At 72.7% G+C, this 115,343-nt stretch carries 103 protein-coding genes and 1 tRNA gene (2 of these 104 cut by a window edge); 61 read left to right on the top strand and 43 right to left on the bottom strand.

The window, feature by feature from the left end; genetic code table 11:
* Window positions 1-591, bottom strand: partial view of an isoleucine--tRNA ligase gene (gene ileS / locus EES43_RS06365; protein ID WP_124267799.1) — the 5' portion only. 2,559 nt of this gene lie to the left of the window's left edge; 591 of the gene's 3,150 nt are visible here — the first part of the coding sequence; its start codon is at window positions 589-591; its stop codon lies off the left edge, out of view.
* A gap of 559 nt (window positions 592-1,150) precedes the next feature.
* On the opposite strand from ileS, the gene EES43_RS06360 reads away from it, so the two are divergent.
* The 5 genes from EES43_RS06360 (at window position 1,151) to EES43_RS06340 (ending at window position 5,780) form a co-directional block, all read left to right on the top strand.
* Window positions 1,151-1,927, top strand: a complete 777-nt coding sequence (locus EES43_RS06360; protein ID WP_124267798.1) for a TraR/DksA family transcriptional regulator — start codon at window positions 1,151-1,153, stop codon at window positions 1,925-1,927.
* Window positions 1,928-1,985: 58 nt separating this feature from the next.
* A complete protein-coding gene (gene lspA, locus EES43_RS06355; protein WP_124267797.1) occupies window positions 1,986-2,588 on the top strand; it encodes a signal peptidase II in 603 nt (200 codons plus the stop codon).
* A gap of 23 nt (window positions 2,589-2,611) precedes the next feature.
* Complete coding sequence (locus tag EES43_RS06350; RefSeq protein ID WP_124267796.1) at window positions 2,612-3,553, top strand: RluA family pseudouridine synthase; 942 nt, start codon at window positions 2,612-2,614, stop codon at window positions 3,551-3,553.
* Window positions 3,550-4,038 (top strand): GNAT family N-acetyltransferase, encoded by a 489-nt coding sequence (locus tag EES43_RS06345; RefSeq protein WP_124267795.1) that lies wholly within the window; start codon window positions 3,550-3,552, stop codon window positions 4,036-4,038. The genes EES43_RS06350 and EES43_RS06345 overlap by 4 nt, the downstream gene beginning before the upstream one ends.
* A 155-nt stretch (window positions 4,039-4,193) precedes the next feature.
* Window positions 4,194-5,780: a Na+/H+ antiporter gene (locus tag EES43_RS06340; protein ID WP_124267794.1), complete on the top strand. Its 1,587-nt coding sequence runs from the start codon at window positions 4,194-4,196 to the stop codon at window positions 5,778-5,780.
* A gap of 34 nt (window positions 5,781-5,814) precedes the next feature.
* On the opposite strand, the gene EES43_RS06335 is transcribed toward EES43_RS06340, so the two are convergent.
* On the bottom strand, window positions 5,815-6,966 hold the full coding sequence (locus tag EES43_RS06335; RefSeq protein WP_124267793.1) for a mechanosensitive ion channel family protein: 1,152 nt from the start codon (window positions 6,964-6,966) through the stop codon (window positions 5,815-5,817).
* A 37-nt stretch (window positions 6,967-7,003) separates the two neighbouring features.
* On the opposite strand from EES43_RS06335, the gene EES43_RS06330 reads away from it, so the two are divergent.
* Window positions 7,004-7,582: a dienelactone hydrolase family protein gene (locus tag EES43_RS06330; RefSeq protein WP_124267792.1), complete on the top strand. Its 579-nt coding sequence runs from the start codon at window positions 7,004-7,006 to the stop codon at window positions 7,580-7,582.
* 105 nt (window positions 7,583-7,687) lie between these two features.
* Here EES43_RS06330 and EES43_RS06325 read toward each other — a convergent pair whose 3' ends face one another.
* The 4 genes from EES43_RS06325 to EES43_RS06310 form a co-directional block, all read right to left on the bottom strand.
* Window positions 7,688-8,503 (bottom strand): DsbA family protein, encoded by an 816-nt coding sequence (locus EES43_RS06325; protein WP_124267791.1) that lies wholly within the window; start codon window positions 8,501-8,503, stop codon window positions 7,688-7,690.
* A gap of 44 nt (window positions 8,504-8,547) precedes the next feature.
* Entirely contained in the window at window positions 8,548-9,243 is a 696-nt protein-coding gene (locus EES43_RS06320; RefSeq protein WP_124271816.1) for a hypothetical protein, read from the bottom strand.
* Window positions 9,244-9,375: 132 nt separating this feature from the next.
* Window positions 9,376-9,807 (bottom strand): hypothetical protein, encoded by a 432-nt coding sequence (locus EES43_RS06315; protein WP_124267790.1) that lies wholly within the window; start codon window positions 9,805-9,807, stop codon window positions 9,376-9,378.
* A gap of 190 nt (window positions 9,808-9,997) precedes the next feature.
* Window positions 9,998-11,323, bottom strand: a complete 1,326-nt coding sequence (locus EES43_RS06310) for a DUF2252 domain-containing protein (RefSeq protein WP_124267789.1) — start codon at window positions 11,321-11,323, stop codon at window positions 9,998-10,000.
* A gap of 180 nt (window positions 11,324-11,503) precedes the next feature.
* Here EES43_RS06310 and dnaE point away from each other — a divergent pair, with 180 nt between their 5' ends.
* On the top strand, window positions 11,504-15,043 hold the full coding sequence (dnaE, locus tag EES43_RS06305; RefSeq protein ID WP_124267788.1) for a DNA polymerase III subunit alpha: 3,540 nt from the start codon (window positions 11,504-11,506) through the stop codon (window positions 15,041-15,043).
* Window positions 15,044-15,145: 102 nt separating this feature from the next.
* Here dnaE and EES43_RS30515 read toward each other — a convergent pair whose 3' ends face one another.
* A complete protein-coding gene (locus EES43_RS30515; RefSeq protein ID WP_164493122.1) occupies window positions 15,146-15,322 on the bottom strand; it encodes a hypothetical protein in 177 nt (58 codons plus the stop codon).
* A 290-nt stretch (window positions 15,323-15,612) separates the two neighbouring features.
* On the opposite strand from EES43_RS30515, the gene EES43_RS06300 reads away from it, so the two are divergent.
* From EES43_RS06300 to EES43_RS06275, 6 genes are all read left to right on the top strand, one after another.
* On the top strand, window positions 15,613-16,875 hold the full coding sequence (locus EES43_RS06300) for an NYN domain-containing protein (RefSeq protein ID WP_124267787.1): 1,263 nt from the start codon (window positions 15,613-15,615) through the stop codon (window positions 16,873-16,875).
* 103 nt (window positions 16,876-16,978) lie between these two features.
* Window positions 16,979-18,133, top strand: a complete 1,155-nt coding sequence (locus EES43_RS06295; protein WP_124267786.1) for a helix-turn-helix domain-containing protein — start codon at window positions 16,979-16,981, stop codon at window positions 18,131-18,133.
* Window positions 18,134-18,305: 172 nt separating this feature from the next.
* Window positions 18,306-18,713 carry an ATP-binding protein gene (locus EES43_RS06290; protein WP_124271815.1) on the top strand — a complete coding sequence of 136 codons (408 nt, stop codon included), beginning with the start codon at window positions 18,306-18,308 and terminating at the stop codon, window positions 18,711-18,713.
* Between the two features lie 403 nt (window positions 18,714-19,116).
* Window positions 19,117-20,100: an ABC transporter ATP-binding protein gene (locus EES43_RS06285; RefSeq protein ID WP_124271814.1), complete on the top strand. Its 984-nt coding sequence runs from the start codon at window positions 19,117-19,119 to the stop codon at window positions 20,098-20,100.
* A gap of 136 nt (window positions 20,101-20,236) precedes the next feature.
* Window positions 20,237-21,076, top strand: coding sequence for an ABC transporter permease (locus EES43_RS06280; RefSeq protein ID WP_124267785.1), 840 nt, complete (start codon window positions 20,237-20,239; stop codon window positions 21,074-21,076).
* Between the two features lie 63 nt (window positions 21,077-21,139).
* Entirely contained in the window at window positions 21,140-21,874 is a 735-nt protein-coding gene (locus EES43_RS06275; RefSeq protein ID WP_124267784.1) for an ABC transporter permease, read from the top strand.
* 21 nt (window positions 21,875-21,895) lie between these two features.
* Here the strand turns inward: EES43_RS06275 and ybaK are convergent, their stop codons facing one another.
* From ybaK to EES43_RS06255, 4 genes are all read right to left on the bottom strand, one after another.
* Window positions 21,896-22,396: a Cys-tRNA(Pro) deacylase gene (gene ybaK, locus EES43_RS06270; protein ID WP_124267783.1), complete on the bottom strand. Its 501-nt coding sequence runs from the start codon at window positions 22,394-22,396 to the stop codon at window positions 21,896-21,898.
* 14 nt (window positions 22,397-22,410) lie between these two features.
* On the bottom strand, window positions 22,411-23,175 hold the full coding sequence (locus tag EES43_RS06265) for an LON peptidase substrate-binding domain-containing protein (RefSeq protein WP_124267782.1): 765 nt from the start codon (window positions 23,173-23,175) through the stop codon (window positions 22,411-22,413).
* A 5-nt stretch (window positions 23,176-23,180) separates the two neighbouring features.
* Entirely contained in the window at window positions 23,181-24,221 is a 1,041-nt protein-coding gene (locus tag EES43_RS06260; protein WP_124267781.1) for a hypothetical protein, read from the bottom strand.
* A gap of 221 nt (window positions 24,222-24,442) precedes the next feature.
* A complete protein-coding gene (locus tag EES43_RS06255) occupies window positions 24,443-26,044 on the bottom strand; it encodes an oxidoreductase (RefSeq protein WP_124267780.1) in 1,602 nt (533 codons plus the stop codon).
* A gap of 159 nt (window positions 26,045-26,203) precedes the next feature.
* Between EES43_RS06255 and hisD the strand changes: the two genes are divergently transcribed.
* The 8 genes from hisD to hisF are packed head-to-tail and all read left to right on the top strand — an operon-like array spanning window position 26,204 to window position 31,934.
* Entirely contained in the window at window positions 26,204-27,526 is a 1,323-nt protein-coding gene (hisD, locus tag EES43_RS06250) for a histidinol dehydrogenase (RefSeq protein ID WP_124267779.1), read from the top strand.
* On the top strand, window positions 27,523-28,653 hold the full coding sequence (locus EES43_RS06245; protein ID WP_124267778.1) for a histidinol-phosphate transaminase: 1,131 nt from the start codon (window positions 27,523-27,525) through the stop codon (window positions 28,651-28,653). The genes hisD and EES43_RS06245 overlap by 4 nt, the downstream gene beginning before the upstream one ends.
* Window positions 28,650-29,246 (top strand): imidazoleglycerol-phosphate dehydratase HisB, encoded by a 597-nt coding sequence (hisB, locus tag EES43_RS06240; protein WP_124267777.1) that lies wholly within the window; start codon window positions 28,650-28,652, stop codon window positions 29,244-29,246. The genes EES43_RS06245 and hisB overlap by 4 nt, the downstream gene beginning before the upstream one ends.
* Window positions 29,243-29,410: a hypothetical protein gene (locus EES43_RS30510; protein WP_164493121.1), complete on the top strand. Its 168-nt coding sequence runs from the start codon at window positions 29,243-29,245 to the stop codon at window positions 29,408-29,410. Before hisB ends, EES43_RS30510 begins: the two co-directional genes overlap by 4 nt.
* Window positions 29,411-29,420: 10 nt before the next feature.
* Entirely contained in the window at window positions 29,421-30,062 is a 642-nt protein-coding gene (gene hisH, locus EES43_RS06235) for an imidazole glycerol phosphate synthase subunit HisH (RefSeq protein ID WP_124267776.1), read from the top strand.
* The gene (gene priA / locus EES43_RS06230) at window positions 30,062-30,787 is read left to right on the top strand and encodes a bifunctional 1-(5-phosphoribosyl)-5-((5-phosphoribosylamino)methylideneamino)imidazole-4-carboxamide isomerase/phosphoribosylanthranilate isomerase PriA (protein WP_124267775.1); all 726 of its coding nucleotides are present in this window, start codon (window positions 30,062-30,064) and stop codon (window positions 30,785-30,787) included. The genes hisH and priA overlap by 1 nt, the downstream gene beginning before the upstream one ends.
* Window positions 30,784-31,182, top strand: coding sequence for a RidA family protein (locus EES43_RS06225; RefSeq protein ID WP_124267774.1), 399 nt, complete (start codon window positions 30,784-30,786; stop codon window positions 31,180-31,182). Before priA ends, EES43_RS06225 begins: the two co-directional genes overlap by 4 nt.
* Window positions 31,179-31,934: an imidazole glycerol phosphate synthase subunit HisF gene (hisF, locus tag EES43_RS06220; protein ID WP_124267773.1), complete on the top strand. Its 756-nt coding sequence runs from the start codon at window positions 31,179-31,181 to the stop codon at window positions 31,932-31,934. Before EES43_RS06225 ends, hisF begins: the two co-directional genes overlap by 4 nt.
* A 61-nt stretch (window positions 31,935-31,995) precedes the next feature.
* On the opposite strand, the gene EES43_RS06215 is transcribed toward hisF, so the two are convergent.
* Complete coding sequence (locus EES43_RS06215; protein WP_124267772.1) at window positions 31,996-32,628, bottom strand: TIGR03085 family metal-binding protein; 633 nt, start codon at window positions 32,626-32,628, stop codon at window positions 31,996-31,998.
* Window positions 32,629-32,712: 84 nt separating this feature from the next.
* Between EES43_RS06215 and hisI the strand changes: the two genes are divergently transcribed.
* The 11 genes from hisI (at window position 32,713) to lgt (ending at window position 41,830) form a co-directional block, all read left to right on the top strand.
* Window positions 32,713-33,120, top strand: a complete 408-nt coding sequence (hisI, locus tag EES43_RS06210) for a phosphoribosyl-AMP cyclohydrolase (protein ID WP_124267771.1) — start codon at window positions 32,713-32,715, stop codon at window positions 33,118-33,120.
* A gap of 11 nt (window positions 33,121-33,131) precedes the next feature.
* Entirely contained in the window at window positions 33,132-34,625 is a 1,494-nt protein-coding gene (locus EES43_RS06205) for an anthranilate synthase component I (RefSeq protein WP_124267770.1), read from the top strand.
* A gap of 14 nt (window positions 34,626-34,639) precedes the next feature.
* Entirely contained in the window at window positions 34,640-35,347 is a 708-nt protein-coding gene (locus EES43_RS06200) for a TIGR02234 family membrane protein (RefSeq protein ID WP_124267769.1), read from the top strand.
* Window positions 35,348-35,453: 106 nt separating this feature from the next.
* Window positions 35,454-35,705 carry an HGxxPAAW family protein gene (locus EES43_RS06195; protein ID WP_124267768.1) on the top strand — a complete coding sequence of 84 codons (252 nt, stop codon included), beginning with the start codon at window positions 35,454-35,456 and terminating at the stop codon, window positions 35,703-35,705.
* 94 nt (window positions 35,706-35,799) lie between these two features.
* Window positions 35,800-36,303, top strand: a complete 504-nt coding sequence (locus tag EES43_RS06190) for a DUF2752 domain-containing protein (RefSeq protein ID WP_124267767.1) — start codon at window positions 35,800-35,802, stop codon at window positions 36,301-36,303.
* Between the two features lie 116 nt (window positions 36,304-36,419).
* Window positions 36,420-37,229, top strand: coding sequence for an indole-3-glycerol phosphate synthase TrpC (trpC, locus tag EES43_RS06185; protein WP_124267766.1), 810 nt, complete (start codon window positions 36,420-36,422; stop codon window positions 37,227-37,229).
* A 7-nt stretch (window positions 37,230-37,236) separates the two neighbouring features.
* Window positions 37,237-37,449 carry a tryptophan biosynthesis modulator TrpM gene (locus EES43_RS06180; RefSeq protein WP_124267765.1) on the top strand — a complete coding sequence of 71 codons (213 nt, stop codon included), beginning with the start codon at window positions 37,237-37,239 and terminating at the stop codon, window positions 37,447-37,449.
* 168 nt (window positions 37,450-37,617) lie between these two features.
* Complete coding sequence (gene trpB / locus EES43_RS06175) at window positions 37,618-38,904, top strand: tryptophan synthase subunit beta (protein WP_124267764.1); 1,287 nt, start codon at window positions 37,618-37,620, stop codon at window positions 38,902-38,904.
* Entirely contained in the window at window positions 38,901-39,713 is an 813-nt protein-coding gene (gene trpA, locus EES43_RS06170; protein WP_124267763.1) for a tryptophan synthase subunit alpha, read from the top strand. The genes trpB and trpA overlap by 4 nt, the downstream gene beginning before the upstream one ends.
* A 76-nt stretch (window positions 39,714-39,789) precedes the next feature.
* Window positions 39,790-40,740, top strand: coding sequence for a DsbA family protein (locus EES43_RS06165; protein WP_124267762.1), 951 nt, complete (start codon window positions 39,790-39,792; stop codon window positions 40,738-40,740).
* 100 nt (window positions 40,741-40,840) lie between these two features.
* Window positions 40,841-41,830, top strand: coding sequence for a prolipoprotein diacylglyceryl transferase (lgt, locus tag EES43_RS06160; protein ID WP_124267761.1), 990 nt, complete (start codon window positions 40,841-40,843; stop codon window positions 41,828-41,830).
* Between the two features lie 58 nt (window positions 41,831-41,888).
* Here the strand turns inward: lgt and EES43_RS06155 are convergent, their stop codons facing one another.
* Genes EES43_RS06155 through EES43_RS06130 form a run of 6 tightly spaced genes read right to left on the bottom strand, consistent with a single transcriptional unit; the run spans window position 41,889 to window position 48,812 of the window.
* Window positions 41,889-42,719, bottom strand: a complete 831-nt coding sequence (locus tag EES43_RS06155; RefSeq protein ID WP_124267760.1) for an HpcH/HpaI aldolase/citrate lyase family protein — start codon at window positions 42,717-42,719, stop codon at window positions 41,889-41,891.
* The gene (locus EES43_RS06150; protein ID WP_124271813.1) at window positions 42,716-43,939 is read right to left on the bottom strand and encodes a CaiB/BaiF CoA transferase family protein; all 1,224 of its coding nucleotides are present in this window, start codon (window positions 43,937-43,939) and stop codon (window positions 42,716-42,718) included. The genes EES43_RS06155 and EES43_RS06150 overlap by 4 nt, the downstream gene beginning before the upstream one ends.
* Window positions 43,940-43,956: 17 nt before the next feature.
* Window positions 43,957-45,324, bottom strand: a complete 1,368-nt coding sequence (locus EES43_RS06145; RefSeq protein ID WP_124267759.1) for an ADP-ribosylglycohydrolase family protein — start codon at window positions 45,322-45,324, stop codon at window positions 43,957-43,959.
* Window positions 45,321-46,514 (bottom strand): ADP-ribosylglycohydrolase family protein, encoded by a 1,194-nt coding sequence (locus EES43_RS06140; protein WP_124267758.1) that lies wholly within the window; start codon window positions 46,512-46,514, stop codon window positions 45,321-45,323. Before EES43_RS06140 ends, EES43_RS06145 begins: the two co-directional genes overlap by 4 nt.
* Window positions 46,441-47,706, bottom strand: a complete 1,266-nt coding sequence (locus tag EES43_RS06135) for an ADP-ribosylglycohydrolase family protein (protein ID WP_124271812.1) — start codon at window positions 47,704-47,706, stop codon at window positions 46,441-46,443. Before EES43_RS06135 ends, EES43_RS06140 begins: the two co-directional genes overlap by 74 nt.
* Before the next feature lie 14 nt (window positions 47,707-47,720).
* The gene (locus EES43_RS06130) at window positions 47,721-48,812 is read right to left on the bottom strand and encodes an ADP-ribosylglycohydrolase family protein (RefSeq protein ID WP_124267757.1); all 1,092 of its coding nucleotides are present in this window, start codon (window positions 48,810-48,812) and stop codon (window positions 47,721-47,723) included.
* Between the two features lie 323 nt (window positions 48,813-49,135).
* On the opposite strand from EES43_RS06130, the gene EES43_RS06125 reads away from it, so the two are divergent.
* From EES43_RS06125 to EES43_RS06115, 3 genes are all read left to right on the top strand, one after another.
* On the top strand, window positions 49,136-49,870 hold the full coding sequence (locus tag EES43_RS06125) for a VIT1/CCC1 transporter family protein (RefSeq protein WP_124267756.1): 735 nt from the start codon (window positions 49,136-49,138) through the stop codon (window positions 49,868-49,870).
* Between the two features lie 443 nt (window positions 49,871-50,313).
* Complete coding sequence (gene gltB, locus EES43_RS06120) at window positions 50,314-54,897, top strand: glutamate synthase large subunit (protein WP_124267755.1); 4,584 nt, start codon at window positions 50,314-50,316, stop codon at window positions 54,895-54,897.
* On the top strand, window positions 54,890-56,350 hold the full coding sequence (locus EES43_RS06115) for a glutamate synthase subunit beta (RefSeq protein WP_124267754.1): 1,461 nt from the start codon (window positions 54,890-54,892) through the stop codon (window positions 56,348-56,350). Before gltB ends, EES43_RS06115 begins: the two co-directional genes overlap by 8 nt.
* Window positions 56,351-56,563: 213 nt before the next feature.
* Here the strand turns inward: EES43_RS06115 and EES43_RS06110 are convergent, their stop codons facing one another.
* Window positions 56,564-57,475 carry a rhomboid family intramembrane serine protease gene (locus tag EES43_RS06110; protein WP_124267753.1) on the bottom strand — a complete coding sequence of 304 codons (912 nt, stop codon included), beginning with the start codon at window positions 57,473-57,475 and terminating at the stop codon, window positions 56,564-56,566.
* A gap of 258 nt (window positions 57,476-57,733) precedes the next feature.
* Here EES43_RS06110 and EES43_RS06105 point away from each other — a divergent pair, with 258 nt between their 5' ends.
* Window positions 57,734-58,330 carry a HutD/Ves family protein gene (locus EES43_RS06105; protein ID WP_124267752.1) on the top strand — a complete coding sequence of 199 codons (597 nt, stop codon included), beginning with the start codon at window positions 57,734-57,736 and terminating at the stop codon, window positions 58,328-58,330.
* Between the two features lie 45 nt (window positions 58,331-58,375).
* On the top strand, window positions 58,376-58,903 hold the full coding sequence (locus EES43_RS06100; RefSeq protein ID WP_124267751.1) for a pyridoxamine 5'-phosphate oxidase family protein: 528 nt from the start codon (window positions 58,376-58,378) through the stop codon (window positions 58,901-58,903).
* Window positions 58,904-59,021: 118 nt separating this feature from the next.
* Here the strand turns inward: EES43_RS06100 and EES43_RS06095 are convergent, their stop codons facing one another.
* Window positions 59,022-59,954: an acyl-CoA dehydrogenase family protein gene (locus tag EES43_RS06095; RefSeq protein WP_124271811.1), complete on the bottom strand. Its 933-nt coding sequence runs from the start codon at window positions 59,952-59,954 to the stop codon at window positions 59,022-59,024.
* A 53-nt stretch (window positions 59,955-60,007) separates the two neighbouring features.
* Window positions 60,008-61,153, bottom strand: a complete 1,146-nt coding sequence (locus EES43_RS06090) for an acyl-CoA dehydrogenase family protein (protein ID WP_124267750.1) — start codon at window positions 61,151-61,153, stop codon at window positions 60,008-60,010.
* Window positions 61,154-61,304: 151 nt separating this feature from the next.
* Between EES43_RS06090 and EES43_RS06085 the strand changes: the two genes are divergently transcribed.
* The 5 genes from EES43_RS06085 (at window position 61,305) to EES43_RS06065 (ending at window position 66,288) form a co-directional block, all read left to right on the top strand.
* Complete coding sequence (locus tag EES43_RS06085; protein ID WP_124267749.1) at window positions 61,305-62,087, top strand: SDR family oxidoreductase; 783 nt, start codon at window positions 61,305-61,307, stop codon at window positions 62,085-62,087.
* Window positions 62,088-62,117: 30 nt separating this feature from the next.
* On the top strand, window positions 62,118-62,729 hold the full coding sequence (locus EES43_RS06080; protein WP_164493120.1) for a TetR/AcrR family transcriptional regulator: 612 nt from the start codon (window positions 62,118-62,120) through the stop codon (window positions 62,727-62,729).
* A 41-nt stretch (window positions 62,730-62,770) separates the two neighbouring features.
* Window positions 62,771-63,928 (top strand): acetyl-CoA C-acetyltransferase, encoded by a 1,158-nt coding sequence (locus EES43_RS06075; protein ID WP_124267748.1) that lies wholly within the window; start codon window positions 62,771-62,773, stop codon window positions 63,926-63,928.
* A 288-nt stretch (window positions 63,929-64,216) separates the two neighbouring features.
* Window positions 64,217-64,420: a cold-shock protein gene (locus EES43_RS06070; RefSeq protein ID WP_015607926.1), complete on the top strand. Its 204-nt coding sequence runs from the start codon at window positions 64,217-64,219 to the stop codon at window positions 64,418-64,420.
* 185 nt (window positions 64,421-64,605) lie between these two features.
* Window positions 64,606-66,288, top strand: coding sequence for a DEAD/DEAH box helicase (locus tag EES43_RS06065; RefSeq protein ID WP_124267747.1), 1,683 nt, complete (start codon window positions 64,606-64,608; stop codon window positions 66,286-66,288).
* Window positions 66,289-66,420: 132 nt separating this feature from the next.
* On the opposite strand, the gene EES43_RS06060 is transcribed toward EES43_RS06065, so the two are convergent.
* Genes EES43_RS06060 through EES43_RS06045 form a run of 4 tightly spaced genes read right to left on the bottom strand, consistent with a single transcriptional unit; the run spans window position 66,421 to window position 69,861 of the window.
* Window positions 66,421-67,467 carry an NAD(P)H-dependent flavin oxidoreductase gene (locus EES43_RS06060; RefSeq protein WP_124267746.1) on the bottom strand — a complete coding sequence of 349 codons (1,047 nt, stop codon included), beginning with the start codon at window positions 67,465-67,467 and terminating at the stop codon, window positions 66,421-66,423.
* Entirely contained in the window at window positions 67,467-68,246 is a 780-nt protein-coding gene (locus tag EES43_RS06055) for a CoA-transferase subunit beta (RefSeq protein WP_124267745.1), read from the bottom strand. Before EES43_RS06055 ends, EES43_RS06060 begins: the two co-directional genes overlap by 1 nt.
* Window positions 68,243-69,100 (bottom strand): CoA transferase subunit A, encoded by an 858-nt coding sequence (locus EES43_RS06050; RefSeq protein WP_124271809.1) that lies wholly within the window; start codon window positions 69,098-69,100, stop codon window positions 68,243-68,245. The genes EES43_RS06055 and EES43_RS06050 overlap by 4 nt, the downstream gene beginning before the upstream one ends.
* An 11-nt stretch (window positions 69,101-69,111) precedes the next feature.
* The gene (locus EES43_RS06045; protein ID WP_124267744.1) at window positions 69,112-69,861 is read right to left on the bottom strand and encodes an enoyl-CoA hydratase family protein; all 750 of its coding nucleotides are present in this window, start codon (window positions 69,859-69,861) and stop codon (window positions 69,112-69,114) included.
* A gap of 124 nt (window positions 69,862-69,985) precedes the next feature.
* On the opposite strand from EES43_RS06045, the gene EES43_RS06040 reads away from it, so the two are divergent.
* Entirely contained in the window at window positions 69,986-70,909 is a 924-nt protein-coding gene (locus EES43_RS06040) for an SDR family oxidoreductase (RefSeq protein ID WP_124267743.1), read from the top strand.
* Window positions 70,910-71,076: 167 nt separating this feature from the next.
* On the opposite strand, the gene EES43_RS06035 is transcribed toward EES43_RS06040, so the two are convergent.
* Window positions 71,077-71,904, bottom strand: coding sequence for an ankyrin repeat domain-containing protein (locus tag EES43_RS06035; RefSeq protein ID WP_124267742.1), 828 nt, complete (start codon window positions 71,902-71,904; stop codon window positions 71,077-71,079).
* Between the two features lie 80 nt (window positions 71,905-71,984).
* A complete protein-coding gene (locus EES43_RS06030; protein WP_124267741.1) occupies window positions 71,985-72,887 on the bottom strand; it encodes a hypothetical protein in 903 nt (300 codons plus the stop codon).
* A 250-nt stretch (window positions 72,888-73,137) separates the two neighbouring features.
* Here EES43_RS06030 and EES43_RS06025 point away from each other — a divergent pair, with 250 nt between their 5' ends.
* Window positions 73,138-73,908: a S1 family peptidase gene (locus tag EES43_RS06025; protein ID WP_124267740.1), complete on the top strand. Its 771-nt coding sequence runs from the start codon at window positions 73,138-73,140 to the stop codon at window positions 73,906-73,908.
* Window positions 73,909-74,005: 97 nt separating this feature from the next.
* Here EES43_RS06025 and EES43_RS06020 read toward each other — a convergent pair whose 3' ends face one another.
* Window positions 74,006-75,829: a glycoside hydrolase family 35 protein gene (locus EES43_RS06020; protein WP_124267739.1), complete on the bottom strand. Its 1,824-nt coding sequence runs from the start codon at window positions 75,827-75,829 to the stop codon at window positions 74,006-74,008.
* 239 nt (window positions 75,830-76,068) lie between these two features.
* Here EES43_RS06020 and EES43_RS06015 point away from each other — a divergent pair, with 239 nt between their 5' ends.
* The 5 genes from EES43_RS06015 to EES43_RS05995 all read left to right on the top strand — a co-directional run bounded on the left by EES43_RS06015 (window position 76,069) and on the right by EES43_RS05995 (window position 83,407).
* Window positions 76,069-76,947, top strand: coding sequence for a helix-turn-helix domain-containing protein (locus EES43_RS06015; RefSeq protein ID WP_124267738.1), 879 nt, complete (start codon window positions 76,069-76,071; stop codon window positions 76,945-76,947).
* A gap of 25 nt (window positions 76,948-76,972) precedes the next feature.
* On the top strand, window positions 76,973-77,326 hold the full coding sequence (locus tag EES43_RS06010) for a chorismate mutase (protein ID WP_124267737.1): 354 nt from the start codon (window positions 76,973-76,975) through the stop codon (window positions 77,324-77,326).
* Window positions 77,327-77,465: 139 nt separating this feature from the next.
* Window positions 77,466-80,069, top strand: a complete 2,604-nt coding sequence (pepN, locus tag EES43_RS06005; protein ID WP_124267736.1) for an aminopeptidase N — start codon at window positions 77,466-77,468, stop codon at window positions 80,067-80,069.
* 414 nt (window positions 80,070-80,483) lie between these two features.
* Window positions 80,484-81,983, top strand: a complete 1,500-nt coding sequence (locus EES43_RS06000; RefSeq protein ID WP_124267735.1) for a pyridoxal phosphate-dependent decarboxylase family protein — start codon at window positions 80,484-80,486, stop codon at window positions 81,981-81,983.
* Window positions 81,980-83,407, top strand: coding sequence for a lysine N(6)-hydroxylase/L-ornithine N(5)-oxygenase family protein (locus EES43_RS05995; RefSeq protein ID WP_124267734.1), 1,428 nt, complete (start codon window positions 81,980-81,982; stop codon window positions 83,405-83,407). Before EES43_RS06000 ends, EES43_RS05995 begins: the two co-directional genes overlap by 4 nt.
* A 122-nt stretch (window positions 83,408-83,529) precedes the next feature.
* On the opposite strand, the gene EES43_RS05990 is transcribed toward EES43_RS05995, so the two are convergent.
* Window positions 83,530-85,350 (bottom strand): bifunctional metallophosphatase/5'-nucleotidase, encoded by a 1,821-nt coding sequence (locus EES43_RS05990; RefSeq protein WP_124271808.1) that lies wholly within the window; start codon window positions 85,348-85,350, stop codon window positions 83,530-83,532.
* A gap of 126 nt (window positions 85,351-85,476) precedes the next feature.
* Between EES43_RS05990 and EES43_RS05985 the strand changes: the two genes are divergently transcribed.
* On the top strand, window positions 85,477-86,199 hold the full coding sequence (locus EES43_RS05985; RefSeq protein WP_124267733.1) for an SIMPL domain-containing protein: 723 nt from the start codon (window positions 85,477-85,479) through the stop codon (window positions 86,197-86,199).
* Window positions 86,200-86,320: 121 nt separating this feature from the next.
* Window positions 86,321-87,754 (top strand): pyruvate kinase, encoded by a 1,434-nt coding sequence (gene pyk, locus EES43_RS05980; protein WP_124267732.1) that lies wholly within the window; start codon window positions 86,321-86,323, stop codon window positions 87,752-87,754.
* 6 nt (window positions 87,755-87,760) lie between these two features.
* On the opposite strand, the gene EES43_RS05975 is transcribed toward pyk, so the two are convergent.
* Window positions 87,761-88,531, bottom strand: coding sequence for a helix-turn-helix domain containing protein (locus tag EES43_RS05975; RefSeq protein WP_124267731.1), 771 nt, complete (start codon window positions 88,529-88,531; stop codon window positions 87,761-87,763).
* A gap of 108 nt (window positions 88,532-88,639) precedes the next feature.
* Window positions 88,640-88,714: transfer RNA gene (locus EES43_RS05970), tRNA-Leu, on the bottom strand.
* A 99-nt stretch (window positions 88,715-88,813) separates the two neighbouring features.
* On the opposite strand from EES43_RS05970, the gene EES43_RS05965 reads away from it, so the two are divergent.
* Window positions 88,814-89,470, top strand: a complete 657-nt coding sequence (locus EES43_RS05965; RefSeq protein WP_124267730.1) for an ANTAR domain-containing response regulator — start codon at window positions 88,814-88,816, stop codon at window positions 89,468-89,470.
* 119 nt (window positions 89,471-89,589) lie between these two features.
* Here EES43_RS05965 and EES43_RS05960 read toward each other — a convergent pair whose 3' ends face one another.
* From EES43_RS05960 to EES43_RS05930, 7 genes are all read right to left on the bottom strand, one after another.
* Entirely contained in the window at window positions 89,590-90,306 is a 717-nt protein-coding gene (locus EES43_RS05960) for an ABC transporter ATP-binding protein (protein ID WP_124267729.1), read from the bottom strand.
* Window positions 90,303-91,223, bottom strand: coding sequence for an ABC transporter ATP-binding protein (locus EES43_RS05955; RefSeq protein WP_124271807.1), 921 nt, complete (start codon window positions 91,221-91,223; stop codon window positions 90,303-90,305). Before EES43_RS05955 ends, EES43_RS05960 begins: the two co-directional genes overlap by 4 nt.
* A gap of 5 nt (window positions 91,224-91,228) precedes the next feature.
* Window positions 91,229-93,010: a branched-chain amino acid ABC transporter permease gene (locus EES43_RS05950; RefSeq protein WP_124267728.1), complete on the bottom strand. Its 1,782-nt coding sequence runs from the start codon at window positions 93,008-93,010 to the stop codon at window positions 91,229-91,231.
* 5 nt (window positions 93,011-93,015) lie between these two features.
* Window positions 93,016-93,945 (bottom strand): branched-chain amino acid ABC transporter permease, encoded by a 930-nt coding sequence (locus tag EES43_RS05945; protein WP_124267727.1) that lies wholly within the window; start codon window positions 93,943-93,945, stop codon window positions 93,016-93,018.
* A gap of 109 nt (window positions 93,946-94,054) precedes the next feature.
* Window positions 94,055-95,263, bottom strand: coding sequence for a branched-chain amino acid ABC transporter substrate-binding protein (locus tag EES43_RS05940; protein ID WP_124271806.1), 1,209 nt, complete (start codon window positions 95,261-95,263; stop codon window positions 94,055-94,057).
* 614 nt (window positions 95,264-95,877) lie between these two features.
* Complete coding sequence (locus EES43_RS05935) at window positions 95,878-96,348, bottom strand: PaaI family thioesterase (protein ID WP_124267726.1); 471 nt, start codon at window positions 96,346-96,348, stop codon at window positions 95,878-95,880.
* 135 nt (window positions 96,349-96,483) lie between these two features.
* Window positions 96,484-98,757 (bottom strand): FdhF/YdeP family oxidoreductase, encoded by a 2,274-nt coding sequence (locus EES43_RS05930; protein WP_124267725.1) that lies wholly within the window; start codon window positions 98,755-98,757, stop codon window positions 96,484-96,486.
* Between the two features lie 152 nt (window positions 98,758-98,909).
* On the opposite strand from EES43_RS05930, the gene polA reads away from it, so the two are divergent.
* Window positions 98,910-101,621, top strand: a complete 2,712-nt coding sequence (gene polA, locus EES43_RS05925) for a DNA polymerase I (RefSeq protein WP_124267724.1) — start codon at window positions 98,910-98,912, stop codon at window positions 101,619-101,621.
* 177 nt (window positions 101,622-101,798) lie between these two features.
* On the opposite strand, the gene EES43_RS05920 is transcribed toward polA, so the two are convergent.
* Window positions 101,799-102,725: a DUF4184 family protein gene (locus tag EES43_RS05920; protein WP_124267723.1), complete on the bottom strand. Its 927-nt coding sequence runs from the start codon at window positions 102,723-102,725 to the stop codon at window positions 101,799-101,801.
* A gap of 187 nt (window positions 102,726-102,912) precedes the next feature.
* Here EES43_RS05920 and EES43_RS05915 point away from each other — a divergent pair, with 187 nt between their 5' ends.
* The 3 genes from EES43_RS05915 (at window position 102,913) to EES43_RS05905 (ending at window position 106,161) form a co-directional block, all read left to right on the top strand.
* Entirely contained in the window at window positions 102,913-104,751 is a 1,839-nt protein-coding gene (locus EES43_RS05915; protein ID WP_124267722.1) for a lytic murein transglycosylase, read from the top strand.
* Window positions 104,752-104,884: 133 nt separating this feature from the next.
* On the top strand, window positions 104,885-105,022 hold the full coding sequence (locus EES43_RS05910) for an SPW_0924 family protein (RefSeq protein WP_124267721.1): 138 nt from the start codon (window positions 104,885-104,887) through the stop codon (window positions 105,020-105,022).
* A 149-nt stretch (window positions 105,023-105,171) separates the two neighbouring features.
* Entirely contained in the window at window positions 105,172-106,161 is a 990-nt protein-coding gene (locus EES43_RS05905; RefSeq protein WP_124267720.1) for a PorA family protein, read from the top strand.
* On the opposite strand, the gene hrpB is transcribed toward EES43_RS05905, so the two are convergent.
* Window positions 106,148-108,658: an ATP-dependent helicase HrpB gene (gene hrpB, locus EES43_RS05900; protein WP_124267719.1), complete on the bottom strand. Its 2,511-nt coding sequence runs from the start codon at window positions 108,656-108,658 to the stop codon at window positions 106,148-106,150. The two genes, EES43_RS05905 and hrpB, sit on opposite strands and share 14 nt — an antisense overlap.
* Before the next feature lie 49 nt (window positions 108,659-108,707).
* Entirely contained in the window at window positions 108,708-109,520 is an 813-nt protein-coding gene (locus tag EES43_RS05895; protein WP_124267718.1) for a class I SAM-dependent methyltransferase, read from the bottom strand.
* A gap of 404 nt (window positions 109,521-109,924) precedes the next feature.
* On the opposite strand from EES43_RS05895, the gene rpsA reads away from it, so the two are divergent.
* From rpsA to EES43_RS05875, 4 genes are all read left to right on the top strand, one after another.
* Entirely contained in the window at window positions 109,925-111,436 is a 1,512-nt protein-coding gene (rpsA, locus tag EES43_RS05890; RefSeq protein WP_124267717.1) for a 30S ribosomal protein S1, read from the top strand.
* A gap of 285 nt (window positions 111,437-111,721) precedes the next feature.
* Window positions 111,722-112,660: a PAC2 family protein gene (locus EES43_RS05885; RefSeq protein ID WP_124267716.1), complete on the top strand. Its 939-nt coding sequence runs from the start codon at window positions 111,722-111,724 to the stop codon at window positions 112,658-112,660.
* A 31-nt stretch (window positions 112,661-112,691) separates the two neighbouring features.
* The gene (gene coaE / locus EES43_RS05880; RefSeq protein WP_124267715.1) at window positions 112,692-113,294 is read left to right on the top strand and encodes a dephospho-CoA kinase; all 603 of its coding nucleotides are present in this window, start codon (window positions 112,692-112,694) and stop codon (window positions 113,292-113,294) included.
* A 159-nt stretch (window positions 113,295-113,453) separates the two neighbouring features.
* Window positions 113,454-113,822 (top strand): tetratricopeptide repeat protein, encoded by a 369-nt coding sequence (locus EES43_RS05875; protein ID WP_124267714.1) that lies wholly within the window; start codon window positions 113,454-113,456, stop codon window positions 113,820-113,822.
* Window positions 113,823-113,912: 90 nt separating this feature from the next.
* Here the strand turns inward: EES43_RS05875 and EES43_RS05870 are convergent, their stop codons facing one another.
* Both EES43_RS05870 and EES43_RS05865 read right to left on the bottom strand, forming a co-directional pair.
* Window positions 113,913-114,245, bottom strand: a complete 333-nt coding sequence (locus EES43_RS05870) for a DUF6343 family protein (protein ID WP_206430166.1) — start codon at window positions 114,243-114,245, stop codon at window positions 113,913-113,915.
* Window positions 114,246-114,425: 180 nt separating this feature from the next.
* Complete coding sequence (locus EES43_RS05865; RefSeq protein WP_124267712.1) at window positions 114,426-114,782, bottom strand: hypothetical protein; 357 nt, start codon at window positions 114,780-114,782, stop codon at window positions 114,426-114,428.
* Between the two features lie 193 nt (window positions 114,783-114,975).
* Between EES43_RS05865 and EES43_RS05860 the strand changes: the two genes are divergently transcribed.
* Window positions 114,976-115,343 carry the beginning of a slipin family protein gene (locus EES43_RS05860; protein ID WP_124267711.1) on the top strand. The gene runs 658 nt beyond the window's last position, so 368 of the gene's 1,026 nt are visible here — the first part of the coding sequence; the start codon lies at window positions 114,976-114,978; its stop codon lies off the right edge, out of view.

The raw sequence follows: 115,343 nt of genomic DNA, 5'->3' as shown, positions 1-115,343 counted from the left end.
CTCGTGGTCGGAGAGGCCGGTGCCGCAGCGCGGGCACCAGGGGGCGACGCGGTGGTCCTGGACGAGGAGGTCCTTGGCGAAGATCTCCTTCAGCGACCACCACACGGAGTCGACGTACTCCGGGTCCATCGTGCGGTAGGCGTCGTCCAGGTCGACCCAGTAGCCCATGCGGGTCGTCAGCTCGGCGAAGGCGTCCGTGTGCCGGGTCACCGACTCGCGGCACTTGGCGTTGAACTCGGCGATGCCGAACGCCTCGATGTCCTTCTTGCCGTTGAAGCCCAGCTCCTTCTCGACCGCGAGCTCGACCGGCAGGCCGTGGCAGTCCCAGCCGGCCTTGCGCGCGACGTGGTAGCCCTGCATGGTGCGGAAGCGCGGGAAGACGTCCTTGAAGACGCGGGCCTCGATGTGGTGGGCGCCCGGCATGCCGTTGGCGGTCGGCGGGCCCTCGTAGAAGACCCACTCGGGGCGGCCCTCGGACTGTTCGAGGCTCTTGGCGAAGATCTCGCTCTCGCGCCAGAAGTCGAGCACGGCGTGCTCCAGCGCGGGCAGGTCGACCTGGGCGGGTACCTGGCGGTACTGCGGCGATGTCATGTGCGGCTTCCTCCGGCGGACGTCTTCCACTTCCGTCGGAGGGACGAGAGCCGTGCGCTCCCGCGGTACCACCCTCCTTGGCCGCGGGCGTGCGCCCATGGCCCCCTCATTGGGTCGCGACGCCGGTTCTACTGACCTTGTACCCGTGGGCGGGGCCCACGGTCCAAAGCGTTCTTCCGGCAGCTCCGGGGTGATCTTCACGACGTGCACGCCCCCGGGCTCCCACCGTCCCCGGGTCGCTGCGGGCTGCGTACGACGCTACTCGTCCCATCCATGCCTCTCGCTGGGGCCAGTGTACGGGCCCGTACGGGCGACGGCCGACCGGTCGTCGGCCGGGCGCCCCGTGACCCGAATGGCCAGAGGCGGCCCGCGGAATTCCCCGCTCGGCGCGGCGGCGGATTACCGGGCGGGGAGTTGGGCACAACGGAGGCAGGCGCGTCTCCTGAGGTCCGGGGGAGAGGCGGAACGGCGGCGTGCCCCGTTGCCGCGGAGCTGGGGTCGACTTATCGTCCCAGCACGATTCGCGAGCAAGATCACAATATGTGAAGGGGCCGCGGCCATGGTGGCGAAGAAGACGGCGGAAGAGACCGCGGCCGGACCCGACGGCGCCGAGGAGCCACCGGTCGGCAAGGGCGTGAAGAAGGCCGTGAAGAAGGCGGCGAAGAAAGTGGCGAAAAGGGCGACGAAGAAGGCGGCGGCCCACAAGGCGGCCCCCGGGAGCGCCGCCGCGGGCAAGAGCGCCGCGAGCGGGCGCACCACGAAGAAGACCGCGGCCAAGAAGGCTTCGAAGAAGGCCGCAGCGACGGCCACGGGGGCGGCCCAGGCCGCCGAGCAGACGGGAGCCCACACGGTGGTAGCCAAGAAGAGCGCGAGTCGTCCCGGCGCCGGAGCGGCGGGAACGGCGCCCGTGCCGCCCGCCCGTGCCGGGGCGACCGCGCCCGGCGATCTGGCGGTACGGCCCGGCGAGGACCCCTGGACGCAGGAGGAGGTCACCGAGGCGCGCACGCTGCTCACCAGCGAGATCATGCGGCTGCGCACCGAGCTGGAGACCTCGGGCGCGGCCCTGGCCGGGCTGATGCGGGACTCCGGCGACGGCGCGGGCGACGACGAGGCCGACACCGGCACCAAGAACATCACCCGCGAGCACGAGCTGTCCCTCGCCGCCAACGCCCAGGAGATGCTGGAGCAGAACGAGCGGGCGCTCACCCGGCTGGAGGCGGGCACGTACGGCCTCTGCGAGGTCTGCGGCAAACCGATCGGCAAGGCCCGTATGCAGGCGTTCCCGCGCGCCACCCTCTGCGTGGAGGACAAACAGAAGCAGGAGCGGCGCGGCTGATCCGCACAGGTGTGCCGTACCCTCGTGCTCAGTCAGGCACCTAGGTTGAGGGACTCACGTGGCAGAGGCGGAGCGCATCATCGGTACGCCGGATAATCCCGACGCTGAAGGGGCCGACGAGGTCGGCGTCGAGCAGCCGGCCGAGGGCGGCGTCGACGGCGCGGGCCCCGGCCGGGGCAGGCGGAGGATCCTGGTCCTCCTCGGCGTCGCCGTGGTGGCCTACCTGTTCGACCTGATCAGCAAGATGATCGTGGTCGCCAAGCTGGAGCACCAGCCGCCGATCGACATCTTCGGCGACTGGTTGCAGTTCCGCGCGCTGCGCAACCCGGGTGCCGCGTTCGGGTTCGGCGAGGCGTTCACGGTGATCTTCACGGTCATCGCGGCCGGCGTGATCGTGGTCATCTTCCGGCTCGCGCGCAAGCTCTACAGCCTGCCGTGGGCCATCGCCCTGGGGCTGCTCCTGGGCGGTGCGCTCGGCAACCTCACCGACCGCATCTTCCGCACGCCCGGCGTGTTCGAGGGCGCGGTGGTGGACTTCATCGCCCCCAAGCACTTCGCCGTCTTCAACCTCGCCGACTCCGCGATCGTCTGCGGCGGCATCCTCATCGTGATCCTCTCCTTCAAGGGCCTGGACCCCGACGGCACCGTGCACAAGGACTAGCGGGCGCAAGGCATACTCGACTGGTGAGTACGCACCCCGAGATCCGCACCCTGCCCGTACCGGACGGCCTGGAAGGCGAGCGCGTCGACGCCGCCATCTCCCGGATGTTCGGTTTCTCCCGCACCAAGGCCGCCGAGCTGGCCGCCGCCGGGAAGGTCCAGGTGGACGGTTCGGTGGCCGGGAAGTCCGAGCGGGTGCACGGCGGGGCCTGGCTGGAGGTGGAGATGCCTCGGGCGGCCCCTCCGGTCCAGATCGTCGCCGAGCCCGTCGAGGGCATGGAGATCGTCCACGACGACGAGGACATCGTCGTCATCGCGAAGCCGGTCGGCGTCGCCGCCCATCCCAGCCCCGGCTGGACCGGCACCACCGTCATCGGCGGCCTCGCCGCCGCCGGGTACCGGATCTCCACCTCCGGGGCCGCCGAGCGCCAGGGCATCGTGCACCGCCTGGACGTGGGCACCTCCGGACTGATGGTCGTCGCCAAGTCCGAGCGGGCCTACACGCTGCTCAAGGCCCAGTTCCGCGACCGGGTCGTCGAGAAGAAGTACCACGCGCTCGTCCAGGGCCATCCGGACCCGATGAGCGGCACCATCGACGCGCCCATCGGCCGCCACCCCAACCACGACTACAAGTGGGCGGTCACCGCCGAGGGCAAGCCCTCCGTCACCCACTACGACCTGATCGAGGCGTACCGCGCCGCCAGCCTGCTGGACATCAAGCTGGAGACCGGCCGCACCCACCAGATCCGGGTCCACATGTCCGCCCACCGCCACCCGTGCGTCGGCGACCTCACCTACGGCGCCGACCCGACCCTCGCCAAGCGGCTCGGCCTGACCCGGCAGTGGCTGCACGCCGTGCGCCTCGGCTTCGAGCACCCGGGCGACGGCCGCTGGGTCGAGTTCTCCAGCGACTACCCGGCGGACCTGCGCAAGGCCCTCGACACCATCGACGCGGAGAGCCGGTGACCCCGCCCGCACCCACGGCGTACACGCTCCGCCGGGCCCGGGAGGAGAGCGACCTCCAAGCCTGCTTCCAGGTCCGCAAGGACGTCTTCGTCGCCGAGCAGCGGGTGCCCGAGGACATCGAGTACGACGCCCACGACGCGACCGCGGCCCACGTCCTGGCGATCGCCGCCGACGGCACCGCCCTCGGCACGGGACGCCTCCTGCACGGTGCGGACGCCGCCGCGAAGACCGGGGGCGACCTGGCCGTCGGCTCGCTCGGACGCCTCGCGGTGACCCGTGAGGCGCGCGGCCTCGGCGTCGGAGCCGCGCTGGTGCGGGCCATCGAGGACCAGGCCCGCGAGCTGGGCCTCACCGCCGTGGACCTGCACGCCCAGACGCACGCCCTCGGCTTCTACGAGCGGCTCGGCTACGTGGCGTACGGCCCCGAGTTCCGGGACGCGGGCATCCCGCACCGGGCCATGCGGCGGGACCTCGGGACGGTCTGACGGCGGCCGGCGGGCGGCTCGCCGGGATCGCGGACCCCGCGTGGCAGGGTGGAGGCTCCGGCCTGCCGCCGAGCCGGCCGGGCCCTGAGCGGCCGACCTCCGGTGGAACCCGCCGGCCGGAGACGGCCCGGACCCGCGTTCCGGAAGGCGCCACCGTGGAACAAATGGCACTGCTGCTCCTGCTGCTGCTCGGAGCCGTGGTCACGGTGCCGCTGGGCGAGCGGCTGCGCCTGCCGGCACCGATCCTGATGACGCTGATCGGGATCGCGATGGCGTTCGCCCCGTTCGTGCCGGACGTCGACATCCCGCCCGAGATCATCCTTCCCGCGCTGCTGCCGCCGCTGATCTACGCCTCGGTGCAGCGCACCTCCTGGCGGCAGTTCGCCGCCAACACGCGCCCCATCTTCCTGCTCGCCGTCGCCCTGGTCTTCGTCACCACGGCCGCGGTCGCCGCGGTGGCCAACTCGATCGTGCCCGGACTGCCCGTCGCCGCCGCCGTCGCGCTCGGCGCGCTCGTCGCCCCGCCCGACCCGGTGGCGGCGAGCGCCGTGGCCGGTTCGGTGGGGCTGCCGCGCCGGCTCATCTCGATCCTGGAGGGCGAAGGGCTCTTCAACGACGTCACCGCCATCGTGCTCTACCACGCAGCCATCGCCGCCGCGGTCAGCGGAACCTTCTCACTGCCGGATGCCGTCGGGCTGCTGGTCCTCTCCGCCGTCGTCGCGGTCGCCGTCGGGCTCGCCCTCGGCTGGGCCACCCTCAAGCTGATGGGGATGCTGGGCGACGCGACCCTCCAGGTCGGCCTGACGCTGCTGGTGCCCTTCGTCAGCTACGTGCTGGCCGAGGAGCTGATGGGCTCCGGCGTCCTCGCCGTCCTGACCACCGCCCTCTTCCTCGCCGAGCACACGGCCGACGCCGACGACGTCCAGGGCCGGCTCACCGGACGCAGCTTCTGGGAGATCGTCGACACCCTGGTCACCGGCGTGGCCTTCGGACTCATCGGGCTCGAACTGAACAGCGTCTTCGGTACGTCCGACGGCCGCGAGTTCCGGATGCTCGGCTGGGGGTTCGCTGTCGTGGCGGTCGTCGTCGGCGTACGGCTGATGTGGCTGCTGCCGGCGACCTGGCTCGCCAAACGGCTGCACAACCGCCCGGACGTCAGCGAGGAGATCCCCACCAGCTGGCGGGAGACCCTGGTCATGTGGTGGGCCGGGATGCGCGGAGTGGCCTCCGTCGCGCTGGCCCTCGCCGTCCCGCTGAAGACGGACGACGGCCGGCCCTTCCCCGGCCGCGACGAGATCGTCTTCATCGCGTTCGCGGTGATCATGGCCACGCTCGTCTTCCAGGGGCTCACCCTGCCCTGGCTGGTGCGCAAGCTCGGTGTCGGCGCCGACACCGAGGCCGAACGGGCCCTGGAACGGGACCTGGCCATCCGCGCGGCCAGAGCCGCCAAGCACCGGCTCAAGGAGATCCAGGAGGTCGAGGACTTCCCGGAGGAGATGATGGAACGCCTCCAGCGCGCCGCGTACGACATCGGGGCGAGGATCAGCCCGGACATGATCGACGAGGAGCGGCGCGAGGCGTACGCGAAGCGGGCCCAGCGGTTCAAGGCGGTCAACCGCATCCAGCGCGAGATGATGTCCGCCGCCCGCCACGAGGTGCTGGCCGCACGCAGCGAGGCCGGTTCCGATCCCGAGGTGGTGGACCGGGTACTGCGCTACCTGGACGTGCGCTCGCTGCGCTGACCGGCCGGCGGCGTAACCTGGCCCGCCCGCACCGTCAGCCGCGTCCCGTGCGCGGCGCCCTGGAGCCGCCGTGGTCGGCGTGGGGGCCCGAGCCGTTGCGGCCGGAGCTGACCGCCGCGCCGGTCAGCTCCGCCCACTGCTCGCCCGGGGGCAGTACGGCGGGCGAGGTGGAGATGCGCGGCAGCGCGTACGGGTGGTGGTCGCGCAGCCAGCCGATCAACTGCTCGCGCACCGCGCAGCGCACGGTCCAGATGTCGTCCGCGTCCTTCGCGGTGACCACGGCCCGCACCTGGATCGTGGAGGGCGTCGTGTCGGTGACGGCGAGCGACCAGTCGCGGCCGTCCCAGGCGGCGATGTCGCCGAGGATGTCGCGCAGCCGTTCGCGCATCGCGGCCACCGGCGCGGAGTGGTCGAGGTGGAAGAAGACGGTGCCGGTCATCTGGACCCCGCCGCGCGACCAGTTCTCGAACGGCTTGCTGGTGAAGTAGGAGACCGGCATCGTGATGCGCCGCTCGTCCCACGTCCGCACGGCCAGGAACGTGAGGGTGATCTCCTCGACGGTGCCCCACTCGCCGTCCACCACCACGGTGTCGCCGATCCGCACCATGTCGCCGAAGGCGATCTGGAGGCCCGCGAAGAGGTTGCCGAGCGTCGACTGGGCGGCCACACCGGCGACGATGCCGAGCACACCGGCCGAGGCCAGCATCGAGGTGCCGACCGTCTGCATGGCGGGGAACGTGAGCAGCATGGCCGCGATGGCGACGGTCGTCACGATCGCGATGACCACGCGCTGGATCAGCGTCACCTGCGTACGCACCCGGCGCACCCGGGCCGGATCGCGGGTGGCCGCCGCGTAACGGGCGTAGCTGGCCTCGACGATCGTCGCGGCGATGCGGACCACCAGCCACGCGGACGCGCCGATCAGCACCAGGGTCAGGACCTGGCCGATCGAGGCCCGGTGCTCGCTGACCACGTCGAGACCTATCTGACGGTAACTGCCCCGCAGCAGAGCCGTGATGAGCACCAGCTGCAACGGTGGCCGGCAGCGCCGCAGCAGACCCCACAGCGGCGTCTCGTGGTGGCGGCTGTCGGCCCTGCGCAGCAGCAGGTCGACCAGCCAGCCGACCAGCAGGGTGATCACCACGGAACCGCCGACGACGATCAGCGGGCGCAGCACGTTCTCCATTGCCTCGTCCTCCAAGCCTTGGGGCACAACTGGCACCATGGGCCTCATGAACATCATGCTCTTCCACTCGACCTACGGGCTCCGGCCCGCCGTGCACGCCGCGGCCGCGCGTCTGCGGGACGCCGGCCACGAGGTGCGCGTGCCCGATCTCTTCGACGGGCACACCTTCGACTCGGTGGAAGAGGGCATGGCCCACAAGGAGGAGGTCGGCAAGGAGGAGCTGCTGCGGCGCGCCGTGCTGGCCGCCGCCCCCTATTCCGACCAGGGCCTCGTCTACGCGGGCTTCTCCTTCGGCGCGGCCACCGCGCAGACCCTGGCCCTCGGCGACGCGAAGGCGCGCGGGCTGCTGCTGTTCCACGGCACCTCGGACCTCGCGGAGAACGCCGCGGTGGACGAGCTCCCGGTGCAGCTGCACGTCGCCGACCCGGATCCGTTCGAGTCGCACGACTGGCTGAACAGCTGGTACCTCCAGATGCAGCGGACCGGCGCGGACGTGGAGGTCTACCGCTACCCGGGCGCGGGACACCTGTTCACCGACGCCGACCTGCCCGACTACGACGCGACGGCGGCCGACCGGGCCTGGAAGGTCGCGCTCGGGTTCCTCGCCACGCTGTAGGCCGCCGGGACGCCGCCGCGGCTGCGGGATCAGGCCGGGAACGCGGAACGGGCAGGCGAACCGCGGAGGTTCGCCTGCCCGTCGCCGTGGCGCGGGGCCCGCGCGTCAGCCCTTGAGGGCCTTGTCGATCGAGGCCCTGTAGTCGGCCGCGGTCATCGGGGCGCTGTCGCTGCCCTCCTTCGTGACCAGCTTGCCGTCCATCTTCAGCGTCGGGGTGCCCTCCACGCCGCTCTTGTCGAACGTCTCGGACATCTTCATCGCCCAGCCGTCGAAGGTGCCGTCCTCGACGTTCTTCCGGAACTCCTTGTCGCCCTTCAGCGCGTCGACCGAGTCGGCGATCTTGATCAGGTAGGAGTCGTCCTTGAACTTGTCCTCGGACTCCTCCGGGTGGTACTTCGCGGAGTAGAGCGCGTTCTTGTAGGCGAGGAACGCCTCCGGGCTGACGTCGAGCGCCGCGCCGAGCGCGCTCAGCGCGTTCTTCGAGCCCTCGCCGTTGGTGGCGTTGTCGAGGAACGTGGCGCCGATGTACTTGATCTTGTACTTTCCGGCCTCGACGTCCTCGTCCATCGTCTTGCCCACGGACTGCTCGAACGCCGCGCAGACCGGGCAGCGGGAGTCCTCGTACAGCTCCAGGGTCTTCTTGGCGGCGGGCTTGCCGATGACGACGGTCGTGCCGTTCTCGCCGGAGGTGTTCTTGGGCGCGGTGATGTTCTTCGCGTCCGCGGCCGCCTCCCACTGGGAGGGCTTGTTCAGCTGCATGACACCCCAGCCGATGCCGCCGGCGACGGCCAGCACCGCGACGATCGAGACGCCGACCACGGCCTGCCGGCGGGTCCTGTCCTTCTTGGCCTGGCGCTCGCGCTCGACGCGCAGACGCTCGCGGGCCGCCGACTTGTTGGCCTGGCTGTTGCGCTTGCTCATGGTGGTCTCCGTGCGTGTGGGTGGTGTACGGGGGATGGCGTTGCTCAGGCGATGGCGCAGGCCGAGCGCGGCGGTCCCCTCCGTCCCACGGAGTGCACGAGCAGACGGGCGTGGGCGAGCAGGTGCGGGCTGTGGCCGGTGACACGCGCTTTGCGACGGGCGGTGCCGCCCGTCCCGCCCAGCACGGCGACCGCGATGAGCAGGGGCCGGAAGGCCAGGGCCGCGCCTGCGGCCAGCATGGCGACCAGGGCTGCCTCGCCGTGCCGGAGCCAGGCCGCCGCGAGCAGCCCGACCGATACATGGGCGGCGAGCAGCAGCCACGGTACGGCGGGGCCGGGGGCGGCCAGGAACGCGGACGCCGGGTGACCGGCGCCGACCTCGCCGGGCGCCGGTACGCCCGCGCCGACTTCGCCGCCGCACAGCACGTCGAAGCCGACCGAGCGCAGCGATCCGGCGACCGGGCCGCCCGCCGCGCCGTAGCAGACGTTCTGGCCGGTGGTGAAGACGGTGTCGGCGGCCAGCTCCAGCGGGACCAGGAGCCCGGCGATGGCCCCGAAGCCGCGCTCCCGGCCGGCCAGCGCGTACGCCACGGCGAAGACCGCCACGGCCATCAGGGCCACGGCGGTCAGGGGCAGAGGCGCCCGGGAGAGCAGCACATGGGACGCGACGGAGAGCGTCATGACGAGCACCGTGAAGAGTGCCGCGCGCACGACCCTGAGCTGCGTACCGAAACCGTCCATCACGGGGAAGTCTCGCATGCGAACCTGTGAACCTGTGAACGAGCGTTCCCGGGGCGCCGGTGTGCGCGGAAACCGGGACCGCCTTCATCGGCGGTCCCGGATCACCTCACGTCCCGGTGGGCGCGGCGGGTGTCAGCCGCAGGGCGGGGTGGCCGCCGGGGTCTCGAAGGTCCCCTGGCCCGCGACCTTGATCAGCCCCACGTACTTCCTGCCGCAGGGGTAGCTCATGGTCCAGGTGGTGTTGGCCCGCTCGCCGGTGGTGATGGTCTTCGTCGGACCCCAGTCGGTGCTGGACGAGCGGAATCCGAGTTCGGCGGTGATGGCCGAGCCGCCGCTCTTGGTGTAGAAGACCTCGATGCGGGACGGGCCCGTGTTCAGCGATATGCAGAGCTGTCCGTTGCTCAGGCTGGTGCACTTCACCCGGTCGCTGGCGGCGGCCGAGACCTCCGCCGACTGCGACGCGCGTACGGCGGTGTCGGGCTCGGCCGCGTGCGCGGGAGCGGCGAGAAGCGATGCCCCGGCGGCGAGACAGGCGGCAACGGTCAGTGTGATGCGGCGACTCATGGTCGTCCCCCCTTGATGACGGTTCATGATCAACGCCGGTGACAGTACCGACGCCGGTCGCACGATGCCAAGGGGGTTTTCCGGCGCGTCGAAGCGGAGCGGGACGTACCGGGCGGCGGCCGGCCGGCCGCCGCCCGCGGAGGGTGGGATTCCGCCCCCGGCCCCGCCCCGCAGTCCCGGGATCGGGCCGCTACAGCCCCGGAATCCGGCCGTTGCGGAAGAGGTCCACGAAGATCTGGTGGTCCGCGCGGGCCCGGGCCCCGTAGCTGTGGGCGAAGTCGACCAGCAGCTCCCCGAAGCCCTCCTCGTCGGCCGCGATGGCCGCGTCGATGGCCCGCTCCGTGGAGAACGGGACCAGCGAGTGGCCGCTCTCGTCGTCGGCGGCGGAGTGCATGGTGGCGGTCGCCCGGCCCAGGTCGGCGACGACCGCCGCGATCTCCGTCACCTCGTCGATGTCTGACCAGTCCAGATCGACCGCGTACGGCGAGACCTCGGCGACGAGCTGGCCCGCGCCGTCCAGCTCCGTCCAGCCCAGCCACGGGTCCGCGTGCGCCTGGAGGGCGCGCTGCGAGATCACGGTGCGGTGCCCCTCGTGCTGGAAGTACTCCCGCACGGCGGCGTCCGTGATGTGCCGGGAGACCGCCGGGGTCTGCGCCTGCTTGAGGTAGATCACCACATCGTTCTCCAGGGCGTCGCTGTTGCCCTCCAGGAGGATGTTGTACGAGGGCAGGCCCGCCGATCCGATGCCGATGCCCCGGCGGCCCACCACGTCCTTCACGCGGTAGGAGTCCGGGCGGGTCAGGCTCGACTCGGGCAGCGTCTCCAGATAGCCGTCGAACGCGGCCAGCACCTTGTACCGCGTGGCGGCGTCCAGGTCGATCGCCCCGCCGCCCTCGGCGAACCGGCGCTCGAAGTCCCGGATGACCGTCATCGAGTCCAGCAGCGAGAAGCGGGTCAGCGAGCGGGCCGCGCGCAGCGCGCCCAGCAGCGGGCCGTCCGCGGTGTCGAGCGTGAACGGGGGCACCTCGTCGTTCTTCGCGCCCGTCGCCAGGGCGTGGATCCGCTCCCGGTAGGCCGCGGCGAAGATCCGGACCAGGTCGGTGATCTGCTCGTCGGAGAGCGCCTTGGTGTAGCCGATGAGCGCCACCGAGGCGGCGAAGCGCTTCAGGTCCCAGGTGAAGGGGCCCACGTACGCCTCGTCGAAGTCGTTGACGTTGAAGACGAGCCGGCCGTTGGCGTCCATGTACGTGCCGAAGTTCTCCGCGTGCAGATCGCCGTGGATCCATACCCGGCCGGTGCGCTCGTCGACGTACGGGCCGCCGTGCCGCTCGCGCTCCAGGTCGCCGTAGAAGAGGCAGGCGGTGCCCCGGTAGAAGGCGAAGGCCGAGCCGGCCATCTTGCGGAACTTCACCCGGAAGGCGGCCGGATCGGCGGCCAGCAGCTCCCCGAAGGCGGTGTCGAAAACGGCGAGAATCTGCTCCCCGCGCTGCGCTGCGCCGGTCTGCGTTTCCGACATCGTGTGCTGCCTCCTGGTACCTGGCGTGCATGACTGAGTACATGACAAAACGGACACGTGTTCCGCTCTCTCCAACGCTCGGCGGACGCGGGTAGTGCCCGTCGTCCGAGTCCGTCACGTCGTAGACTTCCACGCTGTCCCCCCGTCCGTCATCGCCCGACTTCCCGGAGGCCCGACGCCGTGACCAAGCCGCCCTTCACGCACCTGCACGTCCACACCCAGTACTCGCTGCTGGACGGTGCCGCGCGGCTCAAGGACATGTTCGAGGCGTGCAACGAGATGGGCATGTCGCACATCGCGATGACCGACCACGGCAACCTCCACGGGGCCTACGACTTCTTCCACTCGGCGACCAAGGCGGGCGTCACGCCGATCATCGGGATCGAGGCGTACGTCGCCCCGGAGTCGCGCAAGCACAAGCGCAAGGTGCAGTGGGGGCAGCCGCACCAGAAGCGCGACGACGTGTCCGGATCCGGTGGGTACACCCACAAGACGATCTGGGCGGCGAACAAGACCGGACTGCACAACCTCTTCCGGCTCTCCTCCGACGCGTACGCCGAGGGCTGGCTCCAGAAGTGGCCCCGGATGGACAAGGAGACCATCTCCCAGTGGTCCGAGGGGCTGATCGCGTCCACCGGCTGCCCCTCGGGCGAGGTGCAGACCCGGCTGCGGCTCGGCCAGTTCGACGAGGCGGTCCAGGCGGCCTCCGACTACAAGGACATCTTCGGGGCGGACCGGTACTTCCTGGAGCTGATGGACCACGGCATCGAGATCGAGCGCCGGGTCCGCGACGGGCTCCTGGCCATCGGCAAGAAGCTGGACATCCCGCCGCTCGTCACGAACGACTCCCACTACACGTACGCCCACGAGGCCACCGCCCACGACGCCCTGCTCTGCATCCAGACCGGCAAGAACCTCTCCGATCCGGACCGCTTCCGCTTCGACGGCACCGGCTACTACCTCAAGACGACGGACGAGATGTACGCCGTCGACTCCTCCGACGCCTGGCAGGAAGGGTGCGCCAACACCCTCCTGGTCGCGCAGCAGATCGACACCACCGGCATGTTCGAGGCGAAGAACCTCATGCCGAAGTTCGAGATCCCCGACGGCTTCACGGAGATCACCTGGTTCCAGGAGGAAGTGCGCACCGGCATGGGGCGCCGCTTCCCGAACGGCGTGCCCGAGGACCGCCAGAAGCAGGTCGAGTACGAGATGGACATCATCATCCAGATGGGGTTCCCCGGGTACTTCCTGGTCGTCGCCGACTTCATCATGTGGGCCAAGAACAACGGCATCGCGGTCGGCCCCGGCCGAGGCAGCGCCGCCGGTTCGATCGTGTCGTACGCGATGGGCATCACCGACCTCGACCCGATCGAGCACGGGCTGATCTTCGAGCGGTTCCTCAACCCCGAACGCGTCTCCATGCCCGACGTCGACATCGACTTCGACGAGCGCCGGCGCGTCGAGGTGATCCGGTACGTGACCGAGAAGTACGGCGCCGACAAGGTCGCCATGATCGGCACGTACGGCAAGATCAAGGCCAAGAACGCGATCAAGGACTCCGCCCGCGTCCTCGGCTACCCGTACGCCATGGGCGACCGCCTCACCAAGGCGATGCCCGCCGACGTCCTCGGCAAGGGCATCGACCTCAACGGCATCACCGACCCCAAGCACCCCCGCTACAGCGAGGCGGGCGAGATCCGGGGGATGTACGAGAGCGAACCGGACGTCAAGAAGGTCATCGACACCGCCAAGGGCGTCGAGGGACTGGTCCGGCAGATGGGCGTGCACGCCGCGGGCGTCATCATGTCCAGCGAGCCCATCGTCGACCACGCCCCGGTCTGGGTCCGGCACACCGACGGCGTCACCATCACGCAGTGGGACTACCCGCAGTGCGAGTCGCTCGGCCTGCTGAAGATGGACTTCCTCGGCCTGCGCAACCTGACGATCATGGACGACGCCATCAAGATGGTGAAGTCCAACAAGGGCATCGACCTGGAGATGCTCTCGCTGCCGCTGGACGACCCGAAGACGTACGAACTGCTCTGCCGGGGCGACACGCTCGGCGTCTTCCAGTTCGACGGCGGGCCGATGCGCTCCCTGCTGCGCCAGATGCAGCCCGACAACTTCGAGGACATCTCCGCCGTCTCGGCCCTCTACCGGCCGGGCCCGATGGGCATGAACTCCCACACGAACTACGCCGAGCGCAAGAACGCCCGCCAGGAGATCACCCCGATCCACCCGGAGCTGGAGGAACCCCTCAAGGAGGTCCTCGGCCTCACCTACGGGCTGATCGTCTACCAGGAGCAGGTCCAGAAGGCCGCCCAGATCGTCGCCGGCTACTCGCTCGGCGAGGCCGACATCCTGCGCCGCGTAATGGGCAAGAAGAAGCCCGAGGAGCTGGCGAAGAACTTCGTCCTCTTCGAGAAGGGCGCCAAGGAGAAGGGCTTCTCGGACGCGGCGATCAAGGCGCTCTGGGACGTCCTGGTGCCGTTCGCCGGCTACGCCTTCAACAAGGCGCACTCCTCGGCGTACGGGCTGGTCACCTACTGGACCGCCTATCTCAAGGCGAACTACCCCGCCGAGTACATGGCCGCCCTGCTGACCTCGGTCAAGGACGACAAGGACAAGTCCGCGGTCTACCTCAACGAGTGCCGCCGCATGGGCATCAAGGTGCTGCCGCCCAACGTCAACGAGTCGCTGTCCAACTTCGCCGCCCAGGGTGACGACGTGATCCTGTTCGGCCTGACGGCCGTGCGCAACGTCGGCCAGAACGTCGTCGACTCGATCATCCGGTCGCGCAAGGCGAAGGGGAAGTACAGCAGCTTCCCCGACTTCCTCGACAAGGTCGAGGCGGTCGTCTGCAACAAGCGCACCGTCGAATCCCTCATCAAGGCCGGCGCCTTCGACGAGATGGGCCACACCCGCAAGGGCCTGGTCGCCCACCACGAGCCGATGATCGACAACGTGGTGCAGGTCAAGCGCAAGGAGGCCGAGGGGCAGTTCGACCTCTTCGGCGGCATGGGCGAGGAGGACAGCAGCGAGCCGGGCTTCGGGCTCGACGTGGAGTTCTCCGACGTCGAGTGGGAGAAGTCCTACCTGCTCGCCCAGGAGCGCGAGATGCTCGGTCTGTACGTGTCCGACCACCCGCTCTTCGGTCTGGAGCACGTGCTCTCCGACAAGGCCGACTCCTCGATCTCGCAGCTCACCGGCGGGGAGCACGCGGACGGCGCGATCGTGACCCTCGGCGGCATCATCTCCGGCCTCCAGCGCAAGATGACCAAGCAGGGCAACGCCTGGGCGATCGCCACCGTCGAGGACCTGGCCGGCTCCATCGAGTGCATGTTCTTCCCCGCGACCTACCAGCTCGTCTCCACCCAGCTCGTCGAGGACACCGTCGTCTTCGTCAAGGGACGCCTGGACAAGCGCGAGGACGTGCCGCGGCTGGTCGCCATGGAGATGCAGGTCCCCGACATCTCGAACGCCGGGAGCAACGCGCCCGTGATCCTCACCATCCCCACGGTGAAGATCACCCCGCCCATGGTCACCCGGCTCGGTGAGGTCCTGAGCCATCACCGGGGCGACACCGAGGTGCGCATCAGGCTCCAGGGGCCCCGCAAGACCACCGTCCTGCGGCTCGACCGCCACCGGGTCAAGCCCGACCCGGCGCTCTTCGGCGACCTGAAGGTCCTGCTCGGCCCGTCCTGCCTGGCCGGCTGACCGGCGCTGACCGGCGCTGATCGGTCCGGACACCAGGAGAAGGGGCGTCCCGCGTGTGCGGGACGCCCCTTCCGCCGTCCGTCGCCGCGGGCGGCCGTTCGGTCAGTTGTGGCCGAAGCGCCGCTGGTGCTTGCGCGAGACGTCCGACGGGCTGCCCTGGGACTGGGACTGCGAGGAGCTCTGCGACTCGAACGACGACGACTTCGCCTGCTCCGCGCCGGTCTCCGACGCGGAGGTGCGGTCCTGCCGGCCCTGCTTGCGGTTCTTGTTCTTCGCCATGGTGAATGCCTCCTGTGGGGAGTCCTGTGGGGCCAGGACCGATGCCAGATTCACATAGCCCCGCACATCGTGCATGTCGGGGCATTACGGTACGTAGTGGTATCCGCAGTGCCTCCGGCCCCGCCTCCCGCGTCACGCCTTCGCGGCTCCTTTCCCGATTCGCCACGCCGATGATCCAGTTCCGGCCGTTAACCCCTGTGCGGTCGGGCAGACTCGAAGCAAACCCTGGGTAAGCGGACCCGGTCACCGAGGGACGGGCCGCTGAACCGTTCCCGAACCCCTGGAAGAGGGTGGAACGCGTGGACCGTTGCGTCGTCCTGGTGGACGCCGGCTACTTGCTGGGCGCAGCCGCGAGCCTGCTGGCCGGAGAGCCCGCCCGTTCCCGCATCACCGTCGACCACGCCGCCCTCATCCAGGGGCTGCGCGAGCGCGCCGAGGCCGACACGCAGCAGCCACTGCTGCGCATCTACTGGTTCGACGGCGCACCCGACCGCGTACCCCAGCCGGAGCACCGCAGACTCCGGGTGATGCCGCGCGTGACCGTACGGCTCGGGGCCCTGACCCGCAGCGACGGGCGGTGGGCGCAGAAGGGCGTCGACGCGGCCATGCACGCCGAACTCACCGAGCTGGCCAGAAACAGAGCCTGCTCCGACGTGGTCCTGGTGACGGGCGACGGCGATCTGCTGCCCGGCCTGATGTCCGCCAAGGAGCACGGTGTCGCCGTCCACCTGTGGGCCGTCCAGGCCGCCGACGGCGACTACAACCAGTCCGAGGACCTGGTCGCCGAGGCGGACGAGCGGCGCGTCCTCGACCGGGACTGGATCACCCGGGCCGTCCGCGCCAAGGACACCGCGGGCGTCTGCCCGCCGCCGCCCGCCCCCCGCCCCGAGATCGCCGCCATCCTCTCCGCGCCGCTGCCCGAGGCCGCCCTCGCCGCCTCCGCCGAGCGGGCCTCCGAGGCCCAGGCGGCAGCCGCCCGCAACGGCGCCGCCGCCCCCGCCGACAGCGACGCCGGCCGCGCCGAGGCGCCGCCCGCCCACGGCCACAAGGGCGTCCCCACCCCCAAGGACCTGGCCGCGCTCCGCGCCCACGGGCCCGCGGCGGAGCGGCAGCAGCCGGCGCCCGCCGCCAACGCCACGCTGCGCTGGTCCTCCGACCGCGGCTGGGTGGAGCGCGGCGGCCCGCTCGGCGAACCCCCGGAGACCGCCTCGCTGCCCACCCTCGCCCAGCTCACCAGCGCCGAACAGCGCTGGGCGGACCGCGAGGAGGACATCACCACCGTGGGCGGCGACCCGTTCGAGGTGGGCCAGGTCTTCGCCCGGCGCTGGATGGAACGGCTCCCGGAGACGGCCCACCTCCAGAAGCTGTCCACCATGTACCCGCGCATCCCGCACCGCATCGACGGCGAACTCCTGCGGTACGCGGCCCGCTTCGGCCTCCTCGCCCACAAGGACGACCAGATCGACGAGCACGACCGCTACGCGATCCGGGCGGGCTTCTGGCGCGAGATCGACGTGCGCGCGGCGGCCGAGCACACGCCCGCGCCGGAGTAGCGGCCGGCGCTCGCGCCCGGCCGCCCGGCCGCCCGGCACCAGTTGGTTACCACGGAGTCACGCTGCCTGGGTACCGTCGGGAGGGAGCATCGAAGGAGGGCCCATGTCCGACGAACACGGCCTCGGGGACCGGCTGCGCGAGATCCGCAAGCGGCGCGGCCTCTCGCAGCGGGAACTGGCGCGCGCCTCGAAGGTCAGCCACTCGCTGATCACCGAACTGGAACAGGGCGTGTTGGCCGACACCCGCATGGAGACGGCCCGGAAGCTGGCCGCCGCCCTCCGGGTGCCCACCACCACGCTGGTAGCGCGTGCGCCCGCCGAGCCCCACCCCGCGCCCGAGCCGTGGCAAGCCCTCCAGCGAGCCGTGGAACGCCCCGCCGAGCAGCCCGACGAGGAGCCGACGACCCGGGGCGTCCGGGACGGCCTGGAGACCGTCAGGGCCGCCCACTTCGGCAAGCGGATGCGTGAGGCCGTGGACCTCCTGGTGCCGCTGCTGCGGGACGCCGAAGCCCTCGGGGACTCACCTGCCGCACGGTCGGCCCGCGCTCAGCTTCTCCAGATCGCGGGATCGACCCTGACGGGGGCCCGGCAGTTCGCCGCCGCAGAGACCGCGCTGCGCCGCGCCCTGGACGAGGCTCCGGACCGCCTACGGGCCGCAAGCGTCGTCACCACCTGGACGTGGCTGCTGGTGAGGCAGGGACGGTTCGACGCAGCCCGTGCCATGGCGGTGAAGTGGGCCGACGACGCCGAACCCCGCCTGTCCCGGGCGACCGCCGAAGAGATCGCCGCCTGGGGATGGCTGCTGATCCAGGGACACGCGGCAGCTCTCCGGGACAACCGGGGAGGCGAGGCCGCCGACATGCTGCGCCTCGCCCGGTCGGCGGCCGTCGCCACGGGGCCGCTCCGCCACGGGGATGTGCGGATCGCCACCTGGGGGCCTGCCACGGTGGCGTACAAGGCCGCCGAACAGGGCGTCGTGACGGACCGGCCGGACGAGGTGCTGGAGATCGCCCCTCGGCTGAAGGGCGGCACCGGGTCCGAGTACCACCGTCACAGGCTCGATGTGGCGAAGGCGTACACCATGACGCGTCAGCACGGCCGCGCTCTCGAAGTGCTGGGGGAGGTGGCTGCCGAGGCCCCGGAATGGATCGCAGAGCAGCCCTATGCCCGGGACACGCTGGCCGACACGATCGCCCGGCGGCGCACCCTCACCACCGAGACGCGTCAACTTGCCGACCTGGTGGGTCTGCCGCTCTGAACTACGCCTTTGATACTTCGGCCTGACGGTCCGCCGGACTGTCATTGAACCGCTGGAGCGGGGTCGTCACGGTGGAGACCATGACCTCCTTCGTACGCCGCGCCGTCTGCCCGTTCCCACCCCGCAGAGCCCCGGGCCGGGAGCACGGGCATGGGGGGCGTGCCCGGTGACCATGGCCGCCTCTCCGCGCCCGACCGGGCGCCCCGGGTACAGCGAGACCCTGCCGCGTGAGTCCGCAAGCGCCGCCGCCGCGCGCCGTCTGGTCCGCGTCGCCTTATCCGCCTGGGGCCTGGAGGACCTGGCCGACGACGGGGCCCTGATCGTCACCGAGCTGGTGGCGAACGCCGTGCGGCACGCCCAGCGGGGATCCATCCGGATCACGATCGATCGACCCGAAGAGGATCGGGTGCGTGTCGCCGTCGTGGACTTCTCCCGGCGATACCCCGTGCGTAGGGACTCGGGCCCCGAGGACGAGGGCGGGCGCGGCCTCGCGCTCGTGGAGAAGCCGGCGACCGAGTGGGGTGCCGACCCGCTGCCATGGGGCAAGCGGGTGTGGGCTGACCTGGAGGTGCGCGGGTGACCACCGGAGAGATGCCCGGCCGCAGCACGGCCCGAGCCCACCTGGCGCGGTTGATGGAGATGTTCGGAACGGACGGGTTGCTACAGGTGAGAACCACCTGCGACCCCGACACAGCCGGTGGAACCTCGGACGCCGCTCCCGGCGATGACCAGCCGGAGGACGAGGAGCGGAGCTGACCCGGGGAACGGCGAAGCCCGGACCCGGGGAAGTTCACCGCGTTCGGCCTTCGCCGTCTCACGTCCTCTCGCGACGCTCTCGCGGAATGTCGGGGACTGTAGGGAAAATACGGTGCTGACCTGGGAAGACACATAAGCCCTGGACGCCTGCTGACGCCGAAGGGCGGCCTGTAGGGTAGTACCTCGTGAGTACGGGCACAGCACAGGCGCAGAGGGGCACCGCCACCGTGTGCGCGGTGCGCGGGCTGGTCAAGACCTATCCCGCCGTCCGGGGCCGTCGGGGTGCGCCCGCCACTCCCGAGGTGCGGGCCACCGACGAAATCAGCCTCGATGTGCGGCGCGGCGAGATCTTCGGACTGCTCGGCCCCAACGGCGCGGGCAAGTCCACCCTGGTGCGGCAGCTCACCGGGCTGATGCGGCCCGACTCCGGCAGCGTCGAAGTGCTGGGCCACGACCTCGTACGCCACCCCGAGCGGGCCTCCCGGCTGATCGGGTACCTGGGGCAGGAGTCCACCGCCCTCGACGAGCTGACGGTCTCCCTGGCCGCCGAGACCACCGGACGGCTGCGCGGTCTCGCCGTCCGGGAGGCCCGCGCCGAACGGGACGCCGTACTGGACGAGCTCGGCCTCACCCCGCTGGCCGGGCGGCCCCTGAAGAAGCTCTCCGGCGGTCAGCGCCGGCTCGCCTGCTTCGCCGCGACCCTGGTCGGCGAGCGCCCGGTGCTGGTCCTGGACGAACCGACGACCGGCATGGACCCGGTCGCCCGCCGGGCCGTCTGGGCCGCCGTGGACCGCCGCCGGGCCGAGCACGGGGCCACCGTCCTGCTGGTCACCCACAACGTCATCGAGGCGGAGACCGTCCTCGACCGGGTCGCCGTCCTGGAACGCGGCCGGGTCATCGCCTGCGACACCCCCGCCGGGCTCAAGGAGCAGGTGGCCGGCGAGGTCCGCGTCGAGCTGGTGTGGCGCGAGCGCGCCCCGCTGGACGTGCCGGAGGTGGCCGCGCTGCGCCCCTCGGCCCAGGAGTCCGGGCGGCGCTGGGTGCTGCGGCTGGGCCCGGACGAGGCGCGGGCCGCGGTGGCCGCGGTGACGGGCGGCGAGGCGTTCGCCGCGCTGGACGATTTCACCCTGGCGACGCCCAGCCTGGAAGATGTCTACCTGGCCCTCGGAGGAGACGCGGCCAATGCGACCAAGGGGCTGGTGAAGGCGTGAGGAACCACGTACGCGGAGCGGACGCGCCGGGCGCGTCCGGCGCGCCGGGTCCGGCGGACGTGCGGAACGCGGCGAGCGGGACGGACGTGGTGAGTGTGCGGTACGGACCGGACGTGTCGAAGGGGAGCGGCCTCAGGTGACGAGCATCATTCCGGCCAGAACCGCGCCGTCGCGGGTCCGGCCCCTGCCCGGCCCCGCCGGCCCCGCCGCGCGGACGGCTCCCGCGCCCCTCGCGCCGCGCGCCCGGCTGCTGCCCTCGCTGGCCGCCGTCTACCGCGCCCAGCTCTCCCGGGCGCGCGTCGCCCGGATCCCGCTGCTGTTCGTGGCGACCTTCCAGTCCGTCGGGATCATGGTCCTGATGCGGGGCGTCGTGGACGGCGGCTCCGAGGCGCGGGCGGTCGTCGCGGGATCCAGCGTGCTGGTCGTGGCGTTCGTCGCGCTCAACCTGCTGGCCCAGTACTTCGGCCAGTTGCGGGCCGGCGGCGGGCTCGACCACTACGCCACCCTGCCGGTGCCGCCCGCCGCGGTGGTGCTCGGGGCCGCCGCCGCGTACGCCTCGTTCACCGTGCCCGGAACGATCTTCACGGCGATCACCGGAAGCGTGCTGTTCCAGCTCCCGATGACCCATCTGTGGGTGCTGGCCGCGGTCATCCCGCTCTCCGGCGCGGCCCTGGCGGGCCTGGGCGCGGCGCTCGGGCTGCTGGCCCCGCGTCAGGAGCTGGCCACGCTGCTGGGCCAGCTGGGCATGTCCGCCGCGCTGCTGCTCGGCGTGCTGCCGGCGGACCGGCTGCCGGAGCCGGTGGGCTGGGCGCGCGACCTGCTCCCGTCGACGTACGGAGTGGAGGCGCTGGCCCGCTCGTTCGACGCGCGGCCCGACTGGGCGATGATCGGCTTCTTCCTCGCGGTGTGCGCGGCGGTCGGGGTCCTCTCGCTCGCGGTGGCCACCTGGGCCTACCGGAAGGCCGCCGTCCGCTGAGGGCCGGACGCCCGGCCGGTATCCGGTGAGGCGCCTCACAGAACGGCCTGGCACGATGGCACGGTGACCGCACCTCTGACGCCGCCCCACCAGCCGAACCCCCACGATCCGTGGCAGAACCCGCCCACGGGCTCGCACCTCGCGCCCGGCTCAGGGGCTCCGGACGACCCGGACACCGCGACGGAACTCCGTCAGGCCGCCGCGGTCGTCGTCCTGGTCGCGATCGCGGGCGTGCTGCTCGGTCTGCTGTGGTTCTGGCTCGCTCCCCGGGTCCCGCTGGTCTCCGACGACACGGCCGTCTTCCTGAAGAACAGCGAGGGCGAGGAGGCGATCGGCGCGGACGGTACGTACGTCCTGCTGGCCCTCGCCTTCGGCGTCGTCTCGGCGGCCGTCGTCTTCTGGCGGCTGCGCCGCGGGGGCGTGCTGGTGGTGGTGGGACTGGCCCTGGGCGCGCTGTTCGCGTCGCTGCTGGCCTGGGGGGTCGGCCACTGGCTGGGACCGTCCTCGGACGTGGTGGCGCGGGCCCGCGCGGCCGGGCGGGGCGTCACCTTCGACGCGCCGCTGGAACTGCACTCCGTGTGGGTGGCCGTGCTGGTCTGGCCGTTCGCCGCGCTGGCCGTGCACCTGGTGCTGACCGGGGCCTTCGGACCGCGCGACCCGGAGCCGGAGTGGGCCCCGTACGACGTGGCCTCGTACTACGGGGGACCGGACCAGGGGCCGCAGGCGGGCCCGTCCGAGCCGCCGCACTCGCCTCCGGCGGGCGGAGCCGCCGGGCCCGGGGCGGCCCCGGCCCCGTGACCGCCGGGGTCCGGGCGCGCCTCAGCCCGGCCGGGCGATCGGCGCGAAGGAGGCCCCGGTGAGCGCGGCCAGGTCGGCGGCCGGCAGTTCGACCTCCAGGCCCCGGCGGCCGGCCGAGACGCAGATCGTGGGATGGCTCCGGGCGGACGCGTCCAGCACCGTGCGCAGGCGCTTGCGCTGGCCCAGCGGCGAGATGCCGCCGCGCACGTAGCCCGTGGTGCGCTCGGCGGCGGCCGGGTCGGCCATGGCCGCGCGCTTGCCGCCCACCGCGGCGGCCAGGGCCTTGAGGTCCAGGGAGCCGGCGACCGGCACGACCGCCACCGTCAGCGCGCCGTCCACGTCCGCGACCAGCGTCTTGAAGACCCGGTCGGGGGAGAGGCCCAGGGCCTCGGCGGCCTCCTCGCCGTAGGACGGGGTGGCCGGGTCGTGGTCGTAGGCGTGGACGGTGAAGGCGGCGCCGGCCGCGGTCAGGGCGACCGTGGCCGGGGTGGAGCCCGTCTGCTTCCTCGGCTTCTTCGCCACCGGGTGGTCCTCGCTCAGTTGGGGTGGGTCGGGGCGCGGGTGAGTTCGGTGGCGGGCAGCGACGGCAGGTGCCGGATGACCGCGGTCTCCTTGCGCAGCAGCGCCAGCTCCTCGCGGAGCCGGGTCGCGGTGTCCGGGGCCTGGAGGAGCCGCTGCTTGGTGGGGACGTCCAGGACGGTGGCCGCCGCGACGAGGTAGGAGACGACGGCCGGGTCGTCGGGCAGCTCCGCGCCGGTGGTCAGCGAGCGTTCGCTGGCTCCCGCCAGCCGCTTCTGGTAGGAGCGGAAGGCGCGCAGCACGCCCTCGGCGAGCGCCCCGGCCTCGTCGCCCCCGTCCTCCCCGGCGGGCTCCTCCGTCAGCTCCTCCACCTCGGCGCTCAGGTACGGGCCGCTCGCGTCGACCGAGAGGAGCCTGACCCGGGTGGTGCCGGTGGCCAGGACCTCGAAGCTGCCGTCGGCCCGTTCGCGGATCGTGGCCGCGTCGGCGACGCAGCCGACCCGGTGGAAGGACTGGATCGGGTCGGGGCCGAAGCCCTCGGCGGGGGCGCGTTCGGCGGGAGGCGCGGCGGCGACGGTGTCCGGCATGCCGGTGGCCGTGGGGGCGGTCTCGCGGCCGTCGCGGATCGCGACCACGACGAAGCGGCGAGGCTCGTCCTCGTCGGTCTTCAGCAGCTCCCGCATCATGGCGCGATATCGCTCCTCGAAGACGTTGAGCGGCAGCACGAGGCCGGGGAACAGCACCGCGTTCAGCGGGAAAAGGGGAAGACGGGCGGTGGTCACAACGCTCAAGCGTAATGGCCGCGCGGCCGGCCGCGGTCGGGCCGGTCGCGCAACGGGGTCAAGGAGGCCACCTGGAGGCGTGCCCCGTCACGTGCGTCCAGGAAGCGGCCGAGCGCGTCGTCCGACACCGACGACCAGGGGAAGGACGTCGCGTACGGGCCGATCACGTCGAACTGGTCGAGCGCCTCGGCCCATCGGCCCCGGGCGAGCAGGACGTACGCGAGCAGGTTGCGGACCTCGGCGGGCCAGGGGTCGCCGGGCCGGTAGGCGGCCGACAGCCGGATGGCCAGGTCCGCCGCCGCGTCGACGCGCTCCTCCAGCACCGAACCGGCCCGCCCGGCCGCCTGGGTGTCCAGCAGCAGCGCGAAGGCGGCCCGTACCGGCAGGGCCTGCACCAGGGAGTCGGGCAGGGCGTCCTCGGCGGCCCGCTCGGCGAAGTCGAAGCACTCGCGGTGCGAGCCGTACCAGGCGGCGGAGAGGTAGCGCAGCGCCGCCACATGGCAGCCGTAGTGGTGCGGGGCGCGGCGCACCGCCTGCTCCCACAGCGACTCGAACGCGGTGTGCGTGGCGTGGGCGCCGCGGGCGTGGTCCAGGGCGAGCCGCCACGGCACCGGGTCGCGCGGGTCCGCCTCGGCGGCGGCGGCGATCATCGGGCCGACCTCGCGCAGCCGTTCCGCGCGGGCGGGCGACTCCCACGCGCGGTGGACCGCCAGCTCCGCCTTGACCAGCAGGGCGTCCGGGTCGCGCGGGGCGGCGGCCAGCCAGTCGACGAGCCAGCCGTCCCGGTTGCGGGCGAAGGCGACGAGCCGGCCGACGTAGCGGTCGCGGTTCTCCCAGTCGGCCTCGGCGCGGGTGGCGGCGAGCAGGCCGGCGGCGGGCCGGGGGTCGCCCAGGGCGGCGGCCACCAGCGCCGGAGAGAGCCGCTCGTCGGGCGCGTCGAGCAGCACCGCGTCGTCCGCGGGCCGTCCGGCCGACAGCGGGGGGCTGTGCCGGATCATGCGCGCGGTACTGAGCAGAGCGCGAAGGAATGCCATGGTGCGGACCATTGAAAAGCGCTGGTGAGGGCCGCGCCAGAGGTGCGCTGTGAAGCTTCTGTGGCGAGTGGAGGGGTTGTACCGCTCCGAGTCAAGAAAAGGCAAAGGAAATGACAGCGGTTGGCTGGAAAACATCCTCCCAGCAGCCTCATCCGTCACCGCCCGGCGCACCCCCGGGTCCCACCGGATACGGCGGGACCCGGGGCCGGAGCCGGTTCGAACTGCTCGTACGGTCAGCCCCGGCGCAGCAGCCGGGAGGCGCCGGCCGCCACCGTGGTGGCCAATATCCACCCCACCAGAACCAGACCGGCCGCCGTCCACTGCCAGCCGCCCTCCATCCGCCAGTAGCCGTCCTGCCCGAGGTCGATGACCGGCACCAGGAGGTCCAGCGCGTACAGGGCCGGATTCCACTCGGGATGCTCCTGGCCCTTGAGCGACGCCGGGTCGTACTGCGCGAAGGCCGCCGTGCCCGCCGCCCACAGGACCGCCATCCACACCGCCGCCCGCCCCGGCCGGTAGCCGTACGCCACCGTCCAGTCCTGGAGGTAGCCCCACAGCTTGGCCGCGGTCGGCAGCGTCTCGCGGCGGCGGCGCTGCTTGGCGAGCAGCACCTCACGCGCGTCCGCGTCCTCCCCGCAGCTGCGCAGCACCGCGGCGAGCCGTTCGTACGGCTCGGGAACGTACTCCGGGGTCGCCGCCAGGACCCACTCCAGGCGGCGGGAGAGCGGGAAGTGCCCGTAGGGGACCAGGTTCTCGTAGACGAAGCCGCCCATCGCCAGACCGCCCGGCCCCGGCCAGCTCGTGGACAGGTCGATCAGGGTGACCACCTTCGCGCCGTTCAGCACGACCCGGCCCTCCTCCGGGCGCTCCGCGTTGAACCGCAGCTCCGGCGTCACGATCCGGCGCAGCGACAGCTCCTCCTGACGGGTCATCGTGAACCGCGCCTTGTGCAGGTCCACCGCGTCCCCGAACCGCCCGTCGTCCAGCCGCACCCCGCCGCGGGACTCGAACGCCTGCGAACGCGTCCCGCGCGCCGGAGTCGGCGCGAACACCACGCCGTACGGGGGAGTGGTGCCCTGCTCGCCCGTGTCGACGCTCACCCACGCCTCGGTCATGTAGAGCGTGCGCTCCACCGTCAGCTGCGGCGCGTTCAGCGCGCGGCGGCCGTCCCCGGCGCGCAGCCTGCTCCCGCGCAGACTCAGCGAGCCGCCCACCTTCGCCCCGCGCAGACTCACCTCGCCGCGCGTCTCGACCATCTCGGCCTGGAGGTCCTGCGCGACCGCCATGCCGTCCCCGACGAAGGCCCGCCCGTGACGGTCGGAGCCGACGCTGAGCTGGTTGATCAGCAGGTCGGTGCCGATCTGCGCGTCGGTGAGCCGGATCCCCCGGGCGATCCGGCAGCGCGGCAGATGCAGGTCCCCCTCCGTGCGCAGCCGGGCCGCCTCCAGCCGGGGCAGGGCGCACCCCACCATCCGCAACGTCGTGAAGTGGCACTCCGGAAGCACCACCTCCTGCTCGAAGCGGCAGCCGGTCAGCTCCACGTACGGAGAGACCTGCCCGCCCGCCAGATCCAGCTTCCCGGTGATCCGCACCCCGCGGAGCTTCAGCGCCGCCACCCGGCCCGGCCGGGCCGGCGGGCCGCTCAGCAGCAGCCGCGCCACCGTGCGCGCGCCTACGCTCCGCTCGGGTCCCCACACGTGCGGGGCGAACGGATCGTTGCGGGTCGCGTCGTAGCTGCGCAAGTCGTAGGTGGTCCCGTTGCGGAAGGACTGCCACATGCCCAGCTCCGCTGCGCTGAGGCCGTCCGGGATGTCGCCTTCGTGCGGCTCGCTCACTGCCGCTCCCTCCGTACACCCATGCCGTACCGCTGTTCTTCCCTCTGTGTGACGGCGTGAACACCGATGGTCAGATGGGGCGGCCGGACATGGCTGGGACATGTATCAGCCAGTGATACGGCCGACCGGCGCTCCGGAGCGGTCTGCGAGAATTGCGGTGTGATCTCTCGAATCGATCTGCGCGGCGACGTCCTCCCCGAGGGCGCCGACCTGCGCGACCTGCTGCCCCGTGCCGAGTTCGACGTGGAAGCCGCCCTGGAGACGGTGCGGCCCATCTGCGAGGACGTACGCCATCGCGGCTCCGCGGCAGTGATCGAGTGGGGAGAGAAGTTCGACGGTGTCCGGATCGAGTCGGTCCGCGTCCCGGCAGCCGCCCTCACCCGCGCGCTCGACGGGCTCGACCCGGCCGTCCGCGCCGCCCTGGAGGAGTCGGTCCGCCGCGCCCGCCTCGTCCACCGCGCGCAGCGCCGCACCACGCACACCACGCAGGTCGTCCCCGGCGGCGCCGTCACCGAGAAGTGGGTGCCCGTCGAGCGCGTCGGCCTCTACGTGCCCGGCGGGCGCTCGGTCTACCCGTCCTCCGTCGTGATGAACGTCGTCCCGGCCCAGGAGGCCGGCGTCGAGGGCATCGCCGTCGCCTCCCCGCCCCAGAAGGACTTCGACGGGCTGCCGCACCCCACCATCCTCGCCGCCTGCGCCCTGCTCGGCGTCGACGAGGTGTACGCGGCCGGCGGCGCCCAGGCCGTCGCGATGTTCGCCTACGGCACCGAGGACTGCCTGCCGGTCAACCTGGTCACCGGCCCCGGCAACATCTACGTCGCCGCCGCCAAGCGCCTGCTCAAGGGCCGCATCGGCATCGACGCCGAGGCCGGACCCACCGAGATCGCGATCCTCGCCGACGCCACCGCCGACCCGGTGCACGTCGCCGCCGACCTGATCAGCCAGGCCGAGCACGACCCGATGGCCGCCGCCGTCCTGGTCACCGACTCCGAGGAGCTGGCCGCCGCCACCGAGGCCGAACTGGCCCCGCAGGTCGCCGCGTCCAAGCACGTCGAGGACCGCATCGAGCCCGCGCTCGCCGGACGCCAGTCCGCGATCGTCCTGGTCTCCTCCCTCGACGACGGCCTCAAGGTCGTCGACGCGTACGGGGCCGAGCACCTGGAGATCCAGACCGCCGGGGCCGCCGCCGTCGCCGACCGGGTCCGCAACGCCGGAGCGATCTTCGTCGGCCCCTGGTCGCCCGTCTCGCTCGGCGACTACTGCGCCGGCTCCAACCACGTGCTGCCCACCGGCGGCTGCGCCTGCCACTCCTCGGGCCTGTCCGTGCAGTCCTTCCTGCGCGGCATCCACATCGTCGACTACACCCGCGACGCGCTCGCCGAGGTCGCCCACCACGTCGTGACCCTCGCCGAGGCGGAGGACCTGCCCGCCCACGGCGCGGCGCTCAAGGCGCGGTTCGGCTGGAAGGTTCCGCAGCAGTGACGAACGGCAGCACCACCCCCCGCAACGCCTGGGACGAGCTCCCCATCCGCGACGAACTGCGCGGCCAGTCCCCGTACGGAGCCCCCCAGCTCGACGTCCCGGTCCGGCTCAACACCAACGAGAACCCCTACCCGCTGCCCGAGGCGCTGGTCGAGCGCATCGCCGAACGCGTCCGCGAGGCCGCCCGCGGCCTCAACCGCTACCCGGACCGCGACGCCGTCGAGCTGCGCACCGAGCTGGCCCGCTACCTCACCCGCACCGCCGGGCACGAGGTCACCGCCGCCCACGTCTGGGCCGCCAACGGCTCCAACGAGGTCCTCCAGCAACTGCTCCAGACCTTCGGCGGGCCCGGCCGCACCGCCATCGGCTTCGAACCCTCGTACTCCATGCACGCCCTGATCTCCCGGGGCACCGGCACCGGCTGGATCTCCGGCCCGCGCGACGACGACTTCACCATCGACGTGGACGCCGCCCGCGCCGCCATCGCCGCCCACCGGCCCGAGGTCGTCTTCATCACCTCGCCCAACAACCCCACCGGCACCGCCGTGGACGCCGACACCGTCCTCGCCCTGTACGAGGCGGCCCAGGCCGCCGGACCCTCGATGGTCGTCGTCGACGAGGCGTACGGGGAGTTCAGCCACCACCCCTCGCTGCTCCCGCTGATCGAGGGCCGCCGCAACCTGGTCCTCTCACGGACCATGTCCAAGGCGTTCGGCGCGGCCGGGCTCCGCCTCGGCTACCTCGCCGCCGACCCGGCCGTCGTCGACGCGGTCCAGCTGGTCCGGCTGCCCTACCACCTCTCCTCCGTCACCCAGGCCACCGCGCTCGCCGCCCTGGAGCACACCGATACGCTGCTGGGGTACGTCGCGCAGCTCAAGAGCGAGCGCGACCGGCTGGTGGCCGAGCTGCGCGCCATCGGCTACGAGGTCACCGAATCGGACGCCAACTTCGTCCAGTTCGGCCGCTTCGACGACAGCCGCGCCGTCTGGCGGCGGATCCTCGACCGGGGCGTCCTGGTCCGGGACAACGGCGTGCCGGGATGGCTGCGGGTCACCGCGGGCACCCCGGCCGAGAACGACGCGTTCCTCGATGCGGTACGCGAAATCAAGAAGGAGCACGACGCATGAGCCCCCGCGTAGGCCGCGTGGAACGCACCACGAAGGAAACATCCGTACTGGTCGAGATCGATCTCGACGGCACCGGCAAGGTCGACGTCGCCACCGGGGTCGGCTTCTACGACCACATGCTCGACCAGCTCGGCCGCCACGGGCTCTTCGACCTCACGGTCAAGACCGAGGGCGACCTGCACATCGACAGCCACCACACCATCGAGGACACCGCCCTCGCGCTGGGCGCCGCCTTCCGGCAGGCCCTCGGCGACAAGGTCGGCATCTACCGCTTCGGCAACTGCACGGTCCCGCTGGACGAATCGCTCGCCCAGGTCACCGTCGACCTCTCCGGCCGCCCCTACCTGGTGCACACCGAGCCCGAGAACATGGCCCCGATGATCGGGGAGTACGACACGACGATGACCCGGCACATCTTCGAGTCCTTCGTCGCGCAGGCGCAGGTCGCCCTGCACATCCACGTGCCGTACGGGCGCAACGCCCACCACATCGTCGAGTGCCAGTTCAAGGCGCTCGCGCGGGCCCTGCGCTACGCGGCCGAGCACGACCCGCGTGCCGCCGGCATCCTGCCTTCCACGAAGGGCGCCCTGTGACCGGCCTCAACACCATCCTCATCGTCGTCGGCCTCTTCCTGGCCGGCGGCGTCTACTCCTTCGCGAAGCAGGGCATGCCCAAGGGCGTCATCGTGCTGCTCTCGCTCGCCTCCGTGATGTGCCTGGTAGCGGGCATCCTGCGGATCCAGGGACTGTGGGACTGAGAGGCACGTGGTGAGCAGCAAGAAGAAGGTCGTCGTCTTCGACTACGGCTTCGGCAACGTCCGGTCCGCCGAACGGGCCCTCGCCCACGTCGGCGCGGACGTCGAGATCACCCGCGACTACGACCGCGCGATGGCGGCCGACGGGCTGCTGGTCCCCGGCGTCGGCGCGTTCTCCGCCTGCATGGAGGGGCTGAAGCGGGCCCGCGGCGACTGGATCGTCGGCCGCCGCCTGTCCGGCGGACGCCCCGTCATGGGCATCTGCGTCGGGATGCAGATCCTGTTCGAGCGCGGCATCGAGCACGGCGTGGAGACCGAGGGCCTGGACGAATGGCCCGGTACGGTCGGACCGCTGAAGGCCGATGTCGTCCCGCACATGGGCTGGAACACCGTCGAGGCACCCGAGGACTCCCGGCTCTTCGCCGGTCTGGACGCCGAGACCCGGTACTACTTCGTGCACTCCTACGCGGCGCACGAGTGGTCCCTCGAAGTCACCAACGCCAAGATCCGTGCCCCCAGGGTCACCTGGGCCACGCACGGCGAACGGTTCGTGGCCGCCGTGGAGAACGGCGCGCTGTGGGCCACCCAGTTCCACCCCGAGAAGTCCGGCGATGCCGGCGCCCAGCTGCTGACCAACTGGATCGAGACGCTGTAATGCCGAAGCTTGAACTGCTCCCCGCCGTCGACGTCCGCGACGGCCGGGCCGTCCGCCTCGTGCACGGCGAGTCCGGCTCCGAGACGTCCTACGGCTCCCCGCTGGAGGCCGCCCTCGCCTGGCAGCGCTCCGGAGCCGAGTGGCTGCACCTCGTCGACCTGGACGCCGCCTTCGGCACCGGCGACAACCGCGCCCTGATCGCCGAGGTCGCCGGAGCCATGGACATCAAGGTCGAGCTCTCCGGCGGCATCCGCGACGACGCCTCGCTCGCCGCCGCCCTCGCCACCGGCTGCCGCCGCGTCAACCTCGGCACCGCCGCACTGGAGACCCCTCAGTGGGTCGCCAAGGTCATCGCCGAGCACGGCGACAAGATCGCCGTCGGCCTCGACGTACGCGGCACCACCCTGCGCGGACGCGGCTGGACGCGCGACGGCGGCGACCTCTACGAGACCCTGGAGCGCCTCGACTCCGAGGGCTGCGCCCGCTACGTCGTCACCGACATCGCCAAGGACGGCACCCTCGAAGGCCCCAACCTCGGCCTGCTGCGGGACGTCTGCGCGGTCACCGACCGCCCGGTGGTCGCCTCCGGCGGCGTCTCCTCGCTCGACGACCTCCGCGCCATCTCCCTCCTCGTCCCCGAGGGCGTCGAGGGCGCGATCGTCGGCAAGGCGCTCTACGCCGAGGCGTTCACGCTGGAAGAGGCCCTCAAGGCGGTCGCCGCATGACCGATTCCGTACGCCGCGTCTCCACCGGCGCCCCGTGGGAGGAGAAGTTCGGCTACTCGCGCGCCGTCGAACTGCCCAACGGCCTCGTCCTGGTCTCCGGCTGCACCTCGGTGGTGAACGGCGAGATCGCGGCCGGCTCGCCCTACGAGCAGGCCGTCACCTCCTTCGACGTCGCCCTCGCGGCGCTGGAGCAGGTCGGCCTCACCCGCGAGGACGTCGTCCGCACCCGGATGTACCTCACCCACGCCCGGGACGTGGAGGACGTCGGCCGCGCCCACAAGGAGCTGTTCGACGCCGTGCGCCCCGCCGCGTCCATGATCATCGTTTCCGGGTTCGCGGATCCGAGCCTGGTCGTCGAGGTCGAGGTCGAGGCCTACCGGGGAGGCGCGAAGTGAGCCTCGCGGTACGCGTCATCCCTTGCCTGGACGTCGACGCCGGCCGGGTCGTCAAGGGCGTCAACTTCCAGAACCTGCGCGACGCGGGCGACCCCGTCGAGATGGCCAAGCTGTACGACGCCGAAGGCGCGGACGAGCTGACCTTCCTCGACATCACCGCCTCCAGCGGCGACCGCGAGACGACCTACGACGTGGTCCGCCGCACCGCCGAGCAGGTCTTCATCCCGCTCACCGTCGGCGGCGGCGTCCGCACCCCGGACGACGTCGACAAGCTGCTGCGCGCAGGGGCGGACAAGGTCGGCGTCAACACCGCCGCCATCGCCCGCCCCGAGCTGATCCGCGAGATCGCCGAACGCTTCGGCCGCCAGGTCCTGGTGCTCTCCGTCGACGCCCGCCGCACCCCGCGGGGCGGCTTCGAGGTCACCACGCACGGCGGTCGCCGGGGCACCGGCATCGACGCCGTCGAGTGGGCGCACCGCGCGGCCGAGCTGGGCGCGGGCGAGATCCTGCTCAACTCGATGGACGCCGACGGCACCAAGGACGGCTACGACACCGAGATGATCCTGGCCGTCCGCGAGCACGTCAGCGTCCCGGTCATCGCCTCCGGCGGCGCGGGCCGGCTCGCGGACTTCGCCCCGGCCGTCGCCGCGGGAGCCGACGCGGTGCTCGCCGCCTCCGTGTTCCACTTCGGCGACCTGCGCATCTCCGAGGTCAAGGACGCGCTGCGGGGGGCCGGGCACCCGGTCCGCTGACCCCCGCCGGTCCGCGCTGACCGCCTCCGGTCCGCGCGGGCCGGCGGTCGGCCCGCGCGCCCTACATGCCCAGCGCGGCCGTGTGCACGCGCTCCACCGCCTCCTTCTCGCCCACCACCTCGACGTCCGCCGAGCCCTGCCGCCCGAACGCGAACAGCAGCAGCTCGGAGGGCTCCCCGGTGACCGTCACCACCGGCGCGCCCCTGCGGGCCACCGCCGTACGGCCGTCCGGCCGCCGCAGCACCAGCCCGACCGGGGACCTGCGCCCCAGCAGACGGGCGGTCCGCTCGGTGCGCGACCACAGCAGATCGGCGAAGACCGGGTCCAGCTCCCGCCGCGACCAGTCGGGCTGCGCCCGGCGCACGTCCTCCGCGTGGACGTAGAACTCGACGGTGTTGGCCACCTCGTCGATCTGCTTCAGGGCGTACGGCGAGAACCTCGGCGGTCCGGTCCGGATCAGCTGGATCAGCTCTTCGTAGGGCTTCGCCGCGTACTCCGCCTGCACCCGCTCCAGCCGGTTCCTCAAGGCTCCCAGCAGCATCCCGCCGGCCGCGTCGGCGCGGCGTTCGCGCACCACCACATGGGCGGCCAGATCGCGGGTCTTCCAGCCCTCGCACAGGGTCGGGGCCTCGGGCCCCGCCGCTTCCAACAGATCCGCGAGCAGGAGACGTTCACGCTTCGCATGGGTCGACATGACCGCCAGCGTACGACCGGCGGGGGCCGTCCGCCCAGTGGACGGCCGTCCGGACGGCCCCCGCGACCACGGCACAATGGAGTCATGACCAGCACGCCCGGCCCCACACCGCCCGCCAGCCGCCTCGACCCCGCCGTCGCCGCCCGCCTCAGGCGCGGCGCCGACGGACTGGTGCCGGCCATCGCCCAGCAGTACGACACCGGCGAGGTCCTGATGCTCGGCTGGATGGACGACGAGGCGCTGCACCGCACGCTCACCACCGGCCGCTGCACCTACTGGTCGCGCAGCCGCCAGGAGTACTGGGTCAAGGGCGACACCTCCGGCCACGTCCAGCGGGTCGTGTCCGTGGCGCTCGACTGCGACGCCGACACCGTCCTGGTCAAGGTCGACCAGACCGGCGCGGCCTGCCACACCGGCGACCGCACCTGCTTCGACGCGGACGTCCTCACCACAGCGCCCGCGACCAGCGGTTCCGACCCCCGCGACCAGTAAGCTCACCGGCCATGGATCTCGACACCTTCCGCAAGCTGGCCGTCGACCGGCGCGTCGTCCCCGTCAGCCGCCGCCTCCTCGCGGACGGCGACACCCCGGTGGGGCTGTACCGCAAGCTCGCCGCCGAGCGCCCCGGCACGTTCCTGCTGGAGTCCGCCGAGAACGGCCGGACGTGGTCGCGCTACTCGTTCGTCGGGGTCCGCAGCGCGGCCACCCTCACCGCCCGCGACGGCCGGGCCCACTGGCTCGGCACCCCGCCCGTCGGCCTGCCGACGGACGGCGACCCGCTCGACGCCCTGCGCGCCACCGTGGAGACCCTGCACACCCCGCGCGACCTGGTCGGCGGCGCGGGGCTGCCGCCCTTCACCGGCGGCATGGTCGGCTACCTCGGCTACGACGTCGTGCGCCGCCTGGAGAGGATCGGCGAGCACGGCGGCGACGACCTGAAGCTCCCCGAGCTGACCATGCTGCTCACCTCGGACCTCGCCGTCCTCGACCACCGGGACGGCACCGTCCTGCTGATCGCCAACGCGATCAACCACAACGGCCTGGCCACCGGCGTCGAGGAGGCCCACGCGGACGCCGTCGCCCGGCTCGACGCGATGGAGCGCGACCTGCGCTGCCCCGCGCCGACGGACCCGGCGGCCCTGCCGGAATCGGAGCTGCCGCCGTACACCGCGCTGTGGGGCGGCGAGGCGTACCAGCGGGCCGTCGAGGACGTCAAGGAGCGCATCCGCTCCGGCGAGGCGTTCCAGGTCGTCCCCTCGCAGCGCTTCGAGACCCCGTGCACCGCGAGCGCCCTGGACGTCTACCGCGTGCTGCGGGCCACCAACCCGTCCCCGTACATGTACCTCTTCCGCTTCGACGGCTTCGACGTCGTCGGCTCCAGCCCGGAGGCCCTGGTCAAGGTCGAGGACGGCCGGGCCATGGTCCACCCGATCGCCGGGACCCGGCACCGCGGGGCCACCCCGCAGGAGGACCAGGCGCTCGCCGAGGAACTCCTCGCCGACCCCAAGGAGCGCGCCGAGCACCTGATGCTCGTCGACCTCGGCCGCAACGACCTGGGCCGGGTCTGCGAACCGGGCAGCGTCGAGGTCGTCGACTTCATGTCCGTGGAGCGCTACTCCCACGTGATGCACATCGTCTCCACCGTCACCGGCCGCGTCACCGAGGACCGCACCGCCTTCGACGTCCTGACCGCCTGCTTCCCGGCGGGCACCCTCTCCGGCGCCCCCAAGCCGCGCGCCATGCAGATCATCGAAGAGCTCGAACCCACCCGCCGCGGCCTGTACGGAGGGTGCGTCGGCTACCTCGACTTCGCCGGGGACTCCGACACCGCGATCGCCATCCGCACCGCCCTGCTCCGCGACGGAACCGCCTACGTGCAGGCCGGAGCCGGGGTCGTCGCCGACTCCGACCCGGTCGCCGAGGACACCGAGTGCCGCAACAAGGCCGCCGCCGTCCTGCGCGCCGTCCACACCGCCAACCGGCTCCACGACCGCTGACGCGGTAGGGGATAGTGGACGGCGTGAGTGCCGTCCCCGTACCCCAGCCCCGTGCCCGAACCGCCGACTCCGCCGACGCCGCGCCCCCGGCCCCGGCCCCGGCCGGATCCGGCGGAGCCCCCGACGCCCGGGGGAGCCGCCGGTCCCTGGCGGCCGGGCTGCTCCTCGGCGCGGCCGGCGCGACCGTCGTCCTGCTGGCCTCCGGCCAGGTCTGGGCCGAGGGCCGGGCCGCCGTCGGCGGCGGCACCCTGCCGCTGACCGCCGACGGCCGCGACGTCACCGGCCTTCCGGCCGCCCTCGCCATCGTCGGCCTGGCCGCCCTCGTCGCCGTCTTCGCCGTCCGCGGCGCGGGCCGCCGCACCGTCTCCGCCCTGCTGGCCCTCAGCGGCCTCGGAGCAGCGCTCAGCGCCTGGGCGGGCGCGTCCGACGGCTCGTCCCTCGACGAACAGGCCGCCCGCACCACCGGCGACTCGGCGGCCACCGTCGACGCCCTCAGCCACACCGTGTGGCCCTACGTCACCGCCGCCGGGGGCCTGCTGATCCTCCTCGCCGGGCTGCTCGCCCTGCGCTACGGCAGCCGCTGGCCCGCCATGTCCGGCCGCTACGAGCGCGACGGCGCCCCCCGCCCGCGCAGGGCCGCCCGCACCGCCCCCGACCCGGACCGGCCCGAAGAACTGTGGAAGGCGCTGGACCGGGGCGAGGACCCCACACGGGAGGTCTGACCCCCCGCGTCGGAGCCGCCCGCGCATACGGGACAATGGAGGCCGGCCGTCCCCCGAGCGGCGGCCACAGCGGTAGTCACAGCGCATCACCAACGAGGAGCAACTCATGGCGGGCAGCAGCCACGGACACACCCCGGCCGCCTGGACCGGTGTCATCATCTCGTTCATCGGCTTCTGCGTGGCAGGCGTCTTCATGGTGGCGGCCAACCCGCTCGGCTTCTGGGCCGGCCTCGGCGTCATCGCCCTCGGCGGCGTCGTGGGCCTGGCCATGAAGGCCGCCGGCCTCGGCATGCCGAAGGAGTCGGCCGAGATGGTCGAGGCCAGGGCGCGCGCCTCGGAGGCCCAGGTCTCCCACTGACCACCGGCCGCCGGACCGGCTCGGCCACCGACACGTGCGAAGGCGCGGCCCCACCCGGGCTGCGCCTTTCCACGTGAGCGGGGACAATCGCCGGGTGGACTCCTCGCCCGCCTCCGCCCCGCCGCCGCACCCCGTACCGGCCACCGCGCCGCCGCAGCCGCCCGGCCCCGCCTTCGCCTTCGCCCCGTCCCCGGTCCACGCCTCGCGGTCGCGCAGGCTCGCCGCGCCGCTGGGCGCCCTGGCGGCGGTCGCCGGGGCCTTCGCGTACGTCGGCGCCATCGACCCGAACGAACCGGGCCACTACCCCGTCTGCCCGCTGCTCAAGATCACCGGCGTGTTCTGCCCCGGCTGCGGGGGGCTGCGCAGCGCCTACGCCTTCGTCCACGGCGACCTCGCGGCGGCCTTCTCCTCCAACGCCCTCGCCGTCGTCGGCTACGTCCTCTTCGCCGCGGTGTGGGTCGCGTGGACGGTCCGGGCCTGGCGCGGACGGCCGCCGCGCATCGCCCTCGGCCCCGTCCACTGGTGGGGCGTGGGAGCCCTGCTGCTGGCCTTCACGGTGGCGCGGAACCTGCCGTTCGGCTCGGCCCTCGCCCCCTGAACGCCCAGGTGGTGGGACGTGCCGCGACCGGATGCGAGCCCTGGGGCCTCCTGCGGATACCATCGGTATGGCTGATCCTGTTCGCTCATCAACCGTTCTGGAAGGGGGCCGCTCGCGTGAGTGTGCTCGACGAGATCATCGACGGCGTTCGCGCCGACCTCGCGGAGCGGCAGGCGCGCGTCAGCCTCGACGAGCTGAAGGAACGCGCCGCCCGCGCCCCCGAGGCCAAGGACGGAGTCGCCGCACTGCGCGGCGAGGGCGTCACCGTCATCTGCGAGGTCAAGCGCTCGTCCCCGTCCAAGGGGGCCCTCGCCGCCATCGCCGACCCCGCCGCGCTCGCCGCGGACTACGAGGCGGGCGGCGCGTCCGTCATCTCGGTCCTCACCGAGGAGCGCCGCTTCGGCGGTTCGCTCGCCGACCTGGAGGCCGTCCGCGCCAAGGTCGACATCCCCGTCCTGCGCAAGGACTTCATCGTCACCTCGTACCAGCTCTGGGAGGCCCGTGCCTACGGCGCCGACCTCGCCCTGCTGATCGTGGCCGCCCTCGACCAGCAGGCCCTGGTCTCGCTGATCGAGCGCGCCGAGTCGATCGGGCTCACCCCGCTCGTCGAGGTCCACGACGAGGAGGAGGCGGAGCGCGCCGCGGACGCCGGTGCGAGGATCATGGGCGTCAACGCCCGCAACCTCAAGGACCTCAAGGTCGACCGCTCCACCTTCGAGCGCGTCGCCCCCGAGATCCCCGACCACATCGTCAAGGTCGCCGAGTCCGGCGTCCGGGGCCCGCACGACCTGATCGCCTACGCCAACGCCGGCGCGGACGCCGTCCTGGTCGGCGAGTCCCTGGTCACCGGCCGCGACCCGCGCGCCGCCGTGGCCGACCTGGTCGCCGCCGGCGCCCACCCGGCGCTCCGCCACGGACGGGGCTGATCGCTCCGTGCCGGTCCCGTCCGCGCCCCGCCTCCGGCCGGGCCTCGGCCCCGCCGGGGCCGAGGCCCCGGACCGGCACGCCCCGCTCGCCCGCGGCTGCCGGCCGCGCGGCTGCCGCGCCCCGGCCCGCCGGGTGCACGGCCGGCGCGTGCGGTACGTGATCGGCGACGAGCCCGGCCAGGTCAACGGCATGCGATGGCGCACCGGGACCGCGCCCTAGGGGGCGTCTGACACCCCCTGCGAGCCCCGCCCGGCGTACGGCGACACGGCACAGCCCTTTTCCGTACCCGGACCGGCCCCTCCGCCCGACCGCTCGCCGGTCGCGGTGGTGCTCCGCCCTCGGCGCATACGATCCACGAACCCGTTGCCATGCCAAGGAGCACGTCGGATGTCGTCTGACTTCTTCATTCCGGACCCCGAGGGTCTGACACCCAGCGCCGAGGGCTATTTCGGCGCCTACGGCGGCAAGTTCATCCCGGAGGCCCTGGTCGCCGCCGTGGACGAGGTCGCCGTCGAGTACGACAAGGCGAAGACCGATCCGGCCTTCGCCGCCGAGCTGGACGACCTCATGGTCCACTACACCGGCCGGCCGAGCGCGCTCACCGAGGTGCCGCGCTTCGCCGAGCACGCGGGCGGCGCGCGGGTCTTCCTCAAGCGCGAGGACCTGAACCACACCGGCTCGCACAAGATCAACAACGTGCTGGGCCAGGCGCTCCTCACCCGGCGCATGGGCAAGACCCGGGTCATCGCCGAGACCGGCGCGGGACAGCACGGCGTCGCGACCGCCACCGCCTGCGCGCTGTTCGGTCTGGACTGCACCATCTATATGGGCGAGATCGACACCGAGCGGCAGGCGCTGAACGTGGCGCGGATGCGGATGCTCGGAGCCGAGGTCGTCGCGGTGAAGTCCGGCTCGCGCACCCTGAAGGATGCCATCAACGAGGCGTTCCGCGACTGGGTCGCCAACGTGGACCGCACGCACTACCTCTTCGGCACGGTCGCCGGGCCGCACCCCTTCCCCGCGATGGTCCGCGACTTCCACCGGGTCATCGGCGTCGAGGCCCGCCGCCAGATCCTGGAGCGCACCGGCCGGCTCCCGGACGCGGCCGTGGCCTGCGTCGGCGGCGGCTCCAACGCCATCGGGCTCTTCCACGCCTTCATCCCCGACGCCGAGGTCCGCCTGGTGGGCTGCGAGCCCGCCGGGCACGGCGTGGAGACGGGCGAGCACGCGGCGACCCTCACCGCGGGCGAGCCCGGCATCCTGCACGGTTCGCGCTCCTACGTCCTCCAGGACGACGAAGGCCAGATCACCGAGCCCTACTCCATCTCGGCGGGGCTGGACTACCCGGGCATCGGCCCGGAGCACGCCCACCTCAAGGACTCCGGACGCGGCGAGTACCGCGCGGTCACCGACGACGCCGCCATGCAGGCGCTGCGCCTGCTCTCGCGCACCGAGGGGATCATCCCGGCCATCGAGAGCGCCCACGCGCTCGCCGGGGCGCTGGAGGTCGGCAGGGAGCTGGGCGAGGACGGACTGATCCTGGTCAACCTGTCCGGCCGGGGCGACAAGGACATGGACACCGCCGCCCGCTACTTCGGCCTGTACGACACCGACGCCGCCGTCGAGGCGGACGCCGACAGCGACCGGGCCGAGATCGAGGGGGACGCCACGTGAGCGGCAACATCGACCTGCTGAGCAGCACCCTGGCCGCCGCCCGTGCGGAGGACCGCGCGGCGCTGATCGCCTACCTGCCGGCCGGCTTCCCGACCGTCGACGGCGGCATCGAGGCGGTCAAGGCCGTCGTCGCGGGCGGCGCCGACATCGTCGAGGTCGGGCTGCCGCACAGCGACCCGGTGCTCGACGGACCCGTCATCCAGACCGCCGACGACATCGCGCTGCGCGGCGGCGTCCGGATCGCCGACGTCATGCGCACGGTCCGCGAGGCGCACGAGGCGACCGGCGTGCCGATCCTCGTCATGACGTACTGGAACCCGATCGACCGGTACGGCGTCGAGCGCTTCACCGCCGAGCTGGCGGCGGCGGGCGGCGCCGGGTGCATCCTGCCCGACCTGCCGGTCCAGGAGTCCGCGCTGTGGCGGGAGCACGCCGACAAGCACGGCCTCGCCACCGTCTTCGTCGTCGCCCCCAGCAGCCGCGACGCCCGCCTCGCCACCATCACGGCGGCCGGCAGCGGCTTCGTCTACGCCGCCTCCCTGATGGGCGTCACCGGCACCCGCGCCTCGGTCGGCGCGCAGGCCCAGGAGTTGGTGGGCCGCACCCGCGCCACCACCGACCTGCCCGTCTGCGTCGGGCTCGGGGTCTCCGACGCGGTGCAGGCCGCCGAGGTCGCCGGCTTCGCCGACGGGGTGATCGTCGGCTCGGCCTTCGTCAAGAGCATGCTGGACGCGCCTGACGAGGCCGCCGGCCTCGCGGCCGTCCGCTCGCTCGCGGGCGAGCTGGCCGAAGGCGTTCGAAAGCGCTGACGGTTGAACGCACCCGAACGGGTGGATTGTGGGTCGGGGAGGCGCGCCCGCGCCTCCCCGGTTCGTTGCTGCGGGTGTGAGCGACAAGAACCCTGAGCGAAACAGAAGCGCGCGCGAGCGCCTGGCCCAGCAGCGCGAGAAGGAGAAGGGGCGTGAGCGCCGCCGCCGCACGCTGATCGTCTCCTCGGCGGTGGTCGGGGTGCTGGCGCTGGCCGCCGTGGTCGGGCTGATCGCGGCCAACGCGGGCAGGGACACGGAGGGCGGCAGCGCCTCCGGCCCCGCCGTCGCCCCCTCCGGAGCGATCGGCGAGGACTCCCTGACCCTGCCCGTCGGCGCCTCCGACGCTCCCTCCACGCTCACCATCTGGGAGGACTTCCGCTGCCCGGTCTGCGCGCAGTTCGAGAACGCCTTCCGCGCGACGATCGCGGAGCTGGCCGACTCCGGCCAGATCAGGGTGGAGTACCACCTCGCGACGATCATCGACGGCAACCTCGGCGGCAGCGGCTCGCTGCGCGCGGCCAACGCGGCGGCGTGCGCCCAGGGCGTAGGCGAGTTCGCCCCGTACCACGACGTCCTCTACCGCAACCAGCCGCCCGAGGCCGACGACGCGTTCGGCAAGAACAGCCGGCTCATCGAGCTGGCGGGCGAGGTCAAGGGCCTCGACACGCCGGGCTTCCGCAGCTGTGTGGAGAGCGGCGAGCACGACAGCTGGGTGGGGAAGTCCGACGCGGCGTTCCGCGAGGGCGGCTTCCAGGGCACCCCGACCGTGCTGCTCAACGGCGAGTCGGTCTTCCCGAGCAAGGGCGGCCAGCAGATCTCCCCGGAGAACCTGAAGAAGTGGGTGGCCGAGGCCAACAAGGGCAAGAAGGCGGGCACCGCCACGCCGTCCGCCCCGGGAGCCTCCCCGGCCCCGTCCGCGTCGTCCGGCGCGCCGTCCGCCCCGGGCGCGCCGCCGGCTCCGGGCGCCTCCACCGCTCCCGGCACGCCGTCCGCCGCTGTCGCCGTTGTGCCCGGGACCGCCCCCTGAGCCGGGGTGCGCGAGGGGCCGCGACCCGGCCCCTCGTTACCCAGCCGTTGCCGGGAGGCTTGGCCTACCCACCGCCCGGCAGGGTAGCGTCGACCCCGTCATGAACCTTGCCTTCATTCCCAGCCCGTCGACCGGCGTGATCGATCTCGGCCCGATCCCGCTGCGCGGCTACGCGTTCTGCATCATCATCGGTGTCTTCGTCGCCGTCTGGTTCGGCAACAAGCGCTGGGTCGCCCGGGGCGGCAAAGCCGGCACCGTCGCCGACATCGCCGTCTGGGCCGTGCCCTTCGGCCTCGTCGGCGGCCGGCTCTACCACGTCGTCACCGACTACCAGCTGTACTTCAGCGACGGCGAGAACTGGGTCGACGCCTTCAAGATCTGGGAGGGCGGCCTCGGCATCTGGGGCGCCATCGCCCTCGGCGCGGTCGGCGCCTGGATCGGCTGCCGCCGCCGGGGCATCCCGCTGCCCGCCTGGGCGGACGCGCTGGCCCCCGGCATCGCCCTCGCGCAGGCCATCGGCCGCTGGGGCAACTGGTTCAACCAGGAGCTGTACGGCAAGCCCACCGACCTGCCCTGGGCGCTGGAGATCAGCGAGGGCCCGAACCGGGCCGCCGGGACGTACCACCCGACCTTCCTGTACGAGTCGCTGTGGTGCATTGGCGTCGCGCTGCTGGTCATCTGGGCCGACCGCCGCTTCCGGCTCGGCCACGGGCGGGCCTTCGCGCTGTACGTCGCCGCCTACTGCGCGGGCCGCGGCTGGATCGAGTACATGCGCGTCGACGAGGCGCACCAGATCCTCGGCCTGCGGCTGAACGTGTGGACCGCGATCGTCGTCTTCGTCCTCGCCGTCGTGTACATAGTGGTCTCCGCCAAGCTCCGCCCGGGGCGCGAGGAGATCGTCGAGCCCGACCGGGACGCCGTCCCCGCCGGGAAGGACGGGAAGGACGGGGCCGCCGGAGCCGACAGCGCCCCGGACGCGACGGACGCCGACGCGGACGCCGCCCTGGGCAAGGACGCGCCCGGAGCGGATCCGTTCGCCAAGGACGCGCCCGGCGAGGGCACCACCGCCGGCGCGGCCGAGAAGAGCTGACCGCCCGCGCCCCCGGGCGCACTCCGCATTCCCCCGATCGCCGGGCGGGCCCGACTCCTCAGGCCCGCCCGGCGATCGCGAGCGTCCGGCGCGCCGACGCCACCACGGCGGCGTCCACGAACCGCCCGTCCGGCAGCGCCAGCGCACCCTCCTCCACCGCCGAGGCCGCCACGATCTCCTCGGCGGCCTCGATCTCCTCGTCCGTCGGCCGGAACGCCCGCTCGATCACCGGCAGCTGCCGCGGATGGATCGCGGCCCGGCCGAGCATCCCCAGCGTCCGGCCGCGCCCGCACGACGTCCACAGCCCGTCGAGGTCCACTACGTCCGGGAAGACCGACTGCGCCGGCGGCGGCAGCCCGGCCGCCCGCGCCGCCACCACGATCCGGCTGCGCGGCCAGTCGAGCCCCGCGTCCTCCCGTACGCCCAGGTCCGCCCGGAGGTCCGCCTCGCCCAGGGCGACGCCCCGGACGTCGGGGTGGGCGGTGGCGATGGAGTACGCGTGCTCGACGGCGAGCGCGGACTCCAGCAGCGGATACAGCGGCACGCCCGGCGCGACCGCCGCGACGTGGTGCACCGAGACCGCGTGCGTCACCTTCGGCAGCCGCAGCCCGGACAGGCCCGGCAGCCCGGCCAGCGCCCGCACGTCGTCCTCGCCGTGCACCCGGACGTGGACCGGCACCGCGTCCGGCGAGGCCGTGACCGGGTCCGCGAGGAGGTCGGCGGTGGCGGCGCGCGCGTACTCCTTGCGGTCCGGTGCGACCGCGTCCTCCAGGTCCACGATCACCACGTCCGCGCCGCAGCCCAGCGCCTTGGCCACCACCTCCGGCCGGTCGCCGGGAACGTACAGCCAGGTCAGCGGCGGCCGGCCGGCCGCCGCGCCCGCCGTCACAGCGCCCCCTGGTCCCGCAGCGCGGCGATCCGCGCCCCGGTGAGGCCGAGCCCGGTCAGGATCTCCTCGGTGTCCGCGCCGTGCGGCCGGCCGGCCCAGCGGATCGCGCCGGGCGTCCCGGAGAGCCGGAAGAGGACGTTCTGCATCCGCAGCGGCCCCAGCTCCGGGTCGTCGACCTCGGTGAGGGTGCCCAGCGCCCGGTACTGCGGGTCCTCCATCACCTCCCGTACGTCGTGGATCGGCGCGACGGCTGCCTCCGCCTTCTCGAACGCGTCCAGCACCTCGTCGCGGTCGTGCCGGGAGATCCAGTGCCCGACCGCCGCGTCCAGCTCCTCGCCGTGCTCGGCCCGGGTGGCGCCCGCCGCGAACCACGGCTCCTCGATCAGCTCCGGCCGGCCGACCAGCCGCATGACCCGCTCGGCGACGGACTGCGCCGAGGTGGAGACGGCGACCCAGTGGCCGTCGGCGGTGCGGTAGGTGTTGCGCGGGGCGTTGTTGCGGGAGCGGTTGCCGGTGCGCGGCTGGACGTAGCCGAGCTGGTCGTACCAGAGCGGCTGCGGGCCCAGCACGGTCAGGATGGGCTCGATGATCGCCAGGTCGACGACCTGCCCCCGCCCGGTCCTCTCCCGCCCGGCGAGCGCGGCCATCACCGCGTACGCCGTGGCGAGCGCCGCGATGGAGTCGGCGAGCCCGAACGGCGGCAGGGTCGGAGGCCCGTCCGGCTCCCCGGTGATCGCCGCGAAGCCGCTCATCGCCTCGGCGAGCGTGCCGAAGCCGGGCCGGTGGGCGTACGGACCGAACTGGCCGAAGCCGGTGACCCGGGCCAGCACCAGGCGCGGGTTGACCGCGTGCAGTTCCTCGGGGCCCAGCCCCCAGCGCTCCAGGGTGCCGGGCCGGAAGTTCTCGACGATCACGTCGGTCCCGGCGGCCAGCTCCAGCAGGACGTCCCGGCCGCCGGGCGCCGACAGGTCGAGGGTGAGGTTGCGCTTGTTGCGGCCGAGTAGCTTCCACCAGAGGCCGACGCCGTCCTTGGCCGGCCCGTGCCCGCGCGAGGGGTCGGGCCGGCGGGGATGCTCGACCTTGATCACGTCGGCGCCGAAGTCACCGAGCATGGTGGCGGCGAGCGGTCCGGCGAACAGGGTGGCGAGGTCGACGACCTTCAGGCCGGTCAGGGGTCCGGCGGGCTCCGGGCCGGTCAAGGGTCCGGCGGCCGGGGGCATACCGGCGCGGTCTCGGATCATGGGCGCAGAGCCTCCTGGAGGGTCAGTTCGGCGAGGGCGTCGAAGCCCGTACGGTCGTAGCCGCGCACGGAGGTGGCGAGGCGGTTCTTCAGCGGCGCGGTCCAGTGCTCGGGCAGGGCGTCGGGCCGGCCGGCCAGCAGCCCGGCGAGCGAGCCCGCCGTGGCGCCGTTGGAGTCGGTGTCCCAGCCGCCGCTCACCGCCCGGCCGATCGACCCGGTGAAGTCGCCGTCGGCGTGGGTGAGGGCGGCGGCGAGCAGCGCCGCGTTGGGCAGTACGTGCACCCAGTGGTGGGTGTCGTCGTAGACGGCGTGCAGCCGGTCCACCGCGGTGTCGAAATCCGCCTCGGCACGGGCCGCGTCGATGCCCAGGCGGATCGCGCGGGCGTAGCGGGAGCGCGGCGGGACCACGCGGAGCCCGGCCGCCAGGCAGCCGTGCACGTCGCTCTCGCCGCCGGCCGCGACGGCGAGAGCGGCGGCGGTGAACATCGCGCCGTAGACCCCGTTGCCGGTGTGCGTGAGGACCGCGTCGCGGTGGGCCTGGGCGGCGGCCCCGGCCGGATCGCCGGGACGCGTCCAGCCGTGCACGTCGGCCCGGATCTGGGCGCCGATCCACTCGCGGAACGGGTTGCGTCGGCGGGCCGTGTCCGGTGGCTCGACGCCCGCGAGGAGGTTGCCGTACGCGACGCGCTCGGCGGTGAAGGCGCGCCCGGCCGGGAGTTCGTCCAGCCAGAGCCGGGCCAGGTCGTCGGTGGTGAAGGCGCGCCCGTGCCGCCGGAGCAGCAGCAGGGTGAGCAGGGGGTGGTCCAGGTCGTCGTCCTCCGGCATCCCGTCGATGTTCTCGGCCAGCGAGGTGGTCGCGGAGCGGCGGTTCCAGGGGTGGGCGGCGAGCAGTTCGGCGGGGACGCCGCGGGCGGTGAAGTAGCCGTTGAGCGGCCAGTTTCCCGCGGCGCGGGCCAGGGACCGGACGGCCGCGAGCGGCAGCTTCTCGACCGGCTTGCCCAGCAGGCAGCCGGCCGCCCGGCCCAGCCAGGCGGCGTGCAGCCGCTCCCGGCCGACGGGCGGCGCGGTCGCGGGCGGGCCCGGCCAGTGCGGGCAGGCGGCCATGATCGCGGGCAGAGCGGTGGGCTCGTCGGCCGCCAGCGGTGATTCCAGCAGGGCCAGCTCGTCCAGCAGTTCACCGGCCAGCGCGCGCAGCCGGGGCGGCGCGGGCGGTTCGCCGGCCCCCGCGCGGCGGGGCGCGGCCGAGCCCCCGGCGGCGTACCACCGCTCCTCGACCGCCCGCGCGTCCCGGCCGTCGAGCGCCGCCTGCCGCAGCTCGTGCCCGATCAGGTCCTCGGGCTGCACCCAGGTGAGCCGGACGGTCACCGCTCACCGGCCAGTGCCGTGAAGGCCGCCTCGTGGTCTCGGCGGCGGGCGGCGTCCCGGGCGAAGACCTCGCGGGCCACGGCGGCCAGGGTGCGGGCCGGGGCGCGCAGGTCGAGCCGGCTCGCCTCCGCGACGGCGGCCGTCCAGTCTTCCGGGACCTCGCCGCCCAGCGCGCCCGCGATCGCGCCGCTCATCGTGGCGATGGAGTCGCAGTCCCGCCCGTAGTTGACCGAACCGAGCACCGTGCGCCGGTAGTCGCCGCCGCCGACGAGCACCATGCCGAGCGCGACGGGCAGTTCCTCGACGGAGTGCAGCCGGGAGGGGCGGCGGGCGCCGAGCGAGGGCGCGCGGTAGTCGGGGCCGACCGTGTCGAAGGGCCGTACGGCGGCGCGCAGCGGGGCGAGCGCCGACTCGAAGCAGTCGTGGCGTACGGCCTCGTCGCAGACCGCCTCGATCGCGGCGCGGGTGCCGTCCTTGGCCAGGGCGAGGACGGCGTCGACCACGGAGGCGGGCGTTGCGCCGGGGAGGCAGGCGGCGGCGACGGCCGCGGCGAAGACGCCGGCGGCCTCCCGCCCGTAGGAGGACTGGTGCGGGGCGGCGATCTCCAGGGCCTCGGCGTACGCGGCCCGCGGGTGGGCGGCGTTGACCAGGCCGACCGGGGCCATGTACATCGCCGCGCCGCAGTTGACGATGTTGCCGGAGCCCGCCTCGCGCGGGTCGACGTGCCCGTAGTGCAGCCGCGCGACGAGCCACTTCTCGGCCAGGAAGATCCGCTGGAGGGGCAGCGCCTCGGCCTCCAGCTCCGGGATCCAGCGGGGTGACATCAGGTCCGGTACGAGCCGGTCGGCGATGTCGTACGCGTCGAGGTGGTCGCGGACCGCGTCGTAGACGCGCACCAGCGCGTGCGTCATCAGGGTGTCGTCGGTGACGTGCCCGTCGCCCTTGTGGTACGGCGCGACGGGGCGGGCGGTGCGCCAGTCGTCGCCGTGCCACGGGCCGACGACGCCGGTCACCCGGCCGCCGTGGCGCTCGGCGATCTGCTCGGGGCTCCAGCCCTCGACCGGGCCGCCGAGGGCGTCGCCGACGGCGGCCCCGACGAGGGCTCGGGCGATGCGTTCATCGAGTCCGGGCGTGCCGGGGCTCCGCCGGTTGGTCGAGGGGGCTGCTGTCGCGGCCGTTGTGGGCGTCATGCCGGAATTGTCCACCCGGGAGGACCGGTTCCGTGTCTGCCAGCAGCCCGGCGAGTTCGATCAGGTCCGTGCCCGCGAGCCGGGGCAGGGCGCAGCCCGCCAGCGTCCGGCAGGTCTCGCGCCAGCCCGCCGGCACGGCGGAGACGGACCCGATCGTCCCGGTCAGCGCCCCGGCCAGGGCGGGCGCGGAGTCCGCGACCCGGGACAGGCAGGCCGCCGCCGGAACCGCCTGGGCGATCTCGCCCCGTGCGGCGGTGGTCAGGGCCAGCGCCACCGGCACGGTCTCCGCCGCCGCGATCCCGTAGCTGTAGACATGGTCGACGATCTGGTGCTCCAGGACCGGGACCAGGGCGAACGCTCCGGCCGGCTCGTCCGCGAACTCCCGGGCCAGCCGGACGGCGTGCACGGCGTTGCGGGCGATCTCGGTGCCCTCGGGCAGCTGGGCCAGGGCCGCGTCCACCACCCGCTCGACGTCCGCTCCGGCCAGCGCCTCGGCGATCGCGGCGGCGACGGCCCGCGCGCCGTGCACCCCGTCGCCGTCCTGCGTGTAGCGGGCGTCGAACTCGGCGAGCGCGGCGGCGGCGCGCGGATCGCCCGGGTGCACCACGGCGAGCACGGCGGCCCGTACGCAGGCGGCGTCGTCGAAGTAGTGCGGGTTGTCGTGCCCGGTGGCGGGCGGGCGCAGCCCGGCGGCGAGGTTGCCGAGCCCGGCCCGGACCGAGATCCGGGCGCGCAGCGGCAGTACCGCCGCCTCGACCTCGGGCGCCCGCGCGCTGGCGGCGGCGACCGCGGCGGCCAGCGTGTTCCAGGCCCGGTCCACCGCGTCGCGCATCCGGCGTCCGGAGGAGAGGCCCACCGCGCCGTCGGCCGCCGCCGCCAGCACCGTACGGGCGGCGAACGCGGCCCACTCGGCGTCGTCGGACGGGCCGAGCCGCAGCGGTTCGGGCGGCTGGTTGAGGGCGATCGGCACCGGCAGGGTGGTGGTGGCGTTCTGCTCGGCGAAGGTGTCCAGCTCCCGGGTGAGCCGCCGGGTCCACTCCGGCATCCGGGCCGCCCGGTGCCGCGCGGCGGGCCACCCGGCGGCGTCCCCGGCGGCCAGTCCGAGCAGCAGCCCCTCGATCCGGGCCCGCCGCGAGGCTCCGGCGACCGGCGGACGCGGACCGGCGGCGGGCGCGCCGGCCGGCCGGCCCATCCCGCTCGCGGCCGTCACCGCCGGTCCTCCCGTACGGGCTCGAAGGCCGCCGCCACGGAGGCCATGGCCGCCACCGCCGAGCGTTCGCGGCCACCGCCGCGCTCCTGGGGCCCGCCCTGGGCGTCCGGGTCCTCCGGGGTCAGCAGCTCCGCGATGTCCAGCACGTGGTAGCCGCGCATCGACGGCAGGCAGCTGCCCCGGACCGGTCCGATCGCCGAGGCCCAGTCGGGCGGGATGGCGCTCGCCCCGTGCAGCGCCCCGGCCAGGGCCCCTGCCACGGCCGCCGTCGTGTCCGCGTCGCGGCCCATGTTCACGGCCGTCAGCACGGCGTCGGAGAAGCCGCCGCGCGCCGCCGTGAACGCGCCGAACGCCAGGCCCACCGCCTCCGGCGCGAGGTCGGTCCACGGATACCCGGCGATCACCACCGCCGAGCGCACGGCCCGCTCCCTGGTCAGCCGGTCCGGGTACGGGCGCTGCGCCGCCGCCACCGCCCGCCGCAGCGAGCGGGCCGTCCACGAGTCCATCGGGACCACCGACAGCGCCGCCGCGACCACCGAGGCCGGCCCCGAACCGACCATCGCCGCCGCCACCCCGGCCGCCACCGCCTGCCCGCCGTAGATCCCCTCGCCCTCATGGCTCACCCGGCCGTCCACCGCCACCAGCCGGGCCGCCTCGGCGGGCCGCCCGGCCGCGAAGACGCCGAACGGCGCGGCGCGCATCGCCAGCCCGTCGCTCCAGGCGTGCCGGTGCTGGGCCGAGATCGGCGCGGCCAGGCCCCGGCGCAGGTTCTCCAGGGTGCCGCGCTCGCTGAACCCGGCTCCCCGGAACGGGCCCTCGTCGAGGTCGGCGATCCAGTGGTGCCAGGCCCGCTCCACGTGGGAGACGGTGAGCGCGGAGCCGTGCCGGGCCAGCAGCAGCCCGGAGAAGATCGCGTACTCCGTGTCGTCGGTCCCCGCCGGGTCCTCGCTCACGAAGCCCTCGATCCGCCCCCAGCGGCGGCGGATCTCGGAGGGCCGCAGGTTCTCCGCCGGAGCGCCGAGCGCGTCCCCGACCGCCAGTCCCAGCAGTGCGCCTCTGGCCCGGTCATCGCCGACGGCCGTGTTCATCGCGTCGCCCTTCGCTCGTGGGGCGGGGCCGTTTCCGGTCCCTGTCCCATCCGTCCCACGCGGAGCCGGGACAGCGGCAGGAATCCGCCGGAAAAGGGCCAGTCGGATGACATGATCGATTCCTCGGGGCCAGCTCTTCTCCCTGGTCAGAGCGGTGGTAAGCATGGCCTGCCTTGCTGGCGGGCCGCCTTCGTCCGGCGTAATTTGGACGGCGTCGAAGTTTTGAATCTGTCGATAACTCTGTCGATGACTCTGTCGGCAGCTCTGTCGATCACAGGGGCGGGGCGGGAGCCTCGCCGACCGAGCGTGGGGAGACGCGAGCCGTGGCCATCATCGAGACCGACGCCGTACTGCACGAGGCGCACCGGGACAACCACACCCACCGGGACGTCAACGGCGGCTGGCTGCGCCCGGCCGTCTTCGGCGCCATGGACGGACTGGTCTCCAACCTCGCCCTGATGACGGGCGTGGCGGGCGGCTCGGTCTCGCACCAGGCGATCGTGATCACGGGGCTGGCGGGGCTGGCGGCCGGCGCGTTCTCCATGGCGGCCGGCGAGTACACCTCCGTCGCCTCCCAGCGCGAACTGGTCGAGGCCGAGCTGGACGTCGAGCGCCGCGAACTGCGCAAGCACCCGCAGGACGAGATGGCCGAGCTGGCCGCGCTCTACGAGTCCCGCGGCGTCGACGCCCCGCTCGCCCGCGAGGTGGCCCGGCAGCTCTCGCGCGATCCGGAGCAGGCCCTGGAGATCCACGCCCGCGAGGAGCTGGGCATAGACCCCGGCGACCTGCCCTCGCCGCTGGTGGCGGCCGGCTCCTCCTTCGGCGCGTTCGCGCTGGGCGCGCTGCTGCCCGTGCTGCCCTATCTGCTCGGGGCGAGCGCGCTGTGGCCGGCGGTGCTGCTCGCGCTGGCCGGTCTCTTCGCCTGCGGTGCGGTGGTGGCCCGGGTGACGGCCCGCACCTGGTGGTTCAGCGGACTGCGCCAGCTCGTCCTCGGCGGCGCGGCCGCGGCGGTGACGTACGGGCTGGGCATGCTGTTCGGGGTGGCGGTCGGCGGCTGACCGCGACGGCCGGGACCCGTCCGCCGGGTGCGCGGGACGGCGCGGCGCGGTGGTCCGGGACGGGCGGGGGCCGTGCGCCGTGTGACGTACGTCGTGGTCGCGCACACTGGGCGGAAGCCTGGCTCCGGACCTAAGGTGAGTCTCTATGCAGGGCTCCACATAAGTAGCCGTTACCTGGCGGTTTCGATTCCGTTGCCACCGGGCATGAGCCTCAGACACCGCAGGCAACGACGCCTGCTCTCTGCGGTTCCCGGGCGCTGATCCTTCCGACTGCGACCCACCCTCCGGTCATCCGGTCACTTCCGGTCACCACAGTGTCCGCATGTTGGAACAAGCCTTCCGCTTCTTGAGAAGCGCCCCATCATGTAACCTGCACGAAATTTCGCAGAGGGCCAACGTCGTCCCTCGGCACTGCATATGCCACGACGACGACGGGAGAGCCGATGCGTATCGACGCCTGGTCGCCCATGGACGGTCGCCCCGCCCAGCAGGGGCTGTACGACCCCCGTAACGAGCACGACGCCTGCGGCGTCGGGTTCGTGGCCACATTGACCGGTGTGGCCAGCCATGAGCTGGTCGAGCAGGCGCTGACCGTACTGCGCAACCTCGAACACCGCGGCGCCACCGGCTCCGAGCCCGACTCGGGCGACGGCGCGGGCATCCTGCTCCAGGTCCCGCACGCCTTCCTCCGGGAAGAGGTCTCCTTCGACCTCCCCGAGGCCGGCTCCTACGCCGTCGGCATCGCCTTCCTCCCGTCGGACGACGCCACCGACGCCGTCCGCCGCGTCGAGGAGATCGCCGCCCAGGAGGGCCTGACCGTCCTCGGCTGGCGCGAGGTCCCCGTCGCCCCCGCCCTCCTCGGCAACGGCGCCCGCCTCACCATGCCCGAGTTCCGCCAGGTCTTCGTCGCCGACGGCGCGAGCACCGGCATCGCCCTGGACCGCAAGGCGTTCGTCCTGCGCAAGCGGGCCGAGCGCGAGGCCGGGGTGTACTTCCCCTCGCTCTCCTCGCGCACCATCGTCTACAAGGGCATGCTCACCACCGGGCAGCTGGAGCCGTTCTTCCCCGACCTCTCCGACCGCCGCTTCGCCACCACGGTCGCCCTGGTCCACTCCCGCTTCTCCACGAACACCTTCCCGAGCTGGCCGCTGGCACACCCCTACCGCTTCGTCGCGCACAACGGCGAGATCAACACGGTCAAGGGCAACCGCAACTGGATGAAGGCCCGCGAGTCCCAGCTCGCCTCCGACCTGTTCGACGCTCCCGGCGACGGACACGACGGCCGGGCGAAGCTCGACCGGATCTTCCCCGTCTGCACCCCGGACGCCTCCGACTCCGCGTCCTTCGACGAAGTCCTGGAACTGCTCCACCTCGGCGGACGCTCCCTCCCGCACGCGGTGCTGATGATGGTCCCCGAGGCGTGGGAGAACCACGACTCCATGGACCCCGCCCGGCGCGCGTTCTACCAGTACCACGCCACGATGATGGAGCCCTGGGACGGCCCGGCCTGCGTGACCTTCACCGACGGCGTCCAGGTCGGCGCGGTCCTCGACCGCAACGGACTGCGCCCCGGACGCTACTGGGTCACCGACGACGGCCTCGTCGTGCTCTCCTCCGAGGTCGGCGTCCTGGACATCGACCCGGCCAAGGTCGTCCGCAAGGGCCGTCTCCAGCCCGGCCGGATGTTCCTCGTGGACACCGCCGAGCACCGCATCATCGAGGACGACGAGATCAAGGCGTCCCTCGCCGCCGAGCAGCCGTACCAGGAGTGGCTGGAGACCGGCGAGATCGAGCTGCACGACCTGCCCGAGCGCGAGCACATCGTGCACACCCACGCCTCGGTCACCCGCCGCCAGCAGACCTTCGGCTACACCGAGGAGGAGCTGCGCGTCATCCTCGCCCCGATGGCCCGCACCGCCGGGGAGCCGCTCGGCTCCATGGGCACCGACTCGCCGATCGCCGCGCTGTCCGCGCGCCCCCGGCTCCTCTTCGACTACTTCACCCAGCTCTTCGCCCAGGTCACCAACCCGCCGCTGGACGCCATCCGCGAAGAGCTCGTCACCTCGCTGCGCTCCTCGCTCGGCCCGCAGGGCAACATCCTGGAGCCGACCGCCGCGGCCTGCCGCAGCGTCACGCTGCCCTTCCCGGTGATCGACAACGACGAGCTCGCCAAACTGATACACATCAACGCCGACGGCGACATGCCGGGCATGAAGGCCGCCACCCTCGCCGGCCTCTACCGGGTCGGCGGCGGCGGCGACGCGCTCGCCGCCCGGATCGAGGAGATCTGCGCCGAGGTCGACGCCGCCATAGAGGACGGCGCGCGCCTGATCGTCCTCTCCGACCGGCACTCCGACGCCGAGCTGGCGCCGATCCCGTCGCTGCTGCTCACCTCCGCCGTCCACCACCACCTCATCCGCACCAAGCAGCGCACCCAGGTGGGCCTGCTGGTCGAGGCCGGCGACGTCCGCGAGGTGCACCACGTCGCCCTGCTCATCGGCTACGGCGCCGCCGCCGTCAACCCGTACCTCGCCATGGAGTCCGTCGAGGACCTGGTCCGCGCGGGCACCTTCATCGACGGCATCGAGCCCGAGCAGGCCATCCGCAACCTGATCCACGCGCTCGGCAAGGGCGTCCTGAAGGTCATGTCCAAGATGGGCATCTCCACCGTCGCCTCCTACCGCGGCGCCCAGGTCTTCGAAGCCGTCGGCCTCGACGAGACCTTCGTCGCGACGTACTTCAACGGCACCGCCACCAAGATCGGCGGCGCGGGCCTGGACGTCATCGCCAAGGAGGTCGCCGCCCGGCACACCAAGGCGTACCCGGCGTCCGGCATCGCCGCCTCCCACCGCGCGCTGGAGATCGGCGGCGAGTACCAGTGGCGGCGCGAGGGCGAGCCGCACCTCTTCGACCCGGAGACCGTCTTCCGCCTCCAGCACGCCACCCGCAACCGGCGCTACGACATCTTCAAGCAGTACACGGACCGGGTGAACGAGCAGTCCGAGCGGCTGATGACGCTCCGCGGCCTGTTCGGCTTCACCTCCGACCGGGCCCCGATCCCCCTCGACGAGGTCGAGCCCGCCGCCGAGATCGTCAAGCGCTTCTCCACCGGCGCCATGTCGTACGGCTCCATCTCCCGCGAGGCCCACGAGACCCTCGCCATCGCGATGAACCAGCTCGGCGGCAAGTCCAACACCGGCGAGGGCGGCGAGGACGCCGACCGCCTCTACGACCCGGCGCGCCGCTCCTCCATCAAGCAGGTCGCCTCCGGCCGCTTCGGTGTGACCAGCGAATACCTGGTCAACGCGGACGACATCCAGATCAAGATGGCCCAGGGCGCCAAGCCCGGCGAGGGCGGCCAGCTGCCCGGCCACAAGGTCTACCCGTGGGTCGCCAGGACGCGTCACTCGACGCCCGGCGTCGGCCTCATCTCGCCGCCGCCGCACCACGACATCTACTCCATCGAGGACCTGGCCCAGCTGATCCACGACCTGAAGAACGCGAACCCGCGGGCGCGGATCCACGTGAAGCTGGTCTCCGAGGTCGGCGTCGGCACCGTCGCCGCCGGGGTCTCCAAGGCCCACGCGGACGTCGTGCTCATCTCCGGCCACGACGGCGGAACGGGCGCGTCCCCGCTCACCTCGCTCAAGCACGCGGGCGGCCCCTGGGAGCTCGGCCTCGCCGAGACCCAGCAGACCCTGCTGCTCAACGGCCTGCGCGACCGCATCGTCGTGCAGACCGACGGCCAGCTCAAGACCGGCCGCGACGTCGTCATCGCCGCGCTGCTGGGCGCGGAGGAGTTCGGTTTCGCGACCGCGCCGCTCGTCGTCTCCGGCTGCGTCATGATGCGCGTCTGCCACCTGGACACCTGCCCGGTCGGCATCGCCACCCAGAACCCGGTGCTCCGCGAGCGCTTCTCCGGCAAGGCCGAGTACGTCGTCAACTTCTTCGAGTTCATCGCCGAGGAAGTCCGCGAGATCCTGGCCGAGCTGGGCTTCCGCACCATCGAGGAGGCCGTCGGCCACGCCGAGCTGCTGGACACCGACCGGGCCGTCACCCACTGGAAGGCGCAGGGCCTGGACCTGGCCCCGCTCTTCCACGTGCCCGAGCTGCCCGAGGGCGCGGTCCGCCACCGGGTCGTCGAGCAGGACCACGGCCTGACGAAGGCCCTGGACAACCAGCTGGTCAAGCTGGCCGCCGACGCGCTCGGAGCCGACAGCCCCGAGGCCGCCCAGCCGGTCCGGGCCCAGGTCGCCATCCGCAATATCAACCGGACCGTCGGCACCATGCTCGGCCACGAGGTCACCAAGAAGTTCGGCGGTGCGGGCCTGCCCGAGAACACCATCGACATCACCTTCACCGGCTCGGCCGGCCAGTCCTTCGGCGCGTTCGTGCCGCGCGGTGTCACGCTCCGCCTGGAGGGCGACGCCAACGACTACGTCGGCAAGGGCCTCTCCGGCGGCCGGGTGATCGTCCGCCCCGACCGGGGCGCCGACCACCTCGCCGAGTACTCCACCATCGCCGGCAACACCATCGGCTACGGCGCCACCGGCGGCGAGCTGTTCCTGCGCGGGCGCACCGGCGAACGCTTCTGCGTCCGCAACTCCGGCGCGCTGGTCGTCTCCGAGGGCGTGGGCGACCACGGCTGCGAGTACATGACCGGCGGCCACGCCGTCGTCCTCGGCGAGACCGGCCGCAACTTCGCCGCCGGCATGTCGGGCGGCATCGCCTACGTCATCGACCTGGACCGCGACAACGTCAACGCGGGCAACCTCGGCGCCGTCGAGGAACCGTCCGACGCCGACCGGCAGTGGCTGCACGACGTCGTGCGCCGCCACCAGGAGGAGACCGGCTCCACCGTCGCCGAGAAGCTGCTCGCCGAGTGGGACACCGCGGCGACCCGCTTCAGCAAGATCATCCCGTCCACGTACAAGGCAGTGCTCGCCGCCAAGGACGCCGCTGAGCTCGCCGGTCTCTCCGAGCAGGAGACCACCGAGAAGATGATGGAGGCGGCGACCCATGGCTGACCCCAAGGGCTTCCTGACCACCGGACGCGAAGTCGCGCGGACCCGTCCCGTGGACGAGCGCGTCAAGGACTGGAACGAGGTCTACGTTCCGGGCTCGCTGCTCCCGATCATCAGCAAGCAGGCCGGGCGCTGCATGGACTGCGGCATCCCGTTCTGCCACAACGGCTGTCCGCTCGGAAACCTGATCCCCGAGTGGAACGACTACGCCTACCGCGAGGACTGGACCGCTGCCTCCGAGCGGCTGCACGCCACGAACAACTTCCCGGAGTTCACCGGGCGGCTGTGCCCGGCGCCCTGCGAGTCGGCCTGTGTGCTCGGCATCAACCAGCCGGCCGTCACCATCAAGAACGTCGAGGTCTCCATCATCGACAAGGCGTGGGAGAGCGGGGACGTCACCCCGCAGCCGCCCGAGCGCCTCTCCGGCAAGACCGTCGCGGTCATCGGCTCGGGCCCGGCGGGACTCGCCGCCGCCCAGCAGCTGACCCGGGCCGGCCACACGGTCGCCGTCTACGAGCGCGCGGACCGCATCGGGGGCCTCCTGCGGTACGGCATCCCCGAGTTCAAGATGGAGAAGTCGCACATCAACCGCCGCATCGAGCAGATGCGCCTGGAGGGCACCAAGTTCCGTACGGAGGTGGAGGTCGGCAAGGACGTCGACGCCGCGAAGCTCCGCCGCCGCTACGACGCGGTCGTCATCGCGGCCGGCGCCACCGTCTCCCGCGACCTGCCGGCCCCCGGCCGCGAACTGGGCGGCATCCACTTCGCCATGGAGTACCTGCCGCTCGCCAACAAGGTGCAGGAGGGCGACCTGACGGTCTCCCCGATCAGCGCCGAGGGCAAGGACGTCGTCGTCATCGGCGGCGGCGACACCGGAGCGGACTGCGTCGGCACCGCCCACCGCCAGGGCGCGGCCTCCGTCACCCAGCTGGAGATCATGCCGAAGCCGGGCGAGGAGCGGAACGCCAACCAGCCCTGGCCGACCTTCCCCATGCTCTACAAGGTCACCTCCGCGCACGAGGAGGGCGGCGAGCGGGTCTACTCCGTCTCCACCACCCACTTCGAGGGCGACGAGCACGGGAACGTCGCGGCCCTCCACCTGGTCGAGGTCGAGTTCAAGGACGGTAAGCTGGAGCAGAAGCCCGGCACGGAGCGGCGCATCCCCGCGCAGCTCGTCACCCTCGCCATGGGCTTCACCGGAACCGACCAGTCCAACGGTCTGGTCCAGCAGTTCGGCCTGGAGCTCGACGAGCGCGGCAACGTGGCCCGCGACGAGCACTACGCGACCAACGTCGACGGCGTCTTCGTCGCCGGAGACGCCGGACGCGGCCAGTCGCTCATCGTCTGGGCCATCGCCGAGGGCCGCTCCGCGGCCCGCGGTGTGGACCGGTTCCTGACCGGGACCAGTGCCCTGCACGCGCCGATCCGCCCGACGGACCGGTCCCTGCTGGTCTGACCCACCCGGGAACCCCTGGGCCACGAGCCCCGGGGAGCCCCCACCACACGTCCCGTACAACGGCGTACGGAACTGAACGCGGCGCCTGCCTGTCCCCGACCGGACTCAGCGGGCGCCGTGGCGCGTCCGGGGCAGGGCCGTGCCTCGGACGGCCCGTCGGCCGGCGTCTCAGCGGGAGCCCGCCCGCGCCCCGGCCGGAGCCGGTCCCGCGCCTCAGCCGCCGGTGAGCGCCGCCGTCCTGAGCGCGACCACGGCGGCGAACAGACCCAGCAGGACGAACCCGGCCGCGAGCTGGACGCGCCCGGTCCGCAGTTTCGCGGGCGCGTAGGCCAGCCCGTACGTCACCAGCGCCCCCGTCAGCAGCCCGCCCAGATGCCCCTGCCACGACGTGAACGCGGCCGAGACCAGCATCCAGAGCAGGAAGCCGGCCAGGAAGCGGTTGAGGGCCGCCAGGTCGCGGCCGAGCCGCCGGTTGATGACGTAGTACGACGCGGCCAGCCCGAACACCGCGCCGGACGCGCCGACCGTCGCGTCGTCCGGGGCCAGCAGGTACACGGCGACAGAACCGCCGAGGGCGGACAGCAGGTACAGCGCCAGACAGCGGACCCGGCCCAGCTGGCCCTCCACCTGCCGGCCGATGTTCCACAGGGCCAGCATGTTGAAGAGCAGGTGCATCACGCCGAACGAGGTGTCCGGCGGCAGGTGCAGGAAGGCTCCCGTCAGCAGCCGGTACCACTCGCCGTCGGCGATGCCGGTCATCGTGTACCCGTGGAACGCGTCGCCCCGGTAGTAGTACTGTCGTCCGTCCGGCCCGGTCAGGGCCACGCCCAGCACCGCGAACCGGTCCACGACCTCGGGCCGGACCACCTCGGCGAGGTAGGCCAGGACGTTGAGCGCCATGAGGACGTACGTGACCACCGGCGCGGCGGGCCCGGACACCGCGCCGCCGAAGACGGTCCGGGGCCGCCGCACCGACCGCTGCCCCTCCTCGACGCACTCCGCGCAGTGGTGGCCGACGGCGGCCTCGCGCATGCAGTCCGGGCAGACGGGGCGCTCGCAACGGGTGCAGCGCACACAGGTCTCGTACGACGGATGGCGGTAGCACGTGGTGGCGGCGGCCTCCATGGCCGGCTCCTTCACTGGAGGGTGCGTTGCGGCGGGGGAGCCGGTGAGGGCGGCGGCGATCAAGATAGCGAACCGCCCGGCGGGACCGAGCGCCCGGGGCGGGGTGTGCCGGGCGTCGGGGCCGGGGCGGTGGCCGGACCGGCGCGACACGCCCTACGCTCGCGGTCCGCGGTCCGCGGTCCGCGGTCCGCGGTCCGCGGTCCGCAGTCCACAGTCCACAGTCCACAGTCCACAGTCCACAGTCCACGGAGGTTCGTCATGCCCGGCTCGTCCACCGCGCAGGAACCTCCGCCGGCCGTGCGCGTCCTGCGCGCCGCCGGCCGTCCGCCCGTGCCGTGGCGTAACGGCGGCGGGCTCACCCGCGAGATCGCCACCGCGCCCGAAGCCGCCGGCCCGGACGCCTTCGACTGGCGGGTGAGCCTCGCGGAGGTCGCCGCCGACGGGCCCTTCTCCGTCTTCCCCGGCGTCGACCGCACCCTGACCGTGGTCGAGGGCGCGGGCATGGACCTGCTCGTCGGGGGCGAGCACCACATCGTCGACGAGCCGCTGTGGCCCCACGACTTCCCCGGCGACCGGCCGACCGAGGGCTTCCTGCTGTCCGGACCGGTCGTCAACCTCAACGTCATGCACCGCCGGGCGCGGACACGGGCGGAGACCGCGGTGGTCTGCGGCACGGTCCGGCTGTCGCCGCCGCCGGGCGGCGCGGTGCTGGCCGTCTCGTTGGACGACGGGGCCGTGATCGACGGCACGGACCTCCGGCTGGACCGCTACGACGCGGTGCTGGCCGAGGGGGCGTCGCCCGGTGTCCTGCGCACGATGGGCCAGGCGGTGGTGATCACGTTCTCGCAGGTGTGAGCCGACGGGGAATCCGGACGGAGGATGTCGGGTTTCCCGTGTTCGATGGTGCTCATGACTTCGCCCACCACCGTTTCCTGGGACGGGTTCGCCGCGGCCGAGCCCGACTTCGCCGACACCGCACGCCGCCGCTTCCGGCTCTACCGGCACCACGTCCTCGCCACCCTGCGGAAGGACGGCTCGCCCCGGGTCACCGGGCTGGAGGCGGACTTCCGCTTCGGTGAACTCCTGCTCGGCATGATGCCGAACTCCCGCAAGTACCTGGACCTGCTGGCCGATCCGCGCTTCGCGCTCCAGGCCAACCCGGGACCCGACGCCGAGATGAACGACGGCGACGTCCGCGTCAGCGGCCGGGCGGTGGAGATCACGGACCCCGCCTTCCTCGCCCGTTACGTCGAGGACGCGACCCCTCCCGAGCCGTTCCACCTCTTCCGCGCCGAGCTGACCGAGGTGGTGCGCACGGCACTGGACGGGGAGGCCCTGGTCATCCAGTCCTGGCGGCCCGACCGGCCGCTGCGGACCGTGCGCCGCACCGGCGGCGACGAGCCGCCCACCGAGGTGCCGGCGGGCTGACCGCGCCCGCGGCGGGCGGGCCGACCCGGACCGCCCCGCCGCGTACGGTGCCGCTCCCGCCTCCCGCCTCCCGCCTCCCTGCTCCGCCCGCTTACCGCCTCCCGCCCTCCGCCCGCCCTCAGCCCGCCAGCACCCGGGCCCGGCAGGCGGACGGCGTCCCCCAGGCGTCCCGCAGCGGCCGGGCCCGGCGCAGCCACCAGGCCAGGTCCAGCTCCTCGGTGTAGCCCACCGCGCCGTGCAGTTGCAGCGCCGTGCGGGCCGCCGCGTACGCCGCCTCGCCCGCCGCCGCCTTCGCCGCCGCGACGGCGGCCCCCGCCCCGGGCGACCCGTCGGCCAGCGCGAGGGCCGCCCCGTACAGCAGCGGGCGGGCGAACTCCAGGCCGATCAGGGTGTCCGCGAGCCGGTGCTTGACCGCCTGGAAGGAACCGACGCTCACGCCGAACTGGGTGCGCTGCTTCACGTACGCCACCGTGGCCCGCAGCAGCTCCTCCCCGCAGCCGAGCGCCTGGGCCGCCGTCGCGAACGCCGCCCAGTCGGCCGCCGTCCGTGCCGCGCGGGTCACCGACGGCCCGGCCGCGAGCACGTCGCCGCCCGCCTCGGGGGTGAAGAGCCGACGCGCCGGATCGGCCGAGACCGTCAGCGGTCCGGGCCCCGGCGCGAGCCGCAGCGCGCCGCCGCCGACGGTGAAGACCGCCCCGGCGGCGTCGGCGTCCAGCGCGTACGGCCCGTGCCCCTCCAGCAGCAACGTCACCGGCGCGCCGCCCGCGACGATCCGGGGCAGCCACTCCTCGGCCGCCGTCCCGCCCACCGCGTCCAGCAGCACCGCCGCCGCCACGCTCTCCGCCACCGGGCCGATCACCGCGTGCCGCCCCAGCTCGACGCAGGCGACGGCCAGCTCCACCGGAAGCGGCCCCGCACCGCCGTACGCCTCCGGCACGGCCGGTGCGAACACGCCCGCGTCCCCGAGCCGCTTCCACAGGGCCAGCCCCGGACCGTGCTCGCCACCGGCCCAGGCGCGGGCCGCCGCCACCGTGCCGGCCGCGCTCAGCATCGCGTCCAGGGAACGCGCGAAGTCCCGCTGCCCGTCGTCCAGGAGGAACACCGTCAACGCCGTCCCTTCGGCAGACCGAGCAGTCGCTCGGCGATGATGTCGCGCTGGATCTCGTTCGTCCCCGCGTAGATCGGCCCGGCCAGCGCGAAGACGTAGCCCTCGGCCCACGCCGAATCCGCCGCCTCCGCGTCCGCGCCCAGCAGATCGAGCGCCGTCTCGTGCAGCGCGATGTCGAGCCGCGACCAGAAGACCTTGTTCAGGCTGGACTCCGCCCCGGCCGAGCCTCCCGCGGCGAACCGGGACGCGGACGCCTGCGTGAACAGCCGGTAGGCCCGTGCCCCGATCACCGCGTCCGCCACCCGGTCCCGCAGCGCGGTGTCCGCCGGGTCGCCCGCCTCCCGCCACAGTCGGTTCAGCCGGTCGGCCGCGGCCAGGAAGCGGCCGGGCGAGCGCAGGGTGAGCCCCCGCTCGTCCCCGGTGGCCGACATCGCGATGCGCCAGCCCTGCCCCGGCTCCCCGACGACGTCCGCGTCCGGTACGAAGACGTCGTCGAGGAAGATCTCGGCGAAGGCGGGCTTCCCGTCCAGCCGCCCGACCGGCCGGACCGTGACGCCGGGCGCTCGCAGGCCGAACATCAGATACGTGAGCCCGTGGTGCGGCTTCGCGGCCCCGGGGTCCGAACGGAAGATCCCGAACGCCCGGTCCGCGAACGCAGCCCGCGACGACCACGTCTTCTGCCCCGACAGCAGCCATCCGCCGTCCGTGCGCACCGCGCGCGAGCGCAGCGAGGCGAGGTCGGAGCCCGCCTCCGGCTCCGACCACGCCTGCGCCCAGACACACGCGCCGCTCGCCATCGGCGGCAGCAGGCGGGAGCGCTGCTCGGCGGTGCCGTGGTCGAACAGGGTCGTGGCGTGGAGGCTGATCCCGTTCTGCGACACCCGGCCCGGCGCGCCCGCCGCCCAGTACTCCTCCTCGAACGCCAGCCAGCCGAAGATGTCCGCGCCCCGGCCGCCGTACTCCTTTGGCCAGGAGACCGCCGACCACCCGCCTTCGTACAGCCGCGCCTCCCACTCCCGGTGCGCTGCGAACCCCTCCCGGGTCTCCAGGGAGGGCAGCGGCCGGGCCGGTACGTGGGTCCGCAGCCACGCGCGCGCCTCGGCCCGCAGCGCCTCCACCGCCGCCGTCTGCGCCAGATCCATCCGCCCTCACCCGCCCCGCCTCCGCGCGGTGCGCGGACTCGTCGATCCCGGCAGTCTTCCCGATCCCGGCAGTTTTCCCTAACAAGTGTTTGGTAGGTTAACGTACCGGACACCCCCCGTCGAGGATCCGCGGACCCGAGGAGCACGGGCCATGAGCGCACCGCCGTACCTGCCCGGACACGGGCTGCTGGCCGGCCGCGGCGCGGTCGTCACCGCCGCCGCCGGAGCGGGCATCGGCGGGGCCACCGCCCGCAGGTTCCTGGAGGAGGGCGCCCGGGTGGTCATCGGCGACGTCCACGCCCGCCGCCTCGCGGAGAGCACCCGCGCCCTCGCCGACGAGTTCGGCGGCGACCGCGTCACCTCCCTGCCCTGCGACGTCACCGACGAGGACCAGGTCCAGGCCCTCTTCGCGCACGCCGAACGCGCCCACGGACGCCTCGACATCGTCGTCAACAACGCCGGACTCGGCGGCACCGCCGAACTCACCGAGATGACCGACGACCAGTGGACCAAGGTCCTCGACACCACCCTGAACGGCACCTTCCGCTGCACCCGCGCCGCCCTGCGCTCCCTCAAGGCGTCCGGTGCCGGGGGAGTCGTCGTCAACAACGCCTCCGTCCTCGGCTGGCGCGCCCAGCGCGGCCAGGCCCACTACGCCGCCGCCAAGGCCGGTGTCATGGCCCTCACCCGCTGCGCCGCGCTCGAAGCCGCCGACTACGGCGTACGCGTCAACGCCGTCGCCCCCAGCCTCGCCATGCACCCCCACCTGGCCAAGGCCGCCTCCGCCGAACTCCTCGCCGAACTCACCGAGAAGGAGGCGTTCGGCCGGTACGCCGAGCCCTGGGAGATCGCCAACGTGATCGTCTTCCTGGCGAGCGGCTACTCCTCGTACATGACCGGCGAGGTCGTCTCCGTCAGCAGCCGGCATGCGTGAACGCGCGGGCGGCGGGCGGACAATGGGAGGGTGCCTACCAAGAAGAAGCCCCAGGTGACCCCCACCCCCGCACGGCGGCGCGAACTCCTCGCCACCGCCGCCGAGGTCTTCGCCGCCCAGGGCTACAACGCCACCACCGTCCGCCGGATCGCGGACGAGGCGGGGATGCTCGCCGGCAGCCTCTACTACCACTTCGATTCCAAGGAATCGATGGTCGACGAGATCCTCTCCACCTTCCTCGACGAGCTCTGGCAGGGCTACGACGCCGTCCTGGCGGCCGGACTCGGCCCGCGCGCGACCATCGAGGCCCTGGTCACCGAGTCCTTCCGGCAGATCGACCGGCACCGCCCCGCCGTCGCGATCTACCAGAAGGAGTCCCGGCACCTCGCCACCCAGCCGCGCTTCGCCTACCTCGCCGACTCGCAGGAGAAGTTCGAGAAGGCGTGGCTCGGCGCCCTGGAGCGCGGCGTCGCCGAAGGCGTCTTCCGCGACGACCTCGACGTCCGCCTCACCTACCGCTTCGTCCGCGACACCGTCTGGGTCGCCGCCTCCTGGTACCGGCCCGGCGGACACCACAGCCCCGAGGAGATCGCCCGCCAGTACCTCTCGACGGTGCTCGACGGGATCACCCCGCGTACCTGACGGGGGCCGCGCCCCCACGAGCCCACCAAGGAGCAGCAGCCATGGCCGAGGTCTACATCGTCGAAGCGGTGCGCACCCCCGTCGGACGGCGCAAGGGGGGCCTCGGAGCCGTCCACCCCGCCGACCTCGGGGCGCACGTCCTCAAGGAGCTCGTCGCCCGCGCCGGCGTCGACCCGGCGGCCGTCGAGGACGTCGTCTTCGGCTGCCTGGACACCGTCGGCCCGCAGGCCGGCGATATCGCCCGCACCTCCTGGCTGGCGGCCGGCCTGCCCGAGGAGGTCCCCGGCGTGACCGTCGACCGCCAGTGCGGCTCCTCCCAGCAGGCGCTCCACTTCGCGGCCCAGGGCGTCCTCTCCGGCACCCAGGACCTCGTCGTCGCGGGCGGCACGCAGAACATGACGCAGATCCCGATCGCCTTCGCCTCCCGCCAGGCCGCCGAACCCCTCGGCCTCACCGACGGCCCCTACGCGGGCAGCGAGGGCTGGCGCGCCCGCTACGGCGACGCCCCCGTCAACCAGTTCCACGGCGCGCAGCTGATCGCCGAGAAGTGGGGCATCAGCCGCCGGGACATGGAGGAGTTCGCCCTCGCCTCGCACCGGCGGGCGGTCCGCGCCATCGACGAGGGCCGCTTCGCCCGCGAGACCGTCCCGTACGGGGACGTCGCCGTCGACGAGGGGCCGCGCCGCGACACCACCCTGGAGAAAATGGCCGGTCTGCGACCCGTCCTGGAGGGCGGCACCATCACCGCGGCCTGCTCCTCGCAGATCTCCGACGGCGCCGCCGCCCTGCTGATCGCCTCCGAACGGGCCGTCGCCGAGCACGGCCTCACCCCGCGCGCCCGCGTCCACCACCTGTCCGTGCGGGGCGAGGACCCGATCCGGATGCTCTCCGCGCCGATCCCGGCCACCGCCCACGCCCTGAAGAAGACCGGCCTCACGATCGACGACATCGACCTCGTCGAAATCAACGAGGCATTCGCCCCGGTCGTCCTCGCCTGGCTGAAAGAGACCGGCGCGGACCCGGCGCGGGTCAACGTCAACGGCGGCGCCATCGCGCTGGGCCACCCGCTCGGCGCGACCGGCGCCCGGCTCATGACGACGCTCCTGCACGAACTGGAACGCACCGGTGGCCGCTACGGTCTCCAGACCATGTGCGAGGGCGGCGGCCAGGCCAACGTCACCGTCGTCGAACGGCTCTGACGGCCCGGCGCGCGGTCCCCGCCGGCCACTGTCCGGACACCCGCCGTACCCCTTCTGGTCAGCGAGGACTTCCCCCGGGCGGGGCGAAGCGATCCGCCGCCCGGGGGAAGGACGTGCTACGGTGTTCCCGTTGCAGTTTTGGTACCCATGAACTTTATGTGCGCCTGACGGGAATGCTTCCTCAGGCGCTTTATTGTTTTCCGGCTTTCTCCGGATGGGGCTCAATGCGGCGACTTGGAATCCGTGAAGTGCGGATTTCCGGCACTGCACCTCTTTTAGGAGAATGACATGGCTACTGGAACCGTGAAGTGGTTCAACTCGGAAAAGGGCTTCGGCTTCATCGAGCAGGACGGCGGCGGCGCCGACGTCTTCGCCCACTACTCCAACATCGCCACCCAGGGCTTCCGTGAGCTCCAGGAGGGCCAGAAGGTCTCCTTCGACGTCACGCAGGGCCAGAAGGGCCCGCAGGCGGAGAACATCGTCCCGGCCTGATCGCCGGACGCGTACCTCGCTGACCGGGGCCCGCACCGTGAAGGTGCGGGCCCCGGTTTGTGCTGTCCGAGCCACACCCCGTCACGTGCGCGCATCCTGGGGGCGCACGAGAGGCGGTCGGACCAGTGCATCGCAGTAATCCGACTCCGCAGTTGCCCAGGAATCCCCCAGGAGGGCAATTCCGTATGACTCGCATCGAACGCCAGGACCGTCCCGCCCGCAACCGCCCCGTCCGGGGCCGCGGCCAAGGCCAGAGCTCGGCTCCGGCCCCGTCGAACCCCCGGGGCGCGGCGCGCGGCAAGGCCCCGGCCCGCCGCCGCCCGGCCGGGCCGCAGGGCGAGTTCGCCCTGCCGCAGACCGTGACCCCCGCGCTGCCCGCCGTCGAGGCGTTCGCGGAGCTGGAGATGCCCGCCGCGCTGCTGAAGACCCTCACCGCGCAGGGCGTCACCGAGCCGTTCCCGATCCAGGGCGCGACCCTGCCGAACTCGCTGGCCGGCCGTGACATCCTCGGCCGCGGCCGTACCGGCTCGGGCAAGACCCTCGCCTTCGGCCTCGCCCTGCTCGCCCGCACCGCCGGCCGCCGCAGCGAGCCCCGCGCCCCGCTCGCCCTGGTCCTCGTACCGACCCGTGAGCTGGCCCAGCAGGTCACCGACGCGCTCACGCCGTACGCCACCTCCGTCAACCTGCGGCTCGCCACCGTCGTCGGCGGCATGTCCATCACCAAGCAGTCCGCCACGCTGCGGCGCGGCGCGGAAGTCCTCGTCGCGACGCCGGGACGGCTCAAGGACCTCATCGAGCGCGGCGACTGCCGGCTGGACGAGGTCGCCATCACCGTCCTCGACGAGGCCGACCAGATGGCCGACATGGGCTTCATGCCGCAGGTCGTCGCCCTCCTCAAGCAGGTCGAGGAGGACGGCCAGCGGATGCTGTTCTCCGCCACGCTCGACAAGAACATCGACCGCCTGGTCAAGATGTTCCTCACCGACCCGGTCGTGCACTCGGTCGACCCGTCGGCCGGTGCGGTCACCACGATGGAGCACCACGTCCTCCACGTCCTCGACGAGACCGACAAGAAGGCCGTCGCCACGAAGATCGCGGCCCGCGACGGCCGGGTGATCATGTTCGTCGACACCAAGCGGGCCGCCGACCGCTTCGCCAAGCGGCTCCTCGCCAGCGGGGTACGGGCCGCGGCCCTGCACGGCGGGCGCTCCCAGCCGCAGCGCAATCGGACGCTGGACCAGTTCAAGAACGGCCAGGTCACCGCGCTCGTCGCGACGAACGTGGCGGCCCGCGGCATCCACGTGGACGACCTCGACCTGGTCGTCAACGTGGACCCGCCGACCGACCACAAGGACTACCTCCACCGCGGCGGGCGCACCGCGCGCGCCGGGGAGTCCGGCAGCGTCGTCACGCTCGTCCTGCCGGAGGAGAAGCGCGAGATGACCCGGCTGATGCAGGACGCGGGCATTGCGCCGCGCACCACGCGGATCACCTCCGGCGACGAGGAGCTGAGCCGGATCACCGGGGCGCGCGAGCCCTCGGGTGTCGCGATCGTCATCGAGGTCCCGCAGCCCACTCCGCCGAAGCAGCGGACGCGGTCGGGCGGTACGGCGGGCGGCTCCGGCGGCGGGGGCGCGGTGCGCTCCGGGAGCCGGGGGCGGGGTCGGCGCGGTGGCGCGGGTGGCGCCGGTGCGGGTGCGGCTGGCGGCGCTCAGGGCGGCGGCGAGGCGCGGGGCGCGGGTCGGTCCGGCGGTGGTTCCGCACGGGGCGGGGCCGGCCGGGCGGGCGAGTCCCGGGGTGCGGGTGCGGGGCGGTCCGGTGCGGGGCGCGGTGGTGCGGGGGCGGCGCGGGGGCGTCGGGCCGCGTAGCGGGTGCGGGTGTGTCGGGGCGGGGGCTTTCGGGCCTCTGCCCCGGACCCCGGTCCTCAACCGCCGGACGGGCTTGATTCGGGCGGACCTGGTTTTCGCCCGGTCGGTGGGGCGGGCTTGAGAGGGGCGGGGTCACGGCGGCGGGAGCGTCGTTCGGGTTCGGGTGGCTTCCGTCATGATGCGGTCGACCAGGGCCGCCACGGTCGGCAGATCGTCGATCAGCGCCGCCACCTGCCCCGCCGCCATGATCCCGAGATCCGTGCGGCCGTCGACCATGGACGCCCTGAGCAGCATCGGCGTGTTCGCCGCCAGCAGCGTCTGGCTCCAGCTCAGGTCCTTGCCGTGCCGCATCGCCAGGCCCTCGCGCACCATGCGGGGCCAGCTCAGGCCCGAGAGCCGGCGGAAACCGGAGGCCCGGCGTACCGCCTGCGCCAGCGAGCGCAGCCGGCCCGCTCCCTCCAGCGCGGCCACCATCTCCGTACGGAGCATGCGGTGCGGCAGCCCGTCCACCGCCGTCGTCAGCGTGATGTCCCGGGCGGTCGCCGCCAGGTAGCGGGCCTTCACCGCGTCCGGGACCGTCGACTCGGCCGTCAGCAGGAAGCGGGTGCCCATCGCGACGCCCGCCGCCCCGAACGCCAGCGCGGCGATCAGCCCGCGGCCGTCGTGGAAGCCGCCCGCGGCGATCACCGGGAGGTCCACGGCGTCGACGACCTGCGGCAGCAGGACCGTCGTCGCCACGCTGCCCGTATGACCGCCGCCCTCGCCGCCCTGCACGACCACCGCGTCCGCTCCCCAGGCCGCGACCTTCTCCGCGTGCCGTACGGCCCCCACCGAGGGGATCACGATGACGCCCGCGTCCTTCAGCTCCGCGATCAGCTCCCTGGACGGCGCGAGCGCGAACGACGCCACCCGCACCCCCTCCTCGACGATGATCCGGACCCTCTCCCGGGCGTCCCCGGCATCGGCGCGCAGGTTGACGCCGAAGGGCTCCCCGGTCCGGGATCTCACCTCCCTTACGGCGGAGCGCAGTTGGTCCGGCGACATCGTCGCCGAGGCCAGCACGCCCAGGGCGCCGGCCCGTGCGGTGGCGGTGACCAGGCGCGGGCCGGAGACCCAGCCCATGCCGGTCTGGACGATCGGATGGCGGACGCCGACCAGGTCGGTCAGGGCGGTGCGCATCAGGACCGGACCTCGCGGTCGCGGGTGCCGGCCGGGTCCAGGACCTCGCGGATCAGGCGGAGTTCGGCGGAGGTGGGGGTGCGGGTGTACGGGACCTCGCCGGGCGTCGCGAGCGGGAAGCCGGTCGCCTCGCGGACCGCGTCGACCGTGGTGCCGGGATGGACCGAGACCAGCCGCATGGAGCGGTCCGGCGTCCCGAAGTCGAACACCCCGAGATCGCTGACCACGCGCGGGATGCGGTGGAAGCGGGTCGCGGAGGGCCCCGCCGCCTCCGCCCGGTCGTGGCCGACCCCGCAGACCATGTCGACGCGCTCGACGAAGACCCGGCGGGAGTGCCGGGGGATCCAGTAACTCACCGGGTTGTTCAGGGTGTTGACGGGTGCGCCCCGTACGCCCAGGAGTTGCCGGGCGGGCTGCTCCCAGTCGCCGACGCAGGAGATGTTCTGGTTGCCGAAGCGGTCGATCTGGCTCGCGCCCATCATGACGTGCCGCCGGCCTCCGGTGACCAGCGTCAGATGCCTGCGGTAGGGCAGCCAGCCCTCCGGCGTGCCGTCCGCGCCCACGAGCGTCGCCTCGCCGTCGGTGAGCAGCAGGTCGGGGGCGAAGGTGAGCCGGGCCAGCCGCGCGCCGACGGACGGGATCACGCCCATCGGCGCGGCCAGTACCTCGCCGTCGCCGCGCCACGCCTCGGCGCAGGCGATCACGCAGTACTCGGCGCGGGTGGCCGGAGGAGGGTCCGCCGGGGCGGCGGGCGGGGTGGTGCCGTGCGGCGCGGTCACTTCTGCTCCTCGTGCCAGGTGCGGACGGCTTGCAGGTAGCTCTTCTCGTCGCCGTGGTCGGGCAGGAAGCGCTCACGGAACGCGGCCCACGCGGCGGGGTCGGCCGCGGCGGTCGCGTACGCCTTCTGGAACGGCTCGTCGCGCGGGTGGTCGGGGACGCAGGAGGTGAAGTGCGCGCCGCCCGGCGTCTCCACGACCCCGGCGACCGAGTGCCGCTGGATCAGGAGGGTCTGGACCGCTGTCTCGCCGCCGGTCAACTCGGCCGTCTCCACGAGTCGTTCGCACGACACGTACGCGCGGTCCGCGGCCTCGCAGAACAGGTCGTCGAAGTACGGGTCGGGGCCCAGGTACTGGCCGTTGCCCAGCCGGTCCGCCCGGTTCACGTGGACCAGCGCCGCGTCCATCCGCAGGGCCGGGGCCGCGACGAACTCCTCGCCGTCCTCGTACGGTGAAACGACCGTGCGCAGACCGGGGTTGACCCGCATGACGTCGGAACCGAGGCCCGCGCGCACCGGCAGGAACGGCAGCCGGTTGGCCGCCGCGTGCAGCCCCCACAGGAACATCGCCTCGTCGATCTCCGTCAGCGCGATCCTTCCGCCCTCCCGGGCCGCCCGGAAGTGCGGCTCCAGCGGAACGGAGTCCAGCGTCACGAACGGCGCGACCAGCCGGCGGATCCGACCGGCGGCGGCGAGCAGTCCGACGTCCGGCCCGCCGCAGGAGACCACCGTCAGATCGGTGACCGGGGACCGCAGCAGCGCGCGCACCAGGGCCATCGGCTTGCGGCGCGAACCCCAGCCGCCTATGCCGACCGTCATGCCGCTGCTCAGCCGGTCGACGACGTCCTCGGGCGTCATGCTCTTGTCGGTCACGGTCGGGCCTCCTCGCCGAAGGTGTCGCGGACCCGCGCCGCCGTCCCGGCGAGGTTCGCCTCGAACGTGAAGCCCTGTTCGAAGCGGTAGCTGCGCCGGACGTCCACCGGGTCGACGCCGTTGATCGCGGCCTTGGCCAGCCGCAGCAGATGGCCGTCCTTGCCGGCGATCTCCCGCGCCAACTCCAGAGCCGCGTCGAGGAGTCCGTCACCCGGGACGACCCGCCAGACCGATCCGTGGGCGTGCAGTTCGGCCGCGGTCACGGTGCGCGAGGTGTAGTACAGCGTCCGCATCAGGTGTTGCGGCACCAGCCGGGCCAGATGCGTCGCGGCCCCGAGCGCGCCCCGGTCCAGTTCGGGCAGGCCGAAGACGGCGTCCTCGGCCGCCACGATGGCGTCCGCGTTCCCGACGAGGCCGATCCCGCCGCCCAGGCAGAAGCCCTGCACCGCCGCGACGACCGGGACCTCGCACTCGTAGACGGCGGCGAACGCCTCGAAGCAGCCGCGGTTGGCGCCGATCAGGGCCGTGTGGCCCGGGTCGCGCACCAGTTCCTTGATGTCCACGCCGGCGTTGAAACCGCGGCCCGCGGCGGCCAGGACGACGCAGCGCGCCTCCGGGTCGCGGCCCGCCGCGCGTACGGCGTCGGCCAGCTCGTACCAGCCCTGTACGGGAAGTGCGTTGACGGGCGGACAGTCGACGGTGACGACGCGGACGCCGTCGGCGGGACGTGCGGTGGAGACACGCATCGGAGGATCAGCTACCTTTCCACCAAACATTTGTTAGGTGGACGGTAGCAGTCACGCACCCGGCCGCCAACCGGCAGATGGTACTGATGGACCGTCAATCAGGCTTTCAGCATCGGGAGATGAGATGTCCGAACGCAGTGGAGGGCTCTGTGCGGGCCGGGTCGTCGTCGTCACGGGGGCCGGGCGGGGCCTCGGCCGCGCCCATGCCCTCGCCTTCGCCGCCGAGGGGGCCCGGGTCGTCGTCAACGACCTCGGCGTCGGCCTCGGCGGCGACGGCGGCTCCGCGGGACCGGCGCGCGAGGTCGTCCGGGAGATCGCGGACCTCGGCGGCGAAGCCGTCGTCCACGACGGGGACATCGCCACCGCCGACGGCGCGGCCTCCCTGATCGGCACCGCCCTGGAGGCATTCGGGCGGCTGGACACACTGGTCAACAACGCCGGTTTCCTGCGCGACCGGATGCTGGTCAACCTGGAGGAGGACGACTGGGACGCGGTGATGCGGGTCCACCTCAAGGGCCACTTCCTGCCGTTGAAGCACGCCGCCGCCCACTGGCGCGCCGAGGCGCGGGCCGGGCGCCCGCCCCTCGCGCGGGTCGTCAACACCAGCTCCGGCGCGGGGCTCCTCGGCAGCGTGGGCCAGGGCAACTACGCGGCGGCCAAGGCCGGGATCGTGGCGCTGACCCTGGTGGCCGCGGCCGAACTGGGCCGGTACGGCGTCCAGGTCAACGCCCTCGCCCCGGCCGCCCGGACCAGGATGACCGAGCGGACCTTCGCCGAGGCGATGGCGGCCCCCGGAGCGGGCAGGTTCGACGCGATGGCGCCCGCGAACGTCTCGCCCCTGGTGGTCTGGCTCGGCTCCGCGGCGAGCGACGGGGTGACGGGCCGTGTCTTCGAGGCCGAGGCCGGCCGGATCACGGTCATGGAAGGCTGGCGGCCCGGCCCCACCGACGACGCGGGGGCCCGCAGGTCACCGGCCGAGGCGGGCGAGACGGCACTCCGGCTGCTGGCCGACGCGGAGAAGCCGCAGCGGGTCTACGGCAGCGCCTGACGCCCCGGCCGAAGTGGGCGCGACGGGGACTGCGCGGCGCTGTCCACGGGCATGCCGACGACCGCTCCCTCGCGCGGGGCCGGTGCGCCGGGCCGGTCCGCCAGGGGTTCGCGCCGGGGCGTCGGCATGCTCCTGAGCCCCCGGCCCGCACCGGGCGGGTCCGCCCGTCACCCGTGCTCCGTTCCGCCCTCGCGGCCCACCGTGCCCTCCAGCAGCGCCACGATCTCCCCGTGGCCCGTGTGCTGGTCCATCCCCGCAGCCGGGACCCCGTCGCGCAGGAGCTCCACCGCCACCGTCTCCTCGCCGTGCGCCCGCCCGCGCCGCACCACCGTGTCGAGACCGGGGCCGTACGCCTCCTCCAGCCGCCGCAGCAACTCCCGCTCCGGGTCGAGCGCGGCCAGCCGCCGTGCCTCCGCGAGCGCCGCGACGCCGTCCCGCGCGCCCGCGCCCGACGTCGCCCCGTGCTCCAGCAGGGCCCGTACCGTCCGCACCGAACCGCGCCGGGCCGCCGGCACCAGCGGCGCTTCGCCCTCCGGGCCGGGCAGCAGCGGATCGGCGCCCCACTCCAGCAGCAGCTCCACGGTCGGGGCGTGGCCCAGCCCGACCGCCCAGCGCAGCGCGGTGAATCCGAACTGCTCGGGCAGATCGGGCCGCGCCCCGGCGGACAGCAGCGCCTCCACCACCTCGGTGTGGCCGCCGCACGCCGCCCCGCACAGCGGCAGGTCGCCCGACTCCGGGCCGCTCGGCCGGTCGGGGTCCGCACCCGCCACGAGCAGCAGCCGCACCGCCGCGGGCCGGTCCTGGACCGCGGCCAGGTAGAGCGCCGTCGTGCCCTCGGCGTCGCTCGAATCGGCCGACGCGCCCGCGCGCAGCGCCCGCACGACCGCGTTCTCGTCCTCGTGCAGCGCGTCGAACAGGCTCGCGGCGAGCAGGCCGGGGTTCAGCGGGCCTGGGTCGAACAGGCTTGGTTCGCCCCTGATCGGATCGTTCGTCATGCTTCGACCCTACGGCGACGCCGATCGCGGCCGGTCCTCGCGCCTCGGCCCGGGGCGCGTGCTCAGGGCGCTCGGGGCGCTCAGGTGTCGCACTCCAGGACCGTGCGGCACAGCCCGCACCGCACGCCGACCCGGCCCCGGACGGGGGCCCGGATGCGCTGGTGGCAGGTGGGGCAGGCGAAGGAGACCCGCAGGCCCTCGCCGGACGCCTCGAAGACGTAACCGGCCTCCGTCCGCCGGGCGGTGTCCGGGTGTGCGCGGGCGTGGCGGCGGTCCCGGGCGTATCGGCGGCGGCCCGCCCACCCGGCGTCGGCCAGCGGCGGCCCGCGCAGCTCGGCGAGGGCCCGCGCGCGGCCTTCGGTGTACGCCGTGTACGCCTGCGGGCTGGTGAACCAGGGGGCGGGGTCCTCGCCGAACGCGAGCGCGCGCTTGGCCAGGACGTACCCGAACTCCTCCGGCGTGAGATAGCCGAGCTTCTGGCGCGAGACGGCGTCCTGCCGGAAGGCGTCCAGCAGCAGCCAGCCGGCGCCGAGGTAGGCCGTCGTGGTGTCGGTCAGGATCTCGTTGGCGCGCGTACCGGGGAAGGCGAGGCCCAGGCGGTGCAGCAGGACGTGGGTGATCTCGTGCGCGAGGGCCGCGCCGACGTCCCGGCGGTGGGTGCGGAAGCGGTCGTTGAGCTCGACGAAGTACTCGGGGCCCGCGGTCAGTTCCACGCTCGCCGCGTGCTCCATGGTGCGGAAGCCGACGACCACCCGGGCGTCGGGCAGCCGCAGGTGCCGGACCAGGGACCGGGCCACCCGCCGCGCGCCGAGGTGGAGGTCGTCGTCGTCCGCGAGGGCGGCGTCGGCGGGCGGGACGCTGGTGGCGTAGGAGCGCAGGCCGTCGGGGGAGAGCCGCCGGTAGAGGGCGGTGATGGCGGAGCGGACGGTGTCGAGATGCGGAAAGCCGTGCACGACCGGTGCGGCCCGGTTGCCGTTCGCCATGCCGAATCCCCCCGTCCGCGGCGTTCAACGGACCTCCACTGTAGGCCGGGACGCTGACAGTGGCCGAAATATATGGCCTTTTCTCTGGCTGAATCGCGCTCCTTGTGGCGGCGGTCACGGGCTACCGATAATCGGATCGTTCTTGTCGGGTGCATGACTAGCCGGTCGGCGCCGGCTGCGCTCGCCCCTGCTCGGACCCCGCACCAGGACCTTCGCAACCCCCCGCGCCCCCCACGAGAGAAGGCATTCCGTGAAGCAGCTTCTGCGCGTCCTCAAGAGATGTTCCGTCGCCGTGGCCGCCGTCGCCCTCGCGACCGTCAGCCTCCAGCCCGCCTCCGCCGCCCCCAACCCCGTCGTCGGCGGCACCCGCGCCACGCAGGGCGAATTCCCGTTCATGGTCCGCCTCTCCATGGGCTGCGGCGGCGCGCTCTACGCCCAGGACATCGTCCTGACCGCGGCCCACTGCGTCGACGGATCGGGCAACAACACCTCGATCACCGCCACCGCGGGCGTCGTCGACCTCCAGTCCGCGAGCGCCGTCAAGGTCAAGTCCACCAAGGTCCTCCAGGCCCCCGGCTACAACGGCACCGGCAAGGACTGGGCGCTGATCAAGCTCGCCAAGCCCATCAACCAGCCCACGCTCAAGATCGCCACCACCACGGCGTACAACCAGGGCACCTTCACGGTGGCCGGCTGGGGCGCCGCGCGCGAGGGCGGCGCACAGCAGCGCTACCTCCTCAAGGCCAACGTCCCCTTCGTCTCCGACGCCGACTGCAACGCCGCGTACGGCAACCTCGTCGCCGGCGAGGAACTGTGCGCCGGCCTCCTCGGCACCGGCGGCGTCGACACCTGCCAGGGCGACTCCGGCGGCCCGATGTTCCGCCGCGACAACGCCGGAGCCTGGATCCAGGTCGGCATCGTCAGCTGGGGCCAGGGCTGCGCCCGGCCCGACTACCCGGGCGTCTACACCGAGGTCTCGACCTTCGCCTCGGCCATCGCCTCCGCCGCCGCCACCCTCTGACGACCCCGCCCCCGCCGCCGCACCGGTCGCGACCCGCGGCACGGGGAGACGACCGGCGGACCCGGGCCGGGCGGACACGCGGCCCGGCCGCCGCTGATCACGACTGAACCCCTCCGGGGGCGCCCGTACGGACGGGCGCCCCCGGACCCAGTTCCACGTACGGACCGCCCGCGCCCTCCAGCTCCAGCACCCACACCTCGTTGACGCCCTCGCGCAGCACCGGCCCCGGAACGTACAGCGTCTCCTGCGGCCCCGCCGACCAGTACCGGCCCAGGCAGAAGCCGTTCACCCACACGAAGCCCCGCGTCCAGCCCGGCAGTTCCAGCCCCGCGTGATCCGCCCGCGCCCCGCCCCCCACGGTGAACACCCCCCGGTACAGCCCCGCCGGCCCGCCGCCCGCGCCGCCCGCCCCGGCCGGAACCGGCCCGAACGGCACCGCCGCCACCGCCTGAGCGTCCTCGAACGCGTCCAGCCGCAGCCCCCGGGCCCGTACACCGTGCAGATACTGCCGCTCGTGCAGCACCCCGCCCGTCACACCCTTCGGCTCGCCCAGCCGGGGACCGTAGTTGACCCGGCCCAGCGACTCCACCCACAGCTCCACCTCCGCCGGACCGGCGACCGGCTCCGCCAGGACGGCGTCCTCCTCCGTCAGCACCCCGGCCCGCACCCCGTCCACGTACACCACCGCACGGTCCCGCAGCCCCCGGACCTCCAGCGGATACGGGACACGGGGACCCGGTACCGCGACCCGGTAGCGCACCAGCCCCCGGTCCACGCCCAGCTCCTCGAACGTCGGCGCCACCCCCGACTCCGGCGGCTCCGGATCGCCCAGCGCCTCCAGCACGTCCCCCAGCGGCGCCCACGCCCCCAACTCGGCCCGCACCGGCTCCGCGAGCCCGGCCGGCTCCGGCGGCAACCCGGGCAACGGCCCCTCGGCGTACGGCTCCAGCACCTTCCGGAACAGCCCGAACTTCTCCGTCGGCCGCCCGTACTCGTCGATCGGCGCGTCGTAGTCGTACGACGTCACGGTCGGACGGAGCTCCCCGTCCTGCAACGGACCGGAACGGTTCGCCCCGGCCCAGCCCCCGAAGTTCGTGCCCCCGTGCGCCATGTAGAGGTTCACCGACGCCCCGCACCCCAGGATCTCCCGCAGCGCGTCAGCCGCCCCCGCCGCGTCCCGCACCACCGGCTCCGCGCCCCAGTGCTCGAACCAGCCGCACCAGAACTCCATGCACATCAGCGGCCCCCCGGGCCGGTGGCGGCGCAGCACCCCGAAGCCCTCCCGCGCACCCGAACCGAAGTTCGCCGTGGCCAGCAGCCCCGGCACCGACCCGCCCGTCAGCATGTGGTCCTCCGGACCGTCCGACGTGAACAGCGGAACGCTCACCCCGCACCGCCGCAGCAGCCCCGCCAGCCACTCCAGATACACCGCGTCACTGCCGTAGCTTCCGTACTCGTTCTCCGCCTGCACCATGACCACCGGGCCGCCCCGGTCGACCTGGCGGCGCACGACCTGCGGCATCAGCTCCCGGAACCAGCGCTCCACCGCCGCGAGGTACTCCGCGTCCCTGGTCCGCACCCGACGCCCGAACCGCCCCGTCACCCAGACCGGCAGCCCGCCGTTCTCCCACTCCGCGCAGATGTACGGCCCCGGCCGCACGATCGCCAGCAGCCCGGCCCGCCCCGCCGCGTCCAGGAACCGGCCGAGCGCCGCCACGTCCCGGAAACCGCCCGCACGCGGCTCGTGCAGATTCCACGGCACGTACGTCTCCACGCAGTTCAGCCCCATGGCCGCCAGCATCGACAGCCGGTGCTCCCACTGCTCCTCGTGCACCCGGAAGTAGTGCAGCGCCCCCGACAGAAGCCGCACCGGCTTCCCGCCGAGCCGGAAGCAGTCGTCCCCCACGGTGAAGTCGGTCATCGTGCTCGAACTCTCCTGAACCCCTCGGGCCGCCCCGCGCGACACGGTCCGCCCAGCCTCACCCCTGGCGCCGGAGGGGTCCATGGACAAAGATCACTGCTCATTGGACGCAGCGCGCCGGGCCCGCGACCGGGCCCGCGACCGGCCGCGCGGCCCGGCACACCGGCACCCCCGCACACCGGGGCCGGTCACCGGCACGCGGCCGGACCACCGCCACGGGGGAGGAAGGAAGAACTGCGATGTACCACACCTGGATGCGCTTCTTCACCCCCAGCCCGCTCCACCACCGCCTGGGCCTGGCCTGCCTCGGCGTCGGCCTCCAGCACGGCGCCCTGCCCACCGTCGGGCCCCGCACCCTCGACCACCACGTCGCCGTCGTCGTCCACTCCGGAACCGGCTGGTTCGGCGGACCCGACGGACGCCGCACCCCCGTCACCGGCCCCACCCTCATCTGGCTGGTCCCCGGCACCCCGCACCACTACGGCGCCGACCCCGGCACCGGCTGGGACGAGAGCTTCGTCGACTTCACCGGGCCCGCCGTCGCCACGTACACCGAACTCGGCTACATCGAGCCGGACCGCCCGCTCGTCCCGCTCTCCGACACCGCCGGCCCCCGCGCCGCGATCGGCCGCATCGTGCGCGCCGCCCGCCGCGGCAACCCGCTCCTGGAGGTCGAGACCGGCGCGGCCGTCCACGAACTCCTCGTCTCCCTGCGCCGCGCCCGCGCCGACCTCGGCCCCGACGGAGACCCCGTCCTGCGGGCGCTGGCCCGCGACGCCTACCAGCCGCTCTCCGTCGCCGAGCACGCCGCCCGGCACGGCATGACCCCCGCCGAACTGCGCACCGCCGTACGGCGCGGCGCCGGGTGCAGCCCCAAGGACTACCTGCTCGGCATCCGCCTCGGCCGCGCCAAGGAACTCCTCGCCGGCACCGACCTCCCTGTCTCCGCCGTCGCCCGCCGCGTCGGCTACGACGACCCCGCCTACTTCTCCCGCCTCTTCGCCCGCCGCGTCGGCACCGCCCCCGTCCGCTTCCGCGACCAGCAGGGCCGCGCCGTACCCGGCGGCTGGAGCGACCGGATCCCCGACCCGGACGACCCGCCGATGATCGCCCCCTGACCACGGGCGTCTAAGCTCGCTGCCCATGAGCACGAGCGAAATCGACGCCTCCGTACGAGCGGAACTGAACCGGCTGCGCGAGAGCATCGACAACATCGACGCCGCCGTCGTCCACATGCTCGCCGAGCGCTTCAAGGCCACCCAGCAGGTCGGACGCCTCAAGGCCGACCACCAGCTGCCGCCCGCCGACCCCGCCCGCGAGACCCGGCAGATCACACGGCTGCGGGAGCTGGCGCAGAGCGCCAACCTCGACCCGGCGTTCGCCGAGAAACTGCTGAACTTCATCATCGCCGAGGTCATCCGCCACCACGAGCGCATCGCGGAGGAGACCGGGAACGGACCGGGACCCGGGACAGCCCGGCCGGACGACCCCCGGTAGGACCGGCCCCGCCCCAACAGCACCGGCTCCGCCCCGGCGCACCCGCCCTCGACGGCGCGCCCCCGCGGCGCGCCGCCCGCGGCGTCCGCCCAGCGAGAACTCCACTGCGCCCGCTTCACCCGTACGGCAGCATGGGCCCATGTCCGTACTGACGCGCGACGAAGCGCAGACCCGAGCCCACATCCTCGACGTCGAGCGGTACACGATCGCCCTCGACCTCACCACCGGTGAGGAGACGTTCGACTCCCGCACCGCCATCCGGTTCACCGTCCGCACGGCCGGGGACACCTTCGTCGAGCTCAAGCCCGCCGCCCTCCGCTCGATCGCGCTCGACGGACAGCCCCTGGACCCCGCCCTCCTCGACGGCAACCGCTACCCCCTCACCGGCCTCACCGCCGGCAGCCACGAACTGCACGTCGACGCCGCCATGCGCTACTTGCGCACCGGCGAGGGCATGCACCGCTTCACCGACCCCAGCGACGGCGAGACCTACCTCTACACCCAGCTCTTCCTGGAAGACGTCCAGCGCGTCTTCGCCGCCTTCGACCAGCCCGACCTCAAGTCCGTCTTCGCCCTCGACGTCACCGCCCCCGAAGGCTGGACCGTCCTCGGCAACGGCATCGCCGAACACACCGGCCAGGGCCGCTGGAGCATCGCCCCCACCCCGCTCATCTCCACCTACCTCGTCGCCGTCGCCGCCGGCCCCTGGCACTCCGTCACCACCGAACACGCCGGACTGCCCTTCGGCATCCACTGCCGGCGCTCCCTCGCCCCGTACCTGGACGCCGACGCCGACGAGATCCTCGACGTCACCCGCGCCTGCTACGACCGCTATCACGAGAAGTTCGACGAGCCCTACCCCTTCGACTCCTACGACCAGGCGTTCGTCCCCGAGTTCAACGCCGGCGCCATGGAGAACCCCGGACTCGTCACCTTCCGCGACGAATACGTCTTCCGCTCCGCCGTCACCGACACCGAACGCCAGACCCGGGCCGTGACCATCGCCCACGAGATGGCCCACATGTGGTTCGGCGACCTCGTCACCCTCTCCTGGTGGGACGACATCTGGCTCAACGAGTCCTTCGCCGAGTACATGGGCTACCAGATCCTCACCGAAGTCACCCTTCCCCGAGCTCTCACCTCCGTCCGAGCAGGGGAGCCCCCGTTCCCCGACACCTGGGCCGCCTTCGGCGTCGCCCGCAAGGGCTGGGGCTACGACGCCGACCAGCGCCCCTCCACCCACCCCGTCGCCCCCGACCCCGAGGCCGTCCCCGACACCGCCTCCGCCCTCCTCAACTTCGACGGCATCAGCTACGCCAAGGGCGCCTCCGCACTGCGCCAACTCGTCGCCTGGCTCGGCGAGAAGGACTTCCTCGCCGGGATCAACACCCACATCGCCCGGCACCGGTTCGCCAACGCCACCCTCGCCGACTTCATCGACAACCTCGCCTCCGCCACCGACCGCGACGTCCACACCTGGGCCGAGCGGTGGCTGCGCACCACCGGCATCGACACCCTCACCGCCGAAGTCGCCGAGACCTCCGCACGCGGCGACGCCGACCGCTCCTGGACGCTCGCCGTCGGCCACGACGGCAGCCGCCCCCACCGCATCACCGTCGCCGCCTACGACCACGACCTGACCACCGGGACCGGCCCCGCACCGCTCGTCCCGCGCGACCGCTTCGAACTCGACGTCCCGCACACCGGCGAACCCGTCGTCCGCCCCGGCCGCCGCCCCGCCCTCGTCGTCCTCAACGACGGCGACCTCAGCTACGCCAAGATCCGGCTCGACGCCGCCTCCTGGAACACCGCCCTCGCCGGCCTCTCCGCCATCCCCGCGCCCCTCACCCGCGCCGTCGTCTGGAACGCCGCCCGCGACATGGTCCGCGACGGCGACCTCGACCCCACCGCCTACCTGGCCGCCGCCCGCACCCACCTCCCGCACGAGAGCGACCTCGCCCTCGTCCAGGGCGTCCTCGGCTTCGCCGCCGGCCAGATCACCGCCCGCTACCTCGCCCCCGAGGACCGCCCGGCCGCCCTCGCCACCCTCACCGCCCTCTGCCGCGACCTCATCCGCCGCACCGAGGACGGCTCCCACCCCGGCCTGCGCCTCATCGCCGTACGCCACTTCATCGACGCGGCCACCCAGCCCGACACCCTCCAGAGCTGGCTCACCGAGGGCACCGTCCACGGCGGCCCCGAGCTCGACCCGGAACTGCGCTGGCGCATCCTCACCCGCCTCGCCGTCCTCGGCGCCACCGACGAAGCGGCCATCGCCGCCGAACGCGAACAGGACCCCAGCGCCACCGGCCGCGAAGGCGCCGCCCGCTGCCGCGCCGCCCTGCCCACACCCGAGGCCAAGGCCGCCGCCTGGGCAGCCCTGTTCACCGACGACACCCTCTCCAACTACCTCTTCACCGCCACCGCCCAGGGCTTCTGGCAGCCTGGCCAGGACGACCTCCTCAGCGCGTACGTGGCCCGCTTCTACCCCGAGGCGACCGCACTCGCCGCCCGCCGCGGCCCGGCCATCGCCGAAGCCGCCGGACGCCACGCCTTCCCCGCCTACGCGGTGGACGCGCAGAGCCTCGCCACCGGCACCCGCGCCCTCGACGACCCGGCCCTCATCCCCGCCCTGCGCCGCAAGCTCGTCGACCAGCTCGACGACCTGCGCCGCGCCCTGAGCGTACGGACGGCGACGGCCGGGCGCCGACCCCAGCCACCTACCCGTCCAGTCTCTCCCTGACCTGACCCGACGCACCGACCCTGACCCGATCCACCACGGCCCCCGGCACCCACCGCCGGGGGCCGCTCGCGCGCCCCGCGCGGCGCCCTTCCCCCTACGGCCTCACAGCCCCCACGGCCTCACAGCCCCTCACGGCCTCACAGCCCCCACGGCCCCGCCTCCGTACGGCCGCCGGCCCGCCGCCTCCCGTACCGCCCGGGAACCCACCACGCCTCACCCTTGCGCGCCGCCCGCCCGCCCGCACACCCGTACCGCGCCCGCACACCCATACCATCCGCGGGCCCGCCAAGCGGGACACTCCGGCCGCCAGTACCCCTTTCGAGTTCAGATCGTTGGGCTCTTCGGCCGCGCCACCCGAAACCCGGGACAAGCTGGCATGTCCACCCCCGCGCTCCCCGAAGGACCACCGCACCCATGCCCACCCCGCCCCTCGCCGGAGGCACCGCAGGGCCCGCCGCGCTGCGCCCCCTCATCGACACCGTCCTCACCGCCCTCCAGGACGGCGCCGCCCGCCGCGACGGCCCCCTCCCGGCCGGCGGACCCGACACCGTCACCCCGCGCACCCGCAGCGCCGCCCACCCCCTCATCCCCGACCACGGCACCGGCGCCCACCACGCCCTGCGCAGCCTCGTCACCGCCCTCGCCGAAGGCGCCGCCGACCCCGCCCACCCGCACTGCGCCGCCCACCTCCACACCCCGCCGCTCGCCCTGGCCGCAGCCGCCGACCTCGCCGCCAGCGCCCTCAACCCCTCCATGGACTCCTGGGACCAGGCCCCCGCCGCCTCCGCCCTCGAAGCCGACCTCACCGCCGCCCTCGCCGCCGAGGTCTACCCCCGGGCCGCCTCACCCGACGCCCTCGTCACCAGCGGCGGCACCGAGGCCAACCAACTCGCCCTGCTCCTCGCCCGCGAACGCCACGGACCCGTCCAGACCGTCTGCGCGGCCAACGCCCACCACAGCATCGCCCGCGCCGCCTGGCTCCTCGGCCTGCCCCGACCCGTCGTCATCCCCGCCCCCACCGGCACCCTCGACCCCGCCGCCCTCGACGCGACCCTCACCCGACTCGACCGGCCCCTCCTCGTCGTCGCCACCGCGGGCACCACCGACACCGGCGAGATCGACCCTCTCGACGCCGTCGCCGACCTCTGCGCCGCCCACGGCGCCGAACTCCACATCGACGCCGCCTACGGCGGGCCCCTCCTCTTCAGCCCCACCCACCGGCCCCGCCTCCACGGCCTCGACCGCGCCCACAGCGTCACCCTCGACCTGCACAAACTCGGCTGGCAACCCGCCTGCGCCGGCATCCTCGCCGTCCCCGAACGCCACCACCTCACCCCCCTCCACCACCACGCCCCCTACCTCAACGCCGACGACGACACCGAAGCCGGACTCCCCGACCTCCTCGGCCGCTCCCTGCGCACCACCCGCCGACCCGACGCACTCAAGATCGCCGTCACCCTCCAGGCCCTCGGCCGCACCGGCCTCGCCGACCTCCTCGACCGGACGCTCGCCACCGCCCACCACCTCGCCGACCTCGTCACCAAGACCGCCACCCTCGACCTCTACGACCGCCCCACCATCAGCACCGTCCTCTTCCGCCCCACCGACGCCGACGACGACACCGTCGCCACCGTCCGCCGCACCCTCCTCAACCGCGGCCACGCCGTCCTCGGCCGCGCCCGCGCCGCCGACCGCCTCTGGCTCAAGGCCACCCTCCTCAACCCCCACACCACCACCGCCGACCTCCAGGCCCTCATCGGCCTCGTCACCGCCGCCACCGCCGAACTCCACACCCGCCCGGCCCCGGACCCCACCGGCGGCGAAACGTCCCCCCACACCCCCACCGACCTCCCGCCGGCGCACCCCGCGCGCCGCACCACCACCCCCCGCACGGAAGGCGACACCCCGCGATGACCGACCGGCCCGCCCACGAACCCGACCAGCCACACGACCTCGTCGGCATCGGCATCGGCCCCTTCAACCTCTCCCTCGCAGCCCTCGCCCACGACATCCCCGCCGCCCCCGGCGACCCCCGCCCCCTCGCCGCGACCTTCTACGAACAACGCCCCGCCTTCCACTGGCACCCCGGACTCCTCCTCGACGGCGCCAGCCTCCAAGTCCCCTTCCTCGCCGACCTGGTGACCCTCGCCGACCCCGCCAGCCCCTGGAGCTTCCTCAACTACCTGCGCACCCGCGACCGGCTCTTCCCCTTCTACTTCGCCGAGCGCTTCCACATCCAGCGAGCCGAGTACGACGCCTACTGCCGCTGGGTCAGCGAACAACTCCCCGGCCTCCACTTCAGCCACCAGGTCGACGCCGTCCGCTGGAACACCGACCGCGCCCTGTTCGAAATCGACTTCACCCAACTCGACCGGGACGGCGAAGCCGAAGCCCTCGGCCGCGCCTACGCTCGCCACATCGCCCTCGGCATCGGCACCGAACCCTTCGTGCCCGAACCCCTCAAACCCCTCGCCGAAGCCCCCACCGTCCCCGTACTCCACTCCGCCGACTACCTCCGCCACCGCGAACGCCTCCTCGCGGCCGAACACATCACCGTCATCGGCTCAGGACAGTCCGGCGCCGAAGTCTTCCTCGACCTCCTGCGCGCCCGCCCCGAAGGCGCCGAGAGGATCCACTGGCTCGCGCGCACCGAGGCGTTCGCCCCCATGGAGTACTCCAAGCTCGGCCTCGAACACTTCACCCCCGACTACAGCCGCTACTTCCACGCCCTCCCCGAATCCGCCCGCGACGAACTCGTCCCCCGCCAGTGGCAGCTCCACAAGGGCATCGACGCCGACACCATCGCCGCCATCCACGACGAGCTCTACCGCCGCACCCTCCACGGCGGCTGGCCCGACGCCACCCTCACCCCCGGCGTCTGCGTCCGCACCGCGGGCCGCCTCTCCAACACCCGCGTCGAACTCCACCTCGAACACACCCAGCAGGGCACCCGCTCCCGCCTCACCACCGACGCCGTCATCCTCGCCACCGGCTACCGCGAACGCCCCCTCGACGCCCTCCTCGGCGGCCTCACCCCGTACCTCCGCCGCGACGCCTCCCAGCGCCCCCGCATCGACGACCAGTACCGCCTCGTCCTCGACCGCGCCGTCACCGGACACGTCTACGTACAGAACGCCGAACGCCACACCCACGGAGTCGGCGCCCCCGACCTCGGACTCGCCGCCTGGCGCAGCGCCACCATCCTCAACAACCTCACCGGAGCCAACCCCTACCCGCTCCCGCACCGCACCGCCTTCACCACCTTCGGCCTCGGCCCCCAGCCGCCGAGAATCCCCGCACAGACCCCCGCCCTCATCCCGCTCAGCCAGTCCGTCTGACCCGCCCCACCGGCCCCGGAAACGCCGAACGGCCCGGGACTCCGCACCGACGGAGACCCGGGCCGACGGAGACCCGGGCCGCCCACACCGGACCGACACACCCGAGGACGGGCCGGCAGGACCTACGGGAACACCGGCACACCGTCCCGCGTCAGCCGCCACCCCACCGACGCGAACGCCGCCGGATCCACCGAACCCCTCGCCCGCACCCACGAGACGATCGTGTTCCGGATCTCGTCCGAATCCGCCCACACCTGCTTCGCACCCGGCACATGCGGGAAATCGCCCCCGCCGCTCGCCCGGTAGTTGTTCACCGCCAACACGAACCGCGCCGCCGGATCGACCGCCCTCCCCTCGAAGGACAGCCCCACGATCCGCGAACCCACCGGCCGCGCGACATCGATCTCATACGCCACCCCCGACACCGCGTCGTAGTTGTAGTCCGGAATCCCGTCCGCGTTCGTCAACTTCGCCGTGTCCACCGGACCACCCGCGGGCGTACGCACGTAGTACCGCGCCGAATACTCCAGGTACTCCTTCAACTGCCCACCCGTGAGCAGCCGCGCCTCCAGCGTGTTCTCGAACGGATACAGCCCCGCCGCGTCCCGGATCGTCACGTCACCCGCCGGAATCCCCGCCGCGCGCGAGAAGCACGACGCCTGCGACAGCACCGGCAACGCCGCGTACTCCCCACCCACCAGCGCCGCCCGCACCGTCTCCGCCTGCACGTGGTTGATCAGATCGATGATCGGCTCGTCCTTCCACGGCGCGTCCGCCGTCGACATCGCCGCCACCGACGTACCGATGACCTGGTTCACATAGGCCACCACCTTCCGGTGCTCGTCCCGCAACAGCGACGTCACCTTCCGGTCCTCGGCCACCGTGTTCGAGTTCAGCACCCGCGAACCGGCCCTCTCGACCGCCCAACGGCCCTTCTCCCAGACCAGATCGAAGTCGAACAACGTCAGCCGCTGCCCCCACTTCGCCGGCTCCGAGAGAACCACCCGCTTCCCCGTCGCCCTGTTCGTCACGAAGTGCTCGGCGATCTCCACATGCGCGTGCCCCACCAGAATCGCGTCGATCCCCGGCACCTGCTCGGCCACCAGCCCCGCCGCGTTCTCCACGTACGGCAACCGGTCCCCGTACGACGACGTCCCCGACGAACCCGAATGCGCCGACACGACCACCACATCCGCGCCCATCGACCGCAGCCTCGGCACCCACTTCGCCGCCTGCTCCTCCAGCCCCGGGAACACCATCCGCCCGCCCACGTTCGCCTTGTCCCAGATAGCGATCCCGGGATTCGTCAGCCCCAGCACCGCCACCCGCACATCACGCCCGCACGGCGTACGCAACCGCTTCATCACATACGGCGCGAACGCCGGCCGCAACGTCTTCGCGTCCAGCGCGTTCGCACCCAGCAACGGGAAGTCGCACTGCTCCTCGAACTTCCGCAGCACCGGAATCCCGTAGTTGAACTCGTGATTCCCCAGCGCCGCCGCGTCATAGCCGATCGCGTTCATCGCCTGCGCCATCGGATGCACCGGACCGCGCCGCGCCGTGATCGGATCGACCTTCGCGTAGTAGTACGACAACTGCGTGCCCTGGATCGTGTCGCCCGCGTCGATCAGCAGCGTGTTCCGGCGGCCCTTCTCCCGGCGCACCTGCTCCACCAGCGTCGAGATCTTCGCCAGCCCCACATCGTTGCGGGCCGCGTCGTCGAACTCCCGGTCCGTGAAGTAGTCCCAGTTGAAGACGTTCCCGTGCAGATCGGTCGTGCCCATCACCGTGAACGAGTACCGCCTCGCCGGCCGGCCCCCGCCGTGACCGCGCCCCCTCGCCTCCGCCGCGCCGGCCGGCTCCGCGAGCGCCCCGCCCGCCATCGCCACACCCGCACCGGCCGCAGCCGACCGGCCCAGAAACGTCCTACGGTTCAACGGCATCCTGCACTCCTCGTTCAGTCGGGCAACGCGCGTAGATTCTGGCCCGGAACCCCCAACACGCAACACCCCGCGCAGGTTTCGATCTGATGACCGCACACCGCGCCCCGCGCATGCCACAGTGAACACATGACCGAAACCCCCACGCCCACCTCCACCCACCACCACCCCTACGGCACCCCCACCACCCCCCACGTCACCGTCCGCGGCGAAGCCCACCTCGAAGTCGACCCCGAGATCGCCCACATCGCCGTCACCGTCAGCGCACGCGGCACCGACCGACGCACCGCCCTCGACGACCTCACCCGCCGCAACACCGCCGCCCTCGACCTCATCAGGAGCTACGGCGACGCCATCGAGAAACTGGAGACCGGCACCCTCGCCATCAGCCCCGAACTCACCCGGCACGGCCGCGGCGAACGCGTCCGCGCCTACCACGGCCGCATCCAACTCACCGTCTCCCTCAACGACTTCACCGCACTCGGCGAACTCGTCGCCCGCCTCGCCGACCAGGACCTCACCCGCGTCGACGGCCCCTGGTGGTCCCTGCGCCCCACCTCGCCCGTCCACGCCGACGCCCGCCGCCAGGCCGTCCGCGCAGCCCTCCAGCGCGCCCGCGAATACGCCGAAGCCCTCGACACCCGCCTCGGCGCCCTGCTCGAACTCGGCGACACCGGCGTCGGCGCCGCGCCCCGGCACACCCGCTCCGCGTTCGCCGCCCACGCGACGCCCTACGCGGCCGGCGCCGAAGCCGCCACCGAGGCGGCCCCCGTCGACCTCGAACCCGTACGCCAGAACATCGACGCACAGGTCGAGGCGTCCTTCACGCTGGAGCCGCCCACCCTGCGCTGAACGCTCATCCGAGCACCCCGCCGCCCATATTCAACACTTGTCAACAACCCTTCACGCAAAGGCGGTTGAGGCGTCCTGCGGAGCCGAATATCTACCCGTAGGTAAGGTTTAGGCTCGAAGCATGCGCCGAGCGAAAATCGTTTGTACCCTGGGACCGGCAACCGACACATACGACCAGATCAAGGCCCTGGTCGAAGCGGGAATGAACATCGCCCGCTTCAACCTCAGCCACGGCACCCACGCCGAACACGAAGAGCGCTACCACCACGTCCGCAAGGCGTCCGAGGAGACCGGCCGCAGCGTCGGCATCCTCGCCGACCTTCAAGGCCCGAAGATCCGCCTCGGACGCTTCCGCGACGGCCCCGTACTCCTTGAACGCGGAGACGCCTTCACCATCACCGCCGAACCCCTCGAAGGCGACCGCCACACCTGCTCCACCACCTACGACGGCCTCGCCGCCGACGTCAGCCCCGGCGAACACATCCTCGTCGACGACGGCCGCGTCACCCTCGAAGTCGCCGAGACCGACGGCCCCCGCGTCCGCACCACCGTCATCGAGGGCGGCCTCGTCTCGGACCACAAGGGACTCAACCTCCCCGGAGTCGCCGTCTCCGTCCCCGCCCTCTCCGAGAAGGACGTCGACGACCTCCGCTGGGCCCTGCGCACCGGCGCGGACCTCATCGCCCTCTCCTTCGTCCGCACCGGACGCGACATCGACGACGTCCACCGGATCATGGACGAGGAGGGCCACCGCCTCCCCGTCATCGCCAAGATCGAAAAACCCCAGGCCGTCGAACACATCGACGACATCGTCGCCGCCTTCGACGGCATCATGATCGCCCGCGGCGACCTCGGCGTCGAAATGCCCCTGGAACAGGTCCCCCTCGTCCAGAAGCGCGCCGTCAAACTCGCCAAGCGCAACGCCAAACCCGTCATCGTCGCCACCCAGATGCTCGACTCGATGATCGACAACTCCCGCCCCACCCGCGCCGAGGCGTCCGACGTCGCCAACGCCATCATCGACGGCACCGACGCCGTCATGCTCTCCGGCGAGACCAGCGTCGGCGCCTACCCCGTCGAAACCGTCCGCACCATGTCCCGGATCGTCGAAGCGGCCGAGGAAGACCTCCTCGCCAAGGGCCTCCCGCCCATCACCGAACGCAGCAAACCCCGCACCCAGGGCGGCGCCGTCGCCCGCGCCGCGGCCGAGATGGGCGACTTCCTCGGCGCCAAGTTCCTCGTCGCCTTCACCCAGAGCGGCGACACGGTCAAGCGCCTCTCCCGCTACCGCTCACCCATCCCGCTCCTGGCCTTCACCCCCGACGCGGCCACCCGCGCCCAGCTCAACCTCACCTGGGGCGTCGAGACCTTCCTCGGCCCGCACGTGGACTCCACGGACGCGATGGTCGCCCAGGTCGACGAAGAGCTCCTGCGCATCGGCCGCTGTGCGAAGGGCGACGTGGTCGTCATCACGGCCGGCTCCCCGCCCGGCGTCGCCGGCTCGACCAACCTGGTGCGCGTGCACCACATCGGCGAGGACGACAGCCCGAAGTAGGGCCGCTCAGTACTTCGGCCCGACGTGCGCGTCCATGAGGGCGACGGATGCCCGTCGGGCTACGGATACGTTGTACGGCTTTCCGGCGCGTGCACAGTTCTTCCATTCCACGCCGAGGCTGTCGAGCGTGTCGGTGTACAGCCGCCGGATGTCGTCGGAGACGTTGGTGAACCAGTAGCGGGGATATTCGTAACGCTTGCGTTCGCCGGCCACCAGGCGCGTGGTCCAGTTGGTGACGCGGCAGCCGTCGGAGTGGATGAGGCCCCGGACGAAGTCCCAGGGATGGGAGTCGACGATCCGCCGCTGCCACGGTTCCAGGGCTATCTCGCGTTCGTGCTTCCTGCCGGGGCCGTGCTGGGGGAAGAGGCAGGGCCAGTGCCTGCTCCAGCTCGTGACGTTCTGGCAGCCCGGCCGCTGGACCCGGAAGACCTTGTTGCCCGGTCGAACGGCCAGTATCGCCTCGGCGCAGGCGTCGATGAGGCCGGGCCAGGCGTCGGCGCAGGCGATCCGGAGGAAGTACACCCCGCGCCGAGCGGCACTGATCCAGCCGTCGCCGAGGTAGAGGCCGAGCAAGTAGGCGTACGCGGCGGGGTCCTGGGGAGTCGTGGGCGTATCACCGCACCGGGGGCACGGTGCGGAGTGGTTGAGCGGTTCCAGCCGTATGCACCAGGAACGAAGGGCGGCGCGCGAGATTCCCGTCCGCTTGCTCACCGCGTTCTGACTGAAGCCCTGGGCCAGCAGGGCAAGGGCCTTTTCGCGCGTTTCGATGTCGTACATACGCGGGAGCCTTGCCGCATTTCAGCGCCCGGGAGGGGAAATGCAGACCGATCACACCATCACGTGAAGTCCTTCGATTTTTCCGTGACCTTGGAATCGAAGGAAGAGTGCCCCGAGTCGGACTCGAACCGACACTGTATGGGTTTTGAATCCATTGCCTGCTGCCAATTGGGCTACCGGGGCTCCCAGGATCGAAGGTCCACTTCAACCCGCTGCACGACCACCATACCGTAGCTGGGTAGGCTCAGGGGCAGCAGTGCCTGCCCCGGAACAAGGAGCCCCGTGACCACCCCCGAGTCGCCCCAGCCCGAAGACGCCGTCGACGACGACAAGTCGCACGTCCCGCCGCTGACGACCCGCGTCGTCATCGCCGAGGACGAGGCCCTGATCCGTCTCGACCTCAAGGAGATGCTGGAGGAGGAGGGCTACTCCGTCGTCGGTGAGGCGGGCGACGGGCAGCAGGCCGTGGAACTGGCCCGGGAGCACCGGCCGGACCTGGTCATCCTCGATGTGAAGATGCCGGTCCTCGACGGCATCTCGGCCGCGGAGAAGATCGCCGAGGAGTCCATCGCCCCGGTCCTGATGCTGACCGCGTTCTCGCAGCGCGACCTCGTCGAGCGGGCCCGGGACGCCGGGGCCATGGCGTACCTGGTGAAGCCGTTCAGCAAGAGCGACGTGGTGCCGGCCATCGAGATGGCGGTGTCGCGGTTCGCGGAGCTGAAGGCGCTGGAGAGCGAGATCGCCGATCTCTCGCAGCGGCTGGAGACCCGGAAGCTGGTCGACCGCGCGAAGAGCATTCTGCAGACTGACTACGGGCTGTCCGAGCCGGCCGCGTTCCGGTGGATCCAGAAGACGTCGATGGACCGCCGGATGTCCATGCAGCAGTTGGCGGAGGCGCTGATCGCGGACGCCGAGGAGAAGAAGAAGCCGGCCCAGTAGCCGCCGCCCGGCAGCCGCCCGCCGCCCGCCGGGCGCGTACGGAGAGCGCGCGTACCGAGAGGAGGCCCGCACCCCGGATGTCCGGGGTGCGGGCCTCCTTCGTGGCCGGTCGGCGCGGGTCAGTCCTCGCCGAGGTAGGCCTTGCGGACCGACTCGTCGTGGAGCAGGTCCGGGCCGGTGCCGGAGAGGACGATCTTGCCGACCTCCATGACGTGGCCCTGGTCCGCGAGGGACAGGGCGGCCTGGGCGTTCTGCTCGACGAGCAGGATCGTGGTGCCCGCCGCCTTGAGCTCGACGATGGTCTCCATGATCTTCTGCATCATGATCGGGGAGAGGCCCATGGAGGGCTCGTCGAGCATGAGCAGCTTGGGCTGGGACATCAGCGCCCGTCCCATGGCGAGCATCTGCTGCTCGCCGCCCGAGAGGGTGCCGGCGGCCTGCTTCCTGCGCTCCCCGAGGATGGGGAAGAGGTCGTAGGCGCGCTGGACGTCCCTCTCGATGCCTGCCTTGTCGTTGCGGAGGTAGGCGCCGAGGAGGAGGTTCTCGGTGATCGTCAGCCGGGGGAAGATGTGGCGTCCCTCGGGGGAGTGGGCGATGCCCAGGGAGACGATCTTGTGGGCGGGGATGTTGGCCAGCGGCTTGCCCTCGAAGAGGACGCGCCCGCCGAGTGGCTTGAGCAGTCCGGAGAGGGTGCGCAGGGTGGTGGTCTTCCCGGCGCCGTTGGTGCCGATGAGGGTGACGACCTGGCCGGCCTCGACCGTGAAGGAGATGCCCTTCACGGCCTCGATCTTGCCGTAGGCGACGCGGAGTTCCTCGACTTCGAGCAGGGCGGTCATCGGGTGTCCTCCTCGTCGGTGGTGGGGGTGTCGGGTGTGGTGGCGGCCGGGGGTGCGGCGGGCGCCGGGGTGGCGGTCGCCGCTTCGGCGGCTTCGACCTCGGCGACCTCGTCGGCGCCGGGGGCGCCTTCGAAGGGGGTGCCGAGGTAGGCGGCGACGACGCGTTCGTCGCCCTGGACGACGTCGGAGGTGCCTTCGACGAGTTTCTCGCCCTGGACGAGTACGGCGACGCGGTCGCAGAGGTTGAAGATGAACCGCATGTCGTGCTCGATGACGAGGATGGCGATGCCCTGGTCCCGGATCGCGAAGATGAGCTCTTCGGTGACGCGGGTCTCCTGGGGGTTCATGCCCGCGGTGGGCTCGTCCAGGAGGAGGAGTCCGGGGTCGCTGGCGAGTGCGCGGGCGATCTCCAGTTTGCGCTGGTCTCCGTAGGGGAGGTTGCGCGCGAGGTGGTCGGCCTTGTCCTGGAGTCCGATGAACTCCAGGAGTTCCATGGCGCGTTCGCGGCTGGCGTTCTCCGCCTTGTGGAAGCCGGGGAGGCGCAGGAGGGCGGACCAGAGGCCTTCCTTGGTCCGGGTGTGGCGTCCGACGAGGACGTTCTCCAGGACGGTCATGTTGGCGAAGAGCCGGATGTTCTGGAAGGTGCGGGCGATGCCCGCCTGGGTGACCAGGTGGGGCTTGGGCGGGAGGACGTCGCCCTTGTAGCTGACGGTGCCCTCGGTGGGGACGTAGAGGCCGGTGAGGCAGTTGAAGAAGGTGGTCTTGCCGGCTCCGTTGGGGCCGATGAGGCCGACGATCTCGCCGGTGTTGACGGTGAGGTCGACGTTGCGTACGGCGGTGAGGCCGCCGAAGCGCATGGTGACGCCGCTGGCGTCGAGCACGGTGGTGGCCGTCGTGGTGGTGGCTGTCGTGGTCATGGTGGTCACGCCCCCGCCTTCGTGGTGCCGGCGGCTGTCGCGGTGAGTGGTGCGTCCGGTGGTACGTCGAGCTGCCCGGTCTCGTGGAATTCGAGCTGCTTCCTGCGGTCGGCGACGAGTCCTTCGGGGCGGAAGCGCATCAGGAGGATGAGCGCGATGCCGAAGAGGAACAGCTGGTAGTCCTGCATGAACTGCAGCTTGGCCGGGATGAGGTAGAGCAGCGCGGCGCCGACGAGGGGTCCGCTGAGGGTTCCCATGCCGCCGAGGATGACGGCGGCGAGGAGGAACGCGGAGTTCGGGGGGACGGAGCCGGCGAACTGGTACTGCTCGGGCGTCACGGTGTAGGAGACGTGGGCCTGGACGGTACCGGCGAGTCCGGCGAGGGTGGCGCCGAGGGCGAAGGCGAGGAGCTTGAGCCGGAAGGCGTTGATGCCCATGGCGGTGGCCGCGGTCTCGTCCTCGCGGATGGCGACCCAGGCGCGGCCGATGCGGGATTCTCCGGAGCGGCGGAAGACCAGGACGACGACGGCGGTGAAGACGAGCATCAGCAGGTAGTAGTTGGCCGACCTGCCGAGGGTGAATCCGGCGATGTCGTGGCTGACGCCGAAGTCGAAGCCGAAGAGGTTGAGGTCGGGGATGCTGGGGATGCCCTGGGATCCGTTGGTGATGTCGGGTCCGCTGTTGCCGTTGAGGTTGTTCACGGTGAGGCGGAAGATCTCACCGAATCCGAGGGTGACGATGGCGAGGTAGTCGCCGCGCAGCCGCAGGGTCGGTGCGCCGATGAGGACGCCGAAGATCAGTGAGGCGGCGGCTCCGGTGAGGACGGCGGCCCAGAAGGGGAACTGGACGCCGACGGGGGAGAGCGGGGAGCCGGAGACGAGGGCCGCGGCGTAGGCGCCGACGCCGAGGAAGGCGACGTAGCCGAGGTCGAGGAGTCCGGCGAGTCCGACGACGACGTTCAGGCCGAGCGCGACGGTCGCGAAGATGAGGATGTTGGCGCCGATGAGGGCGTATTCCTCGTTCTGCTGGGTGAAGGGGAAGCAGAAGGCGGCGACGAGTGCCGCGGCGAGGGTGACGTTGCGGTGCTTGGTGGTGAGGGTGGTGATGCGGCTGATCAGGCCGGCGCGGGTGAGGGCGGTGAAGCCGAAGGCCACGCTGATGATGAAGCCGAGGAAGAGTTCGGCGTACTCGGTGTCGATGCCGTAGGTGAAGACGTACAGCGCGACGCCGAAGGCTCCGGCGATGATCAGGATCTCGGCCCAGGAGGGCAGGGCCTTGGCGCGTCCCGGTGCGGGGGCGCGGAGGCTGTTGAGGAAGCGGTCGAGCCCGGTGGGCTTGATCGTTTCGTCGAGTTCCTGGTCGGCGGGGAGGCCGAGGGAGGCGACGGTGGCGATGAGCGCGCCGACGAGGCTGACCCAGGCTCCGGGTTCCAGGTTGACGATTCCGCCGAGTTCGACGGCGATGGCGCCGATGGAGAAGCCGGTGGTGCCGAGGACGCCGAGGGCGCTGAGTCGGACGGGGCTGTTGACGCCGCCGGGGGTGAGCCAGCGCAGGCCCTTGACTCCGTATCCGGAGAGGACGAAGAGCAGGGTGATGACGGCGCCGATGAGGGTGAGGACCTGGAGTCCGCCGGGGTAGCCGGTGACGGTGAGGTCGCCGGGGAATTCGCTGGTCCAGGTCCAGGCGAGGAAGGTGCCGGCGAGGGCGATGGCGGCGCCGAGGGCGGTGAGGGCGCGGGCCGTGGCGGGGGGCAGCGGCAGGAGGGCCGGTGCGGTGGTGGTGGTCATGGACATCACGCCCTGTCCGCGACGCGCTCGCCGAGCAGGCCCTGGGGCCTGATGAGGAGCACGAGGATGAGGAGGACGAAGGCCCAGACTTCCTTCCAGGCGCCGCCGCCGAAGAGTTCCATGCCGGGGACCTCGTTCATGTATCCGGCGGCGAGGGCTTCGGCGACTCCGAGGACGACGCCGCCGAGCATGGCGCCGTAGATGTTGCCGATGCCGCCGAGGACGGCTGCGGTGAAGGCCTTGAGGCCCATGAGGAAGCCCATGCGGAAGCCGATCTGGCCGTTCTTGAGCCCGTAGGCGACGGCTGCGACGGCGGCGAACGCGGCGCCGATGGCGAAGGCCATGACGATGATGCGGTCGGTGTTGATGCCCATGAGCTTGGCGGTGTCGGGGTCCTGCGAGGTGGCCTGCATGCCGCGGCCGGCGCGGGTCTTGGAGACGAAGAGGCCGAGGGCGATCATGCAGAGCGGGGCGACGATGAGGACGAAGAGGTCGCCGCGCTGGATGTTGGCGCCGAGGACTTCGAAGGCTTCGCCTTCGAACTGCGGGAAGGAACGGTCCTTCGTCGCGTCCGGGTACCACATCCAGACCGCTTGCTGGAGGGCGAGGGAGAGTCCGATGGCGGTGATGAGGGGAGCCAGGCGTGGTGCTTCGCGCAGGGGCCGGTAGGCGAAGCGTTCGGCGGCCATGCTGATGGCGACGGCGGCGATGACTCCGCCGACGATCATGAGGGGTATCGCAGCTATGAGGGAGAATCCGGACGGAAGCCCGAGGTAGACCGTGAGGGCTCCGAAGCCCCCGATCATGAAGATCTCGCCGTGTGCGAAGTTGATGAGCTGGATGATTCCGTAGACCATCGTGTAACCGATCGCGATGAGACCGTACATCGCGCCGAGGATGAGTCCATTGGCCAGCTGTTGCGGCAGTTCGTTCACCGCAGGGCCTCCGTGGAGTGGTTCGGATATGGCACCGCGCGGGAGGGCTCGTAGCGCTCCCGCGCGGTCTGGTTGCTTTGTGTGACGACCGGCAGTGGGCCGGTCGGTGTTACTTGACGGCCTCGCTGAGCTTGGAGGCCCACTTGCCACCGGTGACCTGGTAGGCGGTCATCATGGTGTTGGTGGTGTCGCCGAACTCGTCGAAGGAGACGGGGCCGGTGACGCCTTCGAACTTGACCTTCGCCATGGCGGCGAGGACCTTGGCGCGGGCGTCGTCGGGGAGCTTGCCGTCGTTCTCGGCGACGACGATCTTGACGGCCTCGATGATCGACCAGGTGGCGTCGTAGGTGCCGCCGCCGTAGGCCTCGTAGGCGTCCTTGTATCCGGCGGTCTTGTAGTCCGCGAGGAACTTCTTGGCGGACTCCAGCTCCTCGACGGGCTTGCCGACGGAGGTGGCGATGTCGCCCTCGGCCTTCTTGTTGAGGGAGATGAAGTCGGCGCTGTACATGCCGTCGCCGCCCATGACCGGGATCTTGACGCTGTCCTTGAGCTGCTGGCTCAGGGGCGCGCCGGCGGGGTACTCGCCGCCGTAGTAGACGGCCTTGGCGCCGGAGCCCTTGACCTTGGTGACGACGGAGTTGAAGTCGCGGTCGTCGGGGTTGATGTGGTCGGCGCCGACGATCTTGCCGCCGAGCTCGGTGAACGTCGTCTTGAAGGAGGCGGCGAGTCCGGCGCCGTAGGGCTTCTGGTCGTCGATGAGGTAGACGTCCTTGATCTTCGCGTTCTTGAAGAGGTAGTTGGCCGCGAAGGCGCCCTGGATCTGGTCGGTGGTGGCGGTGCGGAAGTAGGAGGCGTAGGGGCGCTTCTTGTCGCCGGTCTTCCAGTTGTTGCCCTGGGTCAGCTCGGTGCCGGTGTTGGCCGGGGAGACCTGGGTGAGCTTGGCGTCGTTGAGGGGCTTCTGCATCGACTGGGCGACGCCGGAGTTCAGCGGGCCGACGACACCGAGGACTTCCTTGGTGCCGATGAGCTTGGTGGCGTTCTGCTGGCCGACGGAGGGCTGGGCCTGGTCGTCGAGGGCCTGGAGCTTGAAGGTGACGCCGGGGACGGTCTTGTCCTTGTTCGCCGTGTTCACGGCGAGGTCGGCGGAGTTCTTGATGCCGAGGCCGAGGGCGGACAGGTCGCCGGTCAGGGGGGCGTCGAGGCCGATGACGACCGTCTGGGTGTCGCCGCTGCCGCTGCCCTTGTTGCTGTCGTCGCGCGACCCGCAGGCGGTGAGCGTCAGTGCTCCTGTGGTGAGCACTGCGGTGAGTATGAGCAAAGAACGGTGTCGCACGAAAAGTCCTTTCCCTGGCGCGGCCTCCTCTGCTTGAGGTGCCGTGTCGATCGCCGGGCCGTACTGGGGTGGTACAGGGGCCGTGCAGCAGACACGCCCGGCGGCGCGGTGACTGGCGGTGACTCTAAGCGCAGCCGGGGGCGTCCGGGATGGGTCGGCGACGGATGTGACTCTCTTGTTATGCCCTTGAGCAAGGCTTGAGGTTCCTGTGAGGAGATGTGTGGCTTTCGGCTGGAGTGCGAAATGACCACATGCTGAGAACACGCAGCTCTGCTAAGGGGCTTGAGGTGATCTTGGTACTGACGTGCGATGCGGTGGGGGAGGGCGTGCCGGAGCGCTCCGGTGTCCCGTGCCGGAGTGGACGGCTGGATCTCACATGTCCTGCTTGTTACGCAGTGTTACATCGGTGAAAGATCCCTCGGGGCCGTCGAGGCGCATATGGCTGCTGAGTGGCTCACGGAACGGCTTTGGCCGTCAAGGGTGTTGACCGAGGGTGTTGGTCAACTGCCCTTTCACGGAAGGAGATATGACACTGCCCGGCCGGATTGCGGCGTGCGATTCCGGCCGGGCGGGGCGGCGGTGCGGGTGCTGCGGGGTGATCAGCCGGCTTCGGGGCGGGGGGCATCGCGCAGCAGGCAGGTGAGGCGGGCGGTGCACACCCGCTTGTCCTGCTCGTCGGTGATGACGATCTCGTACGTCGCGGTGGAACGGCCGCGGTGTACGGGGGTGGCGACGCCGGTCACCAGGCCGCTGCGGGCGCCCCGGTGGTGGGTGCAGTTGAGGTCGACGCCGACGGCGACCTTGCCGGCGCCGCCGTGGAGCATGGAGCCGACGGAGCCGAGGGTTTCGGCGAGGACGGCGGAGGCGCCGCCGTGCAGGAGTCCGTAGGGCTGGGTGTTGCCCTCGACGGGCATGGTGCCGACCACGCGGTCGGCCGAGGCCTCGACGATGCGCACGCCCATGCGTTCGCCGAGGTGGCCGGCGGAGAAGAGGGCGGGGAGGTCGACGCCGAGTGCCGCGTACTCGTCGATGACTTCCTTCGGGAACGTGGGTGCGGTGTGCTCGCCCATGGGTCCGGCTCCGATCGTCTGCGCTGGTTCGTTGGTGTCTGCACTGTCTTACCAGACGGCTGAGCGAACGCTTAGAGGGATCACGCCGGCGGCCCCGCGGGGTGGCGGGGCCGCCGGCGCCGTGCCGGGCTCGCGTCAGCGGGTGTTCTCGAAGCGGACGACGACGGACTTGCTGGCGGGGGTGTTGCTGGTGTCCGCGGTGGCGTCGAGCGGGACGAGGACGTTGGTCTCGGGGTAGTACGCGGCGGCGCAGCCGCGGGCGGTCGGGTAGTGGACGACGCGGAAGCCCTCGGCCCGGCGCTCGACGCCGTCCTTCCACTCGCCGACGAGGTCGGTGTACGAGCCGTCGGGGAGCCGGAGGGCGGCGGCGTCGTCGGGATTGACCAGGACGACGCGGCGGCCGTTCTTGATGCCGCGGTAGCGGTCGTCGAGCCCGTAGATGGTGGTGTTGTACTGGTCGTGGGAGCGCAGGGTCTGCAACAGCAGCCTGCCTTCGGGGAGTTCGGGGTACTCCACGGGGGCGGCGGTGAAGTTGGCCCGGCCGGTGGCGGTCGGGAAGCGGCGGGCGTCGCGGGGGCCGTGGGGGAGGGTGAAGCCGCCGGGGCGGGCGACGCGGGCGTTGAAGTCCTCGAAGCCGGGCACCACGCGGGAGATGCTGTCGCGGATGGTGGCGTAGTCCCGTTCGAAGCCCTCCCAGTCGGTGCGGGAGGCGGGGCCGAGGACGGCGCGGGCGAGGCGGGCGACGATGGCCGGTTCGGAGAGCAGGTGGGGGCTCGCGGGGGCGAGGTTGCCCCGGGAGGCGTGGACCATGCTCATGGAGTCCTCGACGGTGACGAACTGCTTGCCGCTCGCCTGGACGTCCTTGTCGGTGCGGCCGAGGGTGGGCAGGATCAGCGCGCGGGCTCCGGTGACGGCGTGGGAGCGGTTGAGCTTGGTCGAGACGTGGACGGTGAGCCGGGCCCGGCGCATGGCGGCCTCGGCGACGGCGGTGTCGGGGGTGGCCGCGACGAAGTTGCCGCCCATCGCGAAGAAGACCTTGGCCTCGCCGTCGCGCAGGGCCTGGATGGAGCGGACCACGTCGTAGCCGTGGTGGCGCGGCGAGGTGATGCCGAACTCCTTGTCGAGGGCGTCGAGGAATGCGGCTGCGGGCCGTTCGAAGATGCCCATGGTGCGGTCGCCCTGCACGTTGGAGTGTCCGCGCACGGGGCAGACGCCGGCGCCGGGGCGGCCGATGTTGCCGCGCAGGAGAAGGAAGTTGACCACCTCGCGGATCGTCGGCACGGAGTGCTTGTGCTGGGTGAGGCCCATGGCCCAGCAGACGATGGTGCGCTTCGAGGCGAGGACCAGGTCGAGGGCCTGCTCGATCTCGGCACGGGTGAGGCCGGTGGCGGTCAGGGTCTCGTCCCAGTCGGCGGCCTCGGCGGCCTTGGCGAACCCCTCGAAGCCGTGGGTGTGTTCGGTGACGAAGTCGGTGTCGACGGCGCCTTCGGCCGCCAGGATCAGCTTGTTGAGGAGGCGGAAGAGCGCCTGGTCGCCGCCGATGCGGATCTGGAGGAAGAGGTCGTTGAGGGCGGTGCCCTTGATCATGCCGTGGGGCGTCTGCGGGTTCTTGAACCGCTCCAGGCCCGCCTCCGGCAGCGGATTCACCGAGATGATCCTCGCTCCGGCGTTCTTCGCCTTCTCCAGGGCGGAGAGCATCCGGGGGTGGTTGGTGCCGGGGTTCTGCCCGGCGACGATGATCAGGTCGGCCTGGTGCAGATCCTCCAGGGACACGCTGCCCTTGCCGATGCCGATGGTCTCGTTGAGTGCGGAGCCGGAGGACTCGTGGCACATGTTGGAGCAGTCCGGCAGGTTGTTCGTGCCGAACTCGCGGGCGAAGAGCTGGAGCAGGAACGCGGCCTCGTTGCTCGTCCGCCCGGAGGTGTAGAAGAGAGCCTCGTCGGGGGAGCGGAGCGCGGTCAGCTCCTCGGCGATGACGGCGAAGGCCCGCTCCCAGGTGACGGCCTCGTACCGGTCGGCGCCCTCGGGCAGGTACATCGGCTGGGTGATGCGGCCCTGCTGGCCGAGCCAGTACCCGCTGCGCTCGGCGAGGTCGGCCACGGGGTGGGCGGCGAAGAAGTCCGGGGTGACGCGGCGCAGGGTCGCCTCCTCGGCGACGGCCTTCGCCCCGTTCTCGCAGAACTCGGCGACATGCCGCTTGTCCCCCTCGGGCCAGGCGCAGCCGGGGCAGTCGAAGCCCTCCTTCTGGTTGACCCGGAGCAGCGTCCGCGCGGTGCGGCGCACGCCCATCTGCTGCTGGGCGATGCGCAGGGAATGGGCGACGGCGGGCAGTCCGGCGGCGGCGTGCGGGGCCGCGTCGACCTGCGGGGCGTCCTGGACCGGGTCACCGGTCGGAGGCTTGGTGGCCATGATCTGCTCCCCTTCGAGCGCTCGTCCTCTGCGTCGATCCTGTCACGGGCCGCCGACATCGCGCCGGGCCGGGCGGGCGCGGAGCGGGGCCGAGGGGCCGTGCGCGGCTCGGCCGGTCCGGATTGTCAGTGGACCGTGGCAGGATCGGGGGCGTGGCTGAGACGGCATCGAAGAACACGGCAGACAACCGACCGCGCCTGCTCCTCATGGACGGGCACTCCCTGGCGTACCGGGCGTTCTTCGCGCTGCCCGCGGAGAATTTCACGACCGGGGCGGGCCAGCCGACGAACGCCGTGTACGGCTTCATGTCGATGCTGGCGAACACCCTGCGTGACGAGGCGCCCACCCATTTCGCGGTGGCGTTCGACGTGTCCCGCAAGACGTGGCGCGCCCAGGAGTTCCCGGAGTACAAGGCGAACCGCTCCAAGACCCCCGACGAGTTCAAGGGGCAGGTCGAGCTGATCGGCGAGCTGCTGGACGCGATGCGCGCGGACCGGTTCGCGGTGGACGGGTTCGAGGCCGACGACGTCATCGCGACGCTGGCCACGCAGGCCGAGGCGGCGGGCTTCGAGGTGCTGATCGTCACCGGCGACCGGGACTCCTTCCAGCTGATCACCGAGAACGTGACCGTGCTGTACCCGACGAAGGGCGTCTCCGAGCTGACCCGGTTCACCCCGGAGAAGGTCGTCGAGAAGTACGGGCTGACCCCTCAGCAGTATCCGGACTTCGCGGCGCTGCGCGGCGACCCGTCGGACAACCTGCCGGGCATCCCGGGCGTCGGTGAGAAGACGGCCTCGAAGTGGATCAACCAGTTCGGTTCCTTCCAGGAGCTGGTGGAGCGGGCCGACGAGGTCAAGGGCAAGGCCGGGCAGAACTTCCGGGACCACCTGGACGCCGTGAAGATGAACCGGGTCCTGACGGAGATGGTCCGGGACGTGGAGCTGCCGAAGTCCCCGGCCGACCTGGAGCGGGCCCCGTACGACCGCACCGCGGTCACGGGCGTTCTCGACGTCCTGGAGATCCGCAATCCGAGCCTGCGCGAGCGCCTTCTCGCCGTCGACCCGGGGGCGGCGGAGGCCGAGGCCCCGGTGCCGGCGGCCGGGATCGAGCTGGACGGGGCGGTGCTCGGCTCCGGCGAGGTCGCCGGGTGGCTGGCGGAGCACGGCGGGCAGCCGCTCGGCGTGATGACGGTCGACACCTGGTCGCTGGGCGCGGGCGCGGTCACCGAGGTCGCGCTGGCCGCCGCCGACGGGGCCGCCGCCTGGCTGGACCCGGCCGAGCTGGACGAGGCCGACGAGCAGGCGTTCGCCGCCTGGATCGCGGACCCGGAGCGGCCCAAGGTCATGCACAACGCGAAGAACGCCATGCGGGTCTTCCCCGAGCAGGGCTGGCACATCGACGGCGTCACGATGGACACCGCGCTCGCCGCCTATCTCGTCAAGCCCGGCCGCCGCTCCTTCGCCCTGGACGCGCTGGCCGTGGAGTACCTGGGACGGGAGCTGGCCCCGGCCGCCGCCTCGGACGGGCAGCTGGCCTTCGGCGCCGACGACCGGGCCGAGGCGGACGCCCTGATGGCGCAGGCGCGGGCGGTGCTCGACCTCGGCGAGGCGTTCACGACGCGGCTGCGGGAGGTCGGCGCGGCGGAGCTGCTGCACGACATGGAGCTGCCCACCTCGATCCTGCTGGCCCGCCTGGAGCGGCACGGCATCGCCGCCGACCGGGCGCATCTGGAGAGCATGGAGCAGCAGTTCGCGGGGACCGTGCAGCAGGCGGTGAAGGAGGCGCACGCCGCGGTGGGCCGCGAGTTCAACCTCGGTTCGCCCAAGCAGCTCCAGGAGATCCTCTTCGGCGAGCTGGCCCTGCCGAAGACGAAGAAGACCAAGACCGGGTACACGACGGACGCGGACGCGCTGGCCTGGCTCGCCGCGCAGACGGAGCACGAACTGCCGGTCCTGATGCTGCGCCACCGGGAGCAGGCGAAGCTGCGGGTCACGGTCGAGGGGCTGATCAAGACGATCGCCGCCGACGGCCGGATCCACACCACGTTCAACCAGACGGTGGCGGCGACCGGCCGGCTCTCCTCGACCGACCCCAACCTCCAGAACATCCCGGTGCGTACGGACGAGGGCCGGGCGATCCGCCGGGGCTTCGTCGTCGGCGAGGGCTTCGAGACGCTGATGACGGCGGACTACAGCCAGATCGAGCTGCGGGTGATGGCGCACCTCTCCGAGGACGCCGGGCTGATCGAGGCGTTCACCTCCGGCGAGGACCTGCACACCACGGTCGCCTCGCAGGTCTTCGGCGTCGACAAGACGGCGGTCGACGCCGAGATGCGCCGCAAGATCAAGGCCATGTCCTACGGGCTGGCCTACGGCCTGTCCGCGTTCGGCCTCTCCCAGCAGCTGAACATCGACCCCGCCGAGGCGCGGGTGCTGATGGACACCTACTTCGAGCGGTTCGGCGGGGTGCGGGACTATCTGCACCGGGTCGTCGAGGAGGCCAGGGCCACCGGGTACACGGAGACGATCCTCGGCCGCCGCCGCTACCTCCCCGACCTGAACAGCGACAACCGCCAGCGCCGCGAGGCCGCCGAGCGGATGGCGCTCAACGCCCCGATCCAGGGCACGGCCGCGGACATCGTGAAGGTGGCGATGCTGCGGGTGGACCGGGCGCTGACCGAGGCGAAGCTGACCTCGCGGATGCTGCTCCAGGTCCACGACGAAATCGTCCTGGAGATCGCCGCGGGCGAGCGGAAGCAGGTGGAGGGGATCCTGCGCCACGAGATGGCGAACGCCGTGGAGTTGCGCGCCCCGCTGGACGTGTCGGTCGGCGTCGGGGGGGACTGGGAGTCGGCCGCGCACTGACCGCGCCCCGCTGGACGCGCTGACCACGCGCCGCCTGCCGTACGCGGGCGGCGGCGGGCCCCGGAGCCGTGACACGCTCCCGGGCCCGCCGCCCGCCGCCCGCCTCCGGCTCCCGGGCCCGCCGCCCGCCTCCGGCTCCCGGTCGTCCGGCCGGCCCCGCTCCGCGGCCTCCCGCGGCTATCGCGGGGTGCCCTGCCTTTCACCGTTCTCACGGCTCTCACCCCTCCCGCCGCTCTCCGGAGCCGGGCCGTCCGCCCGGCCACCGGCCACGCGCCCGCCCGCCGCACCGGCTTCCCGCTCGCCCGGCCTGCGCGGCAGCCGCATCCACGCCCCGTACAGCAGCAGTCCCGCCGCCAGTCCGGCGCCCGCGCCGAAGCACGCCGTCGGAATGATGTCGAGCGGAGTGTCCACGCGCCCGAAGTAGGCGTACCAGCGCGCACAGCGGTGCACGACGCCCAGGAGCACGCACAGGGCCAGCAGCCCCAGGACGGTGTGCCGTTCCCGCCGCCCGAGCACCGGGACCGCCTCCGGCACCGGGGCGGCCCCGCCGAGCCGCAGCCCGGTGACGACGAACCAGCCGAGCAGGACGAGCGCCGCCGCCGAACTGCCGTACTGCGCGAACTGATAGCCGTGGAGGCCGCCGACGCTCCGGTCGAGCACGGGCAGCAGATCCGTTCCCCACCGGTCGTGATGGGTGAAGGCGTCCCACACCACATGGGTGACGGCGCCGAGCGCCGCGGACACGGCGAACCGCAGCCGGGCGGACGGCCCGAAGGAGGCGCGGCTCCACCGCTGCCCCCGCACGAAGCGGTGGACCGGGCCGCGCGCCCGTACCGGCAGCAGCGCCGCCAACGGCTCCCGCAGCAGCACCCATACGGCCACCAGGGCCCCGGCTATCAGCACGTCCACGGTGAGGACGCCGGGCCAGGAGTGAGTGAAGGAGCCGAACTCCATCGCCCCGGGAACCACCGTGTCGGCGAAGTACGTGAGGTCGGGCGCGAAGGAACCGGCGACGAGAGCCGAGGGGAACAGAGGGCCGCGGACGGTCCCGTTCCGCCGCATCGCGGGGAGTACGGCGGCGGCATGACTGAGCGTGAACGGCATGGCGGCAAGTATGGGCCCGCCCCGTACCCCTTCCGGCGGCCGTCCGGGCAGCGTGCGCGGGGGAACGTGAAAAAACAGTAAGAACCGGTCAGGCCGCGGTGTGCGGGCGGTGGAAGGTGCCGTAGGGTCTCCTGAGTCCTCGCGCTGGGGAGCGCGGACAGCCGTCGACGGGGAGGGACCAGAACGCATGGCAGCTCAATTCGGCCGACGTCTGCGCAGGGGGGCCGGCAACACCGCGGTCGCGGCGGTCGCCGTGGCGGCGCTCGCGGCCTCGCAGGCTCCCGCGGCGCCTCTCGCCGAAGCCTCGGCGGGCGGCGGCGACCGGCTGTCCGCCGACGGCGGGACGGGCGGTTCCAATGACGGCGCGGCCACGGGCAACTCGCCGTACTACACGGACCTTCCGCCCCTCGTGACGCCCGACAAGCCCGGTTCGTCCAGCAACCTGCCGGTGACCGGCCGGGCGCAGGCGGGCATACCGGCCTCGATCCTGGCCGCGTACCAGCAGGCCGAGCGGACCGTCGCGGGCACCGACGCGGCCTGCCGACTGCCGTGGCAACTCCTCGCGGCGATCGGCAAGGTGGAGTCCGGGCAGGCCCGGGGCGGCCGGGTCGACGCGAACGGCACCACCCTCTCCCCGATCCTCGGCCCGGCCCTCAACGGCCAGGGCTTCGCGCTGATCAAGGACACCGACGGCGGGGCGTACGACGGCGACTCCGTCCACGACCGCGCGGTCGGCCCGATGCAGTTCATCCCGTCCACCTGGGCCACCTGGGGACAGGACGCCAACGGCGACGGCCGCAAGGACCCCAACAACATCTACGACGCGGCGCTCGCCGCCGGGCGCTACCTCTGCGCGGGCGACCGGGACCTGGCCGTCGCCGCCCAGCTCGACCGGGCCGTGCTGAGCTACAACCACTCGACGGAGTACCTGCGCACCGTCCGCTCCTGGTTCGACTACTACAACCGCGGCACGCACGAGGTGCCCGACGGCTCCGGAGTCCTGCCCTCCGGACCGGGCGCGGGTTCCGGCTCCACGCCGGGCCCCGGACCGAGCGGCACCCCGGGCGGGCGCCCGAGCCCGAAGCCGTCCCCCGACGAATCGCCGAAGGGCACGAAGCCGACCCCCGGCCCCACGAAGCCCGGCGAAGGCTCCACCGGGCCCAAGCCGCCCCCCACCTCGAAGCCGTCCGAGACCTTCGGCTCCCTGGAGAACGCGGGCACCGGCCGGCTGACCGCCACCGCGGGCGAGGAGTTCGCCGAACGGATCGTCGTACGGGCCGAGAACAAGCTCGGCGCGCCGCTCGCCAAGGTGCGCGTCACCTTCACCGTCGCCGGAGACACCGGCACCCGCTTCACGGGCGGCCGGAAGACCGTCACGGTCGCCACCGGAGCCGACGGCACCGCCACCGCACCGCGGCTCACGGCGGGCGGGAAGGCCGGCGCGTTCACGGTGACCGCCACCGCCGGCGCACCCGAGTCCCGCACCCTCGCCTACGCGGCGAGCGTCACCGCCCGCCGGGCCGACGCGATCGTCCGGACCGAGGAGAAGGCGCTCGTCGCCGCCCCGGGCGCGAAGTTCGCGGACCCCCTCACCGTCAAGGCCACGTTCAAGGGGGCGCCCGCCGCCCGGGTGGCCGTCACCGCCACGATGATCACGGACGGCGAGAAGCCCGTCGAGAACGGCAAGGGCCCCTACTTCAAGGACGCCGACGGCAAGCCCGTCCGCGCCCTCACGGTCCTGTCGACGGACGCCGGCGGCCTGCTGCGCCTCCCGGAGATCTTCGCCGACGCGACGGCCGGGACGTACAAGCTGCGCCTGACCGCCGAGGGCGGCGCGAGCGTCGTCGTCGAGCTCACGGTCAAGGCGACCGAAGGCCAGACGCCGGACCCGGGCCAGACCCCGGAACCCGGCCAGACGCCGGACCCGGGCCAGACCCCGGAACCCGGCCAGACGCCGGACCCGGGGCAGACCCCGGACCTCGGACCGACGCCCTCCGCCGAGGGGACACGGCCCCCCGGGGCCTGATTCCTCCCTCGCACCCGACAGCCCCCGCGCCTACCCGGCGCGGGGGCTGTCCGCGCTGTTCTCATCTCACGCCCGGGTTGCTACGGTGCGCGGACCTGACGAACCATCAGTTCATCGTTCCGGGAGGTCGAGCATGCGTGCCCTCATCGCCGCCGCCGTCGGACTGGCCGCGGCCCTCGCCCTGGTGATCGCCGTCTCGGCCGTCGGCTCCCCCCAGGGCGAGACCTCGCCCGAGCCCATGCTGACCACCGTCCCGGGCCCCCCGAAGTAAGCGGGCCCAAGAAGTGACCGGGGCCCAAGACCCGGGCCTCGAGAAGCCACCCGGGCCGCACAACCCGGGCCCCGAGAAGCAAGCGGCCGGCGGCGCACGGGCAGCCGCGCGGCCGAAGTGACAGCACAGCCGAGGAAGAGGTCACCACCATGCGCAGCCGAGCCGGTCTCGTACTCCTGGCCTTCGCCGTCTTCTTCGCCGCCCTGGCGCCGCTGCTGCGCTGGTACGCCTTCCCGCGCCTGGCCAAGATCCCGGCCGGGCAGTACAAGGCGGTGGTCCTGGAAGCGAAGCCCGCCACCCTGCTCGACTACACCACGCTCACCGCGAAGGAGGTCGAGAAGATCACCATCGTCCAGACGATCAAGGGCAACGTCGAGGAGTCGGAGAAGATCGAGCGCACCGCCGGCCGGGACGTCGTCGTCTGGGACACGCTCTCCTACATCCAGGGACCCGACGGGAAGATGATCTCCCAGATCCCCGAGCGCTACATCTTCGACGCCCACACCCAGGCCCCGGTCAACGCCACCGGCGAGATGGTCGACGGCGATCCGGTCCGCCGCGAGGGCATCGAGTTCAAGTGGCCCTTCCTGACGCAGAAGCGGGACTACGCGTACTTCGACGCCCAGACCCGCACCACCGCGCCCATCCACTACCGGGGCACCCGCACCTTCCGCGGCCTGGAGACCTACTACTTCGAGCAGACGATCCCGTGGACGAAGGTGTCGATGCCGAAGAGGATGCCCATCGCGGGCCTCACGTCCGAGCAGATAGCCGCCACCGGCATCACCCGCTGGTACACCACCCGCCGCATGTTCTGGGTCGACCCGGTCACCGGTGCGCCCGTCAGGGGCGAGGAGGTGCACAAGGAGGAGCTGCGCAACGGGAAGAAGATGGGCCTCCCGCAGGACACCGTCACCGCGTTCGCCGGCCATGTGAAGATGCGCGAGGACTACCTCGCCGACACCGTCGAACTGGTCAAGTCCCAGCGCGTCCTGATCCTCATGCTCACCTCCTACCTGCCCTGGGGCTTCCTCGGCCTCGGCGTCGGCCTCCTGGCGCTCGCCCTCTGGCTGGAGGCCCGCGCCCGCCGCCCCGGCGAACCGCCCGCCCCGGCCCCCGCCGCACTCACTCCCGCGTGAGCCGCGCCTTCGTGAACCGGGTCGCCGGCACGGTCGCGGGATCCTCCGGCCACGGGTGCTTCGGGTACCGGCCGCGCAGCTCCGCCCGCACCGCCCGATAGCCCTCGCGCCAGAACGACGCCAGGTCCGCGGTCACCGCCGCGGGCCGCCCGGCGGGCGAGAGCAGATGCACCAGGACCGGCACCCCCGCCACCCGGGGCGTCTCGGCCAGGCCGAACAACTCCTGGAGCTTCACCGCCAGTACGGGCTGCTCCCCGCCGTACTCGACCCGCACCCGCGACCCGCTCGGCACCTCGATCCGCTCCGGGGCCAGCTCGTCCAGCCGGACCGCCTCACCGGACGCCCAGGGCAGCAGCCGTCGCAGCGCCTGGCCCGCCTCGATCCGGCCCAGGTCCGACCGCCGCCGCGCCCGCGACAGCTCCGGCTCCAGCCACCCCTCCGGCTCCGCCACCAGCGCCCCGTCCGACACGTCCGGCCACGGCGGACCCAGCACGCGGTGCAGGAACGCCAGGCGCAGCCGCAGCTGTTCGGCGTCGCGGCTCCAGCGCAGCAGCCCCACCCCGTCCCGCCGCAACCCCTCCACCAGGGCCGCGCGCACCAGCCCCGGATCGGGCTGCCGCAGCGGTCGCACCGCCAGTTCCACCGCGCCCAGCCGGTCCACCGACCTGGCCACCACCTCGCCGTCGGCCCAGCGCACCTCCTCGCCGCGCACCCGCAGATGCCCGGCGGCCAGCCGCGCGGTGTCCTCGTCCACCACCGCCGCCAGCCGCACCCGGGCCGAGGCCGCGTGCGCCGGCCGGTCCGCGACCGCCACGGCCAGCCACGGGGCGCTGCGCAGCCCCGAGCCCTCCCGCAGCTCCGCACCCGTTCCCGACACCATGAGGAACGAACCGTCGCCCCGCGCCCGCGCCACCCGCTCTGGAAACGCCAGCGCCGCCACCAGGCCGACGGCCGCGTCGTCCGTGACCCCGGACCGGCCGGGCGCGGACCCGTCGCCGCCCAGCGAGGACGACAGCCGCCGCACCTCCTGCCGCCAGCGCGCCGCGTATCCGTCCTGGCCCCGGCGCGCGGTGCGCAGGGCCGCCGCGAGATCGTCCCCGTACTCCCTCGGCGGCTCCTCGCTCAGCAGAGCCACCGCCTCGGCGGCCCGCCGCGCGCCGACCTCGCGGGCGCCGTCCAGCAGCGCCCGCGCCAGCCGCGGATGCACGCCCAGCCGGGACATCCGCACGCCCCGGTCCGTGGCCCGGCCGCTCGCGTCGACCGCGCCGACCGCGCCCAGCACCTCGCGGGCCGCGCCCATCGCACCGGCGGGCGGCGGATCCAGCAGGGCGAGCGCCGAGGCGTCCGGAGTGCCCCAGCACGCCGCCTGGAGCGCGAACGCCGCGAGGTCGGCCACCTTGATCTCCGGGGCCGGGAAGCGCGCGAGACGCCCGTCCTCCGCCTCCTCCCAGCACCGGTACACCGTCCCCGGAGCCTCCCGCCCGGCCCGTCCGGCCCGCTGCCGCCCGACGGCCCGGGAGGCCCGTACGGTCGTCAGGGCGCTGAGTCCCCGGGCGTGGTCGGTGCGCGGCTCGCGGGCCAGCCCCGAGTCGACGACGACCCGCACGCCGGGAACCGTCAGCGACGACTCCGCCACCGAGGTCGCCAGCACCACCCGCCGCCCCTCGGACGACCCGGCGAGCACCGCGTCCTGCACGGCGGCCGGAGCCCGCCCGTGCACCTGGAGCACTTCGGCGGCCACCCCGGACAACTGCCCGGCCACACGCGCGATCTCGCCGACTCCCGGCAGGAAGCACAGCACGTCCCCGTCCCGCTCCGCGAGCGCCCGGCGCACCGTGGCGGCCACGTGCGTCAGCAGGGCCGGATCCACGCGCATCCCGTGCGGCGGCCTCACCGGTCGCGCGGGCGGCGCCCACACCACCTCGACCGGGTACGAGACGCCCCGGGCCTCGATCACCGGGGCGTCGCCCAGCAGCCGCGCCCAGCCCGCGGCGTCCGTCGTCGCCGACGCGGCCACCAGCCGCAGATCGGGCCGGATCGCCTCCCGTACGTCCAGCAGGAAGGCGGCGACCGTGTCGGCGTCCAGATGGCGCTCGTGGCACTCGTCGATGATCACCGCGTCCACCCCGGCCGACTCCTGGTCCCGCTGGAGCCGCTGGAGCAGCACTCCCGTGGTCACCACCTCCACCGCGGTGTCCGGCCCCACCACGCGCTCGCCGCGCACGGTGAACCCGATCCGGCCGCCCGGCCGCTCCCCGAGCAGCCAGGCCATGCGCCGCGCCGCCGCCCGCGCCGCGATCCGCCGCGGCTCGGCGACCACCACCCGGCGTACCGGGCCCTCGCCGGTCAGCCCGGCCAGGACCAGCGGGACCAGCGTGGTCTTGCCGGTGCCGGGCGGTGCGCACAGGACCGCGACGCCCCGCTCGTCGAGCGCGCGCTCCAGGGCGGGTACGGCGGTGCGGACGGGCAGGCGGTCGAGGGCATCGGTGCGGATCACGCCCCCAGTGTCGTACGGGGCGGGCGCGTCGTGGAGCGGCGGCGGCGGTTCAGGCCCGTTCGCAGACGAAGATCGCCGTTCCCGGGATCAGGTTGCCGCGCAGCGGGGACCAGCCGCCCCACTCCTGGCTGTTCCAGGCCGGCCATTCCGGTTCGACCAGGTCCACCAGCCGGAACCCGCCCGCCACCACGTCCCGCACCCGGTCGCCGAGCGTGCGGTGGTGTTCCACGTAGACGGCGTCGCCCCGCTCGTCCTGCTCGACGTAGGGGACGCGGTCGAAGTACGAGGCGGCGACGGAGAGCCCTTCGGGCCCCGGCTCGTCCGGGAAGACCCAGCGGATCGGGTGGGTCACGGAGAACACCCACCGCCCGCCGGGCCGCAGCACCCGCCGCACCTCGCGGAAGACCCGCACCGGGTCGGCCACGAACGGCACCGCGCCGTAGGCGGAGCAGGCCAGGTCGAAGGAGCCGTCGCGGAACGGCAGCAGCCCCGCGTCCGCCTCGACGAGCGGGAGGCCGCCGCCGATCCGCAGGGCGTGCTGCAACTGGCGGTGGGAGAGGTCGAGCGCCACCGGCCGGGCGCCCCGGTCCGCCAGCCAGCGCGAACACTGCGCGGCTCCGGCGCCGATCTCCAGGACGTCCAGGCCCTTGAGGGAGGCGGCCGGCCCCAGCAGCCCGGCCTCCGCCTCGTCCAGCCCCTCCGGCCCCCAGACGAAGCGGTCGTCCCCGAGGAACGCGCCGTGGTGGCTCTGGTACTCGTCGGCGTTCCGGTCCCACCAGCCGCGGCTGGCCCGGCTGCTCTCGGCCCCGCCCGCCGCCCGGCGGGTGGCTTCCGCTTCCGTGCCGTGGATCTCTTGGCTCATCGTGCCCGTCGTTGTAGTTTGCCTTCACCCGCCGCGCGCGGTGCGCACGGGGTGACGCCGGGCGCACGGACCGTGTCCGCGACGCCTTGGCGCAGTGCGTTCGGGCCGATGTGGCCTCGGACGACACGAGTTGTGCCGGGATTGGGCCGATGCGCCCCCGGTGTGCGCCTTCGCGCATTGACCGTGTCCGGCTGCCCCCGTATGCTACAAGTTGCGCTGCGAGCCTGCGCGCCTCAGACCTAGCAGGCCGCGCTCGCGTCTGTTGCATGTCCCCTCGGTTGTCGAGGCGCCTTTCCGGAAACGGGTAGCGCGCCTTCCAGGCTGTCCGGCTTCTGCAGAGGCGATACGGGCTTTCGGCGTAGCAGTACCTACGACTCTCTGTCCGTACCGGAGCCCTTTCCCACATGACGAGCAGCACCGAGACCACCGCCACCACTCCGCAGGTTGCGGTCAACGACATCGGCGACGCGGACGCGTTCCTCGCGGCGATCGACGAGACGATCAAGTACTTCAACGACGGCGACATCGTTGACGGTGTCATCGTCAAGGTTGACCGGGACGAGGTTCTCCTCGACATCGGTTACAAGACCGAAGGTGTCATCCCGAGCCGCGAGCTCTCGATCAAGCACGACGTCGACCCGAACGAGGTCGTCAAGGTCGGCGACGAGATCGAGGCCCTGGTTCTCCAGAAGGAGGACAAGGAAGGCCGCCTGATCCTCTCGAAGAAGCGCGCTCAGTACGAGCGTGCCTGGGGCACCATCGAGAAGATCAAGGAAGAGGACGGCATCGTCACCGGTACCGTCATCGAGGTCGTCAAGGGTGGTCTCATCCTCGACATCGGCCTCCGCGGCTTCCTCCCGGCGTCGCTCGTCGAGATGCGTCGCGTCCGCGACCTCCAGCCCTACGTGGGCAAGGAGCTCGAGGCGAAGATCATCGAGCTGGACAAGAACCGCAACAACGTGGTCCTGTCCCGCCGTGCCTGGCTCGAGCAGACCCAGTCCGAGGTTCGCCAGACGTTCCTCACCACCCTGCAGAAGGGTCAGGTCCGCTCCGGCGTCGTCTCCTCGATCGTCAACTTCGGTGCCTTCGTGGACCTGGGCGGCGTCGACGGTCTCGTGCACGTCTCCGAGCTCTCCTGGAAGCACATCGACCACCCCTCCGAGGTCGTCGAGGTCGGTCAGGAAGTCACCGTCGAGGTCCTCGACGTCGACATGGACCGCGAGCGCGTCTCCCTGTCGCTCAAGGCGACGCAGGAAGACCCGTGGCAGCAGTTCGCCCGGACGCACCAGATCGGTCAGGTCGTCCCGGGTAAGGTCACCAAGCTCGTTCCGTTCGGTGCGTTCGTCCGCGTCGACGAGGGCATCGAGGGTCTGGTCCACATCTCCGAGCTGGCCGAGCGCCACGTGGAGATCCCGGAGCAGGTCGTCCAGGTCAACGACGAGATCTTCGTCAAGGTCATCGACATCGACCTCGAGCGCCGCCGCATCAGCCTCTCGCTGAAGCAGGCCAACGAGTCCTTCGGCGGCGACCCGGCCTCGGTCGAGTTCGACCCGACGCTGTACGGCATGGCCGCGTCGTACGACGACCAGGGCAACTACATCTACCCCGAGGGCTTCGACCCCGAGACCAACGACTGGCTCGAGGGCTTCGAGGCGCAGCGCGAGGTCTGGGAGACCCAGTACGCCGAGGCGCAGCAGCGCTTCGAGCAGCACCAGGCCCAGGTCATCAAGTCCCGCGAGGCCGACGAGGCCGCTGCGGCCGAGGGCGCTGCCGCCCCGGCCGGCAGCGCTCCGGCTGCCTCCGGCGGCAGCGGTGGCGGCTCGTACTCCTCGGAGTCGGCGGACAACTCCGGCGCCCTGGCGTCGGACGAGGCCCTGGCGGCGCTGCGCGAGAAGCTCGCGGGCGGCCAGAGCTGACGCTCTGACCCCGGCGGCTCATCGGCTGCACCAGCTGTAGAGCGGTAGGTGAGGCCCGTTCCCTTCGGGGGGCGGGCCTCACTCGTGCGTCGCGCTCGGCGCGTTCTCGCGCGTGCGTTCCGGTGCGCCGCGCTTCGTGCTCCGTGCTCCGTGCTTCGTGCGTCGTGGCGGGGTGCGCGGTCGGCCCCCGTACAGCCTCGGGATCATGGGAAAGCCGCAGACCGGGGGGAATGCCGGTGCGGGAGGCGGTGTTCTTCCGTAGGAACACGAGGAGGAGCGGTAACCGTGCCTGATCCGCAGAGTTTGTACGAATGGGAGCCGAAGGGGCTGGCCGTCGTCGACATGGCGCTGGCCCAGGAGTCGGCCGGCCTGGTCATGCTCTACCACTTCGACGGATACATCGACGCGGGCGAGACCGGCGAGCAGATCGTCGACGGCCTGCTCGAAACCCTGCCGCACCAGGTCGTGGCCCGCTTCGACCACGACCGCCTCGTGGACTACCGCGCACGGCGCCCGCTGCTGACCTTCCGGCGCGACCGCTGGACGTCCTTCGAGGCCCCGACCCTGGAGGTCCGGGTCGTCCAGGACGCGACCGGTGCGCCCTTCCTGCTGCTGTCCGGCCCCGAGCCCGACGTGGAGTGGGAGCGGTTCGCCGTCGCCGTCGAGCAGATCGTCGAACGCCTGGGCGTCCGCCTCACGGTGAACTTCCACGGCATCCCCATGGGCGTGCCGCACACGCGCCCCGTCGGGATCACCCCGCACGGCAACCGCACCGACCTGATGCCGGGCCACCGCAGCCCGTTCGACGAGGCCCAGGTGCCCGGTTCGGCCGAATCCCTCGTCGAGTACCGGCTGATGGAGTCCGGCCACGACGTCCTCGGAGTCGCCGCGCACGTCCCGCACTACGTGGCCCGGTCCTCCTACCCGGACGCCGCGCTCACCGCGCTGGAGGCGATCACCGCCGCCACCGGACTGGTGCTGCCCGCTCTCGCGCACTCCCTGCGCACCGAGGCCCACCGCACGCAGACGGAGATCGACCGCCAGATCGGCCAGGGCGACGACGAGCTCGTGTCGCTCGTCGAGGGACTGGAGCACCAGTACGACGCGGTCGCCGGCTCCGAGACCCGCGGCAACCTCGTCGCGGAACCGGTCGACCTGCCCTCCGCCGACGAGATCGGCCGCGAGTTCGAACGCTTCCTCGCCGAGCGGGAGGGCGACGGCTGAGCGCGCGCCACCGGGCCGTAGGCTGCGGCCCATGCTGAAAGTGGGCCTGACCGGTGGGATCGGCGCCGGCAAGAGCGAAGTGGCACGGCTGCTCGTCGGGTACGGAGCCGTGCTGATCGACTCCGACCGGATCGCGCGCGAGGTCGTCGAGCCCGGCACACCCGGGCTCGCGGCCGTCACGCGGGAGTTCGGACCGGACGTCCTGGCCGCCGACGGGTCCCTTGACCGCCCGGCCCTCGGCGCGATCGTCTTCGCGGACCCGGAGCGCCTGGCCGCCCTGAACGCGATCGTCCACCCGCTGGTCGGCGCCCGCTCCGCCGAGTTGGAACGGGCCGCGGGCACGGAGTCGGTGGTCGTCCACGATGTGCCGCTGCTGACCGAGAACGGCCTCGCCCCGCTCTACGACGTGGTCGTGGTGGTGGACGCGTCGCCCGAGACACAGCTCGACCGGCTCGTACGGCTACGCGGTATGGCGGAGGCAGACGCCCGCGCACGGATGGCCGCCCAGGCGACCCGCGCGCAGCGCCTGGCCGTGGCCGACCTCGTCGTGGACAACGACGGGCCGCGCGAGGCGCTGGAGCCGCAGGTGCGCGCGGTCTGGGACGCGCTGGTCCACCGGGCCGGGGCGTCCTGACGCCGGCCGCCGGATCGCAACGACGCGATCCGGCCCCTCGCCCTGGCTCCCGCCCCCGGCTCTGGACGCACTCGCACCGTCCGGGCCTCAGCCGGAATACCGGCGGCCGGAGCGGACGTTGCACACGCGCCGACACGCGACCACAGGAAGGATGCGACCGTGCCCGAGAGGAACCCGGAAACCCATGTCATCGACTTCCGCGCGGCCGAGCAACTGCTCGACGCCCGGGATCCCCGAGGCGCGGTCAAGCTGCTCGACTCGGTGATCGCCGCCCATCCGGAGAACACCGCCGCCCGGCTGCTGCGCGCACGCGCCTTCTTCGCCTCGGCACAACTACGCCCGGCAGAGCTGGAGTTCGAGCTGGTGCTGGAACGTGAGCCGGACAACGCCTTCGCCCACTTCGCCCTGGCCCGGACCTTCGAGCGGGCGGGCCGCCCGGAGCAGGCGACCCGGCACTTCCGGCTGGCCGCGGCCCTGGACCCGAAACCGGAGTACGTCAGGGCGGCCAGGTTCGACGCGTCGGACTGACTGAGCCGGCCGCGGACCGGCGGACATACGGCCGTATCCCCAGCGGACACTGGGCCGCGTCTTCTGCGGCCCCGGAAGGTCAGCCCCGTCTCACCGCGGGCCGTGGACGACTCCGTGCCACGGCCTCCGCCCGGACGCCGAGCGGTCGTGGCCGGGCTCGTAGGGCGGTACGTCGCGGCCCGGCTGATAGCGCGACCCCTGGCGGAGCCGATGCACCACCACGCCGAGGTCCGTGATGATCAGGGCGAGCAGCACCGCGCAGACCGCCGCCCACCCCGGCCGCCCGGCGAGCAGGAAGGCCACCAGGCCGAACAGGGCCCAGAGGGTTCCCCACAGACTCAGCCAGAACCGCATCCGCAGGGGGCTGCGGGCGGTCACGGGTTCATTGCCGGTACGCATGTCGATCGCCTCACTCACCAGCATGGACCCGTGCGGCGTCGGATGGAACACCTCGCCCGGAACAGGGCCGGCCCGCACCGGTTCGTTCCTCGCACACGAGCCCGGTCGCTCACCGCACATGAACCCGGTCGCTCACCTGAGCCCCGTTGCCACCGCTTGCCACCGCGCGAGGCGGTGGCCGCTTCCTCGGTGCGCGTAGCTTCCTCAGTGCACGAAGCGGTAGCTGCGCCAGGGCAGGCTGCCGGGCGCCGTCACATCGCTGAACGTGGTCGCCACATAGGTCGTTCCGCCTCCGGTGCAGTCCCGGGTGCGGTACAGGATGATGTCGATCAGCGTGCCGTTCTCCACCTCTCGGGCCCCGGTGGGGGCCATCCGGTGGCAGCCCCGCACCGACGGGCTGTTCACCATGATCACCGCCTCGCGGTCGGTGGTGTACGTGACCGGCCCGACCGCCGTGCGGCCGAGCCCGGAACAGCCCGAGGCGGCGAGGACGAGGAGCGAGGCTCCGGCGGCGATCCCCAGACGGCGTCGGCGGCGGTGAACGGTCGCGGTCACGGACATGGGCGGGTCCTCGTCTGCTGGTCCGGCTCATCGGTGGCCCCGGCAACGCTGCCCGCTGTCGCCCCCGGCGGCATCCCGTGCGGGGCCGACCGGGGGAGACCGGTGGGTGCCAGAGGTTCGCCATACGCCCATTCAGGGCATAAATTGTAAAAGTAGTCGATATCTACTTTTCCCTCTCTGTCAGGGGGCCGTGATGGTCCAGGAGATAGTCATCGCAGTGGTGGTGGTGCTCTGTGCCGGAGCCCTCTACATGGCTTCGGCGGGACGCGTCGTCAGGCAGTACGAGCGCGGTGTGGTGCTCCGGCTGGGCCGGCTGCGCCGCGAGGTGCGCCGTCCGGGCTTCACCCTGGTGGTGCCGGGAGTGGACCGGCTCCGCAAGGTCAACATGCAGATCGTGACGATGCCCGTGCCCGCGCAGGACGGCATCACCCGGGACAACGTGACGGTCCGGGTGGACGCGGTCATCTACTTCAAGGTCGTCGACCCCACGAGCGCGGTCATCGCGGTCGAGGACTACCGTTTCGCCGTCTCGCAGATGGCGCAGACCTCGCTCCGGTCGAT

The organism is Streptomyces sp. ADI96-02 (assembly GCF_003846185.1).
Lineage (GTDB): Bacteria > Actinomycetota > Actinomycetes > Streptomycetales > Streptomycetaceae > Streptomyces.
Note: the sequence above shows the minus strand (reverse complement) of the source record. Positions and strands in the feature narration are given on the sequence as shown.

Coding starts and splice junctions, on each gene's coding strand:
- EES43_RS06325 (WP_124267791.1), bottom strand. CDS start 8,503: ATGAGCAAGCGCAACAGCCAGGCCAACAAGTCGGCGGCCCGCGAGCGT.
- EES43_RS06260 (WP_124267781.1), bottom strand. CDS start 24,221: ATGGTCCGCACCATGGCATTCCTTCGCGCTCTGCTCAGTACCGCGCGC.
- EES43_RS05910 (WP_124267721.1), top strand. CDS start 104,885: ATGCGTGCCCTCATCGCCGCCGCCGTCGGACTGGCCGCGGCCCTCGCC.
- coaE (WP_124267715.1), top strand. CDS start 112,692: ATGCTGAAAGTGGGCCTGACCGGTGGGATCGGCGCCGGCAAGAGCGAA.
- EES43_RS06010 (WP_124267737.1), top strand. CDS start 76,973: ATGAGCACGAGCGAAATCGACGCCTCCGTACGAGCGGAACTGAACCGG.
- EES43_RS05930 (WP_124267725.1), bottom strand. CDS start 98,757: ATGGCCACCAAGCCTCCGACCGGTGACCCGGTCCAGGACGCCCCGCAG.
- EES43_RS06225 (WP_124267774.1), top strand. CDS start 30,784: ATGACCGATTCCGTACGCCGCGTCTCCACCGGCGCCCCGTGGGAGGAG.
- trpB (WP_124267764.1), top strand. CDS start 37,618: ATGTCGTCTGACTTCTTCATTCCGGACCCCGAGGGTCTGACACCCAGC.
- EES43_RS05920 (WP_124267723.1), bottom strand. CDS start 102,725: ATGCCGTTCACGCTCAGTCATGCCGCCGCCGTACTCCCCGCGATGCGG.
- EES43_RS05935 (WP_124267726.1), bottom strand. CDS start 96,348: ATGGGCGAGCACACCGCACCCACGTTCCCGAAGGAAGTCATCGACGAG.
- EES43_RS06085 (WP_124267749.1), top strand. CDS start 61,305: ATGAGCGCACCGCCGTACCTGCCCGGACACGGGCTGCTGGCCGGCCGC.
- EES43_RS05870 (WP_206430166.1), bottom strand. CDS start 114,245: ATGCTGGTGAGTGAGGCGATCGACATGCGTACCGGCAATGAACCCGTG.
- EES43_RS06050 (WP_124271809.1), bottom strand. CDS start 69,100: ATGACGCCCGAGGACGTCGTCGACCGGCTGAGCAGCGGCATGACGGTC.
- EES43_RS06045 (WP_124267744.1), bottom strand. CDS start 69,861: ATGCGTGTCTCCACCGCACGTCCCGCCGACGGCGTCCGCGTCGTCACC.
- EES43_RS06290 (WP_124271815.1), top strand. CDS start 18,306: ATGGCCGCCTCTCCGCGCCCGACCGGGCGCCCCGGGTACAGCGAGACC.
- EES43_RS06060 (WP_124267746.1), bottom strand. CDS start 67,467: ATGCGCACCGCCCTGACCGACCTGGTCGGCGTCCGCCATCCGATCGTC.
- EES43_RS06360 (WP_124267798.1), top strand. CDS start 1,151: ATGGTGGCGAAGAAGACGGCGGAAGAGACCGCGGCCGGACCCGACGGC.
- EES43_RS05865 (WP_124267712.1), bottom strand. CDS start 114,782: ATGTCCGTGACCGCGACCGTTCACCGCCGCCGACGCCGTCTGGGGATC.
- hisI (WP_124267771.1), top strand. CDS start 32,713: ATGACCAGCACGCCCGGCCCCACACCGCCCGCCAGCCGCCTCGACCCC.
- EES43_RS06310 (WP_124267789.1), bottom strand. CDS start 11,323: ATGTCGGAAACGCAGACCGGCGCAGCGCAGCGCGGGGAGCAGATTCTC.
- EES43_RS06030 (WP_124267741.1), bottom strand. CDS start 72,887: ATGGCGAACGGCAACCGGGCCGCACCGGTCGTGCACGGCTTTCCGCAT.
- EES43_RS06140 (WP_124267758.1), bottom strand. CDS start 46,514: ATGACGCCCACAACGGCCGCGACAGCAGCCCCCTCGACCAACCGGCGG.
- EES43_RS06040 (WP_124267743.1), top strand. CDS start 69,986: ATGTCCGAACGCAGTGGAGGGCTCTGTGCGGGCCGGGTCGTCGTCGTC.
- hisB (WP_124267777.1), top strand. CDS start 28,650: ATGAGCCCCCGCGTAGGCCGCGTGGAACGCACCACGAAGGAAACATCC.
- EES43_RS06335 (WP_124267793.1), bottom strand. CDS start 6,966: ATGGAGAACGTGCTGCGCCCGCTGATCGTCGTCGGCGGTTCCGTGGTG.
- EES43_RS06020 (WP_124267739.1), bottom strand. CDS start 75,829: ATGACCGACTTCACCGTGGGGGACGACTGCTTCCGGCTCGGCGGGAAG.
- EES43_RS06000 (WP_124267735.1), top strand. CDS start 80,484: ATGCCCACCCCGCCCCTCGCCGGAGGCACCGCAGGGCCCGCCGCGCTG.
- EES43_RS05990 (WP_124271808.1), bottom strand. CDS start 85,350: ATGCCGTTGAACCGTAGGACGTTTCTGGGCCGGTCGGCTGCGGCCGGT.
- EES43_RS05895 (WP_124267718.1), bottom strand. CDS start 109,520: ATGAGCCAAGAGATCCACGGCACGGAAGCGGAAGCCACCCGCCGGGCG.
- EES43_RS05985 (WP_124267733.1), top strand. CDS start 85,477: ATGACCGAAACCCCCACGCCCACCTCCACCCACCACCACCCCTACGGC.
- EES43_RS06090 (WP_124267750.1), bottom strand. CDS start 61,153: ATGGATCTGGCGCAGACGGCGGCGGTGGAGGCGCTGCGGGCCGAGGCG.
- EES43_RS06320 (WP_124271816.1), bottom strand. CDS start 9,243: ATGGACGGTTTCGGTACGCAGCTCAGGGTCGTGCGCGCGGCACTCTTC.
- EES43_RS06205 (WP_124267770.1), top strand. CDS start 33,132: ATGGATCTCGACACCTTCCGCAAGCTGGCCGTCGACCGGCGCGTCGTC.
- EES43_RS05905 (WP_124267720.1), top strand. CDS start 105,172: ATGCGCAGCCGAGCCGGTCTCGTACTCCTGGCCTTCGCCGTCTTCTTC.
- EES43_RS06100 (WP_124267751.1), top strand. CDS start 58,376: ATGGTGCTCATGACTTCGCCCACCACCGTTTCCTGGGACGGGTTCGCC.
- EES43_RS06075 (WP_124267748.1), top strand. CDS start 62,771: ATGGCCGAGGTCTACATCGTCGAAGCGGTGCGCACCCCCGTCGGACGG.
- pepN (WP_124267736.1), top strand. CDS start 77,466: ATGTCCGTACTGACGCGCGACGAAGCGCAGACCCGAGCCCACATCCTC.
- lgt (WP_124267761.1), top strand. CDS start 40,841: ATGAACCTTGCCTTCATTCCCAGCCCGTCGACCGGCGTGATCGATCTC.
- EES43_RS06195 (WP_124267768.1), top strand. CDS start 35,454: ATGGCGGGCAGCAGCCACGGACACACCCCGGCCGCCTGGACCGGTGTC.
- EES43_RS06015 (WP_124267738.1), top strand. CDS start 76,069: ATGTACCACACCTGGATGCGCTTCTTCACCCCCAGCCCGCTCCACCAC.
- priA (WP_124267775.1), top strand. CDS start 30,062: ATGCCGAAGCTTGAACTGCTCCCCGCCGTCGACGTCCGCGACGGCCGG.
- EES43_RS06065 (WP_124267747.1), top strand. CDS start 64,606: ATGACTCGCATCGAACGCCAGGACCGTCCCGCCCGCAACCGCCCCGTC.
- EES43_RS06150 (WP_124271813.1), bottom strand. CDS start 43,939: ATGCCCCCGGCCGCCGGACCCTTGACCGGCCCGGAGCCCGCCGGACCC.
- EES43_RS06110 (WP_124267753.1), bottom strand. CDS start 57,475: ATGGAGGCCGCCGCCACCACGTGCTACCGCCATCCGTCGTACGAGACC.
- EES43_RS30515 (WP_164493122.1), bottom strand. CDS start 15,322: ATGGCGAAGAACAAGAACCGCAAGCAGGGCCGGCAGGACCGCACCTCC.
- EES43_RS05915 (WP_124267722.1), top strand. CDS start 102,913: ATGGCAGCTCAATTCGGCCGACGTCTGCGCAGGGGGGCCGGCAACACC.
- EES43_RS06215 (WP_124267772.1), bottom strand. CDS start 32,628: ATGTCGACCCATGCGAAGCGTGAACGTCTCCTGCTCGCGGATCTGTTG.
- gltB (WP_124267755.1), top strand. CDS start 50,314: ATGCGTATCGACGCCTGGTCGCCCATGGACGGTCGCCCCGCCCAGCAG.
- EES43_RS06095 (WP_124271811.1), bottom strand. CDS start 59,954: ATGCTGAGCGCGGCCGGCACGGTGGCGGCGGCCCGCGCCTGGGCCGGT.
- EES43_RS05995 (WP_124267734.1), top strand. CDS start 81,980: ATGACCGACCGGCCCGCCCACGAACCCGACCAGCCACACGACCTCGTC.
- EES43_RS05950 (WP_124267728.1), bottom strand. CDS start 93,010: ATGACCACCACCACCGCACCGGCCCTCCTGCCGCTGCCCCCCGCCACG.
- EES43_RS06115 (WP_124267754.1), top strand. CDS start 54,890: ATGGCTGACCCCAAGGGCTTCCTGACCACCGGACGCGAAGTCGCGCGG.
- pyk (WP_124267732.1), top strand. CDS start 86,321: ATGCGCCGAGCGAAAATCGTTTGTACCCTGGGACCGGCAACCGACACA.
- rpsA (WP_124267717.1), top strand. CDS start 109,925: ATGACGAGCAGCACCGAGACCACCGCCACCACTCCGCAGGTTGCGGTC.
- EES43_RS06035 (WP_124267742.1), bottom strand. CDS start 71,904: ATGACGAACGATCCGATCAGGGGCGAACCAAGCCTGTTCGACCCAGGC.
- EES43_RS06130 (WP_124267757.1), bottom strand. CDS start 48,812: ATGAACACGGCCGTCGGCGATGACCGGGCCAGAGGCGCACTGCTGGGA.
- EES43_RS06070 (WP_015607926.1), top strand. CDS start 64,217: ATGGCTACTGGAACCGTGAAGTGGTTCAACTCGGAAAAGGGCTTCGGC.
- EES43_RS06315 (WP_124267790.1), bottom strand. CDS start 9,807: ATGAGTCGCCGCATCACACTGACCGTTGCCGCCTGTCTCGCCGCCGGG.
- EES43_RS06330 (WP_124267792.1), top strand. CDS start 7,004: ATGGGCCTCATGAACATCATGCTCTTCCACTCGACCTACGGGCTCCGG.
- EES43_RS05955 (WP_124271807.1), bottom strand. CDS start 91,223: ATGACCACGACAGCCACCACCACGACGGCCACCACCGTGCTCGACGCC.
- EES43_RS06295 (WP_124267786.1), top strand. CDS start 16,979: ATGTCCGACGAACACGGCCTCGGGGACCGGCTGCGCGAGATCCGCAAG.
- EES43_RS05975 (WP_124267731.1), bottom strand. CDS start 88,531: ATGTACGACATCGAAACGCGCGAAAAGGCCCTTGCCCTGCTGGCCCAG.
- EES43_RS06135 (WP_124271812.1), bottom strand. CDS start 47,706: ATGGGCCGGCCGGCCGGCGCGCCCGCCGCCGGTCCGCGTCCGCCGGTC.
- EES43_RS06105 (WP_124267752.1), top strand. CDS start 57,734: ATGCCCGGCTCGTCCACCGCGCAGGAACCTCCGCCGGCCGTGCGCGTC.
- EES43_RS05960 (WP_124267729.1), bottom strand. CDS start 90,306: ATGACCGCCCTGCTCGAAGTCGAGGAACTCCGCGTCGCCTACGGCAAG.